Origin of the sequence: Nonomuraea sp. NPDC050733 (genome assembly GCF_040654215.1) — a bacterium.
Lineage (GTDB): Bacteria > Actinomycetota > Actinomycetes > Streptosporangiales > Streptosporangiaceae > Nonomuraea.
Genome location: NZ_JBFAHO010000007.1, coordinates 170,668 through 267,578, shown reverse-complemented (window position 1 = coordinate 267,578; position 96,911 = coordinate 170,668). Strand labels below are relative to the sequence as shown.

63 protein-coding genes and 2 pseudogenes (1 of these 65 running past the window's edge) are annotated in these 96,911 nt (G+C 71.2%); 30 read left to right on the top strand and 35 right to left on the bottom strand.

From position 1 onward, the window contains the following. Positions 1–397: 397 nt before the first annotated feature. Positions 398–2,047 (bottom strand): hypothetical protein, encoded by a 1,650-nt coding sequence (locus tag AB0H64_RS16250; RefSeq protein ID WP_357624544.1) that lies wholly within the window; start codon positions 2,045–2,047, stop codon positions 398–400. A 330-nt stretch (positions 2,048–2,377) separates the two neighbouring features. On the opposite strand from AB0H64_RS16250, the gene AB0H64_RS16245 reads away from it, so the two are divergent. Continuing rightward, the gene (locus tag AB0H64_RS16245) at positions 2,378–2,500 is read left to right on the top strand and encodes a hypothetical protein (RefSeq protein WP_357624541.1); all 123 of its coding nucleotides are present in this window, start codon (positions 2,378–2,380) and stop codon (positions 2,498–2,500) included. Here AB0H64_RS16245 and AB0H64_RS16240 read toward each other — a convergent pair. Both AB0H64_RS16240 and AB0H64_RS16235 read right to left on the bottom strand, forming a co-directional pair. After that, complete coding sequence (locus AB0H64_RS16240) at positions 2,483–3,568, bottom strand: IS630 family transposase (RefSeq protein ID WP_357624538.1); 1,086 nt, start codon at positions 3,566–3,568, stop codon at positions 2,483–2,485. The two genes, AB0H64_RS16245 and AB0H64_RS16240, sit on opposite strands and share 18 nt — an antisense overlap. Positions 3,569–3,681: 113 nt before the next feature. Further along, a pseudogene (locus AB0H64_RS16235) lies at positions 3,682–3,872 on the bottom strand (IS701 family transposase); the annotation flags it as partial. 459 nt (positions 3,873–4,331) lie between these two features. Between AB0H64_RS16235 and AB0H64_RS16230 the strand changes: the two are divergent. Next, positions 4,332–4,649, top strand: a pseudogene (locus tag AB0H64_RS16230) (NUDIX domain-containing protein); the annotation flags it as partial. On the opposite strand, the gene AB0H64_RS16225 reads toward AB0H64_RS16230, so the two are convergent. Continuing rightward, positions 4,603–5,091, bottom strand: coding sequence for a transposase (locus AB0H64_RS16225; protein ID WP_357624559.1), 489 nt, complete (start codon positions 5,089–5,091; stop codon positions 4,603–4,605). The pseudogene AB0H64_RS16230 and the gene AB0H64_RS16225 sit on opposite strands and share 47 nt — an antisense overlap. Between AB0H64_RS16225 and AB0H64_RS16220 the strand changes: the two genes are divergently transcribed. After that, on the top strand, positions 4,978–5,223 hold the full coding sequence (locus tag AB0H64_RS16220; protein WP_357624562.1) for a hypothetical protein: 246 nt from the start codon (positions 4,978–4,980) through the stop codon (positions 5,221–5,223). The genes AB0H64_RS16225 and AB0H64_RS16220 overlap by 114 nt on opposite strands. Before the next feature lie 205 nt (positions 5,224–5,428). Here AB0H64_RS16220 and AB0H64_RS16215 read toward each other — a convergent pair whose 3' ends face one another. After that, the gene (locus AB0H64_RS16215; RefSeq protein ID WP_357624537.1) at positions 5,429–5,752 is read right to left on the bottom strand and encodes a hypothetical protein; all 324 of its coding nucleotides are present in this window, start codon (positions 5,750–5,752) and stop codon (positions 5,429–5,431) included. Between AB0H64_RS16215 and AB0H64_RS16210 the strand changes: the two genes are divergently transcribed. Next, positions 5,751–6,512, top strand: a complete 762-nt coding sequence (locus AB0H64_RS16210) for a hypothetical protein (RefSeq protein WP_357624534.1) — start codon at positions 5,751–5,753, stop codon at positions 6,510–6,512. The two genes, AB0H64_RS16215 and AB0H64_RS16210, sit on opposite strands and share 2 nt — an antisense overlap. A gap of 218 nt (positions 6,513–6,730) precedes the next feature. Here the strand turns inward: AB0H64_RS16210 and AB0H64_RS16205 are convergent, their stop codons facing one another. Continuing rightward, positions 6,731–6,940 (bottom strand): hypothetical protein, encoded by a 210-nt coding sequence (locus AB0H64_RS16205; protein ID WP_357624531.1) that lies wholly within the window; start codon positions 6,938–6,940, stop codon positions 6,731–6,733. A 107-nt stretch (positions 6,941–7,047) separates the two neighbouring features. Here AB0H64_RS16205 and AB0H64_RS16200 point away from each other — a divergent pair, with 107 nt between their 5' ends. The 5 genes from AB0H64_RS16200 (at position 7,048) to AB0H64_RS16180 (ending at position 13,886) form a co-directional block, all read left to right on the top strand. Then, a complete protein-coding gene (locus tag AB0H64_RS16200) occupies positions 7,048–7,626 on the top strand; it encodes a GNAT family N-acetyltransferase (protein ID WP_357624528.1) in 579 nt (192 codons plus the stop codon). Positions 7,627–7,895: 269 nt separating this feature from the next. Further along, entirely contained in the window at positions 7,896–8,201 is a 306-nt protein-coding gene (locus tag AB0H64_RS16195; protein ID WP_357624527.1) for an acyl carrier protein, read from the top strand. Beyond that, positions 8,198–12,157 (top strand): amino acid adenylation domain-containing protein, encoded by a 3,960-nt coding sequence (locus tag AB0H64_RS16190; RefSeq protein WP_357624524.1) that lies wholly within the window; start codon positions 8,198–8,200, stop codon positions 12,155–12,157. The genes AB0H64_RS16195 and AB0H64_RS16190 overlap by 4 nt, the downstream gene beginning before the upstream one ends. Then, the gene (locus AB0H64_RS16185) at positions 12,154–12,888 is read left to right on the top strand and encodes an alpha/beta fold hydrolase (protein WP_357624522.1); all 735 of its coding nucleotides are present in this window, start codon (positions 12,154–12,156) and stop codon (positions 12,886–12,888) included. Before AB0H64_RS16190 ends, AB0H64_RS16185 begins: the two co-directional genes overlap by 4 nt. After that, positions 12,867–13,886, top strand: a complete 1,020-nt coding sequence (locus AB0H64_RS16180) for an LLM class F420-dependent oxidoreductase (protein WP_357624519.1) — start codon at positions 12,867–12,869, stop codon at positions 13,884–13,886. Before AB0H64_RS16185 ends, AB0H64_RS16180 begins: the two co-directional genes overlap by 22 nt. Here AB0H64_RS16180 and AB0H64_RS16175 read toward each other — a convergent pair. From AB0H64_RS16175 to AB0H64_RS16135, 9 genes are read right to left on the bottom strand one after another with little or no spacing between them, the layout of a single operon-like run. Continuing rightward, positions 13,855–15,123 (bottom strand): MFS transporter, encoded by a 1,269-nt coding sequence (locus AB0H64_RS16175; RefSeq protein WP_357624517.1) that lies wholly within the window; start codon positions 15,121–15,123, stop codon positions 13,855–13,857. The two genes, AB0H64_RS16180 and AB0H64_RS16175, sit on opposite strands and share 32 nt — an antisense overlap. Then, complete coding sequence (locus AB0H64_RS16170; RefSeq protein ID WP_357624515.1) at positions 15,104–18,727, bottom strand: amino acid adenylation domain-containing protein; 3,624 nt, start codon at positions 18,725–18,727, stop codon at positions 15,104–15,106. Before AB0H64_RS16170 ends, AB0H64_RS16175 begins: the two co-directional genes overlap by 20 nt. Continuing rightward, on the bottom strand, positions 18,724–21,768 hold the full coding sequence (locus AB0H64_RS16165; RefSeq protein WP_357624512.1) for an amino acid adenylation domain-containing protein: 3,045 nt from the start codon (positions 21,766–21,768) through the stop codon (positions 18,724–18,726). The genes AB0H64_RS16170 and AB0H64_RS16165 overlap by 4 nt, the downstream gene beginning before the upstream one ends. After that, positions 21,761–24,883 (bottom strand): amino acid adenylation domain-containing protein, encoded by a 3,123-nt coding sequence (locus AB0H64_RS16160; protein WP_357624510.1) that lies wholly within the window; start codon positions 24,881–24,883, stop codon positions 21,761–21,763. The genes AB0H64_RS16165 and AB0H64_RS16160 overlap by 8 nt, the downstream gene beginning before the upstream one ends. Next, positions 24,880–28,020 carry an amino acid adenylation domain-containing protein gene (locus AB0H64_RS16155; RefSeq protein ID WP_357624507.1) on the bottom strand — a complete coding sequence of 1,047 codons (3,141 nt, stop codon included), beginning with the start codon at positions 28,018–28,020 and terminating at the stop codon, positions 24,880–24,882. The genes AB0H64_RS16160 and AB0H64_RS16155 overlap by 4 nt, the downstream gene beginning before the upstream one ends. Next, entirely contained in the window at positions 28,013–28,210 is a 198-nt protein-coding gene (locus AB0H64_RS16150; protein ID WP_357624505.1) for an MbtH family NRPS accessory protein, read from the bottom strand. Before AB0H64_RS16150 ends, AB0H64_RS16155 begins: the two co-directional genes overlap by 8 nt. Next, entirely contained in the window at positions 28,207–33,636 is a 5,430-nt protein-coding gene (locus tag AB0H64_RS16145; protein ID WP_357624502.1) for an SDR family NAD(P)-dependent oxidoreductase, read from the bottom strand. Before AB0H64_RS16145 ends, AB0H64_RS16150 begins: the two co-directional genes overlap by 4 nt. Beyond that, complete coding sequence (locus AB0H64_RS16140; RefSeq protein ID WP_357624500.1) at positions 33,633–38,240, bottom strand: amino acid adenylation domain-containing protein; 4,608 nt, start codon at positions 38,238–38,240, stop codon at positions 33,633–33,635. Before AB0H64_RS16140 ends, AB0H64_RS16145 begins: the two co-directional genes overlap by 4 nt. After that, a complete protein-coding gene (locus tag AB0H64_RS16135) occupies positions 38,237–39,694 on the bottom strand; it encodes a thioesterase domain-containing protein (RefSeq protein WP_357624558.1) in 1,458 nt (485 codons plus the stop codon). Before AB0H64_RS16135 ends, AB0H64_RS16140 begins: the two co-directional genes overlap by 4 nt. A 454-nt stretch (positions 39,695–40,148) precedes the next feature. Here AB0H64_RS16135 and AB0H64_RS16130 point away from each other — a divergent pair, with 454 nt between their 5' ends. The 3 genes from AB0H64_RS16130 to AB0H64_RS16120 all read left to right on the top strand — a co-directional run bounded on the left by AB0H64_RS16130 (position 40,149) and on the right by AB0H64_RS16120 (position 45,517). Continuing rightward, entirely contained in the window at positions 40,149–41,249 is a 1,101-nt protein-coding gene (locus tag AB0H64_RS16130) for a serine hydrolase domain-containing protein (protein WP_357624497.1), read from the top strand. Between the two features lie 401 nt (positions 41,250–41,650). Further along, entirely contained in the window at positions 41,651–42,784 is a 1,134-nt protein-coding gene (locus AB0H64_RS16125) for a glycerophosphodiester phosphodiesterase family protein (RefSeq protein ID WP_357624495.1), read from the top strand. Positions 42,785–43,120: 336 nt separating this feature from the next. Further along, positions 43,121–45,517: a DUF4132 domain-containing protein gene (locus tag AB0H64_RS16120; RefSeq protein WP_357624492.1), complete on the top strand. Its 2,397-nt coding sequence runs from the start codon at positions 43,121–43,123 to the stop codon at positions 45,515–45,517. Positions 45,518–45,535: 18 nt separating this feature from the next. Here the strand turns inward: AB0H64_RS16120 and AB0H64_RS16115 are convergent, their stop codons facing one another. From AB0H64_RS16115 to AB0H64_RS16070, 10 genes are all read right to left on the bottom strand, one after another. Further along, positions 45,536–46,735, bottom strand: a complete 1,200-nt coding sequence (locus tag AB0H64_RS16115; protein ID WP_357624489.1) for a hypothetical protein — start codon at positions 46,733–46,735, stop codon at positions 45,536–45,538. Further along, a complete protein-coding gene (locus tag AB0H64_RS16110) occupies positions 46,732–49,659 on the bottom strand; it encodes an ATP-binding protein (RefSeq protein WP_357624486.1) in 2,928 nt (975 codons plus the stop codon). The genes AB0H64_RS16115 and AB0H64_RS16110 overlap by 4 nt, the downstream gene beginning before the upstream one ends. A 16-nt stretch (positions 49,660–49,675) precedes the next feature. Beyond that, entirely contained in the window at positions 49,676–50,758 is a 1,083-nt protein-coding gene (locus tag AB0H64_RS16105; protein ID WP_357624484.1) for a hypothetical protein, read from the bottom strand. 115 nt (positions 50,759–50,873) lie between these two features. Continuing rightward, positions 50,874–51,386, bottom strand: coding sequence for a hypothetical protein (locus tag AB0H64_RS16100; protein WP_357624482.1), 513 nt, complete (start codon positions 51,384–51,386; stop codon positions 50,874–50,876). A gap of 55 nt (positions 51,387–51,441) precedes the next feature. Beyond that, positions 51,442–54,162: a PQQ-binding-like beta-propeller repeat protein gene (locus tag AB0H64_RS16095; RefSeq protein WP_357624479.1), complete on the bottom strand. Its 2,721-nt coding sequence runs from the start codon at positions 54,160–54,162 to the stop codon at positions 51,442–51,444. Then, positions 54,120–54,971 (bottom strand): hypothetical protein, encoded by an 852-nt coding sequence (locus AB0H64_RS16090; protein ID WP_357624476.1) that lies wholly within the window; start codon positions 54,969–54,971, stop codon positions 54,120–54,122. The genes AB0H64_RS16095 and AB0H64_RS16090 overlap by 43 nt, the downstream gene beginning before the upstream one ends. A 129-nt stretch (positions 54,972–55,100) precedes the next feature. Next, positions 55,101–56,123 (bottom strand): LacI family DNA-binding transcriptional regulator, encoded by a 1,023-nt coding sequence (locus tag AB0H64_RS16085; protein ID WP_357624473.1) that lies wholly within the window; start codon positions 56,121–56,123, stop codon positions 55,101–55,103. A 66-nt stretch (positions 56,124–56,189) separates the two neighbouring features. After that, positions 56,190–57,605: a non-reducing end alpha-L-arabinofuranosidase family hydrolase gene (locus AB0H64_RS16080; protein ID WP_357624555.1), complete on the bottom strand. Its 1,416-nt coding sequence runs from the start codon at positions 57,603–57,605 to the stop codon at positions 56,190–56,192. Positions 57,606–57,660: 55 nt separating this feature from the next. After that, the gene (locus tag AB0H64_RS16075) at positions 57,661–59,685 is read right to left on the bottom strand and encodes an RICIN domain-containing protein (RefSeq protein ID WP_357624472.1); all 2,025 of its coding nucleotides are present in this window, start codon (positions 59,683–59,685) and stop codon (positions 57,661–57,663) included. A 246-nt stretch (positions 59,686–59,931) separates the two neighbouring features. Beyond that, complete coding sequence (locus AB0H64_RS16070; protein WP_357624469.1) at positions 59,932–61,389, bottom strand: endo-1,4-beta-xylanase; 1,458 nt, start codon at positions 61,387–61,389, stop codon at positions 59,932–59,934. A gap of 462 nt (positions 61,390–61,851) precedes the next feature. Between AB0H64_RS16070 and AB0H64_RS16065 the strand changes: the two genes are divergently transcribed. From AB0H64_RS16065 to AB0H64_RS16055, 3 genes are read left to right on the top strand one after another with little or no spacing between them, the layout of a single operon-like run. Next, positions 61,852–63,183 (top strand): PHB depolymerase family esterase, encoded by a 1,332-nt coding sequence (locus AB0H64_RS16065; protein WP_357624467.1) that lies wholly within the window; start codon positions 61,852–61,854, stop codon positions 63,181–63,183. Continuing rightward, positions 63,183–64,385 carry a lectin gene (locus AB0H64_RS16060; RefSeq protein WP_357624552.1) on the top strand — a complete coding sequence of 401 codons (1,203 nt, stop codon included), beginning with the start codon at positions 63,183–63,185 and terminating at the stop codon, positions 64,383–64,385. The genes AB0H64_RS16065 and AB0H64_RS16060 overlap by 1 nt, the downstream gene beginning before the upstream one ends. 26 nt (positions 64,386–64,411) lie before the next feature. Beyond that, positions 64,412–65,989, top strand: a complete 1,578-nt coding sequence (locus AB0H64_RS16055; protein WP_357624464.1) for a ricin-type beta-trefoil lectin domain protein — start codon at positions 64,412–64,414, stop codon at positions 65,987–65,989. 79 nt (positions 65,990–66,068) lie between these two features. On the opposite strand, the gene AB0H64_RS16050 is transcribed toward AB0H64_RS16055, so the two are convergent. Continuing rightward, positions 66,069–66,776 carry a TetR/AcrR family transcriptional regulator gene (locus AB0H64_RS16050; RefSeq protein ID WP_357624461.1) on the bottom strand — a complete coding sequence of 236 codons (708 nt, stop codon included), beginning with the start codon at positions 66,774–66,776 and terminating at the stop codon, positions 66,069–66,071. A gap of 121 nt (positions 66,777–66,897) precedes the next feature. On the opposite strand from AB0H64_RS16050, the gene AB0H64_RS16045 reads away from it, so the two are divergent. Both AB0H64_RS16045 and AB0H64_RS16040 read left to right on the top strand, forming a co-directional pair. Next, on the top strand, positions 66,898–68,421 hold the full coding sequence (locus tag AB0H64_RS16045) for an FAD-dependent monooxygenase (protein WP_357624459.1): 1,524 nt from the start codon (positions 66,898–66,900) through the stop codon (positions 68,419–68,421). A 94-nt stretch (positions 68,422–68,515) separates the two neighbouring features. Next, on the top strand, positions 68,516–68,980 hold the full coding sequence (locus tag AB0H64_RS16040) for a hypothetical protein (RefSeq protein WP_357624456.1): 465 nt from the start codon (positions 68,516–68,518) through the stop codon (positions 68,978–68,980). 66 nt (positions 68,981–69,046) lie between these two features. On the opposite strand, the gene AB0H64_RS16035 is transcribed toward AB0H64_RS16040, so the two are convergent. Together AB0H64_RS16035 and AB0H64_RS16030 are read right to left on the bottom strand one after the other, a co-directional pair. Then, positions 69,047–70,264 (bottom strand): FAD-dependent monooxygenase, encoded by a 1,218-nt coding sequence (locus AB0H64_RS16035; protein WP_357624454.1) that lies wholly within the window; start codon positions 70,262–70,264, stop codon positions 69,047–69,049. Between the two features lie 18 nt (positions 70,265–70,282). Continuing rightward, positions 70,283–71,224, bottom strand: a complete 942-nt coding sequence (locus tag AB0H64_RS16030; protein WP_357624452.1) for a zinc-binding alcohol dehydrogenase family protein — start codon at positions 71,222–71,224, stop codon at positions 70,283–70,285. A gap of 209 nt (positions 71,225–71,433) precedes the next feature. Between AB0H64_RS16030 and AB0H64_RS16025 the strand changes: the two genes are divergently transcribed. Next, entirely contained in the window at positions 71,434–71,916 is a 483-nt protein-coding gene (locus AB0H64_RS16025) for a MarR family transcriptional regulator (protein ID WP_357624450.1), read from the top strand. Positions 71,917–71,952: 36 nt separating this feature from the next. Here AB0H64_RS16025 and AB0H64_RS16020 read toward each other — a convergent pair whose 3' ends face one another. Genes AB0H64_RS16020 through AB0H64_RS16010 form a run of 3 tightly spaced genes read right to left on the bottom strand, consistent with a single transcriptional unit; the run spans position 71,953 to position 74,581 of the window. After that, positions 71,953–72,612 carry a response regulator transcription factor gene (locus tag AB0H64_RS16020; protein ID WP_357624447.1) on the bottom strand — a complete coding sequence of 220 codons (660 nt, stop codon included), beginning with the start codon at positions 72,610–72,612 and terminating at the stop codon, positions 71,953–71,955. Next, entirely contained in the window at positions 72,609–73,763 is a 1,155-nt protein-coding gene (locus AB0H64_RS16015) for a sensor histidine kinase (protein WP_357624445.1), read from the bottom strand. The genes AB0H64_RS16020 and AB0H64_RS16015 overlap by 4 nt, the downstream gene beginning before the upstream one ends. Then, entirely contained in the window at positions 73,760–74,581 is an 822-nt protein-coding gene (locus AB0H64_RS16010; RefSeq protein ID WP_357624443.1) for a type II CAAX endopeptidase family protein, read from the bottom strand. Before AB0H64_RS16010 ends, AB0H64_RS16015 begins: the two co-directional genes overlap by 4 nt. 393 nt (positions 74,582–74,974) lie before the next feature. Here AB0H64_RS16010 and AB0H64_RS16005 point away from each other — a divergent pair, with 393 nt between their 5' ends. Next, complete coding sequence (locus tag AB0H64_RS16005) at positions 74,975–75,889, top strand: alpha/beta fold hydrolase (RefSeq protein ID WP_357624440.1); 915 nt, start codon at positions 74,975–74,977, stop codon at positions 75,887–75,889. A gap of 214 nt (positions 75,890–76,103) precedes the next feature. Here the strand turns inward: AB0H64_RS16005 and AB0H64_RS16000 are convergent, their stop codons facing one another. After that, positions 76,104–77,699: a carboxylesterase/lipase family protein gene (locus AB0H64_RS16000; protein WP_357624437.1), complete on the bottom strand. Its 1,596-nt coding sequence runs from the start codon at positions 77,697–77,699 to the stop codon at positions 76,104–76,106. A gap of 134 nt (positions 77,700–77,833) precedes the next feature. Between AB0H64_RS16000 and AB0H64_RS15995 the strand changes: the two genes are divergently transcribed. Beyond that, positions 77,834–78,427 carry a TetR/AcrR family transcriptional regulator gene (locus AB0H64_RS15995; protein ID WP_357624435.1) on the top strand — a complete coding sequence of 198 codons (594 nt, stop codon included), beginning with the start codon at positions 77,834–77,836 and terminating at the stop codon, positions 78,425–78,427. A gap of 131 nt (positions 78,428–78,558) precedes the next feature. On the opposite strand, the gene AB0H64_RS15990 is transcribed toward AB0H64_RS15995, so the two are convergent. Beyond that, positions 78,559–79,560: an amidohydrolase family protein gene (locus tag AB0H64_RS15990; protein WP_357624432.1), complete on the bottom strand. Its 1,002-nt coding sequence runs from the start codon at positions 79,558–79,560 to the stop codon at positions 78,559–78,561. 217 nt (positions 79,561–79,777) lie between these two features. Here AB0H64_RS15990 and AB0H64_RS15985 point away from each other — a divergent pair, with 217 nt between their 5' ends. The 9 genes from AB0H64_RS15985 (at position 79,778) to AB0H64_RS15945 (ending at position 91,889) form a co-directional block, all read left to right on the top strand. Then, positions 79,778–80,176 carry a metalloregulator ArsR/SmtB family transcription factor gene (locus tag AB0H64_RS15985; protein ID WP_357624429.1) on the top strand — a complete coding sequence of 133 codons (399 nt, stop codon included), beginning with the start codon at positions 79,778–79,780 and terminating at the stop codon, positions 80,174–80,176. Then, a complete protein-coding gene (locus AB0H64_RS15980; protein ID WP_357624427.1) occupies positions 80,173–80,826 on the top strand; it encodes an SRPBCC family protein in 654 nt (217 codons plus the stop codon). The genes AB0H64_RS15985 and AB0H64_RS15980 overlap by 4 nt, the downstream gene beginning before the upstream one ends. Beyond that, a complete protein-coding gene (locus AB0H64_RS15975) occupies positions 80,826–81,383 on the top strand; it encodes a DUF998 domain-containing protein (protein ID WP_357624426.1) in 558 nt (185 codons plus the stop codon). The genes AB0H64_RS15980 and AB0H64_RS15975 overlap by 1 nt, the downstream gene beginning before the upstream one ends. Then, positions 81,365–82,036 (top strand): DNA alkylation repair protein, encoded by a 672-nt coding sequence (locus tag AB0H64_RS15970; protein WP_357624424.1) that lies wholly within the window; start codon positions 81,365–81,367, stop codon positions 82,034–82,036. The genes AB0H64_RS15975 and AB0H64_RS15970 overlap by 19 nt, the downstream gene beginning before the upstream one ends. Positions 82,037–82,251: 215 nt before the next feature. Beyond that, positions 82,252–85,521: a DUF4132 domain-containing protein gene (locus AB0H64_RS15965; protein ID WP_357624422.1), complete on the top strand. Its 3,270-nt coding sequence runs from the start codon at positions 82,252–82,254 to the stop codon at positions 85,519–85,521. Further along, positions 85,518–86,594, top strand: coding sequence for an AAA family ATPase (locus AB0H64_RS15960; protein WP_357624420.1), 1,077 nt, complete (start codon positions 85,518–85,520; stop codon positions 86,592–86,594). Before AB0H64_RS15965 ends, AB0H64_RS15960 begins: the two co-directional genes overlap by 4 nt. A 2-nt stretch (positions 86,595–86,596) precedes the next feature. Next, positions 86,597–88,840 (top strand): DUF5682 family protein, encoded by a 2,244-nt coding sequence (locus AB0H64_RS15955; RefSeq protein WP_357624418.1) that lies wholly within the window; start codon positions 86,597–86,599, stop codon positions 88,838–88,840. Then, a complete protein-coding gene (locus AB0H64_RS15950; RefSeq protein WP_357624416.1) occupies positions 88,837–89,955 on the top strand; it encodes a VWA domain-containing protein in 1,119 nt (372 codons plus the stop codon). The genes AB0H64_RS15955 and AB0H64_RS15950 overlap by 4 nt, the downstream gene beginning before the upstream one ends. Further along, positions 89,952–91,889, top strand: a complete 1,938-nt coding sequence (locus AB0H64_RS15945; RefSeq protein WP_357624415.1) for a hypothetical protein — start codon at positions 89,952–89,954, stop codon at positions 91,887–91,889. Before AB0H64_RS15950 ends, AB0H64_RS15945 begins: the two co-directional genes overlap by 4 nt. An 83-nt stretch (positions 91,890–91,972) precedes the next feature. Here the strand turns inward: AB0H64_RS15945 and AB0H64_RS15940 are convergent, their stop codons facing one another. Continuing rightward, positions 91,973–94,291 carry a polysaccharide lyase 8 family protein gene (locus AB0H64_RS15940; protein ID WP_357624413.1) on the bottom strand — a complete coding sequence of 773 codons (2,319 nt, stop codon included), beginning with the start codon at positions 94,289–94,291 and terminating at the stop codon, positions 91,973–91,975. Between the two features lie 521 nt (positions 94,292–94,812). Between AB0H64_RS15940 and AB0H64_RS15935 the strand changes: the two genes are divergently transcribed. Continuing rightward, positions 94,813–96,123, top strand: a complete 1,311-nt coding sequence (locus AB0H64_RS15935) for a cellulose binding domain-containing protein (RefSeq protein ID WP_357624410.1) — start codon at positions 94,813–94,815, stop codon at positions 96,121–96,123. Positions 96,124–96,258: 135 nt separating this feature from the next. Here AB0H64_RS15935 and AB0H64_RS15930 read toward each other — a convergent pair whose 3' ends face one another. Further along, positions 96,259–96,911, bottom strand: partial view of an ADP-ribosylglycohydrolase family protein gene (locus AB0H64_RS15930; protein WP_357624407.1) — the 3' portion only. The gene runs 256 nt beyond the window's last position; 653 of the gene's 909 nt are visible here — the last part of the coding sequence; the start codon falls outside the window, past its right edge; the stop codon is at positions 96,259–96,261.

The following is a 96,911-nucleotide window of genomic DNA, read 5'->3' as shown; positions in this document are numbered from 1 at the left end:
TCTTCACCATGGATCGCAACACGTCGGGGTTGCTTGTCTCGATCTGCCTCGCCAGCCACTGCTCGGGCGTCACACTGTTGTCCACGGCCATCGCCCTCTCCTTTGATCTTGGATAGCACTCAAAGGATCACGCGATGGCCGCCCCTATTTCACGGTCGGCACGCTTGCGACTAGGTCAAACTCGTACACCACTCCCGTGGACGCAACCGTCGGGGTCACATGGCGACGGCCATCGCGCGATCAGTCGTGGTTTGTGAAGACAACAAAAGATCGTGCGGTGACCGCGAGCCACAGCGTAGACCCTGATGGCTCCTGGAACACGTCGGCGGGGCCTGGTGAGTCACCACCGGATCCCGGCCGAGGTGCCCGGCCCGGCGGCCGGGCACCGGTCGTCGGGTCACTTGAGGATGATCTGATGGGTGGCCTGGGCCGGTCCGGTGCCGCCGTCCCCCGCATAGCTCGCGAGGTAGCTGTACCTTCCGGCGTTGGCGGGCGTGTCGGTGAACGTGTACGTGCCGTCGGCGTTCACCCTCACCGGCGGGAGCTTGACGGTCTTACCGCTGGTGCCCTTGACGTACAGGGTGCGCTGCACGGTGAGCGTAGACTCCGGAGAGGGCGGCCTGTCGCCCGCCGTCAGGACGCCGCTCAACTCCACGGCCGTGCCGGCGACGCCGGACTGCGGCCCTGTCAGGGTGAGCGTGGCTTCGCGCTTGACCGTCACGGTGACGGAGGCGCTGCTGCGGCGGTGGCCGTCGTCGCCGTCCCAGAACACCCAGTAGATCACCTCGCCGATGTACGGCGGCAGCTCGAAGACGGGCGTGTCCTGGAAGGTGAACGTGCCGTCCTGCCGCGTCGTCACGCCGGTGATCGGCAGTTTCGTCCAGCCGGGCAGGTACTGGATCACCGTGAGCGGCTTGAGCCCGAGCGCCTCGCCGTCGGCGCCGGTGAGCCGCCCCTCGACGGTGATCGGCGAGCCGGCGTACGCGTCCGCGGGGGCCGTCACCGTGAGCTTGGTGGCCGGTAGCGCGACGCCCGTCACCCGCCACAGCAGCAGCCGGTCCGTGGAGCTGCGCAGCAGTGCGAAGACGTCCGTGCCGGAGAACGCGACGCCGTCCGGGAGCAGTTCGGCGTCCGGCTGGTCGGCCGCGAACAGCTCCGCGCCCGTCGCCGCGTCGTAGAGGGTGAGGTCGGTGCTGCCCCACTGGCGTCCGGCCGCGACGTACGCGCCGTCCGAGCCGAGCGCCACGGCGGACGGGTACCCGTCCCAGCCGTCGCCGTAGGTGCCGGTCGCCGCCAGGGTCCTGGTGTCGTACCTGGTGAAGTGACCGGGGGCGTCGGCCGCGCTGAACAGGGTGCCGCCGTCGGAGCTCAGGGTGAGGTCGCTCAGGGAGTCGATGCGCCACTTCTTGCCGTCGATCGTGCCGCGCAGCGCGGGGGCGCCGTGGTCGAGGTCGTAGACCAGCATGTCGGCGTGGTGCAGGGCGGTCTGGCCGACCACGAGCGTGTCGCCGGCGGCCGCGAGCACGGGAGGCCGCAGGTGCTCGCCCCCGACCGCCACCGGCACGGGTGTGGCCGCGCTCAGATCCAGGCCGACGACGCCGCCACGGCCGCTGTCGCACCCGTGCCCCACCCACAACCGCTCGCCCAGCAACGCCAGGGTGGACGGGCAGGGGTGGGCCGACAGGTCGATCCGCCGGATGACGGCGAGGCTCGCGGTGTCGATCTCGGCCACCTCGTTCGAGCCGGTGAGAGCCGCGTACAGGCGGGTGCCGTCCGCGTTCACGGCCAGCTCTCGGATGCCGGGCAGGCCGGTGACGACACCGCCGGTGAGGTTTCCGTCAGTGCCGGCCACGATGATGCGGTCGCCGGCGGGAACGAACACCCGGCCGCCGCCGACGGCCAGGTCGGCGGTGTAGGAGTCGGCGACCCCGAGGTCGGTGGTGGTGCCGGCCGCCGAGGCGGCGGGGGCCGTGACGGTGAGCAGGCCGGTGATCAGGCCGGCGGCGCCGCAGTAAGCGGCTAATCGGCGAACCAGGGATGGGGACACGAGAGCCTTCTGCCGGAATGGGAACATGTGTTCTAGTAACTTCTCATGGGTGCTCCCACGTCAAGATCATTCGGTCGTGCGACACCAAACCGTGATCAAGCACCCTCCGGGGTTCGAGACCGGGACGATTGTCGGTGCCCGCCGACATAGCGGCACCTGGTGGTTCCGCGTGGAGGGGCGGGCCGGGCTGCTGGAGGAGGTGTCCGAGGACGGGCGGGTGAGCGTCAGGACGGCGGACGGTCGGCGGTTCAGGGGGCACCAGGCCCTCGGCCCCGGCGAGCGGCGGGTCGGCCCGGACGGCCACAGGTTCCACGACGGCCGGGACTTCTGGTGGCACACCGGCACAACGACTGGGAGCCGCAGGGGCACCGCGTCGACCTGGCGACGGGGGAGCTCGCCGAGGAAGGGCTGCCGGAGTTCTTCGACCCGTCTCTGCTAGTGAGCCGGTTTTGAGATTCGGTCGCAGTAGCGGCAGATGCGGTCGAGGATCTGGTCGGCGGTCTTGGTCCAGCGGAACGGCTTGGCGTTGTCGTTCCAGAGCTCGATCCACTCCTCCAGCGCGGCCTTGAGGGCCTCCAGGGAGCGGAAGCTGCCACGCTCCAGGCAGCGGCGTTCTAGCTCGGCGAACCAGCGCTCGACCTGATTGATCCAGGAGGAGTAGGTCGGGGTGAAGTGCAACGTGAAGCGCGGATGGGCCACCAGCCAGGCCTGCACCACTGGTGCCTTATGGGTGGACAGGTTGTCGCAGATGAGGTGGACCGCCAGGTCGGGTTCGACCTGGCGGTCGATCTCGTCGAGGAAGTCGCGGAAGTCGATGGCGCGGTGGCGGGCCGACAGCTTGCCGATCACTTTGCCTGTGGCGGTGTTGAGTGCGGCGAACAGGTCCACGGTGCCGTGCCGGACGTAGTCGAAGCTGCGCCGCTCGGGCACGCCGGGCAGCATCGGCAGTATCGGCGCGCTTCGCTGCAACGCCTGGATCTGCGGTTTCTCATCGACGGCGAACACTGCCGCATGGGCGGGCGGGGCCAGATACAGCCCGACCACGTCGCGGATCTTGTCGATCAGCAGCGGATCAGTGGAGATCTTGAAGTTCTGGGTGCGCCAGGGTTGCAGCCCGAACGCCCGCCAGATGTTGGCCACGCTGGTCGGTGAAATGCCCACCTGGCGGGCGAGTTCTCGTTTGGACCAGTGCGTGGATCCGGCCGGCACCTCCTCCAGCGTGCGCACCACCACCTCCTCCACCTGGGCGTCGGTGATGGTGCGCGGCACGCCCGGCCGAGGCTCATCGGACAGCCCGTCCAGCCGATGAGCCAGGAACCGGCTGCGCCAGCGCGCCACCGTCTTGCGGTCCAGCCGCAACCGCGCCGCCACCGCCACGTTGCCGCCGCCCTCGGCGCAGGCCAGCACGATCCGCGCCCGCATCGCCAGCCCCTGCGCCGTCGAACGACGTCTGGCCCAGCCCGTCAACGTCCGCCGCTCGTCCTCGGATAACACCACCGGCTCCAGCCTGCTGTCTGCCACCTCTCCAGCAGACCTCAGCCGCCAGACACCGTCACCACTGCACGGACAATCTGAAACGAGACAAACCTCATGTGGTGTCCCGGATACTCGCGGCCGGCTCATTCTCGACCCGGCCGCACGTCCTCGCGCACGGCGTCGGCGTCCCAGCGGGCGGTACGCAGCAACCGCTGCGGCCCGGCCAGCCCGGCATCTCGGCCAGGGTCCAGCAGTTCTTACGGTCGAGGTCGGCCAGCAGACCGCGCACGTACGCGGTCGCGGCCCGGCGGGGCTCGACGCGGCCGAACCGGCCGCCGATCCGGGTCATCAGCTCGTTGAAGGCGACCATCCAGCCATCAGGATCTACGCTGTGGCTCGCGGCCACCGCACGATCTTTTGTTGTCTTCACCAACCACGAATGATCGCGCGGTGGCCGTCGCCATGTGACCTCGACCCCTCAAGATCCCGAAGTGTCACTGGAGTAGCGATCACGGGGGAAAGGCGGCCCCTCAGATGGCCGTAGAAGGCCGTTCGGGTAGGTGGTGGACTTCTTGGGATGCTCCGCATTTCGATCGCTCCAGAGGGGCTCTGAGCCTTTGCCAAATGCGTGCGCAAATCTCTGTTGGACGGGGACGCTCGGGGAAGTTCCCGCAGGTCAGCGGCAGATTGAGCCTCTGTCGCATTCCTGACTTCTAATCCGACGGTCGCAGACATCCGATCTGCCTAGCGTGTCAAGTCCTTGGCACTGGCGAATACCTTCAAGATCGGTGCCTGGAATTATGGAGGGATGTCTGGTCCAAGAATCCGCGTCGCTGCCTACGTCATCCGCTACCGGTCCACCCCGGAGCTCCTCGTCTTCGATCATGTCGACGCGCCCGAAGCCGGTACCCAAGTGCCGGCGGGAGGGGTCCTGCCGGATGAAAGTCTGGAACAAGCTGTTCTGCGGGAAGTCGCAGAGGAGACCGGCTTGACCGAAGTCGCCATCGTCGGGCCCATTGCGGTGGACCACAGACCTCGTGAAGATAACGGCCAGCCGCGGCAGACGACGTTCTTCCAGCTCACCGCCGACCCCGATAGCGCTGATGCATGGCACCACCGTGTTCATGGTGATGGCGCGGACGCCGGTATGGAGTTCGCGTGCCGCTTCGTCCCGTTACCGCTGGTAGAGGTGTTGGCCGACGCTCAGTACGCTTGGTTGAGTCGCATCGATGGACGAGGAGGGAAGGCGGTGAGCTCGTCATAGGTCTTGCTTTTCTGCAGGCAGTGGAACAGGCAGCCGAGCATCCGGTTGAAGGTGTTGCGTAGCGCGCTGGAGTGCCGTTCGCCTTCGGCGCGTCGCCGGTCGTAATGCTCCCTGGGCCCCGGTGCTCGCGGGCGGCAAAGGCCCACACGTACCCGGCGGCGGCCAGGCGCTGATTCTTCACCTTGCGGTGATGGACGAGCAGGCTCTTACCCGAGGCGCGGGTGATCGGGGCTGCGCCGGCGTAGGCCTTCAGCGCGCGGGCGTCGGCGAAACGGGTGCGGTCATCGCCGAGCTCGGCCAGCACCCGGGCGCCGGTGAGATCGGCAAGGCCCGGGAAGCTGGTGATGACGGCCGCGTCCGGGTGCTGGTGGAAGGCCTGGCTGGTGGCTTCGGCGAGATCGTCAGCGGCACGGCATGCCGCATCCAGCTGCAGTAAGAGCGCCTGGACCTGGCGGCCGGGTGCTTCCTCGACCAGCGGGAGCTGGTGAAGGTGTTCTTCGGCGAACAGCGCCTGCAGACGGCTGGTCCAGATGGCGATGTTGCGCTGCCGGCCCGCGGCGCGCAGCAGGGCGTGCAAGCGACGGGTGGTGAGCTTGGCGGCCGCGGTGGGCGTGGGCGCTGCTTGAAGGACGGCACGAGCCTCACGGGGTCAGGCCGATGTTCTTGACATGGAAGGCCTTCAGCGCTGCGGGGAAGTACTCCCGCAGCAGGGATCGCAGCTGGTTGGCCAGTTGCTGACGGTTCCAGACAGCGTCTTGTTGTGCCCGGGCCAGCACGGCGATCGCCTGACTCAGGGCCGGATCCCGTCGCAGGTCAGCTGCCCTGACGAGGCGGTGATCGCTGCAATTCCCAAGCTGACAGCGCCGCCTTTTCTCCTTTGCCGTCAGCCCAGGAGTGCGGAGTTCGCTAAGGTAGCAATCTTCGGATGGCGCAAGTTTCCGGAGTCTTTGAAGGCGAACGCCCATGATGAACCTTGACCAGACGCCTGCGCGACTCCGTCTCGACGCCGCGTTGAACGGCATGGCCGTCACCTTCCGTGGCATGACCGCCCGTCCTGATGAGCACAACTGTGAGTGCCACTGGGGCAGCGCGGAAGAGCTCGCGCAGTTGAAGGTCCCTGACGTGGAGCTGAACCTTGATCTCCTGCGTCGCGCCTGGCAGCCCAGCGACTGGGATGACCATGCATCCGTGTTGCGCCGTGTTCTGCCCCAGTTGTCGAGGGCTCTCGTCGGCGGTCTCGTCGAACCACTCTTCGGTATGGAGGAGGTCGGACGTTCATTCGCTCGCGGCCAGTGGCAGCAGTGGCCTGACGAGCAGGTTGTAGCGGTATGGGAATTCCTGAACGCTTGGTGGGCGCACACTCTCATCGACCCGGATCCCGCCGTGCCCGCGCACGAGGTTCTCGCACTGTGCAACGAAGCCTCTGCCACACTCAGCCCCTGGCTGCACGTCTGGGCAGCGCAGACGTGCAGCGTGGCCGACAACCACCTGGCCAAAGCGGTGGCGCACTGGGAGTACGACCTACTGGGAGACCAGCTCCCCTGGGAATCCTGGGAGGCCGAGGAAGAGACGCGTATCGAGTTGACGGCCTGGCTGATCCGCAACGCCCCTGCCCGGCTCCGTACCCAGAACGCCCCCGCAGAGCTGCTCCATCGGATACGCCTGCTCGGCCTCGCCGGCCCCGCCCGTTGGGAAGACCCTCACTGGCCTGGCCACCGCTACTGAGTCAGTGCCCACCGCGAAATGGTCACCGCTCCTGGACGTCATGCAATGGCGTGTGCTTGGGCGGTCAGGAACTGCCGTCAGCTCGTCCCACCCACGCTGCTGATCGTGCAGCAAGGTCCCAGCTCACGGCACGAAACCGAGTTTCCGAGCGGGACACCACCTGCTTCTTGCTCATGGCACCCCACCTCGATGTATGCATTCAGCGTTTCAAGGCATCCTCAGCGATGTGCGCCGCATGCAGAGTCCGCCTGCTCGGCCGTGCCCAGGGTGGCGATGGCGCTGGCGACGATCTTCAGTAGATCCTCGCGGTCGCTCTCGGACAGGCCGTTGACGAAGCCATACAGAATCTGGGCGGTCACCACCCAGCGCGACCGCGGGCTCCACTCGTTGAGGCGCCCAGGCGTGCCGAAGATGGCGTTCGTCCACAACAGGCAGCTTGGGTGGATGTGACTATCGACAGGCACAGCGCGGACGAGCAGAGCGCTGGTCGATACTCGAATGACCGGCAAGTGGCTCGTGCGCGAGAATGCAGCCCATGTCTCAGGCGAAACTGCGCACCGACCGCATCGAGCTTGTTCCGCTGTCCGACGAACACCTCGAACACGAGATCGAGCTCGACGCTGACCCCGAGGTCATGCGGTACCTCGGCAACGGCCGTGCTCGTAGCCGTGAGGAGGTCGAGGTTCTCCATGGGCAGCGGCTCGCGGTCGCGGGTCGCGTTGCGGGACTGGGTTTCTGGGCCGGGTTCGTCGACGGGCAGTTCGTCGGCTGGTGGATCCTGGAGCCGCCGGAGCGCATCGATCAAGGGCCGGTCGAAGGGCAGGCCGAGCTTGGCTACCGGCTCCTGCGTCGCTACTGGCGCCAGGGATTGGCCAGCGAGGGAGCCCGCGAACTCATTCGACACGGGTTCGAAGATCTCCGACTGCTCCGCATCTTCGCCGAGACCATGGCGGTCAACACCGCCTCCCGTGCGACCATGACCGCACTCGGCATGGAGCATGTCCGTACGTTCCACATGGAGTGGGACGAGCCACTCCCCGGCAGCGATCTTGGTGAGGTCGAGTACGCGATCACCCGAGAGCGGTGGCTCGCTTGCCAGGCGGCCAAAGCCTGAGTGCTCGCCGAAGACCCCACCACAAGGATCGCGGCCGTTCGTTGTGTCCTGCTCGCTTACCGTGTCGCGCATGCCTCCGGAGCGAGCCTGGTGGAGGTGGGCGTCGACGACCTCGAGATCACCAGGCAGTAGCCCACCACGCTGCGGAGCCATGCGCGTGGCTCCGGAATCCCGAAAAATACGGGCTTGTGGTGGATTGCGGCGCTCGGGAAGGATGCTGGGAGGTGGACGGTGATCCCGTCCGATCGCAGGCTAGACAAAGGACGCGGATGACCCAGGCCGACGCGGTTGCATCTCTTGTGGAGCGAAGGTTAGGCCGCGCTCTCGATCCCGATCTCAACTTCTTCGAAGCCGGCCTCGACTCGCTCGCCCTGGTCGAGCTGCACGACGAGATCACCAGCACACTGGGCCTGAGCCTGCCGGTCACCGCGATGTTCACCCACCCGAACCTGCGTGCCCTCTCGCACCTGATCACACAGGGCCAGGCGCCCGCCAGGCAGGACGGCGCCCGTCGACGTCCGCTGGGCGGCAGCCGCCGCGACGTGCGTGCCAGGATCCGTGAGGACGGTCGGTGACCCCTCACGAACAGCCCATCGCCGTGATCGCGATGGGGCGCTTCCCGCAGGAGGTGGGGGCGGCCGAGGAGGCCGGACACGATCCTGGGGCACAGGTCGTCCGGCTGTACGGCGGAGTGGGCAAGGCCTGCGCGGCGCTGCTGGCCGGGGAGTGCGAGCTGGCCGTGACCGACGCCGGCGAGCTGCCACCGGGTACGCTGCGCGGCACCCTGGTCCTGCGGCTCCTCGACCGGGCGTTGCTCGACGGCGACCTGGTGCACCGGGTGATCTGGCCCGACGACCTCGAGGTGGAGGAGGGCTATCCGCCGGTGCACGCTCCGGGTGACGGCCGCCCGCGCGTGGTGGTGTGGTCCGGCCGCACCCACGAAGAGGCGGAGTCAGTACGGCGGAGCCTGGCCGGTTTCTTCGCCGGACTGCCGGAGAATCGCTACGCCGACGCGGCGGGCACCCTGCAGCAGGGACGCGTCCACCACACCGTGAGAGGTGCGGTGGTCTGCCGGAGCGCCGCGGAAGCCGCTCTCGCGCTGGGCCGCGAGCACGTCTACGAGCAGGGGCCGGTCCGCCTGTCCTTCCCCGATGAGGCAGCCGGTCTGTACGGCGTGGAGCGGGTGTTCACCGAGGCCGTGGACGTGTGCGAGGAGGCCTTCGAGGCGCGCGGCGTCGAGGTGCCACCCGCCTTCGCCACCGCCTACGGGCTGGCCGCCACCCTCGCCGCCTGGGGCATCCGCCCGGAAGCCCCGGACCCGGCCCTCCTCGCGAGTGACCCTCCGCTGGAGGAGGCGCTCGCCGGCCTCGCGCAGGAAACGGCCGGAGCCGAGGTCCGGGTGGGTGACGATCTCGCGGGGCTGCTGGCCGCCGTGGCCAGGTTCTGGACGGGCGGCGGCCGGGTGGACTGGGCCGCGCTCGATCCCGATCACCCGCTGCAACGCATCCCCATCCCGAGGCCGCAGCCGGAGCTGCCCGCCTCCGTTGAGGAGCCGCGTCCGCTGTCGGCGGTGCCGTACTCCTTCTGGGTTCTGGAGCAGCTCGCGCCGGACAGCGGCGTGTCGAACCTGGCGGTGGCGCTCAGGTTCGAGACACCGCTGCGCAGGCTGCCCCTGCAGTTCGCGGTGAACCGGCTGGTCAAGCGGCATCCGGCCTTGCGCCTGCGGTTCCCCGTGGTGGGCGGGGCGCCCGTCAGGCACCTGGTCGCGCCCCAGGAAGCCCAGCTGAAGGTCGAGACGCGGGCCACGACGGAGGAGACGCTGGTCGCCGACCTGCAGTCCTTTCTGGACGAGCCTTTCGACCTGGGCCGCGATCTCCTCATCAGGGTGGGACACTTCACCCTGCCCGACGGCGCCGGGACCGTGGTGTGCCTGGTCGGCCACCACATCATCATCGACGGCGCCTCCCTGCAGCTCCTGGTGGAGGAACTGGGCCGCTTCTACGACAGCCAGACCGGGCACGGCACGCTGCCGCCCGAGTTGGCGGGGCCCGCGCCGATGCTGGAGGCGGGGGAGCCGTCAGATGAGTCGATCGGCTACTGGCTGGACCGGCTCGACGGCGTCGACCCCGCGGCCATGGTGCTGCCGGGGAGCAGGCATTCGCCGCCCCATCCGACGTTCGCCGGCCACACCTGCTCGTGGCGGGTCGACGCCGAGACGGTGGCGGCGCTGGACGAGCTGCGGGCCGGTCTGCGCACCACCGGCAACATCGTGCTGGCCACCGCCTTCCTGCTGACGCTGCGGGGGCACGGTGCCGGCCCGGACCTGGTGATCGGCATGCCGGTCAGCACCAGGACGGGCGAGGAGCGCAAGCACGTCGGCTACGCCGTGAGCACGCTGCCGCTGCGCGTCCACGTCGAGCTGGACGACGACTTCGAGCAGGTCGCCAGGCGCGTGGAGGAGGCTTTCGCGGAGGGGATCGAGCACGCGGACGCCTCGGTGGAGGCGGTGCTGACCCGCCGCGGGCACGGCACGGACGACTGGCGGGTCCCGCTGTTCCGGCACATGTTCAACTACCGGCCCTGGAGCGACGAGAAGGTACACATCCAGGGCACGGTGCCCGGGTACGTCGAGAACCTCATCGACCGCAGCCGCCTGGACCTGCAGTGCAATGTCATCCAGGAGCCGGATCGGCTCACGATCCGCATGGGGCACAGCACCGAGGTGCACGACGAGGACGAGATCGCGGCCTTCGCGGCCAGGATGTGCGCGGTGGTGCGGCAGGCGGCGCGCGGCAGGGTGCTGGACGTGCTCTCGCCGGCGGACCGGGAGCTGCTCGACCGGGTCAACGACACGCGCCGCACCTGGCCCGGCACGCTGGTCGAGCGCATCGTGCCAGGCCCGGCCGTGGCAGTGCGCGAGGATGGGCGCGAGGTCAGCTATGACGAGCTGCTGGGGCGCGCGGCCGCGGTCCGCGACCTGCTGCACGAGCGAGGGGTACGGCACGGCGACGTCGTCGCCCTGGCCCTGGATCGTTCGGCGGACCTGGTGGCGGCGGTGCTGGGAGTGTGGCAGGCGGGAGCGGCGTTTCTACCGCTGGACGTGCGGCAGCCGGAGGCGCGCCTCGCCTACCAGGTGGCCGACTCGGGTGCGCGGCTGGTCGTCGCGGCGGGCACGCCGCAGTGGGCGGGTGAGACGCCGGTCGCGCCGATGCCCAGCACGCTGGGGGACCCCGTACCACCCAAGTGCGGAAATATCGCTTATGTCATCTACACTTCCGGCTCCACCGGGCGGCCCAAGGGTGTGCAGGTCACGCACGCGAACCTGACGAACCTGGTGCTCGACTTCACCGACCGGCTCGGTGCGCCCAAGAGCGTTCTGTGGTCCACCACCACCTCTTTCGACATCTCCTGGCTGGAGTTGCTGTTGCCGCTGGCCTCTGGAGGCACCGTGGTCGTGGCCTCTGACGAGGACCAGTTGCAGCCGGGCAGGTTCCTGGACCTGATCGCCGCGGCCGACGTCCAGGTCGTGCAGGCCACGCCCACCGCGTGGCGGCTGATCGCGCCGGAAGCCCGGCAGGAGCTGGCCGGGCGCACGGTGTTGTGCGGCGGCGAGCCGATGCCCGCCGCCCTGGCCAGGGACCTGCTGGAGCTGGGCTGCCGGGTGTTCAACGTCTACGGGCCGACGGAGACGACCATCTGGTCCACCGCCGCCGAGCTGCGCGAGCCGCCGCTCGATCCGGTCCCCGCGGGGGAGCCGCTGGCCAACACCCAGATCTTCGTCACCGACGCCGCGGGCCGCGAGCTGCCGCCGGGCGTGCCGGGCGAGCTGTGCGTCGCCGGTGCGGGGGTGAGCGCGGGCTACCTCAACCGGCCCGAGCTGACGGCGGAGCGCTTCGGGCACCACGACCGGTACGGCAGGTTCTACCGGACCGGGGACCGTGCGCGGATCCGCCACGACGGCACGCTCGAGCTCCTCGGCCGCGACGACAGGCAGGTCAAGCTGCGCGGCCACCGCATCGAGCTCGGCGAGGTCGAGGCGGCGCTGCACGAGCACGAGGCGGTACGGACGGCCGCGGTGATCCTCGACGGCGACCCGCAGACCGACGGACGGCTCGTCGCCTTTCTCGAGGTCACCGGCCAAGCCGCTGATGGAGAGCTGTGGCGCTTCGCCAGGACGCGGCTGCCCGACTACGCCGTCCCCACCCGCTACATCGTCACCGACAGGCTCCCCACCACCGCCAACGGGAAGATCGCCTATCGCGAGCTGGTGGTGCCTGACGAGGGTGGCGCCCCGGCGCAGGAGGTGGGCGACGGTCTGGTCCAGCAGGTGGTGGCGCTGTGGCGCGACCACCTGAAGCGGCCTGGGCTGGGGCCGCACGACAACTTCTTCCTCAACGGCGGCCACTCCGTGCTGGCCGTCCGGCTGATCCGTCCGCTGGAGGAGCTGGCGGGGCGTGCCGTCTCGGTACGGGCCGTGTTCGACCATCCGACGCCGGCCGAACTGGCCCTGCATCTGGGGGAAGCCCGATGACGCCGTGGTTCGTTCAGGTCAAGGAGGGGGAGCGGGCGCTGGTCACCTTCCCGCACGCGGGTGGCGGTCCGGCTTCGCTCGGCGAGCTCGCCGGACATTTGCCGCCCGAGGTGGGTTTGTGGTCGGTCAACCTGCCGGGGCGTCAGGCCAGGCTCGCCGAAGAGCCACGGACCGACCTCGACGGGCTGGTCGAGGACCTGGCGCGCGACCTTGCCGGGTGGCGCGAGCCGTACACGCTGTTCGGCTACTGCAGCGGGGCGTTGCTGGCCTTTCTCGTCTGCCGTCGCGTGGTCGAGCTGGGCGGGCGGCCGGAACGGCTGATCGTGGGCTCGTTCGCCGCGCCGGATGTGACCTTGCTGCTGCGCCGCCTGCCGTCGCTGCCGTCGTGGCTGTTCTGGGAGCAGCTGATCGCTCTCGGCGGTGTCCCGCCGGAACTGGCCGATCGGGAGGCGCTCTGGCCGGTGCTGGAGCCGGCGCTCCGCGCCGACTTCGGGCTGCTGGCCGGCTATCACCACCGGCCCGGACCACCGCTGCCGGTGCCCATCTCCGTCCTGTACGGCATCCGGGACGCCTCGCTGACCAGGGGCGGCTTGCTGGGCTGGCGGCGGCAGAGCGTGCACAGGCCCGCGTTGAAGGAGCTCGACTCCACCCACTGGCTGGCCGAGGAGACTCCGGACGCCCTGGCAGCCGCGATCGTTGAGGAGATGGGATGCGCCTCGGTTACAGCATGAGCTACTGGGGCGGCGCGGGCCTCGGCCCGGCCGACCACCTGGCGCTGGTACGAGAGGCGGAGGCTCTGGGCTATTCGTCCGTGTGGGCGGCCGAGACCTACGGGACCGACCCGGCGAGCCTGCTGGCCTGGATCGCGGGCCAGACCGAGCGCATCGCGCTGGGCACCGGCGTGCTCCAGATGTCGGGACGCAAGCCCGTGGTCGCCGCGATGACGGCGGCCACCATCGACCAGCTCTCGGGCGGCCGTGCCCGGCTGGGCGTGGGCCTCTCCGGTCCGCAGGTGGTCGAGGGCTGGCACGGCGAGCGCTTCGACCGGCCGCTGGCCCGCGCTCGCGACTACCTCCAGGTGGTGCGCAAGGCGCTGCAGAGCGAGCCGGTGCGGCACGACGGAGCCACGATGACGCTGCCCCTGCCCGGCAGCGAGGGCAAGGAGCTGACACTGGCCGTCTCGCCGGTGCAGGAACGGCTGCCGATCTATCTGGCGGCGATGGGACCCAGGACCGTCGCGCTGGCCGGCGAGCTCGCCGACGGCTGGCTGGCCATCCACTTCCCGCCCGATCACCTGGCCAAGATGGCCACGCACCTGAACCGTGGCGACATCGACATCGCGCCCATGGTGCTCACGCTCGTCGAGGAGGACCAGGAGCTGGCCTACGACATGATGCGGCCCATGCTCGCCCTCTACCTCGGCGGCATGGGCTCGCGCCGTACCAACTTCTACAACCGTCTGGCCGCCACGCTCGGCTTCGAGCAGGAGGCCGCCCGCATGCAGGAGGCCTTCCTGGAGGGGCGGCAGGGCGAGGCCATGGCGATGCTGCCCGACGCGCTCGTCGACGCGATGACCATGTGCGGCCCCGCGGGCAAGGTGCGCGAGCGGATGGCGGCCTACCAGGAGGCGGGCGCGACCACGCTGATCGTCGGCCTGGTCACGCCCACCCGGCGGCTGCGCAGCCGCCAGCTACGGCTCATTGCGAGTCTGGCTCCGGCATCCCCTTGAGCTTGGCCAGCGGCGACCAGGCCATCGCCGCGATCGGCACCAGCGCGCCGATGGCGACGACCACCCACAGCGTCGTACGCGTCCCCACGGCGCCGGCCAGCAGGCCGGCGCCCAGCGCGCCCAGCGGGGCGGGGATCAGGCCCAGCGAGTAGATCGACGCCACCACGCGGCCCTGCAGGTGCGGCGGGGTGATCGTCTGCACCAGCGTGGTGTTGGTGACGAAGAAGATCTGCGAGCTGACGCCGCTGACCAGCTGCGCGACGACGAGCATGGCCACCGAGGCCCAGACCGGTCCGATGGCCAGCGGGATGAGGAAGAGCGCGAGGTTGCCGTACACCATCGACCACACCAGCACCTTGCCGATCGCGTAGCGCCGCATCACCTTGACGGCGAACAGCGCCCCGATGATCGCGCCCACGCCGCCACCGGCCAGGATGCTGCCGAACCACGCCGCGGGCACGCCCAGGTCGCGGATCACGTACAGGGCGTAGATCGAGTTCATCGAGCCCAGGATGAACAGCGAGTACACGGCCGAGGAGACGGCCAGCGGCCGGATCAGCTCGTGCCGCATCACCCAGCCCATGCCCTGCCAGATCGCCTTGTGCACCTGCCCGGCGGTCGTGTCGTCCGGCTCCGGCCGGGCTTCCGGCCGCTTGATCAGCGACACCGCGATCGCCGAGGCCAGGTACGACACCGCGTCGATGACCAGCAGCGCGGGCGCGGCGAGCACCTTCAGCAGCGCCGCGGCCAGACCGGGGCCGAACGTCTGGGCGGCCGACTCGGTCAGCTGCAGCTTGGAGTTGCCCTCCAGGAAGTTCTCCCGCGGCACCAGGAACGGGAAGTAGCTGCGGTAGGCCGTCTGGAAGAGCGTGCTGAGCAGCCCGAGGGCGAAGATGACGCCGTAGATCCAGGCCAGCGTGAGCATGTCGGCGAACCACGCGACGGGGATCAGCATCAGCAGCACGAAGCGTGCCACGTCCGTCCAGATCAGGATGGGCCGCTTGCGCACCCGGTCGGCCAGCACGCCGAAGAGGAGGAAGAACACCATCGGGAGCCGCAGCAGGAAGCCGACGACGCCCATCTCCGCCTCGGAGGCGTTCAGGACGGTGACCGCGATGACGGGGAACGCGAAGAGGCTGATCGCCGAGCCGAACTGCGACAGGCTCTGGCCCGCCCACAGCCGCAGGAAGTCGGGGTACTTCCAGAGGCTCGTCTGCTCACTGGTCGGGGATGCCATGATCCATCCACCTTCTGATCTCGGTGGCCGCTCCGGCGACCAGGGGTTCGTACAGGATCGGGACGCGTTCCTCAGGGATCGGGACGTGCGCGAACCGCCCCTTGGCGACGGAGGACCAGCTGCCGTCCTCGCGCTTGGGCGCGAAGAGCGCGACGTCGCCGTCGTAGGGCTCATGCCGGTAGCCGCCGACCGCGTGCGCGTTGGCCCGGAACACGGCCAGGTAGCGGCGCGCCTGCTCGACCTCGGCGGTGTCGGGGGCCAGCCGGTCGGCGGCCGAGGCGGCGCCCATGACCGCCAGCAGCCGCTCCTCCGGTGGCCGGGCGGCGAGTTCGGCCATGTCCAGCCCGAGGGTCTCCTCAGGTCCGCCGGCCAGCGCGTGGAACAGCAGGACCGTGTCGTCCTCCAGCGACGCGCTGGCCACGGGCTCCTCGGCATTGGCGTAGAGGAGCACGACGAGCGGCACCTCCTCGCCGCGCTCGCGCAGGCGCCTGGCCACCTCCAGAGCGATGTTCCCGCCGATGCAGAATCCGCCCAGCACGTACGGCCCCGCCGGCCGCACCTCCAGCAGGTCGGCCACGTAGGCGTCGGCCATCTCGGCGAGCGTGGCGTGCGGCTCCTCGCCGGGCACGAGCCCGCGCGCGGCGATGGCGTACACCGGCTGGTCGGCGCCGAGGCGGCGGGCCAGCGGGTGGTAGCGGAAGACCTGGCCGCCGAGCGCGTGGATGAAGAAGATCGGCGTACGGTCACCGTCCGGGTTGAGCGGCACGACGTGGCTCGGTGGCGCGAGGTCCTCGGGCTGGCGGAGCACCCTGGCCAGCGCACTGATCGTCGGTGCGGCCAGGACGGTGGCGACCGGCAGGCTCCGCCCCAGCTCCTGGCGGATGCGGGCGGCCAGCCGCAGGGCGCTCAGCGAGTGGCCGCCGAGCTCGAAGAAGTCGTCCAGGATCCCGGCCGCGGGCACCTTCAACACCTCTTCGTAGATCGTGGCGAGGCGCGCTTCCACCTCATCACGAGGCGGCACGTACGGCCGGCCGCTCGCCGTCTCCGGCGGGGGCAACGCGGCCCGGTCGAGCTTGCCGCTGCGGGTGAGGGGGAAGGCGTCCAGGTGCACCCACCGGCGCGGGATCATGTGGTCGGGCAGGACGTCGCGGAGGTCGGGTACGTCGCCTCCCACGATGTAGCCGACCAGGCTGTGCTCGTACGCCATGACGGCCGCGTCGCGGACTCCCGGCTGCGCGCGCAGGGCGGCCTCCACCTCTCCGGGTTCGACGCGCATGCCGCGGATCTTGATTTGGTGGTCGGTGCGGCCGAGGTATTCGAGCTCGCCGGTGGGCAGCCAGCGGGCCTGGTCGCCGGTCTTGTAGAGGCGTTGACCGTTGGGTGCGGGGAGGAAGCGTTCAGCGGTGAGTGCCGGTTTGCCCAGGTAGCCGCGGGCGAGTTGGACGCCGCCGATGTAGAGCTCGCCGGGTGTGCCGATGGGGACCGGGCTGAGGTGCTGGTCGAGGACGTGGAGGGTGGTGTTGTCCACCGGCCTGCCGATGGGCACGATCGGTTCACCCGGCCGGCAGGGGTGCCAGGAGACGTCGACGGCCGCTTCGGTGGGGCCGTAGAGGTTGTGCAGTCCGGGTAGGTCGATGCCGGGTGGGAGGGCCTCGCCGGAGCAGATGATCCGCGGTGGGGGCTGGATGTCCTCTTCCTCCAGGAAGGCTTGGAGCATGGAGGGGACGAAGTGTGCGGTGGTGACTCGCTCGGTCTTGATGAGGTCGCGGAGGTAGGCGGTGTCGCGGTGGCCGTCGGGCCTGGCGATGATCATGGTGGCGCCGGTGATGAGCGGCCAGAAGAGTTCCCAGACCGAGACGTCGAAGGTGGTGGGGGTTTTGTGCAGGACGCGGTCTTGCGGGGTGAGCTGGAAGGTGTCCTGCATCCAGCGCAGCCGGTTGACGATCGCCCGGTGGGAGACGCCCACGCCCTTCGGCCGCCCGGTGGATCCCGAGGTGAAGATGACGTAGGCCAGGTTGTCCTCGTGCACCGGTGGCGGAGTGCGGCGACCCCCCGAACCCGCGGCGGTGAGGACGATCTCGGCTCCGGCGTCGGCGAGCATGCCGCGGCGCCGTTCCTCGGGATCGGCCGGATCGAGGGGCAGGTAGGCGCCGCCGGCCGCCAGCACGCCGAGGAGCACGACCGGGAGGTCCAGGCCGCGCTCCATGCAGACGCCGACCGGCTGGTCCACCCGCACGTCCAGCCCGGCCGCCACCTCGCGGGCCCGCTCGGCCAGCTCGCGGTAGGTCAGCCGCTCGCCCTCGAAGACCAGCGCCGTCGCGTCCGGCGTCCGCTCCGCCTGCTCGAAGACCAACTCGTGCAGCATCCCGCCCGGGTGGTCGGACGCGGTGGAGTTCCAGAGCGCGAGCAGAGCCGCATCCTGCGGCGAGATACCGATATCTCCGGATAATGCGCGGAGGTAGTGATCCCGGATCGCCGCGATCTGGTCGGCGGGGAACTGCGTGGTGTCGTAGGAGATGGTCAGCGTCAGCCCCTGGCCGGGCGTCCGGACGAAGGCCGCGCTGAAGGCGAAGTCGGTCTGCTCGAAGAAGTCCTGGCCCTCGATGGGTGTGGCGGCGCCGCCCCGTACGTGGAAGTCGCGGAAGTCCACGTGCGTGTCCAGCAGGCGCGCGCGACCGCTGGCGCGCTGGATCTCGAAGAGCGGGAAGTGCCGGTACGGCAGCGCCGCCACCTCCGCCTGGAAGACCCGCTGGACCAGTTCGGGAGCGTCGGCGCGCACACGCAGCGGGAGGGTGTTGAGGAACAGGCCGAGCACCTCGTCACCCGCCTCGCTCTCCGGGCGGCTGTGCGTGAGCATCCCCGTGAGGACGTCCGGGTCGCCGGTCAGCAGCGCCATGACGCGCACGTGCGCCGCGAGCAGCACAGAGCGCAGGGGCACCCGGGCGGCGGCCGCCTCCTCGGCCAGCGCTTTCGCCAGGTCGTCGGGGAGTGCCGTGGCGAGGACCTCGACCTTGCGCGGTCCGCCGGTGGGGTAGCCGGGCATCCGGGGCAACCGGCCCTCCGGCGCCTCGGCGATCGCCTCCCGCCAGAACTCCGCCGCCTCCGGACGGGCGAGCACGGCCTTCTCGGCCGCCACCAGGTCGCGGAAGCGCGCCCCCGGCGGTTCCACCGGCAGCCCCGGCGTCGCATAGCGCGCCAGCAGCTCGCTGACCAGCGTCGCGACGCTCCACCCGTCCAGGATCGCGTGATGGAAGTAGACGGTCAGCGCGAACCGGTCGGCCTCGGGCCGCACGTGGACGCGAAGCAGGGGAGCCCGCGTCCAGTCGAACGGCCCGTACTCCGGCTCGCCGTCGGAAACGGTCAGCGGGATCTCCGCGCGGTCGTGCACAAGCTGGACGGGCTCGCTGAACCCGGTCAGGTCGAAGGAGGTCCGCAGGACCTCGTGCCGCGCCGACAGCTCGTCCAACGCCCTGACCAGCGCAGCCTCGTCGAACGTGCCGCGCAGCGTGAGCGTGGTGTGGTCATGGAAGGTCACGCCGTCCAGCTCGCTGTGGTACAGCATCCCGGCCTGGAGGGCGCTGAGCGGGTAGGCGTCGATGATCATCGCGTGAGTCTCTCTCTGTCCGCCGGGCTGAGCAGGTCGAAGGCTCCCGCCGTGGGTTCCGGTACGGCCTGCCGCGGCCGCAGGGCGGTGGCCAGTTCGGCGACCGCCTGATGGGTGAACAGGTGCTGCAGTTCCACGCCGTAGCCCATGGCGCGCAGCCGGGCCACGACCTTGAGGCTGCTGATCGAGTCGCCGCCCACGGCGAAGAAGGCATCGTTCCTGCCGACCCGGTCGAGGCCGAGAACCTCCTGCCAGACCTGCGCGACGGCGCGTTCCGCTTCGCCGCGTGGCGGCTCCCACGGCAGGTCGGCCCGGCGGTCGGGGGCGGGAAGGGCGGCGCGGTCGAGCTTGCCGTTGGGAGTGACGGGCAGGCGGTCCAGCCGCACCCACGCTGTCGGGATCATGAAGTCTGGCAGCAGATCGGTCAATGTGGGGGTGTCGCCGACGACGTATCCGACCAGGCGGCCGTCCACCAGCTTGGCCGCCGCTCCTGTGACGCCCGGCTGTTCGCGCAGGACGGCTTCGATCTCGCCGAGCTCCACGCGCATGCCGCGGATCTTGACTTGGTGGTCGGTGCGGCCGAGGTATTCGAGCTCGCCGCTGGGCAGCCAGCGGGCCAGGTCGCCGGTCCGGTAGAGCCGCCCGCCTCCTGGCGCGGGCAGGAATCGCTCAGCGGTCAGGCCGGGCCGGTTGAGGTAGCCGCGGGCGAGCTGGACGCCGCCGATGTAGAGCTCGCCGGGCGTGCCGATGGGGACCGGGCCGAGGTGCTCGTCCAGGACGTGCAGGGTGGTGTTGTCCACCGGCCTGCCGATGGGCACGATCGGTTCACCCGGCCGGCAGGGGTGCCAGGAGACGTCGACGGCGGCTTCGGTGGGGCCGTAGAGGTTGTGCAGTCCGGGTAGGTCGATGCCGGGTGGGAGGGCCTCGCCGGAGCAGATGATCCGGGGTGGGGGCTGGATGTCCTCTTCCTCCAGGAAGGCTTGGAGCATGGAGGGGACGAAGTGTGCGGTGGTGACTCGCTCGGTCTTGACGAGGTCGCGGAGGTAGGCGGTGTCGCGGTGGCCGCCGGGCCTGGCGATGATCATGGTGGCGCCGGTGATGAGCGGCCAGAAGAGTTCCCAGACCGAGACGTCGAAGGTGGTGGGGGTTTTGTGCAGGACGCGGTCTTGCGGGGTGAGCTTGAAGGTGTCCTGCATCCAGCGCAGCCGGTTGACGATCGCCCGGTGGGAGACGCCGACGCCTTTGGGCCGCCCGGTGGAGCCGGAGGTGAAGATGACGTAGGCCAGGTTGTCCTCGTGCACCCGCACGAGGGGTGCCGGGGCCGCCTGCCCGTTCGCTGCCGTGAGCACCAGGTCGGCACCCGCGTCGGCCAGCATGCCGCGCGTCCGCTCCGCCGGGTGGTCAGGATCGAGCGGCAGGTAGGCGCCACCGGCCGCCAGCACCCCGAGGAGCACGACCGGGAGGTCCAGCCCGCGCTCCATGCAGACGCCGACCGGCTGGTCCACCCGCACGTCCAGCCCGGCCGCCACCTCGCGGGCCCGCTCGGCCAGCTCGCGGTAGGTCAGCCGCTCGCCCTCGAAGACCAGCGCCGTCGCGTCCGGCGTCCGCTCCGCCTGCTCGAAGACGAGTTCGTGCAGGGTCCCGCCCGGATGCTCCCGGGCGGTGGCGTTCCACCGCGAGATCTGCTCTCGCTCTTCGGCCGGCAGGATGTCCAGGCGCCCCACCGGCACGTCGGGCGCCGCCACCACCGCACGCAGGAGTGCGGCGAACCGCCGCGCCAGCCGCTCGATCGTCTCCGGCCGGAACAACTCGTCGTTGTAGACGAAGCGCCCCTCCACCAGCTCACCCCGCTCGGCGGCGTAGAGCTCCAGGTCGAACCGGGTGGTCGTGCTGTCCGGCTCGAAGCCCTCGCCGCCGTCGCGATAGCTCTGCAGCGCGAACAGCACCTGAACCAGCGGCGGGCGGCTGACATCGCGTTCGGGGTCCAGCTCGGCGACCAGCTTCTCGAAGGGCAGCTCCTGGTGGTCGTAGACCTCGAGCGCCCCATCCCGCGTACGGCGAAGCAACTCGGCGAACCCGGGATCGCCCGCCAGCCGCGCCCGCATCGGGAGCAGGTTGACGAACAGCCCCACCATCTCCTCGAACTCCGGCCTGGTCCGCCCGGCCACCGGCGATCCCACCGCGAAGTCGGTCACGCCGGACCAGCGGGCCAGCAGCACCTGGAAGGCGGCGAGCAGCCCCATGTAGAGCGTCGCCCCCTCGGCCCGGCACAACTCGCGGAACGCCGCCACGTCCAGCTCGACGTCGTGCCAGCCGCCCCGGAAGCCCTGCCGAGGCGGGCGTGGCCGATCCAGGGGCAGCTCAAGCACCTGCAACCCGTCCAGCTCACCGCGCCAGAACGCCAGGTCACCGGCCAGACGCGCGCCGCTCAGCCGCTCTCGCTGCCACAACGCGTAGTCGCCGAAACCCAGCCGTGGTCCGCTCTCCGGCGGCGCCAGGAGCTCGCGGAGGATGAGGTCGGCCGACCAGCCGTCGGCGACGATGTGATGGACGGCGACGAGCAGCGCGTGGTCGTCGGGCGCCATCCGTACCAGGGTGGCGCGCAGCAGCGGACCGGTCGCCAGCTCGAAGGGGAGCGCGGCGTCGGTGCTGAGCACCTGTCTGGCCGCCGCCTCCGTCGTCACGTCCACGACGCGCAGCGGGACACGTACCCGGTCCGCCACCCGCACCTCCGGCCGTCCATCGGGGCCGGCGGGGAAGGTCATGCGCAGGCTCTCGTGCCGGGCGACCACGGCGTCGAGCGCCTGCCGCAGCCGCTCGGTGTCGAGCGGGCCGCGGAGCCTGGCCGACACGGGCAGCACGTAGGCGCTCGTCCCGGGGGCGAACTGCTCCATGAACCACAGCCGCTCCTGGGCGAACGACAGCGGCGGATCGCTGCCCTCGGCACGTCGCGGGATCTCCTCCGCAGCGCCAGTGTCAGTGCCCAGGCCCGCCACCGCCTTGCGGAAGCGGGACTCCACGCGCGCACGCCGCTCATCCACGCTCGTCGGCCTCCTCGGCCAGGCGCTCCAGCGCCGCGGCCAGCAGGCGTGGCGTCGGGTGGGCGAAGGCCAGCTTGAGCGGCACCTCCAGCTCGGCGGCCGCGGCGATGCGGGCCGTGGTCCTGGTGGCCAGCAGCGAGTGGCCTCCGAGCTGGAAGAAGTCGTCCAGCACGCCCACTCGCTCCAGCCCCAGCACCTCGGACCAGACCATGCAGACGAGCTCCTCGGCCGCGCTGGCCGGCGGCTCGTACGTCGCGCTCAGCGGCTGGCCCGGTGCGGGAAGGGCATTCTGGTCGACCTTGCCGCCGGGCGTCAGCGGGATGCGATCGAGCGAGACGATCACGCTGGGCACCATGTGCGGGGGGAGCTCGGCGGCGAGATGGTCGCGTAACGCGTCTCCGGCGTCGTGGACGGCGTAGGCGATCAGGCGGTCGTCGCGGACCACCACGGTGGCCTGCCGTACTGACGGGTGGGCGAGCAGCACGGATTCCACCTCGCCCGGCTCCACGCGGTAACCGCGCACCTTCACCTGCCGGTCCAGGCGGCCGAGGATCTCCAGCCTGCCGTCCAGGCGGAAGCGGGCCCGATCGCCGCTGCGGTAGAGGCGTGAGCCGTCGGGGCCGGGGACGAAGCGCTCGCCCGTGAGGGCGGGGGCGCCCCGGTAGCCGCGCGCCAGGCCGTTGCCGCCGATGTGGAGCTCGCCCGCGACACCGGGCGGAACCGGGAGCCCGTCGGGGGCCAGCACCTGGAGCGTGGTGCCGGGCAGGGCGACGCCCACGGTCGGGCGGCGCAGCGCTTCGGCGGGGTCCATGTCGGCGGTGGCGGCGATGATCGTGGTCTCGGTCGGGCCATAGCTGTTGATCAGGCGAACGCCCGGGGGCCCGGACTCGTACCAGGTGGCCAGGGCGGGGCCCGGCAGCGGGTCGGCGCCCAGGATGAGCAGCCGGAGACCGGGCGGCCAGGCGACGTCCATGGCCAGCAGTTCCTGCCAGTACGACGTGGGCAGGTCCAGCACGGTGAGCGCGGAACCCTCCGGAGTCTTCAGGAAGTCGGGCAGCGGGTCGTCCGGGCACAGGACGAGCTCGGCGCCGGCGGCCAGCGCCGGGTAGATCTCCTCGGCGTGCGTGTCGAAGCTCGGCGAGGCGAACTGCAGGACGCGGTCGCCCGGCCCGAGCTCGTAGTGCTCCCGCATCCAGCTCACCCGCGAAGCGAGCGCTTCGCGCGGCACCTCCACGCCCTTGGGGCGCCCGGTCGAACCCGAGGTGTAGATCACATAGGCCAGCGAGCCCGGCACTGTGGCATGGGTTGATCTTTCCGACTCGTGTAGATCATCCTCGTCCAGCACCAGGGCCGCGCCCGCGTCCGCCGCCATCCACCGCAGCCGCTCCGGCGGGTAAGCCGGGTCGAGCGGCAGGTAGGCGCCGCCTGCCTTGCCGACGGCGAGCATCCCGGCGATCAGCTCCACCGAGCGCTTGGCGCGCAGGCCCACGACCGTGTCCGGGCCGACTCCGGCCTTGGACAGGCGCCCCGCCAGCGCGGCGGCCATGGCGTCCAGCTCGGCGTAGGTGACCCGGCGGGTGCCGTGACTCACCGCCGGCGCGCCGGGCGCCAGCCGTACGCGCTCCTCGAAGAGGTCGAGCACGTCGCGCGCGGCCGGCTGCGGGGTGTCGAGGACCGGCAGCCTGTCCTCGGGCAGGATCATCGCCGCGCGCAGCGCGGACAGCGACGCGCCCGGGTCGCCCGCGACCGTCTCCAGCACCCGCTCCCACCGCCGCAGCAACCGCGTCGCGGTCTCCTCCTCGAACAGGTCGCTGGCGAAGGACAGCATCGCCCAGAGGGAGCCGTCGAACTGGGTGATGTCCAGCATCAGGTCGAACTTCGCCTGTGTCGCCCCCGGGTCGAACATCTCCACTTCGATGTCCGGCAGCGGAAGGGCGGAGGCCTCCTTGTCCTGGATCACGAACATCGCCTGGAACAGCGGCGTCGTGCTCAGGTCGCGGCGGATGCCGAGGTCGTTGAGCAGGCGTTCGAAGGGGATGTCCTGGTGCGCGAAGGCGTCCAGGACCGTTGCCCTGGTCCGCGCGAGCAGCGTGCGGAAGGACGGGTCGCCGGACAGATCACCGCGCAGCACGAGCGTCTCGGGGAAGAAGCCGACGACGTCCTGGAGTTCCGGGCGATCACGACCGGCGATGACCGAGCCGACCGTGACGTCGTCCGTGCCGCAGTGCGCCGCCAGCAGGAGCTGGTAGGCGGCCAGCAGGACCATGAAGAGCGTGCCGCGCTCGTCCCTGGCCAGCTGCTCCAGGCGGGCCGTCAGCTCGGGGCCGATGCGGCGCGCGCAGTAGTCGCCACTGGGTCGGCGTACGGCCGGCCGCGGCCGATCCGTAGGCAGGTCGAGCGGCTCCACGCCGTCGAGCTGGGCCCGCCAGTAGTCCAGGGACTCCTGCGACGGCTCGCGGCCACGCTGCCAGGCCGCATAGTCGCGGTAGTCGACCGAGGGTGTGCCCAGCCCGGCCGCGTTCCCGGTGTAGCAGGCGGCCAGCTCGGAAAAGATGATCTTAAGTGACCAGCCGTCGGCCACCAGGTGATGCAGGACCAGGCAGAGCACATGATCGGTTGCCGACAGCGTGATCAGGTGCACCCGCACCAGCGGGCCCGTGGCCAGGTCGAACGGCGCATTGGTCAGCCCGGCCACGATCGCCGTGGCGCGTGCCTCGCGTTCGGACGCGGGCAGGTCCGTGAGGTCCACCAGCACCGGATCGAGCTTCAGCTCCGGCTCGACGACCTGGACCGGACTGCCCTCCACGGCGGGGAAGCGGGCCCGCAACATCGGGTGCCGCGCCGCCACGGTGCTCAGCGCCCTGGCGAGGTCCTGGGTGGACAGCTCACCCCGCAGCCGCTGCACCATGTACATGTTGTAGGAGGCATCGGCGGGGTCGAGCCGCTGCAGGAACCAGAGCCGCTCCTGTCCGTAGGAGAGCGGCGCCGGCGCGTCCGGATCGCTGCGCGCGGGAATGCCGGTGGGTCGCGCCTTCGGTTGCCGCAGGAGCTTGCGCTCCAGCGCCGCACGCTGTTCCGGGCTGAGCCGGGCCAGCCGCCCTCTCACCTCACTCATCCGTCCGCGCCCTCCGCCAGGAGATCGTCCAGTTCGACGTCGCCGAGCTGGAGCTCCAGTACGGCCAGCGCATGCTCGGCCACCGTGGTGAGCTCGAAGCAGACCTGCAGGTTCATCTCGATCCCGTACGCCTCCCGGTACCTGGTGATCAGCAGGACGGCCAGCAGCGAGTGCCCGCCGAGCGCGAAGAAGTCGTCCTCGATGCCCACCCGGTCACGGCCGAGCAGCTCGCCCCAGAGCGCGCACAGCTCCTCCTCCAGCGGCGTCTCCGGCGCGACATAGGTGGTGCCCAGATCGCTGCGGCCGGGCCCGGTGGGCGGCGGCAGCGCGGCGCGGTCGAGCTTCCCGCTCGGACCCAAGGGGAACTCGGTGACCTGCACGAACGCCTGCGGCACCAGCGTCGGCGGCAACTTGCGCGCCAGCCCGGTCCGCATCTCGTGCGACAACTGGCTCGCCTCGCCCGTCCAGTTCACGTACGCCACCAGCCCGCGGCCGCCCGGCGCGTCGTCGCGCAGGGCCACGACGGCCCTGCGCACCTGGGGGTGCTCGGCCAGCGCCGCCTCGATCTCGCCCAGCTCGACTCGCCAGCCGTGCACCTTCACCTGGTCGTCGATGCGGCCGAGGAACTCCAGCTCCCCGTCGGCGCGCAGTCTGGCCAGGTCGCCGGTGGCGTACAGGCGCGCGCCCGGCGGGCCGTACGGGTCGGGGACGAAGCGTTCGGCCGTCAGCCCCGGCCGTCCCGCGTAGCCGCGGGCCACCTGGACGCCGCCGATGTGCAGGTGACCGGGCACGCCGACGGGCATCGGCTCCAGGTGCTCGTCGAGGACGTGCAGGCGGCAGCCGGGCATCGGGCGGCCGATGGGGATCACCGTCTCGCCCGGCCGGCAGGCGTGCCAGGAGACGTCGACGGCCGCCTCGGTGGGGCCGTAGAGATTGTGCAGCTCCACGCCGGGCAGGCGGTCGAAGAAGCGGGCCACCATCCTGGGGGACAGCTCCTCGCCGCTGCACACCACGCGCCGCAGGGACGTGCACGACTCGATGTTCGCCTCCTCCAGGAAGAGGGCGAGCATCGACGGCACGAAGTGCATCGTGGTGACCCCGTGCCGCTTGATCAGGTCGCGCTGGTGGCTGGGGTCGCGGTGGCCGCCCGGCCGTACCGGGACGAGGCAGGCGCCCTGCAGCAGCGGCCAGAAGAACTCCCACACCGACACGTCGAAGCTGGTCGGGGTCTTCTGCATCACCACGTCGCCGGCCGTCAGGCCGAACGTCTCCTGCATCCAGGCGAGGCGGTTGACGATGCCGCGGTGGGTGTTGACGACGGACTTCGGCCGGCCGGTCGAGCCCGAGGTGTAGATCAGATACGCGGCGTCGTCCGGTCCGGTCACCGGCTCGAGATCGCCGGAGTCGAGGTCGTGGTCGTCCTCCAGCAGCACCACCTTGATCGACCCGCCGGGTAGGAGGTGGCGCTGGGTGAGCAGCACCCGTGCGCCGCAGTCGGAGAGCATGAACTCCAGCCGGTCCCGCGGGTATTCGGGATCCAGCGGCACGTACGCCCCGCCCGCCTTGAGGACGGCGAGAAGCGCGACGACCAGCTCGGGCGAGCGTTCCGCGGAGACCGCGACAGGCTGGCCACGTTCGACGCCGATGTGCCGCAACCACCGGGCGAGCCGGTTGGCACGGCCGTTGAGCTCGGCGTAGGTGAGCGTGACATCGCCGAAGAGCACCGCGGGAGCGTCGGGAGTCGCGGTGGCCTGGGCCTCGATCAACGTGTGCAGGGTGCCGGGCGCGGCCTGAGGCGCACCGACCCCGAGGGCCAGGACCCGCTCACGCTCTTCCTCCGCGAGCATCGGGAGCGCGGAAACCGTCCGGTCGGGGTCGGCGACGGCCGACTCGACCAGCGTCCGCAGGTTCGTCTCGAAGCGTTCGATCGTCTCCGGATCGAACAGGTCGGTGGCGTACTCCAGCCGGGTGTGCAGCTGCCCGTCGCGCATGTTGACGTCGAGCTGGATGTCCACCTTCGCGGTGCCGTTGGCGATCTGCCCTTCGTTGGTGCGGATGGCCAGGTTGAACATCACCTGATAGATGGGCGGCACGCTCAGGTCCCGGGCCGGCTGCAGGTCCTCCACGAGCCGCTCGAACGGCAGCTCCTGATGGTCCAGCGCCTCGGCCACCGTCGCCCGCACGCGGGCGGCGGCCTCGCGGAAGCTGGGCGCGCCCGACAGATCCACGCGCAGCGCCACCGCGTTGACGAACATGCCGATGACCGGCTCGGTCTCGGGCAGCAACCGTCCCGCGATCGGCGTGCCCACCACGATGTCGTCGATCCCGGACCAGCGCGACAGCACGGCCGCGTACGCGGTGAGCATCACCGTGAACAACGTCGTGTTGAGCTCCTTGGCCAGCCGCTCCACGCTCGCCGACAGCTCGGGGGAGTAGGCGCCGAGCCGTATCTCGCCCTGATAGCTACGGCGAGCCGGCCGCGGCCGATCGCCAGGGAGAGCGAGGTCGGCGGGCACCCCGGCCAGCCGTTCGCGCCAGTGCGCCAGCTCGGTCTCCAGGAACTCGCCGGACAACCTGCCGCGCTGCCACACGGCGAAGTCGGCGAACTGGATCGGCAGTTCGGGCAGCTGCGGCGCCCGGTCCTCGCCGAGCGCGTCGTAACACTCCCCCACCTCGTCCATGAAGATCATGGAGGAGACGCCGTCGAAGATCGTGTGATCGAAGACGATGACCTGCCGCAGATCGTTCTCGGCCAGCTTGACATGCCTGGCGCGGAACAGCGGCGCCCGCTCCATGTCGAACGGCAGGACCGCGTCCGCCTTGGCCAGGCGGGCCAGCTCCGCCTCCGCGTCGGCCCGCGGAAGGTGGGTCAGGTCCGTCTCCGTCAGCACCGTGGGCGGCGCGTCGGGGTGGACGATCTGCACCACCTGCCCGTCCCGGAACTCGAAAGTGGTGCGCAGCGCCTCATGGCGCCGCACCACCAGATCGATCGCCCGCTCCAGCCGGCGCGGGTCCACCGGCTGCCTGGCCGCCATCGGCATGTACATCCCGATGTTGTAGACGGCCAGGTCGGGCTCGAAGCGCGAAAGGAACCACATCCGCTCCTGACCGGAGGACGCGGGGAAGGCATCACTCACTGTCCATCGCCTCTCGCAGGCTCTTCGGCCGCATGTCGGTCCACACCTGCTCGATGTGTTCCAGGCATTCCTCCTTGGTGCCGGAGAAGCCGGCGTCGTACCAGCCGGAGGGGTTGTCCCGGCCGGCGGGCCAGATGGAGTACTGCTCCTCGTCGTTGAGAACGACCTTGGTCTCTGCGCCTGTGCTCATGCGGAACTCCGGGGGAGGCGGGGGATGGTCTGGGTGGCGGGCCCAGGGGTGGGTCCAGGGGTGGGCCCGGGAGTGGGCCCAGGAGTGGACGCCGCGGCGGCGTCGATCAGGGCTGCGACCCCGGCCACGGTCGGCTCCTCGAAGAGGCTGCGCATCGGCAGCCGCACCCCCAGCTCCTTCCGGATGAGGGCGATGAGCTGGACCGCGATGAGCGAGTTGCCGCCCAGCTCGAAGAAGTCGTCGTCGATGCCGATGTGGTCGCCGCCGAGCACCTCGCCCCACAGGCGGGCGATCGTGGCCTCGGCGTTGTTGCGCGGGGCGACGTAACCCTCGGCGGGCGCCTTGTCCTGCCGGTCGGCGACCGCTGCCGGATCGAGCTCGGTCTCGACGGTCTCCTGGGTCAGCGAGCCGACGCCGGCGACGAGCTCGGCCACCGTGCTGGCCGCCACCACGACCTGGGGGCCGAGTGGGGCGGCGAGCAGCCGGCGCAGGGAGAGGGCCCCGTCGGCCGGCCTGATGCCGACCTCGTCGTCGGCCGCCGCGGCCGGGGCGGCGCGCTGGGAGTCGGCACTGGTGACGACCCCGGACACCACGGCCTCGGTGTCGATCCTCCGGAGGACGTAGTCGGAGATCTGCACCAGCACCGTCCCGTCGGGCGCGATCAGCGTGACGTCCACGACCAGCACCTCGTCGGTGTCGGTGCTGGTGATGCGCAGGTGGCTCCAGAACGCCTCGGGCAGGCTCCCGAACACGGTGATGCGGCCGTAGCCGAGCGGCAGGTAGTGGCCCTCGACCGCGACCCAGCTGAAGGTGGTGGCGGCGTCGAGCAGGGCCGGGTGCAGCCCCCAGCGGTCGAGATCGACCATCAGCACGTCGTTGGCCTCGAACAGGCCGAGCGCCTCCTGCTGACCGACGTGCGTGGCGGTCAGGGTCCGGTGCCAGTGCCCGCCCAGCGTGAGCAGGCCCGACAGCGGGACGCCGCCCTGCTCGTCCGCCGAGGACACGCAGCGGTCCATGATCGCGCGCAGGTCCACGCGGTCGGCGGGGGGCGGGCTCACCTTGGCCGCCGTGCCTCTGGCATGCGTGCGGTGTGATCCGCCGATGATGCTCTGCACCTGGAACTCCGCGCCGTCCGCCTCCGGGGTTAAGATCACCCGTACCTCGGCGGTCGCCCCGTCGGCCACCGACAGCGGTTCGACGAACACGACGTCCCGCAGCTCGATGAGCCCGCCGCCGGGGAGCACCGCCTCGGCGGCCGTCCTGGCCAGCTCGACGTGGCCGGTGCCCGGTAGCACCGGTACGTCGGCGATGCGGTGTTCGTCCAGCACCCAGTGCGTGCTCGGCGAGAGCGTGCCGCTGCACCAGTCGAGGCCGCTGGCGCCCTCTGCGGCGTGCCGCGCGTCGAGGACCGGGTGGTCGATCGCCTTGATCCGGTCGCCGCGCTGCAACGCGACGAATCCGGCGGGCGCCGCGGTCTCCACCGCCATGCCGACTTCCAGCCACCTGCCCCAGTTGACGCTGACGACCTGGGCGGCGTTCCAGCCTCGTCCGGCGCGGGCGTGCGCGTCGAGGAAGTTGTTGGCCGCGCAGTAGTCGATCTGCCCGAACCCGCCGGCCACCGCGGTGATCGACGAGCAGAGCACCACGGCCTCCAGCTCCAGGTCGCCGAAGGCCTCCTGCAGCGCCAGCGTGCCGAGCACCTTGGGGCGGAGCACGGCTTCGGCCGCCTCCCTCTCCTTGATCTGGGCCATGCCGCCGCCGGGCAGGCCGGCCGCGTGCACGAGCACGTCCACCCGGCCGAAGGCGGCGAGCGTCTCGTCCCTGACCCGGCGCATGTCCGCCGGGTCCGTCACGTCGGCGGCCAGGGTCAGCACCCGCGCCCCGGCGGCCTCCATCCGGCGGATCGCCTCGACGGCGCGCGCCTCGCGGGCCGACCGCGGCGGGCCTCCGGGCAGCCCGCTCCTGGACAGCAGGACGAGGCCGACGCGGGCCCGCGCCGCCAGATCCTCGGCCAGCGAGACGCCGATGCCGCCCAGACCGCCGGTGATCACGTACACCTGGCCGTCGCGCGGCTCACCCGGCTCGCTCGCCACCTCCACCTGCTCGTATCCGAGCAGCCACCGCTTCCCGCCGCGCAGGGCGACCGGGGCCAGCAGCCCGGCCTCGCCGGGCTCCGCCGCGCGGCCCAGCTCGGCGGCGACGCCACGCACGGCGTCCCGATCCGGTGCGTCGATGTGGCGGACGCGCAGCCACGGCGTCTCCAGGGGGACGACCCGGGCGAAGGCGGCCAGCGTCGCGTGCTCCGGCCTGGTCAGGTCGCCGCCGACGACGTCCATCGTGCCCGCGGTCACCAGGTCGAGCTGCACACCACCCGGAGGCTGGGCCGCCGACAGCGCCTGCACGAGACCCAGGACGCCGAAGAAGCCGCGGTCCTGTGCCGCCCACGTCTGCTCGTCGCCGGTGAGGGCCCAGGCGTGCACGATCCGCTCGGGAATCTCGCCGACCGCTTCGAGCAGCGCGTCGTAGTCCTCCCGTACGGCCGGCCGTACCGTGAAATATCCGTCGGAAGCGCCGAACGCCGTGCCCGGCCGTACCTCCAGAACCTCGGCCCCGGAAGCGCGTAGTGCGTCGGCCAGCGTGGCCGAGTCCTCGTCCACGAAGGTCAGGCAGCGCGTGATCGGCGACGGCCCCGCCGTCCCCTGGGCCGGACGGGCGGGTGCCTGGTGCCAGACGGGCACGCCGTACCACTGCTCGGGCGGCAGGGGCCCGTCGGCCCGCTGCGGGCGGGCGACGCCGCCGACGAAGGCGCCCTGCGGGTCGGGGTCGATCCAGGCGCGCTGCCGCTCCCACGGGTACCCCGGCAGCGAGACGCGGAAGCCGGGGGCGCCGAAGTCGTTCAGCTCGATGCCGTGGACCCAGAGCTTGCCCACGGCCTGCGAGAAGACCGCGACGTCACCGGCCCGATCGCGCGGACCGGGCAGCGACGGCAGCGGGGCGATCGCACCGGCGGGCAGTTGCGTGTCCGCCAGGCCGGACAGTTGCCGTCCCGGCCCGCACTCGATCATGATCCATTCGCCGTCGGCCAGGAGCGTCGAGACGCAGTCGCCGAAACGGACCGGTTCGCGCACGTGCCTGGCCCAGTAGGACGGGTCGGTGGCCTCGGCGGCGGTGATCCAGGTGCCGGTCACGTTGGACAGGAACGGCAGGCTCGGCGCAGCCGGCTCGACGGCCGCGACCAGCTCGCGGAACTCGCCGAGCATCGGCTCCATCATCGCCGAGTGGAAGGCGTGCGAGGTGCGCAGCCGGGTGCAGCCGATGCCCTCCTCCTCCAGCATCTCGGCCAGTTCCCTGATCGACTCCGACGGGCCGGACACGACGCACGTGCCGGGGCCGTTGATCGTGGCCACGGAGACGTCGTCGGGCAGCATCGGCGCGATCTCGTCGGGCATGAGCTGCACGGCCAGCATGGAGCCCGGCGGCAGGGCCTGGATCAGCCGCCCGCGCGCCGCGACCAGCCGCAACGCGTCGGGCAGCGTGAAGACGCCGGCGATGGTGGCCGCCGCGTACTCGCCGATGCTGTGGCCGATCATCGCGGCGGGCTCGACGCCCAGCGAGAGCCAGAGCCTGGCCAGCGCGTACTCGACCGTGAACAGGGCGGGCTGGGTGAGCGAGGTCTGCCTCAGCGCCTCGTCCGCCTCCTCGCCGGTGGCGAAGATCTGCTCACGCACGTCCAGGACGGCCGCGCACTCGTCGACCGCCTCGCGGAAGACCGGCTCGTTCCGGTACAGCTCCGCGGCCATGCCGCCGTACTGGGAGCCCTGACCGGAGAAGAGGAAGGCCACCTGCGGAGGTCGCTTCGGCTTGGCGCCGGCGACGATCCGCTTGGGGTCGGACAGCGCGGCCACCGCGTCGCCCGGCGAGGTGGCGACGACGGTGGCGCGGTGCTTGAGCTCCCGGCGGCCCACGCGCAGCGTGAAGGCCACGTCGGCCAGGTCCGTCTCGGGGTGCTCGGCCAGGTGCGCGGCCAGCCGTTCCCGCGCCGCGGCCAGCGCCGACTCCGTCCTGGCCGACAGCTTCAGCAGGTGCGCGGGCCGCTCGCGGGGGAGCGGCGGGCGCGGCGGCGCCTCCTCCAGTACGGCATGCGCGTTCGTGCCGCCGATGCCGAACGAGCTGACCCCCGCGCGGCGCGGGAAGGCGTCGCGCTCCCACTTCGTCGGCGAGGAGACGACGTAGAACGGGCTCGCCGGGAAGTCGATCTTGGGGTTGGGGCTCTTGTAGTGCAGCGTCGGCGGGATCAGCTTGTTCTCCAGCGCCAGCACTGTCTTGATCAGGCTGGGGACGCCGGCCGACTGGCCGAGGTGGCCGATGTTGCTCTTGACCGAGCCGATGCCGCACCACTGGGTGTCGGTCGTATGCTGCGCGAACACGCTGGACAGCGCGGCCACCTCGATCGGGTCGCCGAGTGCCGTGCCGGTGCCGTGCGCCTCGACGTAGGTGACCGTACGAGGATCCACGCCGCCCACACCCAGCGCCTGCGCGACCACCGCGGCCTGCCCGTCCAGGCTCGGCGCGGAGAAGCCCACCTTGCCCGCGCCGTCGTTGTTGATCGCGTTGCCCAGGACCACCGCGCGGATGTTGTCGCGGTCCTCGATCGCCTCGGACAGCCGCTTCAGCACGAGGACGCCGCCGCCGCTGCCCCAGATCGTGCCGCCGGCGTCGGCGTCGAAGGAGCGAGTGTGTCCGTCGGGCGAGACGATACCGTCCTGGTCGTAGACGTACCCCTCCCCCTGCGGCAGGTCCAGCATGGCCGAGCCGGCCAGCGCCATGTCGCATTCGCCGTTGCGCAGCGCCTCACACGCGATGTGGAACGCCACCAGCGCGGTCGAGCACGCGGTGTGCACGGTGTAGCTGGGGCCGCGCAGGTCGAGCTTGTAGGAGGTGAGGGTCGCGCAGTAGTCGACGTGGTTGCCCACCATGACCGCCAGCCATCCGGCGTTCCTGTGGGCCTGGGCGTTGCTGCGAATGTTCCGCCACTGGTAGACGTCCGCCCCGGTCCCGGCGTAGACCCCGATCTCGCCCGGATAGCGGAACGGGTCGTAGCCCGCGTCCTCCAACGCCGTGTGCGACAGCTCGAGGAACAGCCGATGCTGCGGATCGCGGACCTCTGCTTCCCTGATCGACATGCCGAAGAACGCCGCGTCGAAGTCCTGATGGTCTTCCAACACCATGGCGGCCGGCACGAAGTTCGGGTCGGCCAGCATCCCTTCCGCCGCGCCCAGAGCCCGTTGCTCCTCCAGGGTGTACGTGGTCAGCGACTCGACGCCGTCGGCCAGGTTGCGCCAGAACTGCTGCGCGTCACCCGCTCCCGGGACCCGGCACGACAAGCCGATGATCGCGATCGGCTCAGCCGTGGGTTCGTCCGTCATGGGGTAGTCCCCTTCTCGTTGCGGTTCCTCAACCTGTCTCGTCGTACGGCCAGGCGGCGCGCCGCCCGGTCCAGCCCCGGACTGCCGCCCGCGCCATCGAGATGAGCGGCGAGCGTCCGGATCGTGGGATGCCTGAACAGCTCCACGATCGGGATCTCACGGCCGGTCGCCGCCTTCAGCCGCGCCTGCACGGCGGCCATGGCCAGCGAGTGGCCGCCGATCTCGAAGAAGTTGTCGTCGGGGCCGAGCCGCGGCACGCCCAGCACGGCATGCCACACCTGGGCGACCGTCTTCTGCGTGGGACCGTCGAGGCGGTCGCCGGTCTTCGGCTGCTCGACCGGCCGCCCACGCAGCGCGGCGCGGTCCACCTTGCCGTTGGGCGTCAGCGGCAGCGCGGGCAGCGCCACCACCTCGGTGGGTACGGCGTGCTCGGGCAGCACGCGGCGCAGTTCCTCCAGGATTCGATGCGCCGCCAGCCCAGGCCCGGCAGGCACCACGTAGCCGGTGAGCGTGCCGCCCTCGACCTTGGCCGCAGCGGCACGCACGTCCCGGCAGGCGGCGAGCGCCGCCTCCACCTCGCCCAGCTCGACCCGGAACCCGCGCACCTTCGCCTGGTCGTCGGCGCGCCCGGCCGGGGTGATCGTGCCGTCGGGGTTGCGCCGGCCGAGGTCCCCGGTGCGGAAGCGGTCGCCGGCGAAGCGCCGGCCGGTCAGCGCCGGATCCAGGTAACCGGTGGCCAGGTGGCGGCTGCGGACGACCACCTCGCCGAGCTCGCCCACACCGGCCCGCCCGCCGTCCGGCGCCACCACGATGATCTCGCTGCCCTCGACGGGCCGCCCGATCGGCACGATCTCCGGGTACGGCTCCGTGAGCTCGTGCCACGCGTGCACCTGTGGCGTCTCGGTCGTGCCGTAGAAGGCGACGAGCCGGGCACGGGGCACGAGCGTGCGCAGCCTGCCCGCCTCGGCGCCGGTGAACAGGTCGCCACCCACGCCGGCCAGCCGCACGTCGGGCAGCGTGGCGCCGGTGCCCGCCAGCATCGCCGCGAGCTGTGGCGTCAGGTGGAGGACGGTGATCGCGTGCTCGCGCAGCCAGGCGACGAGCCTGGCGGGATCGCGGGTCAGCTCCTGCCCGGGCACGAACAGCTCGGCGCCCGCCGCGGCCGGGACGAACATGTCGCGCAGCGCCGGATCGTGGGCGAGCCCGGACAGGAGCGCGAACCGATCGTGCGGCTCGATGGTGAAGGTGCGGACGTACCAGGAGATGAAATGAGCCAGCGGCCTCTCGGAGGTGACGACCGGCTTGGGATCGCCTGTGGTGCCCGAGGTCATCGAGAGATAGCCCGGCCCCGGCAGGTCAACGCTGCCCTCGCGCAGCTCGATCTCGTGGTCCCGGAGGACCGCCCGGGCTCCCGCGGCGGCGATCTGCCTCTCCTGTACGGCAGGAGGATAAGCCGAGTCGATCACCACCCACCGTGCCCCCGCCGCCAGCAGGCCGAGCAGGATCCCCGGCAGCTCGGGCACCCGCGAGGCGACGACGGCCACCACGGCCCCCGGCTCGACACCCGCGCTCCGAAGCGCCGCCTCGGTCCGCCGCCGCGTCACCGCATGCGTGTCGCCGACCAGCTCCAGCAGCCCGGGCCCGTCCCAGTCCGGGAGCTCCACGTCGGGGGAGTCGTGTCCCACCCGCCCCGTCAGCAGCTCGTCGAGCAGCTCGACGTAGCCGTCGACCAGCGCCGCCATGCGCTCGGCCGTATAGAGGTCGGGGTTGTAGACCAGCTCCAGCGCGTAACCGTCGCGCTGCTCGCTCACGTACATCGTCAGGTCGAACAGCGCCCCCGGCAGCCCGGGCCGCAACGGCTCGCTCGCGCAGCCGGTCAGCTCCAGCCGGGCCTGCGCGAAGTTGTACATGTTGAACATGACCTGCGTGATCGGGTTGCGGCTCAGGTCGCGCGGCAGCCGCAGCGACTCCAGCAGCTGCCCGAGGGGCACGTCGGGGTGCCTGATCGCGGCGCCCAGCTCGGCCGCGCACGCCGTCACCTGCTCCGCGAAGTCCCCCTGAGGGCGCAGCCGCAGCGGCAGGACCTGTACGCACATCCCCACCAACGACTCGAACGCCACGTGCGGCCGGTCAGCGTACGCCGCCCCCACCACCAGGTCGTCCCGCCCCGACAGCCTGGAAAGCTGCCTGCCGAAGGCCGCCAGCAGCACCGCGTACGGTGTGGTCCCCAGTCTCGCAGCCAGCTCGGCCACCCGCTTGGCGAGTGTCGCGTCCAGCGCACCCCGGCAGGAGGCGCCGTGGAAGGTCTGAGCGGGCGGCCTGGCCCCATCCCTCGGCAGATCCAGCACCAGCGGGGCATCGCGCAGGTGCTCTCGCCACCAGCTCAGTGCCTGGCCGTCGCCGTGCCCGCGCAGCCAGCGCACGTAGTCGGCGAACGCGTGCCCTGGCACCTCGACCTGCTCGCCGCGGTAGGCGACGGCCAGGTCCCGGTAGAGCACCTCCTGCGACCAGCCGTCGAACACCAGATGGTGCGCGGTCAGGCAGAGCACGTGCTCGTCCGGGCCGAGCCGGATGAGCCGCGCCCGGAACAGCGGCCCGGCGGCCAGGTCGAAACGCGCCCGCGCCTCCGCCTGCAACGCCTCGGCCAGTTCCTCGGGGGAGCGGTCGTCGATCGGCAGCGGCACCTCACCCGGCGGCGCGACCGTCACCTCGGGGATCCCGTCGCGCGCGCTCACCCGCCAGCGCAACGCCTCGTGGACCGCCACCACGGCCGTGAGCGCGCGATGGAGCGCGGCGGTGTCGAGCGGGCCGCGGATCCGCTCGGCCATCGCGATGTTGTGCGCGGTGGACGCCGGCGCCAGCTGCTCGACGAACCACATCCGGCGCTGGGCGGGGGAGAGCGCGGCAGGGCTGCCGGTGGGCGGCGCCGCAGCGGTCTCCCGGGGCGCGCGCTCCACCAGCTCACGCAGCTCGCCGAAGGTCCTGGCCGCGTACACGTCCTCGACCGACACCGCCCGGCCCAGCTCCGCGTGCACCGCGGCCACCAGCCGCATCGCCCGCAGCGAGTGCCCGCCGCGCTGGAAGAAGTCGTCTCCGTCGTCCGGTGCGGGCGCCTCCAGCACCCGCGCCCAGATCCCGGCCAGTCCCGTGCCGCTTCCCCGCTCCGGCTGGGACCGCGCCCGGAGCGTGGCGAGGTCGACCTTGCCCGAGGCGTTCAGCGGGAGGATGGCCAGCCGTACCAGCCTGCTCGGCAGCATGTACGGCGGCAGCCGTACCGCCAGATCCTCCCGCAGCTCGGCCAGGCCGGGTGCGTCCTCCGGCGTCACGTAGGCCACCAGTTCGCCCGCGAAGTCCACCACCGCCTGCAGCACCCCGGGATGCGCGCGCAGCGCCGACTCCACCTCGCCGATCTCCACCCGCTGTCCCTGGACCTTCACCTGGCGGTCGAGGCGGCCCATGAACGAGATCTGGCCGTCCTCCTCCCACATCACGTGGTCGCCGGTCCGGTACAACCGCGCGCCCGGCTCCGCCGCGAACGGGTCGGGCACGAAACGCTCGGCCGTCAGCCCGGGCCGGCCCAGGTAGCCGCGGCTCACCTGCGGCCCACCGATGAACAGCTCACCCGGCACACCGGGCGGGCACTCGTTCAGTTCCTCGTCGAGGATGTGCGCCCGACAGCCGCTCAGCGGCCGCCCGATCGGCAGCGGCCGCTCCCACACGCCCTCGAACTCGCCGCCCACCACGCAGACGGTCGACTCGGTCGGGCCGTACCAGTTGTGGAAGCGCGCGTGCGCCGACCACCGCGCCACCTGCTCGGGACCGGGCGGCTCGCCCGCCGTCACCACGTCCTTCAGGCACGGCAGGCGCGCAGGATCCACCAGCGGCAGCAACGCAGGCGGGATGAATCCCCACGTGACGTCGTGCTCCTCCAGGAAGCGCTGTAACCGGGCCGGATCCACCCGGTCCTCGTCCGGTACCAGCTGCACGCAGCCGCCGGCGGTCAGCGGGGCCAGCATGTCCAGCACCGAGACGTCGAAGCCGAGCGCGGAGAAGGCGACCGAGCGGCAGCTCGCGTCCAGGCCGAAGTGCGTGGCCGTCGAGGTGGCGAAGGCGACCGCGCTGCGGTGGCTGACCACCACGCCCTTGGGACGGCCGGTGGAGCCCGAGGTGTAGATCACGTAGGCCGCATTGTCCGGTACGGCGTCGCTCTCCCGCGGTGCCGCGGCGCCGGCCGAAGCCGGCACGAGGGTACGGCCGCAGCCGTCCAGGAGCTCGCGGCCGCGCCCGTCCACGACGACCACCGCGATCCCGGCGTCCTCCAGCACCTCCTCCAGGCGCTTGCGCGGATGACCCGGATCCAGCGGTACGTAGGCGCCGCCGGCGAGCATGATGCCCAGCACCGCCACCGGCATCAGCGGGGTGCGGCGGGCGCACAGGCCCACGCGCGTCTCCGGCCCGACGCCGAGCTCGCGGAGCCGGCCCGCCAGCGCCCACGCTCGCTCGACCAGCTGGGCGTAGGTCAGCACGTCGTTCCATTGCCGGACCGCCGGGGCATCCGGGGTCTTCGCGGCCTGGGCCGTGATCAGACTGCTGAGGAGCGTCATCCTGCGGCCTCCACACCCTGCCGTACCAGCCGGCCTTGCCGTACCGTCTCGAAACGCAGCAGGAAGCGCGGCGCGCGGACGGCGATCGCGGCGATCGCCCGGCCCAGCGGCAGGTGCGTCACCCGCCACTCCGCCAGCCGCGCCACCTCGGGCTCCGCCTCGGGCACCCAGGTCGCGCCTGGTCGCTGCCCGGCGAACCCGAACAGCGCCGGATCCACCCGCAGCCCGTCACCGGTCGCCTTCAGCACCGCTTCCTTCGCCGTCCACGTGCGCAGCGCACTGTGCAACCGCAGCTCCTCGGGCAGCGCGGCGAACTCATCGCGCTCCCGCTCGTCCAGCGCCCCCTCGAAGAAGGCCTGCTCGTTGGCCAGCGGGCGCAGGCGCTCGAGGTCGGCGCCCACCTCCCGGCCCGTCGCCAGCGCGACCAGCACGAGCCCGCCCGATTGGCTGAGGCTGTAGGTCAGCTCGGTCCCGGTGTACGGCTTGCCGCCGGGCCGGGTACGCAGCTCGTCGACGCCCGGCTCGACCCCGTACTCCCTGAGCAGCCGCCGCATCAGCACCGACCTGCCGACGAACCAGCGCCGATGGTCCTCCTGCCGGAACCTGCCCGCTCGTGCCGCCTCCTTGGGCGACAGCTCGTCGACGGCCGCGCACATCTCGGGCAGTTCCTCGAGGTCGGCCAGCCACACGTGCACCTCGTCCGCGGCCGGGCTCTGCTGGGGGCCCGCTGCGATCGTCCGCGCCACCTGATCGCCGTGCGTGGCGAGGAAGAGGTGCGCGGCGTCGAGCGTGTGCAGGCGGAAGGTCGAGGAGGTGTGCCGGGCCCAGCCGAGCATGGCGGGGTGGACGACCTCTCGGTCATGAGCGCCGGCGAAGGCGACGATGGGGACGTCGAGCGGCTCCTGCCTGGCGAAGCGGTAACGGCGCAGCCACTCCATGTCCGTGCGCAGGGCGGGGATGAGCAGAGCCTTGACCTCGGGCTGCGTCCGTAACTCCGCTGGCGCGCCCAGCCGGTGGATCAGCTCTTCGATCAGGTCCTCGTCACCCAGGCCCGTCCACCGCCCCAGCGTCTCCTGACGCTCCGGCGGGTGCGCGGCGCCGACGTAGAGGCATTCGGGCGCGCGCACGCCCAGCCGCCGTAGCTCGCGGACCACCTCGAAGGCGACCCGCCCGCCCATGCTGTGCCCATAGATCGAGTACGGCGTGCCGTGGTGGGCGGCGATGGACCGTGCGATCAGCTCCGGGGAGAGGGCCCCGGGTTCAGCCACCCGGCCTTCCCGGCCGGGGAGCATCGCCACCCGTACGTCGAAGACTCCGTCGAACGCCTGCCTCCACGCCCAGAAGGCGGAGACGTCTCCGCCGGCGTAGGGGAGGCAGAAGAGGAGCCGAGTGCCGGGCGGGCATCGCGTCAGCGAGGCGAACGGTGTCCCAGGAAGCACGTGTTCCTCTCGCATTGCCACGCGCAGTCCCCCCGGACAGGTCCACCGCGCCGTGCGAGGTCGTCGCGCGGGCAGCTGGAAAGTATGGGTCGCTCGTCAAGGTTCGTCCTGGCGAGGATCGGTCGATGGCCAAAGCCACGCCATTCCTATTATTGCGTCCGAAAGACAGTCAAGGGGGGAAATTTCAGCCAATGACGAAATGGAGGTTTCGGACATCGAGGGATCTCACTGCTTGTGGGCGCCTCGACAGGGTGCTGAACCTCTCAAACCGGACAGATGATCTCCATCTGCCCCAGCGTCTGAGGTGTCCGTCACGCTGCGTGAGAATCTTGATCATCCATAGATGCCCGTAATCAGGGTTTCGGTCTTCGGGCCGATAAGACGTCTGTCCGTATTGACTAATTGAGTCGAGTCCAATTATGCATATCGGTCAGACAGTCGATGATCTTGCTGGCGGCGCCCTCGCGGGGTGTTGACAGCCGCCGGGCCGGAGGTGGAGATCGTGGTGCTGCGGCACGAGGTGCTCTTCGACCGTGCCGGCCTTCCCCTCGGAGAGCTCGAACATCACTATCAGGTCATGCGGATCACAGCCATTCTCGCCCTGCTCTGCGCGGCCGCGTGCAGCTCTCCGGTCCCGCGAACGCCGTCCGTACGGCCCTCCCCGGCGCCGGGCGTGCAGGCTGAGGCCACGCGGCTCGTCGAGGCCGGATCGTCGGGCGCGGTGGTGCACGTCAGGAAAGGCGACCAGACGTGGCAAGCGGCGGCAGGGCAGGCGGACACCGGGGTGCCGATGCGCACGGATCATCGGTTCAGGATCGCGAGCATCACCAAGACGTTCACCGCGACGCTCGTTCTGCAGCAGGTCGAGGAGGGGCGGCTGGCGCTCACCGACCGGGTGGACAAACTGCTGCCCGGTGTCATCAAGACGAAGGCGACCGTGGCCGACCTGCTCAGGCACACCAGCGGCATCTCCGACTACCTGCGCGACGACCGTTTCGCCAAGGACTGGGGCAACGGCGCCCACCTCCGGCACTGGCCGCCCCGAGAACTGCTGAAATATGCCGACAAAGAGGCGCAGGGCTATTCCAACACCAACTTCATCCTGCTCGGCATGATTCTGGAGAAGGTGTCCCGCAAGCCGTACAGGGAGCTGCTGAGCGAGCGCATCACGGGCCCGCAGGGCTTGACGGCGACCGAGCTGCCCACCGACGACCTGCCCAAGGACATCGCGCACGGATACCGCGCGGACGGAGTGGACAACACCGAGCTGGACTCGTCGATGTTCTGGACCGCGGGCGGGCTGATCTCGACCGCGGCCGACGTGTCGAGCTTCTACCACTGGGTGTTCACCCAGGAGGTGGGCAGGCGACTGCAGGCCGGCGGCTTCGGAATCTTCGCCGAGACGCTCCGCTGCGGGCGGCGCGTGTTCAGCCATTCCGGGTGGATCTTCGGCTACAGCGGGATGGCGATGAGCAGTGCGGACGGCGAGACGCAGGTGGTCGTCCAGCTGGCTTCCGGCCAACCGGCCGACGCCATCGCCGCAGCCGAACGGCTCATGTGCACCGCATAGCACAGCAGACCGGTCACGCGGTGGTCGATGAACGATGACGCATGCCGGTGGCCGGCCCGAGCGCGATGGGCGCGGCAACCAGGGAGATCATCAGCTGTCAGCCGTACCGTCGTCAGGCATTCATCCGTCGGACGGAAGGAGCCTCTACATTGCCCACGCGCGAAGACCCACACGCGTGCACCTACTCAGAAAGTCTCCCCATGCAACTTCCAGGGTTCATCGTCAATCGGCTGCGATCGGCGCTCGTCCTCTTAGCAGCACTGACCGCCGTGGCAGCGATGCTCGTCGCCACCCGGATCGCTCCAGCGGACGCCTCTACGGCACCTTCGCCGGTACCTGGGGGGACAGCGGCCACCGGCACCGGCCCGGGTGCCGTCCGCCACACGAACCGCGGCGGGCCGGTGGTCTGGTCACACCGAGGCGCCTCGAAGAACGCGCCGGAGGAGACCACCGCGGCGTACAAGCGGGCCCTGGCCGATGGCGCCGACGTCCTGGAAGGCGACCTGGCGCAGACCAAGGACGGCGTGCTCGTGGTCATCCACGACAACACTCTCGCGCGGACGACGAACGTCGAGGAGCTCTTCCCCGACCGCGCCCCGTGGAACGTCATCGACTTCACCCTGGCCGAGATCAAGCAGCTCGACGCCGGCTCGTGGTGGGACCCGGCCTTCGCCGGGCAGCGGATCCTCACCCTGCGCGAGTGGTTCCAGCTCACCAACGGCCGGGCGGGCCTCGCGCCCGAGCTCAAGTCGCCGACCCTCTACCCCGGCATGGTGGAGAACCTGGTCAAGGAGCTTCGCGCCTGGGGCTACACCCACGATTTCAAGGCCAGGAACGGCGCTCCGCAGATCTGGGTCCAGTCCTTCGACGAGGCCGCATTGCGTCAGTTCCACGCGCTGCTGCCCAAGGTGCCCACGCTGCTGCTCCGCAGCGGCTACCCGTTCATGACGGCGACCGATGAGGTGCTCACCGAGCTCGCCACCTGGGTCACCGCGATCGCCGGCAACCCGGTGCAGACCACCGCTTCCCAGGTCGCCCGGGTCCAGTCCTTCGGGCTTGAAGTCGTCAGCGAGGTCGAGGACGGTCCGTCGATCCTGAGCATGATCGAGCGCCAGGGCTACGACTACCTGTTCACCAACCTGCCGAACGTCGCCAAGGCCGTGCTCGCCGGCAGGAAGCCGCTGCGCACGAACGGTGACGTCGTCATCGACAGCGTGGTGTACAACCCGGACGGCGACGACGTCGCGCCCAACGGAGGCGAGTACGTCGCACTCCGCAACACCACCGACAAGCCGATCGATCTCAACGGCTACACCCTGCGTGAGTTCGGCAACGCCCTCCTGCGGGTGGGCGACGGCGCCGTCATCGAGCCGGGCAGCCTCTACAAGGTCTACGTCGGCCCCGGCACGGACCGGCCGAACGCCCACTTCAACGGGCTGACCGCGGGGGTGCTCGCCAACACGGTCACCGACCACGTCTACCTGTACGACGCGGACCGGGTCATGGAGGACCTGTACTCCTACATCGCCTCCTGACCGAGCATCCGTTGCCTCCGCCGCCAGCCAGCCGTGGCCGCCGGGATCACGGCGGGGGCAACGCCGCGACGGCTCGTTGCGGGAGACGTTCGCGGATGCGCTGTTCGTGTTTCCGGGCCCCGGCTGGCGCCCCGCCCTCGGATTGTCGGTGCTCGTTGATAGCTATGGCCTGTCCCGTTGACCGACCGACGACGATGGAGCCCCCCATGGCCACGGCCACCTCCAGAGACGAGAGCGCCACCGGCAGGTGCTCAGTCGAGAGCGCCCTTCCCGCTCGGCCCGACGCGAGCCTGGCGCGCGAGCTCGTCCGCCTCGTGCCGCGGGCCGGAGACTGACATGGGCGTCCTCGACAACTTTCCCAGGTCCCAGGGCTACCTGCTCGACTACCGCATCGAAGGGCTGCCGCGTGAGCTGTTCGCCCTGTACGACGCGGGCGGGCGGCCCGGCGCCGACGACGCCGGGCGCAGGGCGTTCGGCATGTGGGCGCAACTGCGGCTCAGCCTGGGCGACGAGGGCGGCCACGAGTACCCCGAGGAGGTGCTCCGGCTGGTGCGTGAGGTGGCCGACGGCGACATCCCCTGGACGTTCGAGGACACGCGCGCCCTGTGGGAGATCGCCGACGCGCTGTCGAGTTGCGGTCACACCGGGCACGCCGAGCTGTACCGGATTCCGCTGGCCGCCATCGCGGCGCTCGGATACTCCGAGCGCCGTCAGATCCTTGGTGACGCGCCGCCGTGGCACCCGGCCCACCGCAGCCCGGGCCGGGCCGCGTTACGCAAGGACCTGGAGCGCGTCCTGACCGAGCCCCCGGAGCACGGGCCGGCCGGGGTCGTGCGCAGCATGGTCTGGGACGGCGACCCCATCGCCCGCGCCATGGCAGGGAAGTACGCCGCCCGGCTGGCTCACCCCGCCGTGCTGCCTCTGCTGAAACACTGGCGCAAGGCCAAGGCCAACAGGCCCAGCGAACCCTGGCTCGCCAAGGTCCGCACGCTGCTCACCGACGACGGCGTGGCGGTGCTTCGCGAGATCCTCTCCCGCGTGGCCACCCATCGCGAGAGCCGCGAGCCCGGCGGCAGGGTCTTCCTCGCCCGCCACACCGTCCTCCCGCTGCGCGGCATGCTGTGGACCTGCGAGGTGATCGACGCGCCCTGGGTGTCCACGCTGCTCGGCGACGTCGCCGTCAACTGCGGCATCGGGCGCAACGGCACCGGCGGCGCCGCCGTCTGCCGCAACGAGAGACTGGCCAACGCCGCACTGAACGTGCTGGCCAAGCGGGGCGGCCTCGACACCGTGGGCGTGCTCGCGCGCGTGCGAGCCAGGGTGCGCAGACCGGCCCTGCTGGCGAAGGCGTCCGATGCCCTCGACGCGGTGGCCGTACAAGAGGGGCTGAGCCACGAACAACTCGTCGACCGGACCGTCCCCGCCTTCGGGCTCGGCCCCGACGGCGTCCGGGAGGAGCGGGCCGGCGACTGCGTCGTCCGGCTCGACGTCGACGGGCCGGTGCTGCGGTTCGTCAACGCGTCGGGACGCGTCGTCAAGTCGGCGCCCCAGCCCATCCGCAAGGATCCAGTGCTCGCCGATCTCAAGGCCACGCTGAAAGACCTCAAACGCACGCAGGCCGCCGAGCGGCAGCGGCTGGAGCAGATGCTCATCGTCGAACGGGAGCTGCCCTGGCAGGAGGCCGAGCAGTACTTCTTCGACCATCCGGTCACCGGCCCCTACACCCGCGCCCTCATCTGGCGGCTCCCCGACGGGTTCGCCGGGCTGCCGGTCAGGAGCGGCGGCGGCTGGGCGCTGGCCGGCGCGAGCGGCGAATCCGTGCGTCCCGGCGCCGATACGCCCGTCCGGTTGTGGCACCCCATCCAGGAGAGCGCCGAGGGCGTGCGCGGCTGGCGCGATCACCTGCTGGAGCGGGGGATCAGGCAGCCGTTCAAGCAGACGTTCCGCGAGGTCTACCTGCTCACCCCGGCGGAGGAGCGCACCCGCACCCACTCCGACCGTTTCAAGGGTCACCTCGTGCGCTACGGGCAGGCCAAGGCGCTGCTGGAGCAGCGCGGTTGGAGCGGGCTGTCGATCGGTCACTGGGACTACGAGTGCGACGGTGACGTAGGGGCGGCCGTCAAGACGCTCGCCGGCTGGCAGGCGAGCTGGGGCATGCGGGTCGCCTCCGACCCCCACCGCGACGACTGGGGCACGGCCTCCTGCGCCGCCACCGACGCGATCCGGTTCCGCCGCGTGGATCTTCCCGGCGACGCGCCGCTCACCGAAGTGCCGCCGCTGGTGCTGTCGGAACTGCTGCGCGACGCCGACCTCGCCGTGGGGGTCGGGTCCCTGGGGCTCGACCAGCAGGCGGCGACCGGGCACGACGGCTACCGGCAGTCGTACGGGTTCGGCGAGCTGAGTGAGACCGCTCGCACGCGGCGTGACGCGCTGGCCCGCCTGCTGCCCCGGCTGAAGATCGCCGACCGGGTGGAGCTGACCGACCGGTTCCTGCGCGTGCGGGGGCAACTGCGCACCTACCGGATTCATCTGGGGTCGGGCAACATCCTGATGGAGCCGAACGACGCCTACCTGTGCATCGTCCCCGGCCGCGACCGCTCCGCCGCATCGGTGTTCCTGCCGTTCGAGGAGGACGGCGGGATGTTGTCGGTCATCCTGTCGAAGGCGTTCCTGCTGGCGGACGACACCAGGATCAGCGATCCCAGCATCACCCGCCAGCTCGTCGCCGGCTAGTGCCGTGACCGGAAACGATCACCGGGCTGGGTGAGGATCGCCGAGGTCGAGAGTGCCGTATCCGGCCTGACGGGCGTGCCTCTGCAGGTCGTCGACGGTGACGTGGGTGTCCGGTTCGAGCTGGCGGCAGACGCGTTCGAGGAATGCTGTCACGTCCGGCAGGGTGCGGCGGGTCGCCGTGGCGTAGGCCAAGGCCCGGTCGAGGACGGCCCTGGCCCGCGTAGGGGCGTCGTCGCACCACAGCTGGAGGACGTGGCTGCGCGGAGCCACGTACGAGCCGAGCATCATCAGGGAGAAGGTGCCCTTCTCCCGCGTCCCGCCCGCGCGGCCGGAGTAGCGCGCGGGCGGCAGGACCAGTCGGAAGCTGTGGTGGTCGACCCAGGCGAGTGCCTGAGGGGCGATCCCTCGTTCGCGCATCCACTCGGCGAAATGGTCGCGCGGCTGCTCGGAGTCGGCGCTCTCCATCACGTGCGTGGCCGTCGGCCAGGAGTTGAGGATCTCCTCCAGGTGATGGTCCCGCAGCTCGGCGACGCCGGAGTAGACGAGCGTCGTGAGCCGTCGGCCGTCGTGCGCCCTGACGGCGTAGCAGGGCAGGAACGCCCGGTCCACCTCCAGCACCTCGAGGTTGAGCAGCTCGTCCGGCAGGTCGTACTCGCCCCGGTCGGGACGCCGGGCCAGCTCCCCGACGGCGCCCGGACGGAAACCGCACGCCTCGGGGAGGAGGCGGAAGGCCCGCTGGGCGTATGCGGCGTCCCGGTCCAGGACGCGGACGCCGCGGGCGTAGTGGGCGGTACGCAGTGGCCCGCATCGCACGCCGTCGAAGTACAGGCGCAGCCGCTCCTGCTTCTCGGTGTAGCGGCGGTCGTCGCGGACCGACCGCAGGCCGCGCTCGGTGAGGGAGAGGGCGTCGGCGCTGCCCCGCAGGTGGCCGATGCCGCCCAGGAAGCGCAGCACCCGGTCGACCATGTGCTCGGAGACGCCCAGGAACACGGCGATGTCCTGGAGACGGGTGAACCCGCCCTCGGCGATGGCGAGGCCGACGTACCGATCGAGGAGGTCGAACGGGCCGCGTTCCTCGATGATCGCCGAAAGCTCCGCAGCGTGCACGGGGAAGGCGAGCGCGTGGATCCGTACAGGCCGGATGCCGGGCAGGTCGGCGGCGTGCTCCAGGGCCCGGGTCTGGGCGTACAGGATCGTGTCGGCCGACGTACTGCTCATGGGCTCTCCCCGAGGCGTCGCATGATCTCCCGGTAGCCGCGCAGGTCCCCGGCGGTTCGCACATGGTCGTACAGAGCTTGCGCCAGGTCGCGGAAGCCGGGGTCGGTGGCGTTGAGGAGCGTGGTGAGGTCACCGACGAGGATCAGCCGCTGCTTGGCCCGGGAGAAGGCCACGTTGGAGCGGCGTACCTCGCGGAGGAAGCCGATGTTGCGGTACGGGTTGCTGACCGTGAACCCGAAGAGGATGGTGTCGTGCTGGCCGCCCTGGAACGAGTCGACGGTGGCCACCCGGCGGGCGACGGCGCTCTCGTCGCCGATGCGCCGGGCGAGCAGGGAGGTGACCAGTCCGATCTGAGCCGCGTAAGGGAGAATGACCGCCCAGTCATCGGACTGCGCGTGGTAATGGGCTGCCAGGAGCGCCAGCAGCCCCGCCTCGCACACGTTGAGCCGGCTGTCCTTGGGCCAGGGCTCGTCCGCGCGGGGTCTGCGGTCGCGCCGCTCGCGCTCCGGGAGCTCGGAGGTGTCGACGAACGCCACGGGAGCGGCGAACAGGTCGTCGTGGTGGACCCGTCTCACGTCGGTCTCCAGGAGACCGCCGTAGAAGTGGCGGGAGATGAAGCGGGCCAGGCTCTCGGGCATCCGGCGCTGGAAGCGCAGCAGCTCCTTGTTCTCCTGGGGCGTCGCGGGGAACAGCAGCTCGAAGGCGCTGTCGGTGATGAGCCGCGCCAGCCCGGAATCGCCGGGGTGCTCCGCCGCGGCCCAGGCGACCAGCCGCTGATCCGGCAGCGGCGGAAGCTGGACGTGGTCGCCGACGAGGACCGCCCTGCGTGCCCGGACCAGCGGGACGAGCAGGTCGGCCGTGCTGATCTGGCCCGCCTCGTCGACGATGGCCACGTCGAAGTCGACGTCGTCGAGATGCTCGCTCGTCGCGGTGCCGATGCAGGTCGCGCCGATCACGTCGGCGTATCTGACGAGCTCGCCGTACAACTGCTCGGTCCGCCCTTCGAGGTGTGCTCGCCAGGACGTCAGGAGATCGAGCCGTCTACGCATCAGCCCGAGTGCCGAGCCCGCGGCGGGCAGGAACGCGGCCAGCCTCGCCGGGTCGGCACTGATCTCGGGCGTCTCGCCGTCGAGCAGCCCGCACAGGGACGTGGCGACCTTCGCGGCCCGCTCGGCGCCGGCTCGTTGCCCGGCCAGGTCCCGTTCGTGAGCCCGGCGGGCGGCCACGAGGTCGGGATGCGTGGAGCGGACCTGGTCGAGCTCGGCCGCCAGCCGTGCCTGGTCCTGCGCGAGCACGGCCAGCGTCCGGCGGATGCCCTCGGACTCGGCGGCCGTCGCGGACCGCTCCTCTCGGAGGCGGGTGAGCCGCCGCCGGAAGAACCGGCCGACCAGCGGGAGGTCGGCGGCCCGCCGGGCCCTGCCGAGCGCGCGGTCGAGCCGGTCGAGGGCATGGACGTGCCAGGCGAGCAGCTCCTCGTGGCGGCGCCCCTCGTCGTCCAGGGCAGCCGACCGCCGTCGGAGGTCGGCGGTCACGAGATCTGCCCGCTCGGCCAGCGCGGCGGCGCTCCGCCGGACGTCCGCACCGGCCTCCTCCAGACACCGCAGGTCCTCGGCGAGCTGCCGGTACAGGGCGTCCGCGGGACCATCCGAAGCCGCCGCGGCGTAGCGGGCGAGGACGGGCTCCGTCCGCTCGGCGATGCGCCGCTGGAGCTCGACCGCTCGCGCCTCCAGCATCAGGTGCTCGCAGCCCGGCGTGACGCCGTCCTCCCGGCCGATGCGCAGGACCAGCAGGTCCTCCGGCAGGCCCTGGAGCACGTTGTCGACCGCTCGGTTGGTGTAGGAGGAGATGAGGACCTTGCGCTGCTCCTCGGCGCAGCCCAGGACGACCTGGCGGATGGTGTGCGTCTTGCCGGTGCCGGGCGGTCCCTGGATGAGTGCGAGGTCGGGAACGGCCAGCGCCTTGTGGAAGGCGCTGAGCTGGCTGGCGTCCAGAGGCTCGCGGGGACGGCGCCCGAGGACGGGGGCGAAGGGCTGGAAGCGACGGTCGACCAGCGCGGTCAGCAGCAGCGGATTGCGGGCGCGGCCCTCTCGCAGGATCTCGATGGCCGTGCGCTTCTTGTCGTAGGCGATCAGGTTGGGCGATTCGGCGAAGGCGCCGCTCTCGGGGATCCGGCCGAAGTCCACGGGCCGTTCGAACCGTACCGTCGCCACGCCCTCGTCGATGCGCTGGATCCGGCCGCGCAGGTCGGGCTCGCCGTCGATGTGTACGCGGGTGCCGTCGGTCAGCCGGTTGGCGTCGATGAGCTGGAAGGCGTGCACCGAGCGTGCGGAGCGGCGGGTTGCGGCCACCGGGGTCACGCGGTGGTACGGGACGAGCCGGCTGGCGTCGCCGGCCGAGGCCTCGATCCGCCGTCCCTGGTCCACCAGTGTGGCGAGCCGGTCGAGATACGCGGTGTGGGAGGCTCGTACCATGGGCTCTTGATCGGGCGGCGCGGTGACGCCGGTGGCCCAGGCGGTCTGAATGGCCCGCCAGCCGGAGGAGTGACGCAGCTGGGCGAAGTGGTCGTAGACCCGCCATTGTCCGGCCCGCAACAGCAGGCCGCCCCGCACGATCTGGTCGTGGTCGCTGAAGTGCATCGGATGGATCCCGCTGACCAGGTAGCCCTGCGAGTTCTGGGTGGGGATCAGTATGAGAGCGTACCGGCCGTCGACATAGATCTTGAGGAAGTCGTCCCGGCCCTCCCGGCCGCGTTCCAGGCGAGCGGGGACCAGGTTGTGCGGCCCGGCCGCCCACAGGTCGTGGCAGATCCCGTCCAGCCCTGGTAGCAGCGGATGGCGCTCGCGCTGCCCGACCAGCTTGCCGGGAAAGTTCTTGGACCAGATCAGACCGACCTCGGCACCGAGGTCGACGACCCTTCTCTCCACGAGCTGCTCCTTCGCCTCAGACGCGCAGCCCCGCGCCGAGCTCCGCGATGTCGCCGCGCTCGGCCGGATCGGGTGAGAGCGCGCGGTCAAGAGCGCGGGCGAAACGCTCCGGGACGGCGGGGTTCAGGACCGTGGCCGATACGAGTGGTACCGGTGGGCGCCCGGTCACCGTCAGGTGGATCAGCTCGGCCAGCCGGCGGACGTCCTCGGCGGGCTCGGAGGGATGCAGGAACGCATGGCCGGCGTCGCGCAGAAAGAGCGCTCCGTTCCGGTCAGTCATGATCGAACCAGGGTCGAGGGCGCCATGGGCGAGGCCTCTGGCATGCAGGGAGGCCAGCCCTTCGCAGAGCCGTGCGGCTCCGGCGGCCAGGACCCGCACGGTCTCGGGCTCGCGGCCCCGGCTGCCGTAGAAGTGGGCCAGGGTGGTGAACGAAGGAACAGCGGTGACCAGCATCGCCGTCTCCGCGGTCATGGACGCCGCGACGGGCGGCGGCAGGCCGGGGAGTGCTTCGGTGAGCAGACCGGCCTCGGCGGCCAGGGCGACGCGGCGTTCCAGGGCCTCGGAACCGGGCCATCCGGTGGCGATCCTGCGGATCCAGACGTGACGTCCGTCCGGCGCCAAGGCGAACGCCCGGGACACGATCGCTGTGCCGTCCGCGGACCGCGCCTCCTCGGGATCGCTCGTGACCCGGTAGGTGACGTCCCCGATCTCCACGATCTCGCCGAGGCCCGTCGGCTCTTCGTCGATTGGCTTGTCGGGCTCCGGTCGGGCCCGTTCGACGACCACCCACCCCTCATGCTCGGCCTTGATGGCGCGCAGCTGCTCATCCGGCCACAGACCCGGCTCTTTGTCGATGGTTCGATGGCAGCTCGGGCACAGCAACATGAGGTTGCCGAGGCCGTCGACCTCCGCCGGCCTGGCCGCCTCCCGGCGAGGCCCGTCCGGGGAGTGCGGCGCGATGTGACCCATCTCGCCGATGTGGTGGGTGCCGCCCTCGATATCCAGGGGTCTGCGGCATATGGTGCATCGTCTGTCGGTCGCGTCGAAGAGCGCGCGCCGGATCTCGTTGGGGATGTGCTTGCGCTGAGCTTGCGCCACCCGAGGATGGTAGCGACTGCCGCTCCCGGACGACGGCTGTCCCGCGGAAGTCCGACGCCTCGCCGCACCGGTTGCCTCCATGGGCGAGCCGTCATGATCTGAGGCATGCGATCGTCTACGGTTCCTGATCAGTCTTCGCGTCAGGCCACCCCGGTGCGGCAGCGATGATCTTGCGTGCCTGTTCTCGAAGCTCGTCGTCAGTCGGCGGAGTCCCACGCAGGGCCTCCCAGTCGTCGATGAGAAGGGTCAGCTCCCAGATCTCCTTGGGGGTGGTCCAGCTGTCCCCGAGCTCAAGGATGAGGAAGTCGGCGCCCTTGCCCATGGGCAGCGTGCCCTCCGCCATCCCCCGCGCCACGTCCTGAGCGACCGCCCACGGCTCGCGCCGGAGATCGATGGGCGGGAAGCCGCTCTCCGCCAGCACCTGGCGGACCAGCGGCTCGACTTCCTTCATGGCTCCGATGGACAACGCGTGACCGGCAAGCTCCCAGACCGCCGGCGTGTCCAGACCTGCTTCGACGAGCTCACAGGCCAGCCAGCCGGCATCCGTCACGCTGCCCGGGAGCCGACCCCAGAGGAGATCACCTCTGAGGCCGGCCAGACGTTCTCTGAGCTCGGCCGGGAGATCCACCGGACCAGTATCCCGCGATCGATCATTCGAGAGCCACAGTGGCCGAGTCACAGCATTACGGGCCTGCCGTGGGTCGTGCGTAGATGTTTCCGTTGGAGCTGCCGATGTACACGAAGCCGTCTGTCACGACAGGCTCCGTCTGGACGGTGCCACCGGTCCGGAACCTCGATCGCACCGTGCCGGTGGCGGGGTCGAGGGCGTACAGCGTTCCCTCGCGGTCGGAGATGTAGACGGTTCCGTCCGCGGCCACGGGGCCGGTGTCGTGGCCGCCGGGCAGCGGGAGGCGCCGGCGCATCTTGCCCGTGGCGGTGTCGAGCGCGTACAGCGCACGGTCGCGGCCGACGGTGTAGAGGAGTCCGTCCGCCACCGCGGCGCTCCATCTGAACATGGGCTGGTCGCCCTTGGCCGGGAAATCCCACCGGGGCGCGCCGGTCGCGGCGTCCAGCGCGTGCGTGGTGCCCTCGTCGTCGCCCACGTACACGGTCCCGCCGGCCACCACCGGACGGAACGAGATGGCGCCGGTGACCCGTGACCTCCATCGGACCTCGCCCGAGACGGCGTTCAAGGCGGTCACGTCGCCGTTGCTGCTCGTGGCGTAGACGGTCGTGCCGGCCCGTAGCAGGAGGATGCGGTCGTCGTCCGCGCCGAGCCGGTAGCGCCGTTCCTCGGTTCCGGTGGCGGGGTCGAGGGCGTACATCACGCCGTGGTCACTGCCGGTGAGGACGACGTCGCCGGCCAGTACGGGCTCGGGGGTCAGCACGTCGCCCGCCGGCTCGAAGCTCCACAGCCGCTTACCGGAGGCGGCGTCGAGCGCGACGAGCTCGGCCTTCGAGGACCAGACGGGGTGCCTGCTCCAGAGGTAGAGGCGGCCCGCCGCGACCACGAGGCGACCCGACACGGTGATCTTGCGGCTCCATCTCGGGCGGCCGGTGCCCGTGTCCAGCGCGACCAGCCTGCCGGTGCCGCCGGCCGCGTACACGGTGCCGTGCGCCACCACGTGACCGTCCTGTACGGAGCCGCCCGTCCGGTAGCGCCACCGCACCGCGCCGGTGGCGGCGTCCAGCGCGGACACCGTGCCGTCGCCGCTGGTGGCGTAGACGACGCCGCCGGTCACCACCGGCTCGGTACGCACGGCCGCGTCGGTCGGGAAACTCCATCCGCGTTCGCGCACGGGGGCAGGGGCGCGAACGCCCGGCTTGTACCGGGCGAGCAGATGGTCGCGCAGCAGCGGGGAGAGGAGCCGCACCGCCTGCCGTGAGGACGAGGTCAGCCGGACGATGACGGGGCCCACGTTGATGATCGTCGCGCCGTAGAAGCCGTTCGTCTCGGCCACGGTGTACGAGAGGAAGCCCGGGGCCTCGGTGGTGGGATCGATGTCGCCGGTCTCTTCGACGGCGGCGGCCTCGGCGGTGTACAGCTTCAGCGCGTCCGCGTCCGACGACGACACCCATTCCACGGACAGCGAGACGACGGCGCCGTCGTCGGCCGGCGGTATCCAGTCGCATCGCGCCGCGCCGTCCGCTGCCGGGGCCGGGCGGTAGCCATCCGCGACGGCCGCCAGGTCGCGGCCGGTCAGCAGGCCGCAGGCGTCCGGCCAGGCGGTCCGCGGGCGGGCGGTCCCGTAGATCAGCTCGTACGCGGTGAGCCGCCCGTCCCCGGGCACCTCGCTGAACACGAAGGCCATGTCCCGGCTGCCCCCGGCAAGGGAGACCAGGTGGGCGGGCAGGTCGATCGGCAGCCCGCCGAGCCGGCCGGTGACGGGGTCCATGGAGATCAGGTGGGCGGGCAGCGGCCAGGTGGAGTCCTGCAGGGTACGGCCCTGGTCGTTCGCCACGGTGGAGGAGCCGGCGTACAGGGGCGGGTTCCAGCGGTCCGGAGCCGTGACCTTGACGGCTTGCGAGCCGGTGGACAGCAGGTGGCCGTCGGGCCCGTAGAAGAAGTCCTCCTCGCCTGCCCTGGCGCGCACGTACCCTTCGGCGTTGGCCGTGAGGCCGATCGGCGGGCCTACGCCCTTCGCTGAGGACGACGACGGCAGCGGGCGCGTCCATTCCTGCCGCAGGGTGCGTGGATCCATCGAGGCCAGCCGCAGCTCGTTCCCCTGGCAGTGGCTGAGCAGCCGCACCGATCGGGCCGTCGCGGCGCCGGTCAGCCGGCAGCTTCGCGGGTGGGTCACCCTGGCCGTGGTCATTCCGGTCCGCGCATCGAGGGCCTGGATGTCGAGGGGTTCGTCCGCCTGCTCGAACACCACGACGCCGTGCTCGGTCGCCATGATCCGCGGGCCGTGGTACGAGCCGGTGTCACCCAGATGGGGCTGACCGGGGGCGGTGATGACCGTGCGCCGCCACAGCGGCGCGCCCGTGGCCAGGTCGTGGCCGTACAGGGTCTGCTCGGCGCCGTCCGGTGCTCCTCTGGCGACGAGGAGTGTGTCGCCCGCGATCCAGACGCCGGTGATGGGCGCGGGCCGGGCCGGGTCGGCGGGGACGGTGCGCCGGAGCGCGCCCGTGCGCGGGTCGTGGATTCTCACGGTGCTCTGCCGCGTCGCCACGGCGACCGCACGGGCGGACACGGCGTGGCCCGGGGCCTTCAGGAACGTGATGCCGTTCTCGGCGTCCGCGGGCACCGACCACGACGCGCGCCACTCGACGGGTACGCGGACGTTGTGAGGACTCGCGGCCGAGCAGGTCGCCAGGATGACCACGAGCACGATCACGGCTGACCGGTGCCCGCGCGCGGTCAGCACCTCCCGGCCTTGGCGAGCTTCCGTTCGATCGCGCACGCGTCGCTCCTGGAGATCGGCTGCCAGCCGCGGAGCGGAGAGGTCGTGTAGTAGGCGTGGTAGGTGCTGGAGGTACCGGTCACCCGGAACGGGGTCCGGTCCGGCCCCTGGATCGTCAACTGCTCGGTCCGGTCCCCCGCGAGCACGGTGACCAGGAGGTCGAAGGCGTAGTAGGCGGCCGTGCCCGTGACCGTCATGGATAGCGTGACTCGTTCGTCCCGTTTGAGGTCAATCTGCTTCTTCCTGAAGTACGAGGTGTCCGGGTCTTCGGGAGTGGTGAAGCGAGGTGCGGGTTCGTCGAGGTCGGCGGAGAGCTCGATGGTGGCGGCCTCTCCGGCGGGGGTGTGGATGAACAGCGCGCCGTCCGAGACGGGCTTGCGGTCGAGGACACGCGGCTGGATGTCGACGATGCGCAGGTTGCTGCGGTTGCCGACGAGGACGACGGTGAGGTCGGCGGTCTCGAGCGGGGCCCGGTCGTGGCGCGCCATGACCGTGTCGCGTCGCGAGCCGGACGCGCTGCCCAGCAGGACCGCCCGGTCCGCGGGGTCGGTCACCGCTTGTCTCAGGGTGGTGTCCTGCGCGGCGTAGTCGACGGCCACGTGGCCGACCTTGATCGGGGGCTCGCCGCTGATGCTCTCGACGGTGTCGGGGCCGCGCGCGTTGAACCAGGCGGCGAACACGACCCCGACGGCCGCGACGATCACGGCGCTGACGATTCCCGCCAGCCACGTCCGCATGGCCTTCCATCCGCCGGCCTCCTCGGTACGGGGGGCGGATGCGGCACGCCTCTTCTGGCGCGCTCCGGCCATGGGACGCCCCTTTCGTCGGCGGTGCAACGGCAGCTGATGTATAGCCGACGGGACGGCCGCGTGGCCGCCGGGTTGACGATTTCAGTCTGGGAGTCCCTGAATTCCAGCGGGCGGACCAGGCGCTTCGGCTCAGGCGGTCGTAGGTGGGGGAGGCGCGGTGCTTTCGCGTACGACGAGTTCGGTGGCCAGCTCGACACGGCTCTGGGGCGGCGGCTCGCCCTGGGCCAGCGTCAGCAGCATCGAGGCGGCCGCGGCGGCCATCTCGGTGAAGGGCTGGCGGATGGTGGTCAGCGGGGGGATGGCCCATCGCACCGACGGCATGTCGTCGAAGCCGATCACGCTGAGATCGTCCGGAATGCGCAGGCCGAGCTGATGGGCCGCGTGGTAGACGCCGATGGCCTGGCCGTCGTTCGTGGCGAAGATCGCGGTTGGCCGGTGGGGCAGGCGCAGCATGCGGTGGGCTTCGGCCAGACCGCCCTCGATGAAGAAGTTTCCCCGGCCGATCAGCTCCGGGTCGACGGGCACCCCGGCCATGTCGAGAGCGGTGCGGTAGCCGTCGAGACGGGCCCGGCTGGACAGCGCGGAGTCGGGCCCGGTGATGATGGCGATGCGGCGGTGCCCGAGCTCCAGGAGGTGGCGGGTGGCCGTGAGGCCGCCGTTCCAGTTGCCGGCGCCGACCGACGGGATGTTTCTCGCGGAGGCGTCGGCCGGGTCCAGCAGGACCAGGGGGATCTCGCGACAGGCGAGCTGTTCGTGCTGGGCCTCGGTCAGGCCCGAGAACACCGCGATCACGCCGCTCGGGCGGCGCCGCAGCACATCCTCCAGCCAGGCGTCCCCGGCGGTGTGGTCACGGCGCAGGTCCGATATCCCCACCATGAGGCCGTGCTCACGGGCGACCTCCGCCACTCCTTTGATGATCTCGACGGGATAGTCGCCCTCCAGCGCGTGGAAGACCAGCTCCATCAGGGCCGTCGGCGTGGAGCGGCGGCGTTGGCGCCGGTAGCCGTGCCGGCGGATGAGCTCCTCGACGGCGGCGCGGGTTTCGGACGACACTTCGGAACGGCCGTTCACGACCTTGGAGACCGTCGCGGTGGAGACACCGGCCAGCTCGGCGAGCTGGGCGATGGTCAGAGGGGACGACTCCGCGGTCATGGCGGCAGTCTAGCCACGGGTGTTGACGGGGGCGGCCCGGAGCGCCGGGCCGCCCCCGTCACGTCCTCAGCGCCGCAGGGTCAGCAGGCCCGGCCGGTAGGGCAGGAGGCCGTAGTCGCCGCCGGAGCTGGGGCTGCGGCCCTGGTAGAGCAGCTGCAGGTTGCAGGGGTCAACGGTCATGGTCTGGTCGGCGCCGGCGCGGACCAGCTCGCCGTGGCTGATGTCGTTGGTCCAGGTGGCGCCGCTGTTGGCCTTGCCGGCGAAGGGGTTGCCCTCGGTGGCGGCCTGGGGAGTCCACGAACCGTTCAGGCTGGTGGCCGTGAACGAGCGGAAGTAGCGGCCCTGCGAGCCGATCGCCTCGACGAGCATGAGGTACTGGTTCTGGCCCTGGATCTTGTAGACCTGGACGGCTTCGAACAGGTTGTTCGTCGTGTCGCTCATGACCACCGTCGAGGTGCTGCCGAAACTGCCCGGGAAGTTCCCGATGGGCATGCTCGCGCGGTAGATCTTGCCGTTGTCGCCGGCGAAGAACAGGTACATGTTCGTGCCGTCACCGATGACCGTCTGGTCGATGGGGCCCGTGCCGGAGCCGGAGATGCTGCCGGAGAAGAGCGTCTGCTGCGCTGACCAGCCGTTGGGGTTGGTGGGGTCGCTGGAGGTCCGGTAGGAGAAGGCGGTGCCGCCCCACTGGTAGGCGAGCACCCAGACGTTCTTCGGGGCGAAGTAGAAGAGCGTCGGCGCGACAGCGGCGGAGGACATCGTGTTCTGGCTGGCCGAGGCCATGTCGGACCAGTTGGTGAAGGGGCTGAAGTTCATCGAGCCCCACCTCGTCCCCGTGTCGTGCGTCGTGGCGTAGACGAGATGCCGGCCGTTGTAGGGGGCGACCGTGAAGTCCTTGAGCGACACCCACCCGGACTTCGGGTTCGCCAGCGGGCCCGTCGAGCTCCAGCGGTACGTCGACGGAAGAGCACACTGACCGGGGTTGCCGCCGCCGCCGACCTGGACGAGCTGCCACTGCTGGTTGGCGCCGCCCCAGTCGTCGTACTGGACGATGTTGGCGCCGTCGGCGGTGGAGGCGCCCTGGACCTCCAGGGCCTTGTTGCTGTGGCGCGAGATGAACCGCACGTAGCCGTCGGAGCTGTCGGCCGGCCGCCACTGCTGGTTGGTGCCGTTGCCGTCGGCCCACTGCACGATCGCGCCGCCGTTGGCGGTGGAGAAGTTGTAGACGTCCAGCACCTTGCCGGAGTGGCGGGACTTGAGCCGGTAGTAGCCGCCGCCGGAGTCGACGAACTGCCACTGCTGCTGGTTCTGGTCGTTCCTGGTCCACTGGGTGATGCGGCCGCCGTCGGCCGTGGACAGGTTGTAGACGTCCAGCGCCTTGCCGCTGTTACGGTTCACCAGCACGTACCAGGCGTTGGTGTCGATGGTGGCCGCGTCGGCGGGCTGAACGGCGACGAACAGGCTCGCCAGTAAGGTGGCCAACGTCGCGAGGACGGCCAGAAATCTGGATCTCACGATGTTCTCCGATTCAGAGGAGTCAGGGGGTGGTGAGGTCGAAGCGGCGTACGGTCACCGCGCCGCCGAGGGACCGGGTGGCGTAGTTGAAGATCCCGAAGCGGTGGCCCATGAAGAACTGCCAGGCGTTGTTCAACGTGAAGGCCGGGCCGAGGCTCACGAAGGTGCTGCCGTCGGTGCTGTAAGAGAAGCGGGCCTGCCTGCCGGAGCCCGGCCGGATGTCGGCGTTGACCCGCAACCAGATCCGGCCGCTCGAGATGTTCGCGCCCGCCGCCTCGGTGCCGGTGCCGGTGGTCTGCCACGAACCGTTCATGGTCAGGCCGTTGGTCATCACGACCCGGCTGACGCCGTTGTCGCGTTTGACGCCGATCCAGGCCGACTGGTCGCGCAGCATCGCCAGCCCGGCGCGGTCGCCGTCGGCCATCTGCGAGTGGTCGAGCTCGATCGTCGCCGTCGAGGACGGGCCCTGGATGCGGTGGGTCAGCGTGTTACGGGCGTTGTAGAGGTCGCCGGTGACGGTCGCGGTCTGCAGGCGCAGGCCGTCGCCGGTGGAGAAGCGGCTGGTGTCGGGGTTGTGGTTCCACTCCCAGCGGGGGCCGAGTGTGTCCGAGGTGAAGGTGTCCGGGCCGATCATGGACGCGACGGTCCGGCTGGTCTGGATGTTCGGGCGCGGGTAGGTGACGCCCCAGCCGCCGTTGACGGTCTGCACGGCCGGCCAGTCGCCGGTCCAGGTGATCGGCGCGAGCGCCGGGACCCGGCCGCCGGGGTAGGCGTCGACGAACGACATGTAGTACCAGTCGCCGTTCTGGGTCTGGACGAGCCCGCCCTGGTGCGGCACCCCGCCGCCGGAGACGGGGCCGGGTAGGTCGAGCAGGACCTGACGCATCTCGTACGGGCCCCACGGGGAAGTGGAGCGGAGCACGTACTGGCCGTTGGCGGGGCGGGTCAGCCAGATGTAGTAGTAGCCGCCGCGCTTGTAGAAGCGGGAGCCCTCCAGGGTGCCGACGCTGCTCGGGGTCTGGAACACCTGCTGGGCGCGCACCTGGCTGAGCCCGTCGGCCGAGAGCTGGGCGACGCTGATGGAGCTGTTGCCGTAGGCGACGTACATGGTGTCGTCGGTGTCGACCAGCAGGCCGGCGTCGTAGTAGCAGTTGTTGATCTGCGAGCGCTTGGTCCACGTGCCGTCGACGGCGGAGGCGGTGTAGACGTAGGTCCGGTTGAACTCGACGCAGCCGATCCAGTAGTAGGTGCTGTTGCGGGGCCGGTAGTTGAAAGCGGAGGCCCAGATGCCCTTCACGTACGCCCGGCCGCCGTTGAGGTCGTAGGCGCCGGAGCCGAAATCGAGCCTCGGGACCGAATGCCCGGCGTACTCCCAGTCGACCAGGTTGTAGGAACGCAGGATCGGCGCGCCGGGCGAGTAGTGCATCGTCGAGGCGGAGTAGTAGTAGGCGTCGCCGACCCGGATGATGTCGCCGTCGGCGAAGTCCTGCCAGACGACCGGGTTGGTGTAGGTGCCGCCCGGATTCGGGTTGCCGCCGATAGGGACGAGCTGCCACTGCTGGTTGGCGCCGCCCCAGTCGTCGTACTGGACGATGTTGGCGCCGTCGGCGGTGGAGGCTCCCTGTGCTTCGAGGGCTTTGGCGCTATTGCGGTTGATCAGGCGTACGTAGCCGCCGTCGGAGTCGGCGAGTTTCCATTGCTGGTTGGTGCCGTCGTGGTCGCTCCACTGGACGATGGAGGCGCCGTTGGCGGTGGAGAAGTTGGAGACGTCCAGGACCTTGCCGGAGTGGCGGGACTTCAGCCGGTAGTAGCCGCCGCCGGAGTCGACGAACTGCCACTGCTGCTGATTGCCGTCGTTACGGGCCCATTGGGTGATGCGGCCGCCGTCGGCGGTGGACAGGTTGTAGACGTCCAGGGCCTTGCCACTGTTGCGGTTGACCAGCACGTACCACGTGGTGGTGTCGACCGTCGCGGCCGACGCGTCCTGGGCCGTGAGTAGCACGCCCAGCAGAAGCAGGGCCGACAGAGCGGCGAGCACGCGCCTCACAGGAACCTCCAGAGGTTGCACTGCTCGTGCATGGGAGAGTTGCACACGTTACGGATCGGCGACCGCGTAACTTTCGGCGCCTGGATTGTTAAATTGCTGTGCCCTGCCCGCGGCCGGTGTCGAACGGCGCACGCTCCCCCGGCCTCTTCGCCGGGCCGGGGGAGGCGCGCACCCGTGGGGTGCGGTCGGCAGGTGGAGCTGGTCCGGGTCCTCAGGCCCAGGCGCCAGGGGACCGGTCGGTGCAGCTCACGCGGTGCCCGGGTTGTAGGTCCACTTCTGGTTGCTGCCGCCCCAGCAGCTGTACAGCTGGAGCCCCGTGCCGTTGCCGGTGCCGCTGCCGACCGCGTCGAGGCACAGCCCGGACTGCACGCCCACGATCGTGCCGTCGGAGTTGACGCGCCATTTCTGGTTGTCGCCGCCCCAGCAGGAGTAGATCTGGATCTTGGCGCCGTTGCCCGTGCCCGCGGCGTCCAGGCACTTGTTGCCGTACACCTGCAGCTCCCCTGCCGAGGTCTGCGTCCACTGCTGGTTGCTCTGACCGTTGCAGTCCCACAGGTGCACCGCGGTGCCGTCGGCCGTGCCGGAGTTGGGCACGTCCACGCAGCGGCCGGAGGCCACACCCTTGATCTGCCCCACCTCGCCCTCGCCGGGCGGCGTCGTGGTGCCGCCGTTGAGCGCGTTGAGCACCGCGGTGTAGGCGGCCTTCTTGTTGCCGTTGCCGTCGAAGAGCAGCGGGGCGGCGCCGGCGCCGAGCCAGGAGTCGGTGTCGCGAACCCCCCAGACCGAGATGCCGGCGCACCGCGGCACCGCCAGGCAGTCGTTGACGACGTTGGCGTACGTGGTGGCCGAGCCGCCCTGGATGTCCAGCTCGGTGATCTGCACGTCGACCCCCAGCGCGGCGAAGCTCTGGATGGTCGTGCGGTAGTTGCTGTTGTAGGGGCTGTTGCCGTTGAAGTGCGACTGCAGGCCGACGCAGTCGATCGGCACGCCTCGGGACTTGAAGTCCCTGACCATGTTGTAGACGCCCTGCGTCTTGGCCCAGGTCCAGTTGTCGATGTTGTAGTCGTTGTAGCAGAGCTTGGCGGCCGGGTCGGCGGCGCGCGCGGTGCGGAAGGCCACCTCGATCCAGTCGTTGCCGGTGCGCTGGAGGTTGGAGTCGCGGCGGCCGCCGCCGCTGTCGGCGTAGGCCTCGTTGACCACGTCCCAGGCGTAGATCTTGCCCTTGTAGTGGCTCATGACGCCGTTGATGTGGTTGATCATCGCCTGGCGCAGCGAGCCGCCCGACAACTGCCGCATCCACCCCGGCTGCTGGTTGTGCCAGGCCAGGGTGTGCCCGCGCACCCGCTTGCCGTTCTGCACGGCCCAGTTGTAGACCCGGTCCCCGGCGGAGAAGTTGAACTGCCCCGGGTTGGGCTCGGTGGCGTCGATCTTCATCTCGTTCTCGGCCGTCACCATGTTGAACTCGCGGTTGGCGATCGTCGTGTAGGCGGAGTCGCCGAGCCTGCCCGAGGCGATGGCGGTGCCGAAGTAGCGGCCGCTCTGCGCGGCGGCCGCGCCCAGCGTGCTCGCCGCGGCATCGGCCGGAATCGCCGTCGCCAGTGCCGTGATCAGGCCGAGTGTGCCGACCGCGCCGGTGATCAGCGCCCGGCGGCGCGCGCCGAGCGGCCGCCTGGTGGTCGGTGGGGACATGGCGTTGACACGCATGCTTGGGCCTCCATCGGCGAATCGGGGGGGAAGGGATGGTGCGGGGCGCACCCCTGGTGGCGCGCTCCACCGGCGTCGGGAGCCGGCAGGGGAGCTCCTCGGGCACTCAGTGTGTGAATCTCGCCGAAAGTTGTCAAGAACACAGTGAAAACTTTCGGGGCCGCCTGTCCTGCCTGGGCCTGCTGCACTGGCGCGATATGTAAACCGGGCCTTGAAATGTTTCGACCGGCCTGGTGGTGCGGCTCATCTGAAAGTTTCATGGCGACGCTCTGGCTGGTCGATCGCGGTCAGATCGGATAGTCCGAGGTGAATGCGCTCGGTCGGCGCCCCCTCGGGCTCGCCGCAAGCTAAGGCGCTCTTGACAGTATCTTTCTGCCTCATATTTGCTCCGTGCTGCCACCACTTCCACCGGAGTCCGGGCGGTCAGCGGCTTGTTAGCGCTAACAGCGGAGAGGCGGAACAATGAAGCGAGGCGAACCGCGTACGAGAAGATACGCGGGCATCGGAGCCGCGCTGACGGCTCTGATCACGGCGGCGGCCACCGCTCTGTCCGTGTTCCTCACGGTTGCGCCGGGTGCGTCGGCGGCGGCCCTGACCGAAGTGACCAGCTTCGGCGCCAATCCCGGCGGTCTGCGGATGTACCTCTACGTTCCCGACCGGGTGGCGCCCCGGCCGGGGGTCCTCGTGGCCATGCATGGCTGCAACGGTTGGGCTCCCGGCTTCCACCAGGGCACCGAGTTCGCCTCGCTGGCCGACCGGTACGGCTTCATCGTCATCTACCCGCAGGCGAACAAGAGCGCCAACGGCATGTCGAACTGCTTCGACGTCTGGTCGAACGAGGCACTGCGCCACGGCGGCGGCAGCGACCCGGTGTCGATCGTCTCCATGACCGGCTACGTGCTGCAACGCTACGACGGCGACCCGCAGCGGGTGTTCGCCACCGGTTTCTCCTCCGGCGCGATGGAGACCCTCAACCTGCTCGCCACGTATCCGGACGTGTTCAGGGCGGGCGCGCCGTTCTCGGGGGTTCCCTACGGTTGCCTCGGCCCAGCGGGCTGCGGCGACAAGACGCCGCAGCAGTGGGGTGACCTGGTCAGGAACGCCTACCCCGGCTACACCGGGCCCCGGCCGCGCGTCATGGCCTGGCACGGCACCGCCGACTCCGTCCTGCCCTACACGATGTTGCAGGAAGAGGTCGACCAGTGGACCAACACGCACGGACTCAGCCAGACCCCCGCCTCCACTGACAGCCCGCAGTCCGGCTGGACCCGTCGGGTCTTCGGGTCCGGGCAGGTCGAGGCGTACACCATCAGCGGCGCCGGCCACGACCTGCCCCACCCCGGGATGGCCGCCCACGCCATCCGCTTCTTCGGCCTGGACGGCGGCTCGTCCACCACGACACCGACTCCACCGGCCGCCGGGCAGATCAAGGGAGCCGGCTCCGGGCGTTGCCTGGACGTGCCAGGCGCCGCCACCGCCGACGGCACCGCGGTGCAGCTGTGGGACTGCAACGGGCGTGCCAACCAGCAGTGGGACGCCACCTCGGCCGGCGAGCTCAGGATCTACGGCGGCAAGTGCCTCGACGCGGCCGGCACCGGCAACGGCGCCGGCATCCAGATCTACTCCTGCCACGGCGGCGCCAACCAGAAATGGCGCCTGAACGCCGACGGCACCATCACCGGTGTGCAGTCGGGGCTGTGCCTGGACGCGGTGGGCCAGGGCACCGCCAACGGCACCCGGCTCCAGCTCTACTCCTGCCACGGCGGCCCCAACCAGAAGTGGGCCCGGACGTGATGACCATGGCCGGCCGCGCCGGACGCGGCCCGACGATCACCGGAGCCTTACGCGCCGTACTGGTGACCGCCGCCGTGTCGCTGATGGCCGTCGGCCTGCTGCCGGGAGTCACGCCCGCCACGGCCGCGTCGCCGACCCGGATGACGGGCTTCGGTGCGGACCGGGTGGCGGCCGCCACAGCCGAGTCCAACGGCGGGGTACGGGTCATGCCGCTCGGCGACTCGATCACCGAGGGCACGCAGGTGCCGGGCGGGTACCGGATCGGCCTGTGGCAGCGCCTGATCGGCGGCCGCTACACAGCCGACTTCGTCGGTTCGCAGTTCAACGGGCCCGGCAGCCTGGGCGACCACGATCACGAGGGCCATCCGGGCTGGCGGATCGACCAGATCGACGCGAACGTCACCGGCTGGCTGCGTACGTACACACCGCGCACGCTGCTCCTCCACCTGGGTACCAACGACATCCTGCAGAACCACGACGTGGCCGGCGCCCCGCAACGGCTGTCCACGCTGATCGACCACATCACCGCGGCCGTGCCCGACGCGGACGTCTTCGTCGCGACCGTCATTCCGCTGTCCAACTCCGGCCAGGAGGCCGCCGCCCGCACGTTCAACGCGGCGATCCCCGGCATCGTCCAGAGCAAGGTGAACAGCGGCAAGCACGTTCACCTGGTCGACATGCACAGCAGGTTGACCGCCTCCGACCTGATCGACGGCATCCACCCGACCGCCGGCGGTTACGACAAGATGGCCGCCGCCTGGTACGCGGCGCTGCAGTCGGTTCCGGGCAGCATCGGCCAGCCGGGCTCCAGCGGGATGGCGATCAGAGGCGTGGGCTCGGGCCGGTGCCTGGACGTCTCCGGCGCGTCGCAGGCGAACGGCGCGCAGGCGCAGATCTGGGACTGCAACGGCCAGGCCAACCAGCAGTGGACGCTCACCGCCTCCGGTGAGCTGCGTGTGTACGGCGGCAAGTGCCTGGACGTGTCCAACCGGAGCACCGCCGACGGCGCCGGCGTCGTCATCTGGGACTGCAATGGCCAGAGCAACCAGCAGTGGCGCTTCAACGCCGACGGCACCATCACCGCGGTGGGCGCGAACAAGTGCCTGGACGTGCCCGGCAACAGCACCGCCAACGGCGTCAAGCTCCAGATCTGGTCGTGCGGCGGCACCGCCAACCAGCGCTGGACCCGCGCCGGCTCATGACATCACTCCGGCAGGTGGAGAAGCAGATGCGCAGAATCCTTGGCCTGACGATGGCCGCGTTACTGGCGGCCGGCTCCCTCGTCGCGATCGGCGGTGCCACGTCACCGGCCGTCGCCCTGGACAACGGCCTGGCCCGCACACCGCAGATGGGCTGGAACGACTGGAACAGCTTCGGCTGCAACGTCAACGACGGCCTGATCCGTCAGACGGCCGACACCATGGTCTCCAGTGGCATGGCGGCGGCGGGCTACACCTACGTCAACATCGACGACTGCTGGTCCACCAAGAGCCGCAACTCCAACGGCGACCTGGTCCCGGACCCGCAGAAATTTCCCAACGGCATCAAGGCCCTGGCCGACTATGTCCACTCCAAGGGGCTCAAGCTCGGCATCTACTCCTCCGCCGGCACCACGACCTGCGCGGGCTACCCGGCCAGCCTCGGCAACGAGCGCCGCGACGCCGCCCTGTGGGCGTCCTGGGGGATCGACTACCTGAAGTACGACAACTGCGGCGACCACCGGGGCATGAACGGGCAGCAGCGGTACACCGCCATGCGGGACGCGCTGGCCGCCACCGGCCGTCCGATCGTGTACAGCCTGTGCAACTGGGGCCAGGAGAGCGTGTGGACGTGGGGGATGCCGGTGGGCAACTCCTGGCGCAACACCGGCGACATCGCGGCCAACTGGAGCTCCATCATGGGCATCCTGGACCAGCAGGTCGGGCTGGAGTCGTACTCGGGGCCGGGTGGGTGGAACGACCCCGACATGCTGGAGGTCGGCGTCGGCGGGGTGACGGGGACCGAGGGGCGCGCGCACTTCAGCCTGTGGTCGCTGCTGAACGCGCCGCTCATCGCCGGCAACGACCTCCGCACGATGAGCGCCGACACGCGCACCATCCTCACCAACACCGAGGTCATCGCGGTCAATCAGGACTGGGGCGGCCGGCAGGGCCACAAGATCAGTGACAACGGCAACCTGGAGGTCTGGCGCAAGCCGATGAAGAACGGCTCGGTCGCGGTCGTCCTGCTCAACCGGGGCACCTCGACCTCGACCGTCTCCACCAGCGCCGCGGCCCTGGGGCTGGGGTCGGCGTCCTCATACTCGGTACGTGACCTGTGGGCTCACACGACGTCCTCCTCGTCAGGGACGATCAGCGCGTCGGTCCTCGGGCACGGGGCGGCCATGTACGTCGTGACCGGCGGCGGCATCGTCCAGCCCACCACGGTCGCGATCAAGGGAGTGGGCTCGGGCCGGTGCCTCGACGTCACCGGCGCCTCGCAGGCCAACGGCGCGCAGGCGCAGATCTGGGACTGCAACACCCAGGCCAACCAGCAGTGGACGCCCACCGCGAGCGGCGAACTGCGCGTCTACGGCGGCAAGTGCCTGGACGTGTACGACCGGGGAACCGCCGACGGCACCAACGTCATCATCTGGGACTGCAACGGCCAGAGCAATCAGCAGTGGCGCCTCGACTCCGACGGCACCATCACCGCCGTCGGGGCGAACAAGTGCCTCGACGTGCCGGAGAACGCCACCGCCAACGGCACCAAGCTGACCATCTGGTCGTGCCACGGCGGCGCCAACCAACGCTGGACCCGTACCTGACCTCTTCGGTAGCGATCGGCCACCGCAAGAGGCGGACGCGGAATCGCGGGGGTGCTGGTCCTGACCGGCCTCGTGGCGTTCAGGTGGGTGGGTGGAGGGTGGTGATGCCGGTGAGGACGAGGTCGATGCCGGTGAGGAATTGTTCGCGGTCGTCGTGCTCGCGCATCTGGTCGGCGATGGCCCGGATGAACGGGTAGTCGTCGGGGTCGAGGTCCTGCCATGCCCTGGACGCGGCGTCGAGGAACTCGGCGCGGTCCGCTTCGGAGCCGGGGACGCTGTCGTCGCCGGACGCCTGGGAGGTCTGGGTGGTGGCGCCGAGGATGTAGTGGACCAGCGTCGAGGTCGTGGTGAACCAGTCGCCTTGCGGCACGCCCAGCGCGCGGACCGGCCGGCCGATGCTTTCGAAGATCCGCAATGTCACCGGCCCCCAGGGGTTGCGGGTGAGCTGGACCGCGAGCTGGGCGGCGAGCCATGGGTGCTCGGTGACCGCGTCGAACAGGCCGAGCGCGGCGGCGCGGATCTCGTCCTGGGGCGCGCCCACGGGCTGGGCGGGTCGCGTGGCCAGGGCGGTGGCGACGACGGCGTCGGTCGCGGCCTCCAGCAGCTCGTCCATGTTGCCGATGTGCCAGTAGATCGCGCCGGGCCCGGTGGCCAGGCGGCCGGTCAGCGCCCGGACCGTCAGGGCACCCTGGCCCACCGCGTCCAGCAGCTCGACAGCGGTCTCGACGATGCGCTCCCGGGTGAGCACCTGCCTGCGTCGCTGTGATTGACGGGTCCGTACGGCCATGGGTGACATTCTGGCACGTTTGGAGCATCGATCCAGCATGGAGTACCGTTCCATTTATGGAGCGATGCTCCATAGCCCGTCCGGGGTCTCGCCGGACGGTCCTGATCGAAGGAGGCCCGACGTGTATGACGTGGTCATCGTGGGTGCCGGCCCGGTGGGCCTGTTCCTCGCCGGTGAGCTCGCGCTGGCGGACTGCTCGGTCCTGGTGCTGGAGCGGGACCAGGAGCAGACCTCGCCGTGGAAGGCGCTCCCGCTGGGGATGCGCGGCCTGAACGCCGGATCGGTCGAGACGTTCTACCGCCGCGGGATGCTGGAAGAGCTGGTGAAAGCCTCGGGCGCCGACGGGGAGCAGATCGGCGCGGACCCCGACGCGCACGAGCCGCCGGCTCCTCGTGCCGTGAGCCACTTCGCGGGCATGCGGCTCGACCCGGCCGGCATCGACACCGCCGCTCTCCCGTTCCGGCTGCCCGGCCCGGCGATGGAGGGCCTCATGACCAGTCTCGACGCGGTCGGGACGGTGCTGGCCGAGCGGGCTGCCCGGCTCGGCGTGCGGATCCTGCGGGGCGTTCCCGTCGAGGCCGTGACCCAGGACGGCGACACCGTCGTCGCCCGAGCCGGCGGGCGCGACCACCAGGCGCGCTGGCTCGTGGGATGCGACGGCGGACGCAGCACGGTGCGCGAACTGGCGGGCTTCGACTTCGTCGGCACCGAACCGCTGTTCACCGGCTACGCCGCCCGCGTCACCTTCGCCGATCCGCAGAAGCTCACCCTGGGCTTCAACCTGACGCCGACCGGCATGTACCTGCGGACGCCCTTCGAGGGGCACCTGGGCATGATGGACTTCGACGGCGGCGCCTTCGACCGCTCGCGGCCGCTGACGCGCGAGCACCTCCAGACGGTCCTGCGCCGGGTCTCCGGCACCGACGCGACGCTCACCGAGGTTCATCTCGCCTCCAGCTTCACCGACCGCGCGATGCAGACCACGACCTACCGGAACGGCCGCATCCTGCTCGCCGGCGACGCCGCCCACATCCACTCCCCGCTCGGCGGCCAGGGCCTCAATCTCGGCATCGGCGACGCCATGAACCTCGGCTGGAAACTCGCCGCCACCATCCACGGCACGGCCCCGGACGGCCTGCTCGACACCTACACCGCCGAACGCCATCCCGTCGGCGCGGCGATCCTCGACTGGTCACGCGCCCAGGTCGCGACCATGAACCCCGGCCCCAACGCCCCGGCCCTGCGACGGCTGGTCCACGACCTGCTCGGCACCCGCGACGGGACCACCCACGTGTTCCGCAGCACCTCAGGGCTGTCCCACCGCTACGACCTGGGCAGCGACCAGCCACTCGTCGGCCGGACCGCCCCGGACTTCCGTCTCGCCGACGGCACCCGCCTCGGTGACCTGCTACGTGAAGGACACGGCGTCGCACTCGACTTCACCACCGGCGAGCGCCTGCACGACGCGGCGACGAGCTGGAAAGGCCGGATCGGCTACGCGTCCGGGCCGGTGAGCGACGACCTCGGATTCGGCGCCCTGCTGATCCGGCCCGACGGCATCGCCGCCTGGACCGACGGCCACGACCCCGACCAGGAGGCGTTCCGGCACGCCGCGACCCGCTGGTTCGGCGACCCGACACCCTGACAGCACGCCTCGAAGCCGGCCGGTACGCGCCGGGCTTCGCGGCGTCCCGGACCCACACCGGTTCCGGGACACCTTCGACAGAAAGGGAACTTCCATGCCGAGTGAGAACCCGACCCGGCCCGAGCTGAACAAGGACGTGGTTCGCCGCTTCTACGAAGCCGTTCTCCGAGTGCCCGGCGGCCCGGACTTCGCCACGATCGAAGAGCTGACCGACGAGCAGGAGATCGAGCTCAACTGGGGCCACCCCGACAGCGGCGTCCACAGGGGAGCCGCCATCGGGCCGGCGCGGCGGCGGATGCACGAGCTGACCGGGTTGGACATCTCAGCCATCAGCGTTGACGAGCTCATCGCCGACGGTCCCACTCGCGTGGTGGTGGTGGCCACGAACAGTGGCACGGACGTCCACGGCAGCCCGTGGAGGATGACGGTTCTGGAGCTGGTCGACGTGGCGAACGGCAAGATCACCAAAAAGCGTTCGTTCTACCAGGACACCGCGCTTCTCCGGGACATCTCGCTCGAACGCGAGGCGGCACTCGCACAGCAGGCCGGAGAGGCCTGACGGCCCGGCACGCCCCTTCCGGGCGGGCATCATCGTCTGAGTGCGTGCGTGTGGACCGGGCTCGGGTCAGCCGGCGTGGGCGATGTCCCGTTCCCGTTCTCGGATGGACCTGGAGCTGCTCCGCAGCGAGCGCAGGGCGTCGCCGATCACGGGGAGCCGGAGGCTGCGCGCGAGGAGGGGCCGGAGGGCGATCTGCCGCTGGTTGCCCGGGGTGACGAAATACCGCTGATCGACGCCGTTGGCCTGGTAGTAGGTCATGTGCGGGCGAAGCTGTGCCTCCCAGGCGCGCAGAGCGCCGCGGATGTCGCCGGGGTGACGGTGCAGCATGCCGGCGAGCAGGTCGGCTCCGGCGAGCCCGGCGGAGATGCCCATGGCGGCGTACAGGCTGGGGCACCACGCGGAGTCGCCGACCAGCACGACCCGGCCGTGCGACCAGGCGTCCATGCGGGGTTGCTCCACCGAGTCGAACAGGAACTCGTCGGCGGCGTCGAGCGCGTCGAGCGCCTCGCCGAGCAGCCGGCCCGTGGGCTGAGATCCGTACGCGGCGCGGACCCGTTCGGCGGGCCGGCCGGTGAACTCGGCGTCGACGTCGTCGGTGCGGTAGGAGAAGAGCACGGTGGGCGGGTGATCGGCGAACGGGAAGACCCACATGGCCCGGCCGGGCTCGAGGAGACCCGCCCCCTCGTGCGGGGAGAGCCCGCCGACCGGACCCGGCAGCATCGTCGCCGCGATCATGTAGCCGAGCCGGTGCAGATGCCTGTCGTGCGGGCCGAAGACGAGACGCCGGACCGTGGACCGTAACCCGTCGGCGCCCACGACGAGGTCGTATCGCTCGGCCACGGATCCACCGTCGTGTTCGAGCGTCACCTCCACGCCGGAGGCGTCCTGCTCGATGGCGGTGGGGGTCGTCGCGTAGCGGATCTCCACGTCGCGCGGGAGCGCGGCGAAGGCGGCACGTTCCACGTCGCCGCGCAGCATCATGCGAGGTGAGGTCGGCAGGTCCCCGAACCCCAGGCCGGGCCTGCGGACGCCGGCACGATCCATCGTGTAGGTGATGCCGCCGGGCGGCGATCGGTCGGGGAGGGCGTCCAGAATGCCGAGTCGCCGCGCGGCGGCCTGGCCGGCGCCGAACAACACGACGAAGTAACCACCCGATCGGCGGCCCGGCGCTCTCTCCACGATCACCGGATCCCAGCCGATGCGCCGAAGGCCGATCGCCGTGGCGATGCCGCTGACGCCGAGGCCGACGACCAGCGCCCGTTTCCTGCTGCTCAACGAGGTCATGACTTCCTTCTCGAACGGCTAGGGGACGAGGACGATGCGGTCGTCGGTCTCGGCGGTCCACGCCTGCGTGACCTGGGCGAGGGGTACGGCGCGGGCCCGTACGTCGATCGCGCCCGCGGTCACCGCCGCGGCCAGTTCCGGCAGTTCGGCGAGGAAGTCGCGGGCGGGGACCGAGCCGATGCCGCTGCCGACGATCTGCAGGCGGGCGGAGCGCAGGGCCGCGGAGGGGATCGGCGCGCTCTGGCCCGCGACGGATCCGATCTGGATCCAGGTCAGCGGGGTGGTGCGGTCGGCGCGGGCGGTGAGCATCGCCATCATGGCGCCGGCGGCCTGGTCGCCCCACACGTAGTCGATGACCACGTCGACGTCGGCCGCATGGCCGATCTCCGCGTGGCCGATCTGGTCGAAGGTGATCGTCTCGTCGGCGCCGAGCGCGGTCAGCGCCTTCAGGCGGGTGGTGTCGCGGCCGGCGGCGATGACCTGGGCGGCGCCGAACAGCTTGGAGATCTGGACCGCCATCCGTCCGGCGTTGCCGGTGGCGCCCAGGACGAGGACGCGCCGGCCGGCGTGGAAGCCGACGCGCCTGCGCAGCGCGACCCAGGACGACATGGCCGGGTTCATCGCGGCGGCGATCCGCACGGGGTCGATTCCGCCGGGCAGGATCACGCTGCGGCGAGGGTCGATGAGGGTGTGATCGGCGAACGTCCCCAGAGGAGTGTCGTCCAGGACCACGTAGCGGAGGTTGCCCTCCTCGTCGCGTACGACGCCGTCGACGCCGGGGACCAAGGGGTACGCGCCGTCGCTGGAGTAGTGCGAGCCGTTCGCCTTGGCCCTGGTCAGATGGTGCAGGCCGGCCGCGAGGACCTCGACGGCCAGCTCGTCGCCGTGGCGTGGCGCGGGGTCGGGGTGGTCGCGATAGACCGGCGGGGCGTCGGCCGCCTGGATGACGGCAGCGTGCATGGTGACCTCCAGAAAGTTTGTTTTCCCAACTACTTGTATGATTGTTGGTAATACAAACCTTGTCAACCGGCTGCGGCGTGATCGATGCCGTGTCCGTCGATCACCTGGTGCGGAGCGGGTCGCGAGGCGTCCCCGAGCGGGCGCGGTGCCGGCCTTCGTCCGGTCCGGCATGGTTGGTATTGCCAACCATGCCGGACTAGCATGACGGCATGAGCGCCGCCGACGATGCCATGGACGCCCTCGTCCGGACCACGTTCGAGGTGGCGGGCGTGCTGACCCGCATCGGCGGCGAGCACGACTTGTCGCTCACCCAGCTACGGGTGCTCGGCATCCTGCGCGACCGCCGCGCCCGCATCACCGAGCTGGCCGACTACCTCGGCCTGGACAAGTCCACGATGTCCGGCCTCATTGACCGCGCGCAGCGCCGGGGGCTGCTGACACGCGGCAAGAACCCCTATGACGGCCGGGTCGTCGAGGTGTACCTGGCCCCGGCCGGGCTCGAACTCGCCCAACGCGTGGAGGACGACATCCGGCGTGCCCTGGCGCCCGCGACCGGCCGCCTGGACCCGGAGCAGCTCGATCGGCTCGTCAGCCTGCTCAACGTCGTCTCGGCCCGCTCGTCGCCTGCGCATGCCGCCGGGGGGCCGACGGCCGCGCCCCGACGGTCGAACAGGGCCACGGACGATTCCTGACGTCCGCGGCGTTCGCCCCATCGAGGTGGGTTCGCCTCAGGTCACCATGCCCCTGCGGTAGGCGTAGACCACCGCCTGCACGCGGTCACGCAGGTCGAGCTTGGTGAGGATGCGCGACACGTACGTCTTGACCGTCTCCTGGCTGATCACCAGGGTGGCGGCGATCTCGCTGTTGGACAGGCCGTCGGCGATCAGGCGCAGCACCTCCAGCTCGCGCGGCGTCAGCGCGGTGTCGTCCGGCTTGTCCCGGGCGGGGCGGATCCGGGACGCGTACCTGCCGACGAGCTGCCGCGTCACCTCGGGCGCCAGCAGCGCGGCGCCCGCCGCGACGGTGCGGATGCCGTGCAGCAGCTGCGCCGGCGGTGCGTCCTTGAGCAGGAACCCGCTCGCGCCGGCCCGCAGCGCCTCGTAGACGTACTCGTCCAGGTTGAACGTCGTCACCACGAGCACCTTGACCGGCTGCTCCACCCCGGCGCCGGCCAGCAGACGGGTCGCCTCGATGCCGTCGAGCACCGGCATCCGCACGTCCATCACCACGATGTCGGGGCTCAGCCGGCGGGCGAGATCCACCGCGGCACGGCCGTCGCCGCACTCGCCCACCACCTCCAGGTCCGGCTGCGCGTCGATGATCGTCGCGAACCCGGTGCGGATCAGCGCCTGGTCGTCGCAGACCAGGACCCGGACCGGCGCCGTCACGACGGGCTCTCCGCGGGGATGCGGGCCCGTACGACGAAGCCGCCACCCGCTCGCCGGTCGGCGCTGAACTCGCCGCCCAGGGCGTCCACCCGCTCGCGGAGCCCGGCCAGACCCCGCCCGCTCCCGCCGGGGGAGACGGCCCGGGAGCCGGGGCCGTCGGTGCTGACCTCCACGCTGATCTCCTTCTCGCCGTAGCGCACCCGGACCGCGGTGGGGCTGCCGTGGGCGTGTTTGAGGGCGTTCGTCAGGGCCTCCTGGACGACCCTATAGGTCACGAACTCGGCGCTGCCCGCCGATTCCGCCGGACTGCCCTCCTCGGCGAACTCCACCGGCTGCCCGGCCTGGCGGGTCTGCTCCACGAGCGCACGCAGCTCGCCGGCGGAGGGCACGCTGACGTCGGTGTCATGATCGGCTTTTAGCAGGTCGAGCATGTGCCGCAGATCGGTGATGGCCCGCCGGCCGGTGTCGGTGACGGCGCTCAGCGTCGCGTCGAGGCGATCGGGCGCGGCCATCAGGTAGCGGGCCGCCTCGGCCTGCACGACCATCGCCGTCACGTGGTGCGTCACGACGTCGTGGAGCTCGCGGGCGATCCGGGTGCGTTCGGCGGCGCGGGTGGCCTCGGCGAGGTGGCGGCGGCGTTCCCCCTCGGCGGCGCGGGTGGAGCGCAGCCAGGCCCCGATGCCCCACGCGAGGGCCAGGGCCAGGTAGAACACCACGTAACCTTCCACCTTCTCGGTCGCGCCGAGCCGGTTGAGCGCGAGCGCCAGCGGCACGTACGCCATGGACAGGATGATCACGGTGACGCGCCGGTGGCGCTCCAGATGGGCGCCCGCGCTGATCAGCGCGACGGGCATCGCGTTGCTCGCGAGCACGTGGTAGGCGCGCACCTGGTCGAGGGCGAAACCCAGCGACACCAGAGCCAGGCACACGGCCGGCCACCGCCGTCGCACGGCCAGCGGAAGGGACTCCAGGGCGATCACCGCGAACGCCAGCGCGTCGAAGGGCCGGACCGGCAGGTCGCCGACCTGCGTCCCCTTGCCGTGGAGCGCCGGCAGGAACGAGACGGCGGCCAGCACCAGCCCGAACGGTAAATCCCGGACCACGACGTCGCTCCGCCGCCACAGGTCCGTGACCCGCCGTAGATCGATCATCGGGCGAGCGTAGCGGTCGCGCCGCGCCGGATCGGGACCACGTTGCCGCGCCGGCGGGCCAGCCACATGAACACGACCGTCAGCAGCAGGCCGAACACCACCGCGTACGGGCTCGCCTCCGGCCCGAACTCGCCGCCCGTGAGCAGGGCCGGGCCCGACGTTACGCCGTGCAGCAGCCCCTGCGTCGCGCCGTTGCCCGAGACCTCGGTGCCGAAGATGCCGGCCGCCGCGAAGTTCCAGCCGAAGTGCACGCCGATCGGCACCCACAGGGTGCGGGTGGCCGCGTAGGCGGCGGCGAGCATGCCGCCCGCCTCGATCGCGATGGCGATCGCGCCCCACAGGCTGGCGTGCGGGTTGAACAGGTGCGACAGGCCGAACAGCAGGCCGGTCAGCGCCAGCGCCGGCCACGTCCCCGTGCGTTCCTCGACGATCCTGAACAGGATGCCGCGAAACAGCAGCTCCTCCGTCACCGCGGCGGCGGCCATGAACCCGAGCAGTCCGGCCGCGCCCGCCGGCGAGCCCGGGCCGTCGACCCGGTAGCCGCCCACGAGAGCGATGTTCACGATGACGGCCGCGAACAGCGCGACCCCGATCAGCGTCCCTCGCGCGATGGCACCGGCGGCGCCTCGCGCCGCCACCTCCGCCGGTGCGCGACGCTCTGACCACCGGACCGCCCGGCCGTACACGAGCACAGCGAGCACGGCCGTCGCCATGCCGAGGAGCAGGGTGAGGAGCGGGATTCCCTGCACCGCGCCCACGATCGCGCCGCCGAGGAAGGCGACCACCGCGACGGGGACGAGCTGTTTCAACAACCGCATGACGACTTCCTTACGTGGGGACTCCGCGACGGGGTGCCGCCGCTACGCCGGGAAACGCTAGGGATTCGGCGGCCTGGAATCGTCCCCGTGCGGTGGACACTCGCGGGTAGCTCGCACGGGGGACAGGGGCACATGCGATCCGTCGCACGTCACAGCGGGGCGATCGCGGCCGCCGCGCGACGTCACGACGAGTACGGCCGCGGCGACGCCCAGGGCCTCCCGGCAGACCTCGGGTTTGTCCCCCGTCCGAGCTACCGGTGAATGTCCACCGTGCGGGGACGATCACGGACCGCCATATCCGTAGCGTTACGACGCGGCCACGGCGGCCCCGTCGCGCTCCGCCGCATCGCCGTGCGCCTCATTCCGGCATCCACCCCCTCACTGGAGGACCTCATGCTCCGCAAGATCAAGAGATCCGTCGTGGCCATGCTGTGCTGCACCGTGCTCGGCGCGGGGGTCGCCGGCTGCGACGGCGACGCGATGGAGCACTGGGACCCCTTGGCCCCGGTCACGCGGACAGCCGGTGCCGCCCCGATCTCCGGGACCCAGAAGATCAAGGTCGCGGGCCGGTCGGTGAACGTGTCCTGTTTGGGCCACCCGAAGAAGGGCGGACCGGTCATCGTCCTGATGCACGGGGGAGGGGACGGGCTGGACAAGCTGGCCGCCGTCCAGAAGACGCTGAGCAGGAAGAACCGGGCCTGCTCCTACGACCGGCTCGGCGCGGGCGCGAGCGACAAACCGGACGGCCCGCAGGACTTCTCCAGCACCGGCAAGATCCTGACCGGGGTGCTCGACCGCGTCGCCGGTGACAACCCCGTCGTCCTGGCCGGCCACTCGCTGGGCGGGCTGATCGCCGCCAGGTACGCCCCCGGCCATCAGGACCGGGTCAAGGGGCTGGTCCTCATGGACGCCACCCCGCCCACGATGCTGGCCGACATCACGAAGTCGATCCCCGAGTCGGCCAAGGGCCCGGCGGCCGAGTTGCGCGCGCAGAACCTGGCGATGTTCCAGGGCCAGAACCCGGAGAAGCTCGTCGTCACCGACGGGAAGGTCGGCTCCGCGGGGGACATCCCGGTCGAGGTCATCAGGCACGGCAAGCCGTACCTGGAGGCCGTCCCCGAGTACGGGCCGCGCCTGGAGAAGGCGTGGGCCGCGGGCCAGCGCAAGTGGCTCGCGCTGTCCAGCGGCGGCAAGCTGAGCACGGCGGCCAACAGCGGGCACTACGTCTACGTCGACGAGCCCGACGTCGCCGTCCAGGCCATCGAGCGCGTCACCGCGCAGGCCGCACGTCAGGCGCATGGCGAGTGACCCGCCGGTGGTGACTGTCGGTTGCAGTTGAAGCTGTCGGTGTTCGCGTGTTGTTGTCGGTGCTCGTGTCGGTGTTCAGGTTGAGTTGTCGGATTCCGCCTTCGGCTCCGATCTTGTGGTTCTCCCGCAAGCGGCGCCCCGTTTGGGTTCCCGACTGGGAATTACGTGATGGCGACAGTGATGCCGCGGCCGCCGAGGAAGCTCATCGAACGTCTCAGCTGTTGAGTGAGGTCCAGAAGTCGTAGCGGTGGTCGCGGGCGAAGTCGGCGGGCTTGATGCCGTCATCGCCGGGGGCCAGGGACTGGACTTGAGGGCGTGCAGTGGTGAAGGGGTGCCAGGCGGGTGCATCCGAGCCGTTGGGGTCGCCGGTGCCGGCGAAGCGGGTCCAGTAGCCGATCATGTGGTCGGCCAGGTGGCGCTGCTGCTGGGTGAGGGGCTGGTTGTAGCCGACATCGAACAGGTAGGGCAGGTCGGCTGCGTGGTAGGCGCCCATGTCGTAGGGCTTGGGGAAGGCGGCGAACCAGGGGGCGTTGGCGTCGGCGAACTCGAAGGCGTAGGTCGGGACCTGGTGTGAGAGTGCTTTGCCGGTGTCGAGGGCTGGGCGGGCGTATTGGGCGTCGGTCAGGGCGGTGGCCAGGGCCTGGCTGGGCGAGGCGTAGGCAGAGAGGGGGTAGCGGGCCAGGACCTTGCCGGTGTTGGCGCCGAAGGCGGCGCGGACCTCCTCGTCGTAGCGGTCGGCGGGTATCGGGCCTTGGTACTTGGCCATCTCCAGGCCCCACACGTGCATGCGCTGCTCGTGGCGGTTGATGCCGTACAGCACCGGCACCTGGTGGAAGCGGCCGGTGGTGATGGCGCGGGCCGGGTCCAGCGGGAGGAACGCGCCGCCGACGGCCGGGCCGAAGCCGGGCTGGGCCGGATCGGAGGCGGCCTGCAGCAGCTTGTCGGCCGGGATCGCGCGTAGTTGCTGGGCGGTCGGCGACTCGCCGAAACCCAGCCGCTTGGCCAGGGCTCGGCCGTCGCGTTCGGCCTGCGTGCGAGGGCGGGGGTTGTTGGCCATGGCCAGGGAGGGTGACCACGGGGCGGTGCAGGGGGCGCTTTGCAGGATGGCGCGGTGGAACAGGCGGGCCGATCCGGGGGCTGCCAGGTGGGCGCAGACGGCGATGGCTCCGGAGGACTCGCCGAACAGCGTGACGTTGTGCGGGTCGCCGCCGAAGGCGGCTGCGTTGCGCTGGACCCAGCCCAAGGCGGCCTGCTGGTCGGCCAGCCCGTAGTTGCCGGACAGGCCGTCGGCGTCGTGCAGGGCCGGGTGGGCCAGGAAGCCGAAGGCGCCGAGCCGGTAGTTGACGGTCACCACGATCACGTTGCCCTGGTCGGCCAGGCGCCGGGCGTCGTACAGGTGGCCGGCGCCGTCCTTGAAGCTGCCGCCGTGGAGCCACACCATCACCGGCAGCTTGCGGCCCTGCGGGAGGCGGGGGGTGGTCACGTTCAGGTACAGGCAGTCCTCGCTGGTGCTGCCGCCGCCCAGGTGGTCACCGGTCTGTGCGCACATCGGGCCGGGGGTGGTGGCCTGGCGCGGCTGGGTCCAGGCCGCCGCCGGGCGGGGCGCCCGCCAGCGCAGCTCGCCCACCGGCGGAGCAGCGTACGGGATGCCCAGGAACGAGCGGTGGTCCTCGGCGACGATGCCGCGCACCGGCCCCCGGTCGGTGTGGACCAATGCCTCGCTGTCCGCGGCCGCCGCCGAGGGCGCCAGGATCGCCCCTGCCGCGCCCAGGGCCGTCAGTCCCCCTGCGAGCTTGTCCTTGCCGGTCATCTGCCCAGCTCCTTCACATCCGTGATCTTTCCGATGCCGAGAACCGTACAACCGACTTAGGCGATCGCGCAAGGCGAACGCCTAAGTCGAACGCCTAAGGCGTTCGTTTCATTCTTGTGGTAGGCTGCGACCTCATGGGTAACCGCGAAGATCTGATCGCCGGTGCCAAGCGCTGCCTGAACGACAAGGGCTACGCGCGCACCAGCATCCGCGACATCACCGCCGCCGCCGGCGGCGTCAGCATGGCGGCCGTCGGCTACCACTTCGGCTCCAAGGAGGCGCTGCTCAACGAGGCCCTCTCGCAGGCCTCGCAGGAATGGGGCGAGCAGTTGGCCCTGGCGCTGGCCGCCGTTCCGGCCGATCCCGAGGCCAGCCCGCTGCAACGCTTCGAGGCGGCCTGGGCCCAGATCATCAAGTCTTTCGAGCTCCACCGGCCGCTGTGGGCCGCCACCTTCGACGTCATCGGCCAGGTTCAGCACGCCGAGCAGGCTCGCGCCTACCTGGCCACCGGTCTGGAGCACGCCCGTCTCGGCCTGGCCCAGGTGCTCGCCGGCCTCGACCCCGCCGACCCGAACGCCTGGGCGGTGGGCGGTTTCTACCAGGCGCTGCTGACCGGGATCATGGCCCAGTACCTGATCGACCCCGAACGGGCCCCCACCAGCCACGACCTGGCCACCGCCCTGGCCTTGATCACCGGCCAGCCTGTGACGGAAGGAGACACTCCATGACCTTCCCGGTGTTTCAAAACGCAGGAGTTGGACGAAGGGCTCACATGCATTACCGCGCCCGACTGTGGATCGACCACGCCACACCAGTCACAGAGCTCGGAACCAGGCTCATCGGTGCTCATGCCGATCGACTACCCCGGAGGTTGAGGCCCCTCGCGGACAGAAAGACCTGAACAACTCGGCTCGAAACCGTCCAGACCAAAGTGTCGTGCCGCTGGCCAGAACCCGTCCCAGGCGCCAACTCCGTCTGGAAGGGACAGTGACGCTGCAGGCCGCCGGGGGCCGCGGGCGGTGAGGCGTTCCCAGTTGCGGTGGGCGATGTCGGCCTTCTGTTCGTCGGTGAAGGGCGCCTCCTCCAGGAACGAGCGGGCGGCGCCGTTGCTGGTGTCGACATAGGGGAAGCCGCCGGGGCGGAAGCCGTAGGTGAAGGGGTAGTCGGTGGAGTACAGCATCCGGTCGGTGCCCATGACCTCGGCCGTCCAGCGCAGGTAGCGGGGGCTGTTGGTGCCGCTGCCGGCGATCCAGAAGTTCTGCCTGAAGTAGTCCGCGAGCGGCCGCCGAAGGCCGCCGGCCTCGGCGAAGAATCCGGTGTGGTCGAGGTAGAACATGACGACCTCGCCCCAGTGTCCGGCGATCACCTGCAGGTCGGGGAACCGGTCGAAGACACCCGAGAAGATCATCCGCAGGTACTGCACGCCCAGGTCGTAGTACCAGCCGATCGCCGCTCCGGCCAGCGGCGTGCCGATCGGGCCGATGCCGGAGTAGTAGGCGTCGATCACCGGCTGGACCGGTAACTGCGGGTGGAAGTGCAGCGGCACACCGAGCCGTTCGGCGGTGGCGTACAGCTCGTCGTTGTCGGGATGGTCGGCCAGTCTGTCCCCGGTGCGGCCGTAGAGCATGGCGCCGGGGAAGCCCAGCTCGCCCACCGCGCGCTCCAGCTCGGCCGCGGCCGCGGCCGGCGACTGGGTGGGGATCGCGGCGAACGCCTGGAAACGGTCGGGCCGCGAGGCGACGATCTCCGCGAGCTGGTCGTTGGCCTCCCGGGCCACCGTGATCGCGTCGGCCTCCGGCAGGTCCTGCACACCCGGCGACGACAGGGACAGCACGGCGACGTCGATGCCCTGGTCGTCCATGTGGGCCAGCCGCTGCTTCCGATGGAACCGAAGCTACGTTAACACTGTCATCCATGGAGCGTTACCACCGATAAGGATCGCTATGGGGATGGCGTTGTCGCCGATGCATGCCTGTTGCGGAACGGTGGGACCGACTTGCCCGCACAGCCGCCCCTGCGAACCCGCGGAACATCCTTAAGGCTTGACTTAATTAAGCCGACGCTGACATAGTTCCTGGGTGCACGCTTTCGACGTCCTCGGCGACCCGGTGCGGCGCCGGATACTGGAGCTGCTCGCCGACGGGGAGCAGGCCGCCGGCGCTGTCAGCGAGGTCGTCCGGGCAGAGTTCGGCATCTCGCCACCTGCGGTGTCGCAGCACCTGCGAGTGCTGAGGGAGTCGGGTTTCGTCACCGTGCGTCCGGACGGTACGCGGCGCCTCTACGCGGTGGAGGCAGCGCCTCTGCAGGAGGTCGACATCTGGCTGGAGCGCTTCCGGCGGTTCTGGAGCCAGCGCCTGGACGCGTTGTCCGCCGAGCTCGTCCGCGGCAGACGCGAACGCCGCGACAACAGTGGAAACGCTGCCGGGGCACCGGAACGCCGTCAGGAGACAGAGTCCGTCAGCGAGGAGGACACGTGATCGACATCGTCAACCAGATCAACGCCACCCAGCGGGAGATGGGCAATCAGGCGGTCGCCACCGGTGAAGGGCGGTCGGTGCTGCTGCGCCGGGTCTACGACGCCCCGATCGAAGACGTCTGGAACGCCTGCACCGACCGGGAGCGGCTCGGCCGATGGCTGGGCCAGGTCGAGGGCGACCTGCGGGTCGGCGGTACGTTCCAGCTCAAGGACAACGCCGGTGGCGAGATCCTGCGCTGTGAGGAGCCCCGTCTGATCAAGGTGACCTGGGTCTTCGGCGAGGGCATGCCGACCGAGGTCGAGGTGCGCCTGTCGCCCGGCGACGACGGCCGCACCGTCTTCGAGCTGGAGCACGCCTCACCCGCCCAGATCGTCGACGAGCTCGTGCGCACCTACGGTCCCGGTGGCACGATCGGAGTCGGCTGCGGCTGGGACCTCGCGCTGCTCGGCCTCGACCTCTTCCTGAACGGCGTGACGTTCGACCCCGCCACCTGGCAGGACACCCCCGAGGGAAAGGAGTTCGCCGTCCGCAGCTGCCACGCCTGGGGAGCCGCGATCCAGGCCGCCTGGGGCACCGGTGACGACGACATCGCCGCGGCCGTCGCGTTCGCGGTGCAGCACTTCGCCCCCGAGACGGGCGGCGACGGCTGATGACCCACGACGTCACCTCCGCCGACGGCAGGGCGCCCGGGGCAGTCACCCGATCGACGAGAGCGCCGCTGACCTGCGGCATCGTCGCCGGACCGCTCTACATCGTCGTGGTCGTCCCGCAGATGCTCACCAGGGACGGGTTCGACATCAGCCGGCACCCGGCCAGCATGCCGGGCGACGGCGACCAGGGCTGGATCCAGATCGCCGGCTTCGTGGCCGGCGGTCTGCTGTTCGTGGCGTGTGCGATCGGGCTGCACCGGGTCCTCGGCCCGGCGGCGGGGCCGGGAGGTACGGGGGGACCACGGCTGATCGGTGTGCTCGGTGCCGGGATGCTGGGCGCGGCCGCCTTCTCCGCCGACCCGGCCGACGGCTTCCCGCCGGGCACTCCCCGTGATCGCGCTGACGCGATCGCGTCCGGCTCACCGCGAACCGCGAACCGCGGACCGCGGACCGCGAACCGCGGACCGCGGACCGACGCGGGCGAACACCGGGTGGCACCCGCTGCCGGGACGATCCACAGGATGGAGAAGAGGCTGAGGTGGCGGAGACGACGGTAGCCGAGGTGATGGCCGAGCTGGCCGCTATCGAGGACCCGAGGACACGGGAGGCGAACCGGAAACACGGTGACGATCACGGCGTGAACCTCGGCACGCTGCGCGCGCTCGCGAAGCGGCTGAAGACGCAGCAGGAACTCGCGCACCGGCTCTGGAAGACGGAGGACACCGCGGCGAGACTGCTGGCGATCCTGATCTGCCGCCCGAAGGCGTTCGAGCGCGACGAGTTGGACGTCATGGTGCGCGAGGCGCGCACCCCCAAGGTGCACGACTGGCTCGTGAACTACGTGGTGAAGAAGAACCCGCACGCCGAAGAGCTGCGCCTGGCCTGGTCGGCCGATCCGGATCCAGTGGTCGCGAGTGCCGGCTGGGCGCTGACCACCGAACGCGTGGCCAAGCAGCCCGAGGGCCTCGACCTCGCGGGACTGCTCGACGTCGTCGAGGCGGAGATGAGGGACGCCCCGGCTCGCCTGCAGTGGGCGATGAACCACTGCCTGGCTCAGATCGGGATCGAGCACGCCGAGCACCGCGCCCGCGCGATGGACATCGGTGAGCGCCTGGAGGTGCTCAAGGACTACCCGACTCCTCCGAACTGCACATCCCCGTTCGCGCCCGTCTGGATCACCGAGATGGTGCGCCGACAGCACGACACGTAGGAACGTCCCTGCTGATACCGGTCATCCCATGCCGCGGTGGATGCCGCCGATCTTCTTGGCGTCCATGTAGTCGTCGCTCATGCGATGAGTGGGAGTTTGTCGGTCATGCCCGCAATACTCGCCGCTGACGATCACGGATGAGGCGTCGGCGATGGCGTGGTCACCCCGTCGCCTGAACGCCGAGCCCTACTCGAACACAGCGTGGAGGTACCGGTATGAGCACAGCGGCGAGCGACAGCGTCCAGGATGAGGACCGGCTGACGATGCCGGCCGCCTGGCTGCGGAGTCTTCATCCGCGGCGGGGTGGAGCGCGGGTCGCCGTGAAGCCGCTGGACGCGGGCGCGCCCAAGGAGCTCGCCGCGGGGTTGGACGAGCGTCGGCAGGCGATCCGCGACTCGCTGGCGGCGTGTCCCGACCCGGAGCTCGCCTCCGCGGGGACGGCGTACCTGGACGGGGAGCCCACCGCCACGCCGCTGGGCGCCGCGGTGGTCACCGCGTCCCTGCCCTGGGACGCCCAGCGGCTGCTGCCCCTGTTCGCCGAATCCTGGCTGGTCGAACGTGGCCTGGTGTTCGCGGCTGTGGCCGCCACCGAACTGGCCTCGCTGGTTTTCCACGTCGACGGGAAGAACTGGACGGTCGGGCGGCTGGCCGCCGGTGAGACCACGCACCACGGGTACGGCTGGAAGCGGACGGAGCTCGCCGCGCGGGTCCGTGCCGTCCTCTCGGCCGCATCGGACGCGGAGTACGCCGAGGTCGTCGCGGCGCTCGCGGTGAGCCGTGAAGGCGGGCTCCACCATCGGGTGGCGGCTTCCTACCTGGCGCCGACCGAGATGGACTGGGTCGCGGCCGACTGCGCCGAGGTGAGCCACGTCAATCCGGGTCTCGCGCTCGACCTGGTCGCCGCGGTCAGCACGCCGGAGCACGCCGCGCTGATCGCGGGCCACGTGCACGGCTACCACGTGATGGGCTCCCTCGCTCTGCCCGCCACACTCGTCGACGGCATGGGCCTGGCCGCCGTGCCGCTGCTGGCCGGCTGGTTCGACCAGCTCTACGACGCGGAAAGCGAGCGGCGGCTGCTGGGCATGCTCGCCGAGCTGCCGGCCGACGCGGCGATGCTGGCGCTCCTCGACCGGATCGACCACAAGTACACCCAGCCGGCCCTCCTGCGCGCGGCGGCCCGCTTCCCGCGCCGGGCGATGCGGATGCTGGCCACCACCGGCGGCAAGGTCGCGGACCTGCTGCTGCGCGCCCACGTGCTGGCCCATCCCGACCTGGTGGCCGAGGTCCTCGCGAGCGTCGGAGCCGCCGCCGCCGAGCGGATCAACAAGATCGCGACCGCCGCGCCCGTCGCCACCGCTCCGCTCGAGGCCCTGCCCGAGGTGCTGGTGAGCCCGCCGTGGACCCGTCCGCGCACGGTCCGCAAGCCGATCGTGGTGAGCGGCCTGGTGTGCGCCGACGAGCCGACCGTGGTGTGGGGGCCGGGGGAGCGGGACCATTGGCGTTTCGCCCGATCGGGGGACGATTCATGGATTCGGGCCTGGCGCCAGAACTGGAAGGAGATCGCCCGCGAGCTCGCCGCCGGCCGGCGGGGGCACTGGTACGAGGAGATCTCCCTGTTCGTCTCCGGGCCCGAGAAGCTGGCCGGACCGCTGATCGGCAAGTGGCGCCCTTCTGACCATTGGGGAGTCTCCGAATGGATGCCGACGGTGGTCGCCAGGTTCGAGCTGGCGGCGCTGCCCCTCGCGCTGGACAGCGCCCGGCGCAACCCCGCCGCGATCGCTCCGTCGCTGCTCCCGTTCGCCGGCCCGGAGATCGCCGTGCTGATGGCCGAGTGGCTGGCCCGGCTGAAGTCGGTGCGCGCCACCGCGCTGGCGTGGCTGGCCCGCCACCCCGAGGCGGCCGCCAGGGCGCTGATCCCACCGGCTCTGGGCAAGCCCGGCGCAGGCCGGCGCCAGGCCGAGCAGGCGCTGGCGGCGCTGGCCGCAGGCGGCGGCAGCGACGCCGTGGCGAAGGCCGCCGCCGGTTACGGCCCCGTCGCCGAGGCCGCGATCGCCGACCTGCTCTCGGCCGACCCGCTCGACGCGCTGCCCGCGAAGCTGCCCGTGCTGCCCGAGTGGGCGGACGTCGCGATCCTGGCGCCCATCCGCCTGCGCGGCGACGCCGGCGCGCTGCCGGCCGAAGCGGCCCGCCACGTGATGACGATGCTGGCGATCTCCCGGCTCGGTGACCCGTACGCCGGTCTCGCCCTGGTCAAGGAGGCCTGCGACAGCCGCAGCCTCGCGGACTTCGGCTGGGCGCTGTTCCAGCGCTGGCAGGCGGCCGGCTACCCGTCCAAGGAGAGCTGGGCGATGGACGCGCTGGCACTGCTCGGCGACGACGAGACCGTCCGGCGGCTGACGCCGTTGATCAGGACCTGGCCCGGCGAGGGCGGGCACGCGCGCGCGGTCGCAGGGTTGGAGCTGCTGGCCCGTATCGGCTCCGAGGTCGCGTTGATGCACCTGCACGGCATCGCGGAGAAGGTCAAGTTCAGCGGGCTCAAGAACCGGGCCAGGCAGAAGATGGACCAGGTCGCCGCGGAGCTCGGCCTGACGCGGCAGGAGCTGGCCGACCGGCTGGTGCCGGACTTCGGGCTGTCCGCCGACGGCAGCATGACCCTCGACTACGGCCGCAGGCAGTTCGTCGTCGGCTTCGACGAGCAGCTCAAGCCGTACGTGGCCGACGCCGCGGGGAAGCGGCTCAAGAACCTGCCCAAGCCGGGGGCGAACGACGATCCGGAGCTGGCGCCCGCCGCCCACCAGCGGTTCGCCGGGCTGAAGAAGGACGTGCGCGCCGTGGCCGCGGACAGCATCCGCCGGCTGGAGCAGGCCATGGTGGACCGGCGCCGCTGGAGCGGCCCGGAGTTCGAGCGGCTGCTCGTCGGCCACCCGCTGCTCTGGCACATCGTCCGGCGGCTGGTGTGGGGCCTCTACGACGCCTCGGGCCGGCTCACGGGCGCCCTGCGCGTGGCCGAGGACCGCAGTTTCGCCGACGTCGAGGACGACGCGCTGACGTTGCCCGACGATGCCGTCGTGGGGGTGGCGCACCCGCTGGAGCTGGGGGAGCAGCTGGCCGCGTGGGCCGAGGTGTTCGCCGACTACGAGATCCTCCAGCCGTTCCCGCAACTGGGCCGGGAGACATGTCAGCCGGACGAGACGCTGCTGTCCGAGATCAGCGCCGCCAAGATCCCCACCGGCAAGGTGATCGGCCTGGAACGGCGTGGCTGGCGGCGGGGCGCGCCACAGGACGCCGGCATCCAGTGCTGGATCGAGCGGGACGTGCCCGGCGGCAGAACCCTCACGATCGGTCTCGATCCGGGCATCGCGATCGGCTACCTCGAATTCGCCGACGAGCAGACGTTGGCGGGGTTCGGCCCCGGCGCCCTCGACGGCCTCGACCCGATCACCGTCTCCGAGATCCTGCGTGACCTGCGGGAGATCACCCGATGAACGAGCGCGTCCAGCGGCCCCCGGCCGAGATCCGCTACGCCGGCGAGCTGGCCAGGCTGCGGGACAACGACACCGACGCCCGGCCGCCCGGCTGGGCGTTGAGCCTGCGAGCCGCCCGGCGCTTCGTCCTCGGCGATGAGAAGCTGGGCATCAGCCGCAAGTTCGTCGGTGATCCCTCACTGATCGACCGATCCCTGGTGACGCTCGCGACCAACCGCGGGCTGATGCTGGTGGGTGAGCCGGGCACGGCGAAGTCGCTGCTGTCCGAGCTGCTCGCCGCGGCGGTGAGCGGAACCTCGACGCTCACCATCCAGGGCGGAGCGGCCACCACCGAGGACCAGATCAAATATTCGTGGAACTATGCCCTGCTGGTCGCCGAGGGCCCGTCCACCCGGTCGCTGGTGGCCGCTCCGCTGCTGCGCGGTATGGCCGAGGGCAAGGTGGTGCGCTTCGAGGAGATCACCCGGTGCCCGCTGGAGGTGCAGGACTGCCTGCTGTCGCCGCTGTCGGACCGCGTGCTCGCCGTGCCGGAGCTGACCGGCCCGGAGGCGATGGTGTTCGCCCAGGAGGGGTTCACCGTCATCGCCACCGCCAACACCCGCGACCGCGGCGTCAACGAGATGAGCGCCGCGCTCAAGCGCCGGTTCAACTTCGAGACCGTCTTCCCGATCGCCGACTTCGACACCGAGCTGCTGCTGGTGGAGGCGGAGGCCACCGCTCTGCTGAAGCGGTCGGGCGTCGGCGCGCCGCCACGGCGCGACGTGCTGGAGGTCCTGGTCACCGCGTTCCGGGAGCTGCGTGAGGGGCAGACCGCGCGCGGTGACGCCACCGACCGGCTCTCCGGGGTGATGAGCACCGCCGAGGCCGTCTCGGTCGCGCATGCCGTCGGACTGCGCGGCTGGTTCCTGCGCGGAGAGCCCGGCACCCCCGCCGACCTGGTCTCCTGCCTGGCCGGCACGGCGGCCAAGGACAGCCCGGAGGATCTCGCGAAACTCCGCAGATATCTGGAGCAGAAACGGCACGGCGACCAGTGGAAGGCCCTGTACGAGGCCCGCCACCTGCTTCCGGGCTGACGATGGCGGTCACATTCCTCGGCGTGCGGCACCACAGCCCCGCCTGCGCCCGGCTGGTCGCCGACACCATCCACTCCGTACGGCCCGCGTACGTGCTGGTCGAAGGCCCGGCGGACATGAACCACCGGATGGACGAGCTCCTGCTGGGCCATGAGCTGCCGATCGCGGTCTACACCAGCTACCGGGACCGGGAACGCCGGCACGGCTCGTGGACGCCGCTGTGCGACTACTCACCGGAGTGGACGGCGCTGACCGCGGGCCGTGACGTCGGCGCCGAGCTGCGTTTCATCGACCTGCCCGCCTGGCATCCGGCGCTGGCCGGGGTCCGCAACCGTTACGCCGACGCCGAGGCCCGCTACAGCGAGGTGACCGGACGGCTGTGCCGTGCCTTCGCCGTGGACAACGCGGACGCTTTGTGGGACCACCTGTTCGAGATCGAGCCGGCCGACGGGCTGGCCGAACGGCTGGCCGCCTACTTCGACCTGGTGCGCGGCGACACGCAGGCCGGGCCCGACGACGTGGCCCGCGAGGAGTACATGGCGCAGTGGATCCGCGCCACCGTCGCCGACGCGGGCGAGCGGCCGGTGGTCGTGGTCACGGGCGGCTTCCACCGGCCCACGTTGATCCGGCTGGCCGAGCAGGGTGACCGCAGCCGGCCGGAGGTGCCGCGGCCGCCCGCGGACGCCGTCGTCGGCAGTTACCTGGTGCCGTACTCGTTCCGGCGGCTGGACGCCTTCGACGGCTACCAGTCGGGCATGCCGTCGCCGGGCTACTACCAGCACCTGTGGGAGTCCGGGCCCGCAGCCGCCGCGCGCGGTCTCACCGAGGCGGTGACGGCCCGGCTGCGCGCCCGGCGCCAGCCGGTGTCCACCGCGGACCTGATCGCCGCGCGGGCCACCGCGGACGGGCTCGCGTTGATGCGCGGTCATCCGCATCCGGCCCGGGTCGATGTGCTGGACGGCCTGGCCGGCGCGCTGGTCAGCGAGGCGATCGAGGCCCCGCTGCCCTGGGCGGCCCGTGGCCCGTTGCAGGCCGGCAACCATCCGGTGATCGTCGAGATGATCGCGGCCCTCAGCGGTGACCGGGTGGGCCGCCTGCATCGGTCGACTCCGTTGCCACCGCTGGTCCACGCGGTTCTCGCGGTGCTGGGTGGTCCGGGTGAGGAACGGCTCGACCTCGGCAGGGAGGCCGATCGCGAGCGCAGCCGGCTGCTGCACCGGCTGCGGGTGCTGCGGATCCCCGGCGTGGCGCGCATCTCGGGACCCAGCCCGGCAGGCGGCACGGAGCTGGTCGAACGATGGACGCTGACCGACTCCGACGACCGGCTGCCCGCACTGATCGAGGCCGGCGGGTACGGCGTGGACCCGCAGGAGGCCGCGGCTGCCGCCCTCGCCGAACGGATCACGGGCGCGGACCTGGACCAGCTGGCCGACGTTCTGTTCGACACGGCGCTGTGCGGCATCGGCGAACTGACCGGACAGGTGCTGGACGACCTGGCGCGGGCTGTCGGCGCGACGGCCGATCTGGGATCGCTGGGCCGCACCCTCACGGTCGCCCTGGCGATGTGGCGCCACGACGACCTGTTCCGCACCAGTGGCAGCGCCACCTTGGGCGCGGTCGTCCAGGCCGCCACCCGCCGGGCGCTGTGGCTGGCCGAAGGCGTGCGCGGCGGGCCCGCGCCGGCCGACCTCCAGCGCATCAACTCCATGATCGCCGTCCGTGACGCCCTCAGGCATGCCGGCCCGTCGCTCGGGCTGGACACGTCCGCGGCGCTGGGCGTCGCCGACCGGCTCGCCGCCGACCGGGAGGCGCCACCCGACCTGCGGGGAGCGTCGCTGGGTCTGGGCTGGTCACTGCGTGGCACGGCTGCCGCGGACCCCGCGCGGGCGGTGCGCGGCGCGTTCGTCCCGGCGTCGGCCGGGGACTGGCTGGCCGGGCTGTTCGCGCTCGCCCGCGAGGAGGTGCTGCACACCGCCGGCCTGCTGGAGCTGCTCGACGAGCTGGTCGGTGGGATGACCGATGACGACTTCCTGGTGGCCCTGCCAGCGCTGCGCCAGGCGTTCGGCTCCTTCCCGCCCCGCGAGCGGCACCTCATCGCCACCCGCCTGGTCGAGCGGCGCGCCGGCGGCGCGTCCGGATGGGACCTGATGCGGCTGGACGCGGCACCGGAGCTGGTGGCCGCCGGTATGGCACTGGACGAGCGGGTCGAGGCGGCGCTGCGCCGGGAAGGACTGATCACCTCATGAGCGACCCCACCCTGGAACGGTGGCGCCTGCTGCTCGGCGAGCCCGGCAGCGCGTGCCTCGGGGGGCGGCAACTCGACGCGGAGGCCGCCGCCCGTGACGCGGCCCTGGACTGGCTCTACGGCCGCGACGAGGACCTGCGCCGGCGTGGCGTACGGCGGGGCGGGACGGGCTCGTCGACGCTGACGACCTTCGACTGGCTCGACGACATCGCCCGGCTGTTCCCCAAGGAGACCGTCGAACGACTGCACCGTGACGCGGTCGAGCGTTACGAGATCCATGACGTGGTGACCGACCCGGCCGTGCTGGCCCGCATCGAACCCGATCCGGCGCTGCTCAAGGCGGTGCTGCGGACCAAGCACCTGATGAACCCGCAGGTGCTGCGGCTTGCCAGGCGGATCGTGGAGCAGGTCGTACGGCAGTTGATGGAGAAGCTCGCCACCGAGGTCCGGAGCGCGTTCTCCGGCACCAAGGTGCGCCGGCCCGGCGGGATGCGGCTGGCCCGCAACTTCGACATGGTCAGGACCCTGCGCGCCAACCTCGGCCGCTACCAGCCGGAGACCGGCAAGGTGGTGATCGAGACCCCGTTCTTCTTCTCCCGCACCCGCCGCCACCTGGAGCAGTGGCAGGTGATCCTGCTCGTCGACCAGTCCGGGTCGATGGTCGGCTCAGTGATCCACTCGGCGGTCACCGCGGCCTGCCTGTGGGGGCTGCCCGGTGTACGCACCCACCTGGTGGCCTTCGACACCGAAGTGGTGGACCTGACGGCCGACGTCGACGACCCGGTGGAGCTGCTGATGAAGGTCCAGCTCGGCGGCGGCACCGACATCGCCCGCGCGGCGGCGTACGGCGCGGGCCTGGTGGACCGGCCGCGCCGGGCGATCGTCGTGCTGATCTCCGACTTCTACGAGGGCGGTGATCCGCACCGGCTGGTGCGTGTCGTGCGCGACCTGGTGGCCCAGGGCAGCAAGGTGCTGGGCCTGGCCGCCCTCGACGAGCAGGCCAATCCCGCCTACGACCGGGAGCTGGCGCAGCGCCTGGCCGATGCCGGAGCCTACGTGGGCGCGATGACACCCGGCGAGCTGGCGACCTTCGTGGCGGAGCACGTGGGCCGATGAGGACGGATCTTCTCGGGCTCACGGCGGACTCCCTCGCCGCGCTCACCAACCGCGGCCTGGTCAAACGTGCCGGCAAGGAAGCCGCGCCGGAGCTTCGGACCGACGATGACGGCACCGTGCACGGCAGCTTCCCCGACGGCGTGGCCGCGGCCCTGCCTCCCGGCGGCCTCGACGTGGCCCGCTGCACCTGCGGCGCCACCGGCGTCTGCCGGCACGTCGTCGGGGTGATCCTCGCCTACCAACGGCTGCCCGCCGAGGCTGTCCCGGAGCCCCCGCCCTGGTCACCGGGGCAGGTGACCGACGACGAGCTCACCGCCAGGATCGGCGCCCGCCTGATGGCCGCCGCTCGCCGTACGGAGCGGACCGGATTCACCGCGCGGGTCCGCCGCGCGACCACCGCCGATCCGGTCCCGCAGGTCGAGCTGGCCGCCGCGACCGTGCGCTTCCTGGTCCCCGGCGACCTCGGGTTCGTCCACACCGACGCCGTCGCCGGCAGCCGCGATGACGTCGTCGCCCTGGCGGTGTGGGCGTTCCGGGACGCCGACGAGCTGTACCCCGACGTCCCCGAGGTGCGGATCGACGTCGGCGGCGAGGCCGGCGCCGGTGACACCTCCGGGCTGGAGCGGGCCCTGGGACTGGCCGGCACGGTCCTGCGTGAGGGTGCGGCGCATCTCGGTCAGGGCCTCGATGCCACCATCGCCGACGTGCGGCGCCGGCTGGACGCCGCCGGGTCGCGCTGGCCGCTGCTGGCCGTCGGCGACCTCGCCGAGCAACTGGCCTCCTATCACGGCCGGAGCGTCCACTACCGTCCCGAGCTGCTCGCCAGCCACGTCGCCGAGCTGCACGCCCGGCACCGGGCGGTGACGCGGCCGGACGCCACCCTGCGCAGCAGCGTGCTCGGCACCGCCGAGGCCGCCGAGACCCCGTTGCGCCGGGCCCGGCTGGAGAGCCTCGGCTGCCGGATCCGCAGTCTCGGCGACCAGCGGATCGCCGAGGTGTACCTGGCTCACGGCGACAGTGCCATGGTGCTGGTCCTGCGTCGTCAGTGGGACGGTGACGACGACGGGCCGGCGCTGGGCCGGCGGCGGATCGCCACCTCCACGCTGGCCGCTCTGGCCACCGGCAACCTGGTCACGGAGTCCGCCGTCCGCAGCGCCAGCCGTACGGTGCGGCTGGCCACCGGGCGGATCTCCAGGACGACGGTCAGCCCGTCACGGGGCGACTGGGGCGAGTTGCCGCCGTCGCTGGTGGTGACCGACCTCGCCGCGCTCAGCCGCGAACTCGACGCCCTCACGCTCCGGCCCATCCGCCCGAGGGTGGAAGCGGAGCTGGTCCGGGCCGTCGCCGTCGCGCGGGTGGAGGCCGTCACCTACGCCCCCGGAGACCAGCGTCTCGACGCCGTCATCGTCGACCGGGCGGGTAACACCGCCACCGTGAGGGCCGTTCACACCGGCGCCGCTCCCGGGCGTCTCGACTCGCTGGCCGCCGTGCTCGCCGGTGAGGAGGGCGAACTGCGTTTCGTCAGCGGCGTGGTCGGGCGGACCGCGGGCGGTGTCGTCATCGAACCGGTCGGTCTGGCGGTCACGGCCGGGAGCGGCGGCGGCCGGGTCGTCGTCCCCGACCTCCAGCCCGCCGGTGGGAGCGGCAGGCTCAGGGTCGCCGAGGACGCCCCGCACGAACCACTGACCGCGGCCCTGATCGACACCCGGGGACTGCTCGCCGAAGTGGCCCATCACGGCTTGTCCCACCTGCCGCCGACCTACGACGACCGGCTCGCCGCCGCGGCGCGGCGGCTGACCGTGCTCGGGCTGCACCGGATCGCCCAGGCCGTCACGGCCTTCGCGGCGACGCGCACCCACGGCTCCGACGAGGCGGCCGAGCAGGCCTGGATCGACGCCTACCTGCGCCTGGAGGTGGCCCTGGACCTGAACTGACCTGTGCCGGGCGCGTCCTCGTACGGGCCCGCGGGACGGCGCACATCCGCAGGGATGGGAGGCGCTCACCTCCATCATCACTGTCAGACGCGCACCACCGCGGTGTGGGTGTGGCCGCGGCTGCCGCCGACCTTCACCTTGACCGCGTGCTTGGCCTTGCGGACGCCGCGGCCGCCTTCCTTGACCGATCTCACCGGCCAGGGCAGCGTGATCCGCACCTCGTCGGCGGTCCTGGACGGGTCGGAGACCGCGAGCCGTACCCGCTTGTGGTCGCGGCGGATCAGCAGCGTGCAGGGGCCGTCGGCGGCGAGCGGCCCGTCCGCGGTCTCGACGGTCCCCGCGCGCCAGAAGACGGCGGCGAGCACGTCGTCGCGGGAGATGGCCTGCACCGCCCCGGAGTTGGCGAGGATCTCGACCCGCCCGCCGTAGGCCGCGGTCTGCGCGACGGAGGCGTCGGGCAGCACGGCGTAGGCGTAGCGCGCCTTGCGCGGATCGACGCCGTGGTCGATGACGATCGTCGTGTAGTGCCTGGTGACGGGCGTCCTGTCGCCTCCGGTGGTGGCGCCCTGGTCGATGTCCCGCCAGCGGCCGGTGCGCCTCTCGCGGATCACCTTCGCCTCGGCGCCGCCGAGCAGCGCGTAGCCGGCCGTACCCGACAGGTGGACCCAGCCGTCGCCCCGGGTCAGCGGCGGATGACTGTCGTGGGTGTTGCGGTTCTCCACGACGGTCTCGATGCGGCGGCCGTCGGAGGCGGTGATGCCGGTGCCGAGGGCGATCACCGCGTCGTCGAGGAGGAACCACGCCTTCTTGGCCCGCAGCGAGGAGCCGTCGGCGACCAGCTTCATGGCCGCGACGCCGTACTCGCCGTCGAGTGCCACGCCGCCCGCCCACGGGGTGGGCGGCAGGCGACGCTTGCCGTGCTCAAGAGCGGCGCGCCTGCGGGTGTCGACCGTCGTGCCCGGCAGCCGGTACGGGTCGATCGTGGGCCACAGGTCGTCGTTCCAGTGGGTGAGGTCGCCGGTGTAGAGGTAGGTCATGCCGTCGCCGGTGTACCAGCCGTGCAGGTTCTCCTGGTTCATGGCCTCGGCCGCGCCGATGCGCTCCGAGCTCATCGCGATCGCGTAGGCCCAGGTGGGACGGCGGTGCACGACCCGGTCCATGTCGGCGAAGACGTACGTGCCCGTCGTACGCGGGCCGACCGGCACCGACGGGTCCTCCAGCAGGGCCTTGGCCCGTGCGACGCTGGCCAGCGGCGCGAGCGTGTCGTAGGGGACGGCCTGGTTGCGGGTGAGCCAGCCCTTCACCAGCGGCCGCCAGCGCCGGGCATGGCGCTCGGGCGCCGCCTCCAGCAGGGTGAGGACGGCCTCGACCGCCTTCTGTCCCGAGTGGTAGTCGCGGTGGCCCTGCACCGAGATCTGCCGGCCGCGTACGCAGTCCATCATCAGCCCGTCGAAGATGAACGGCGCGAACGAGCGATCCACGAGGTCGTAGACGTTCCCGATTCCGGTGATCTCCCATGGTGACCTCGCGAGCATGGCGATCAGCTTGGCCACGCTCTCCAGGTAGTCCACGCCGTAGCTGCCGGTGTAGGGGTACACGTCGTGCTGGATGAACGACCCGTCACGGTAGAAGCCGTCGCCCGGACCCCCGGTCGGCCGCAGCAGGTCGGAGACCGCGTCCCCGGCCCGCCTGATGAGGCGTGCGTCGTGGGTGAGCAGTCCCCGCATCGCCACCGCCATGGCCTTGCCCGCCCGGTTGGCGCCGGTCTCGACGACGCCGGGGTGGCTGACGCGGCGCTCCGGGTCGGGGCACCAGCGGTGCAAGGGGCGCAGCCAGCGCTCCAGGCGGTCCTTGGGCAGGCCGTCGTACAGCAGGGCGCAGGTTTCGGTCAGCGAGCGGGGGACGCCGATCTCCCACCAGTACCAGTTGCTGCCCCGCCGGTCGAGCCCCTCGTGGTAGGCGTGCTCGTACAGGAAGTCCAGCGCGCTGACCGCGGTCTCGGCGACCTGCCTGTTCCCGTGCATGGCGGTGCCGGGCGTGGCCCAGCCCAGCGCCAGGGTGCGCATGCGGTTGTAGGCGCGGTTGAAGTTGCCCGTCCGGGGGTCGTCGAGCGGCAGGTCGGGCCACAGGCTGGGGCGCCCGGGGGCGGGCTTCAGCTTGCGCAGCACCGCGTTGGCCGAGCCCTCGATCGCCTGGGTCTTGTCGGCGTACGCGGAGTCGTACGATCCGCCGGCCAGCAGGCTCACCCACCGCTCACGCGCGGCGTCGAACGCGGCGGCGTTCGACGCGGGGGTGCCGAACACGGTGGTGCCGACCGCCTCGGCCGGTCTGTCCCACAGGGCGAGGCCGGCCACGGCCGCGGTGCCCAGCAGGGCGGACCGCCGGCTGAGGGGGTGGGGCATGGCGGCCTTTCCGACGATCGTGCAGATATCACTTGAAAGGATCATATGTCGGCAGGCGGGGGGAACATTTCACGCGCACGAACGTCGCCGGGGAACCGCGCGGGGTTGATCAGCGCGCGTAGCCCCCTCGCGGCTCGTCCGCGGGGTAGTCGGCTGAGCGGCTCACGTCGGCCCACTTCTCGGTCTCGGCGGCGCGGATCTCCGCGGCCTTCCGGGCGGCGGCGACGGCGTCGCTGCCGAGAAGGAGCCTTCGCGGCGGCGCTGCACCGTTACGTCGAGGGGATCATCGCGGTCAACCGCAGATGGCCGGTGGAGACGAGCCGCATGCTCCGCGACGAGACCATCCACGAGCACCGCCGCCGACGTGGTGGTCGACACGCTGCTGAGAGGCGTCGGCGCCCGGTAGGCCGTTGAAAGTTTCAGCGTTCTCGACGTGTTCGCCCAGCTCACCCGTTGCTCTGCTTGACCGGCCGGTGCTCCGCGGGGAGTTTCGTTCTGAGCCCTGCTGAGTTGGGAGTCCGATGAGTCACGCCTGTCGACGGCTGCTTGCCCTCCTGCTTCCCGGTTTCCTGGTCGCGCTGGGCGGCTTGATGCCGTTGACGCGACAATCCGCCGGCGCGGTCAGCGACCCGCCCGGCCCCGTGACGGGTAACGCCACCTACTTCGACGGACTCGGGGCGCCGTACGGCGGTTGCGGGGTGCCGCAGGCGAATCTCGACTCACAGGACTTCGTGGCGCTCAACGTCTACAACACACCCGGCGACTACGGCTTCTACCCCCGGCCGTTGACGGGGGCGAACCTCAGCAAGGCCGGGTCGTGGAACAACGGCCTGAACATCGGCCGCTACGTGCAGGCGGAGATCGGCGATCTCTGCACGGGCACCAACGACGGCGCGCAGAACCAGCCGTTCTGCCGCAACGGCTCCTGGGTCTCCGACGCCTACAAAGGGGCGAAGCTGACCATGCTGGTCGCCGACAGTTGCGGCGACTCCAACGCCTGGTGCCGCGACGATCCCTACCACCTGGACCTGTCCAAGGACTCGCTCAACCGGTTCGTGAAGAACGGCGCCGCGGTCGGGGACATGTATCCCGGCCATTGGAACAACCGGCACATCACCTGGTCGTTCGTCCCCGCGCCGAACTACAGCGGCGACATCGGCATCGGGTTCCTGCAGTCCGCCCAGGTGTGGTGGCCCGCCATCTCCGTCTCGCACCTGGCCAACGGCATTCACGGCGTCGAGTACTTCGCCGACGGGGCGTGGCGGACGGCCCAGATGAACGGCGACATGGGCCAGTCGTACGTCATCGGCGGGACCACGTCGGGGGCGAGCCGGTTCCAGATCCGGGTGCGAGACGTCACGGACACGCTGATCAACGGCGGACGCGTGTACAGCTTCACGCTTCCGTCGGCCTGCGACCCGCAGTGCGGCACGCCGTACACCAAGGTCGGCTACACCACCTCGGACGGCCCGACCCCCACGACCACGCCCATCCCCACCCCCACCCCCACGACCACGCCCACAGGCGGCACCGGCGGCTCCTGCGGCGTGGACTACCAGGTCGCCAACGTCTGGCAGGGCGGCTTCACGGCCAACGCCACTGTGCGGAACACAGGAACCACGGCCTGGAACAACTGGACGGTCACGTGGACCATGCCGTCCGGCGTGACCCTGACCAACGCCTGGAGCTCCACCATCACGGCGTCAGGGACCACCTGGACGATCAAGGCGCCGAGCTGGGCCGCGAGCCTCGCACCGGGCGCGTCGGCCACCTTCGGCCTCCAGGCCGACGGCCCGTCCACGCCCGGCCCGACCGGCATCACCTGCTCCTAGGCCGCATGTCGGCGCTCAGCGCGCGGTCAGGCGGCGCGTGACCGATAGGCCTCTTCCACGGTCTCCGGGGGGTACGTGATCGAGCGGCCGGTGGTCTCCGACAGGATCGCGGCGATCTCCGGCATGGACAATGACTCAGTCGTGTGCCCCCGAGCCGAGCGGTGGTGAGCCTGCCCAGTCCGGTAGTGGTTCGCATCTCGCTCTCCATTCCGGCGGCAGGTGGGCGTTCGAGGCGGCCGCGACGATGCCCCCGACGATGGCGCACGTGGTGTCGACGTCCCCGCCGGCCGTCGCGGTGGTCCACATGGCGGCTGTGAAGTCATGGCGTTCGCGGGCCGCCACCCAGAGGGTGAACGGGACCGTGTCGTGCGCGGAGACCTGCCGCCCGTTCCCGAGCATCCGGGCGGCGAGTGCGGGGTCGCTGATGGTGAGGAGTCGCCGGGCCTCGCCGATGCCGTCGTGGACCATGCTCGCGGGTACGTGCTCCCTGATCCGATCGAGGAAACGCCCGGCGGGGAGGTCGGGCTCCTGGACGGTCACGGCTGTGGCCACGGCGACGGCTACGGCGCCGGCCACCGCTTCGGGATGAGTGTGGGTGACCTGCGCCGACAGGGCCGCCTGCCGGGCGACGTGCGCCAGGTCGCCGGCGAACCAGGCGCCGAGCGGTGCCACGCGCATCGCGGCCCCGTTGCCCCAGGAGCCCTTGCCGTCGAACAGCTCGGCCGAGAGCCTCCGCCAGTCGCCTCCTTCACGGACCAGCCGGAGCATCCGGTTGGTGGCCGAGCCGT

What these genes read in the sequence shown, in the direction of transcription:
- AB0H64_RS16220 (WP_357624562.1), top strand. Translation starts at nt 4,978, where the DNA reads ATGGACGAGCAGGCTCTTACCCGAGGCGCGGGTGATCGGGGCTGCGCC.
- AB0H64_RS16210 (WP_357624534.1), top strand. Translation starts at nt 5,751, where the DNA reads ATGATGAACCTTGACCAGACGCCTGCGCGACTCCGTCTCGACGCCGCG.
- AB0H64_RS16215 (WP_357624537.1), bottom strand. Translation starts at nt 5,752, where the DNA reads ATGGGCGTTCGCCTTCAAAGACTCCGGAAACTTGCGCCATCCGAAGAT.
- AB0H64_RS16200 (WP_357624528.1), top strand. Translation starts at nt 7,048, where the DNA reads ATGTCTCAGGCGAAACTGCGCACCGACCGCATCGAGCTTGTTCCGCTG.
- AB0H64_RS16195 (WP_357624527.1), top strand. Translation starts at nt 7,896, where the DNA reads ATGACCCAGGCCGACGCGGTTGCATCTCTTGTGGAGCGAAGGTTAGGC.
- AB0H64_RS16185 (WP_357624522.1), top strand. Translation starts at nt 12,154, where the DNA reads ATGACGCCGTGGTTCGTTCAGGTCAAGGAGGGGGAGCGGGCGCTGGTC.
- AB0H64_RS16180 (WP_357624519.1), top strand. Translation starts at nt 12,867, where the DNA reads ATGCGCCTCGGTTACAGCATGAGCTACTGGGGCGGCGCGGGCCTCGGC.
- AB0H64_RS16175 (WP_357624517.1), bottom strand. Translation starts at nt 15,123, where the DNA reads ATGGCATCCCCGACCAGTGAGCAGACGAGCCTCTGGAAGTACCCCGAC.
- AB0H64_RS16170 (WP_357624515.1), bottom strand. Translation starts at nt 18,727, where the DNA reads ATGATCATCGACGCCTACCCGCTCAGCGCCCTCCAGGCCGGGATGCTG.
- AB0H64_RS16160 (WP_357624510.1), bottom strand. Translation starts at nt 24,883, where the DNA reads ATGAGTGAGGTGAGAGGGCGGCTGGCCCGGCTCAGCCCGGAACAGCGT.
- AB0H64_RS16150 (WP_357624505.1), bottom strand. Translation starts at nt 28,210, where the DNA reads ATGAGCACAGGCGCAGAGACCAAGGTCGTTCTCAACGACGAGGAGCAG.
- AB0H64_RS16145 (WP_357624502.1), bottom strand. Translation starts at nt 33,636, where the DNA reads ATGACGGACGAACCCACGGCTGAGCCGATCGCGATCATCGGCTTGTCG.
- AB0H64_RS16140 (WP_357624500.1), bottom strand. Translation starts at nt 38,240, where the DNA reads ATGACGCTCCTCAGCAGTCTGATCACGGCCCAGGCCGCGAAGACCCCG.
- AB0H64_RS16135 (WP_357624558.1), bottom strand. Translation starts at nt 39,694, where the DNA reads ATGCGAGAGGAACACGTGCTTCCTGGGACACCGTTCGCCTCGCTGACG.
- AB0H64_RS16120 (WP_357624492.1), top strand. Translation starts at nt 43,121, where the DNA reads ATGGGCGTCCTCGACAACTTTCCCAGGTCCCAGGGCTACCTGCTCGAC.
- AB0H64_RS16115 (WP_357624489.1), bottom strand. Translation starts at nt 46,735, where the DNA reads ATGAGCAGTACGTCGGCCGACACGATCCTGTACGCCCAGACCCGGGCC.
- AB0H64_RS16090 (WP_357624476.1), bottom strand. Translation starts at nt 54,971, where the DNA reads ATGGCCGGAGCGCGCCAGAAGAGGCGTGCCGCATCCGCCCCCCGTACC.
- AB0H64_RS16085 (WP_357624473.1), bottom strand. Translation starts at nt 56,123, where the DNA reads ATGACCGCGGAGTCGTCCCCTCTGACCATCGCCCAGCTCGCCGAGCTG.
- AB0H64_RS16070 (WP_357624469.1), bottom strand. Translation starts at nt 61,389, where the DNA reads ATGCGTGTCAACGCCATGTCCCCACCGACCACCAGGCGGCCGCTCGGC.
- AB0H64_RS16065 (WP_357624467.1), top strand. Translation starts at nt 61,852, where the DNA reads ATGAAGCGAGGCGAACCGCGTACGAGAAGATACGCGGGCATCGGAGCC.
- AB0H64_RS16060 (WP_357624552.1), top strand. Translation starts at nt 63,183, where the DNA reads ATGACCATGGCCGGCCGCGCCGGACGCGGCCCGACGATCACCGGAGCC.
- AB0H64_RS16055 (WP_357624464.1), top strand. Translation starts at nt 64,412, where the DNA reads ATGCGCAGAATCCTTGGCCTGACGATGGCCGCGTTACTGGCGGCCGGC.
- AB0H64_RS16050 (WP_357624461.1), bottom strand. Translation starts at nt 66,776, where the DNA reads ATGGCCGTACGGACCCGTCAATCACAGCGACGCAGGCAGGTGCTCACC.
- AB0H64_RS16040 (WP_357624456.1), top strand. Translation starts at nt 68,516, where the DNA reads ATGCCGAGTGAGAACCCGACCCGGCCCGAGCTGAACAAGGACGTGGTT.
- AB0H64_RS16035 (WP_357624454.1), bottom strand. Translation starts at nt 70,264, where the DNA reads ATGACCTCGTTGAGCAGCAGGAAACGGGCGCTGGTCGTCGGCCTCGGC.
- AB0H64_RS16030 (WP_357624452.1), bottom strand. Translation starts at nt 71,224, where the DNA reads ATGCACGCTGCCGTCATCCAGGCGGCCGACGCCCCGCCGGTCTATCGC.
- AB0H64_RS16025 (WP_357624450.1), top strand. Translation starts at nt 71,434, where the DNA reads ATGAGCGCCGCCGACGATGCCATGGACGCCCTCGTCCGGACCACGTTC.
- AB0H64_RS16015 (WP_357624445.1), bottom strand. Translation starts at nt 73,763, where the DNA reads ATGATCGATCTACGGCGGGTCACGGACCTGTGGCGGCGGAGCGACGTC.
- AB0H64_RS16010 (WP_357624443.1), bottom strand. Translation starts at nt 74,581, where the DNA reads ATGCGGTTGTTGAAACAGCTCGTCCCCGTCGCGGTGGTCGCCTTCCTC.
- AB0H64_RS16005 (WP_357624440.1), top strand. Translation starts at nt 74,975, where the DNA reads ATGCTCCGCAAGATCAAGAGATCCGTCGTGGCCATGCTGTGCTGCACC.
- AB0H64_RS16000 (WP_357624437.1), bottom strand. Translation starts at nt 77,699, where the DNA reads ATGACCGGCAAGGACAAGCTCGCAGGGGGACTGACGGCCCTGGGCGCG.
- AB0H64_RS15995 (WP_357624435.1), top strand. Translation starts at nt 77,834, where the DNA reads ATGGGTAACCGCGAAGATCTGATCGCCGGTGCCAAGCGCTGCCTGAAC.
- AB0H64_RS15990 (WP_357624432.1), bottom strand. Translation starts at nt 79,560, where the DNA reads ATGGACGACCAGGGCATCGACGTCGCCGTGCTGTCCCTGTCGTCGCCG.
- AB0H64_RS15975 (WP_357624426.1), top strand. Translation starts at nt 80,826, where the DNA reads ATGACCCACGACGTCACCTCCGCCGACGGCAGGGCGCCCGGGGCAGTC.
- AB0H64_RS15965 (WP_357624422.1), top strand. Translation starts at nt 82,252, where the DNA reads ATGAGCACAGCGGCGAGCGACAGCGTCCAGGATGAGGACCGGCTGACG.
- AB0H64_RS15960 (WP_357624420.1), top strand. Translation starts at nt 85,518, where the DNA reads ATGAACGAGCGCGTCCAGCGGCCCCCGGCCGAGATCCGCTACGCCGGC.
- AB0H64_RS15955 (WP_357624418.1), top strand. Translation starts at nt 86,597, where the DNA reads ATGGCGGTCACATTCCTCGGCGTGCGGCACCACAGCCCCGCCTGCGCC.
- AB0H64_RS15950 (WP_357624416.1), top strand. Translation starts at nt 88,837, where the DNA reads ATGAGCGACCCCACCCTGGAACGGTGGCGCCTGCTGCTCGGCGAGCCC.
- AB0H64_RS15945 (WP_357624415.1), top strand. Translation starts at nt 89,952, where the DNA reads ATGAGGACGGATCTTCTCGGGCTCACGGCGGACTCCCTCGCCGCGCTC.
- AB0H64_RS15940 (WP_357624413.1), bottom strand. Translation starts at nt 94,291, where the DNA reads ATGCCCCACCCCCTCAGCCGGCGGTCCGCCCTGCTGGGCACCGCGGCC.
- AB0H64_RS15935 (WP_357624410.1), top strand. Translation starts at nt 94,813, where the DNA reads ATGAGTCACGCCTGTCGACGGCTGCTTGCCCTCCTGCTTCCCGGTTTC.